This is a genomic window from Streptomyces sp. NPDC102514 (genome assembly GCF_055584525.1).
Genome location: NZ_JBVJLW010000013.1, coordinates 57,672 through 169,418, shown reverse-complemented (window position 1 = coordinate 169,418; position 111,747 = coordinate 57,672). Strand labels below are relative to the sequence as shown.

The 111,747-nt window shown below is 68.5% G+C and carries 117 protein-coding genes, 4 tRNA genes and 3 pseudogenes (2 of these 124 running past the window's edge); 103 read left to right on the top strand and 21 right to left on the bottom strand.

The window, feature by feature from the left end; all coding sequences use genetic code 11:
- Both ACZ60E_RS29895 and ACZ60E_RS29890 read right to left on the bottom strand, forming a co-directional pair.
- Positions 1-284 carry the beginning of a sensor histidine kinase gene (locus tag ACZ60E_RS29895; RefSeq protein WP_469444448.1) on the bottom strand. 1,075 nt of this gene lie to the left of the window's left edge, so the window shows 284 of its 1,359 coding nt (coding positions 1-284); the start codon lies at positions 282-284; its stop codon lies off the left edge, out of view.
- A 266-nt stretch (positions 285-550) separates the two neighbouring features.
- The gene (locus ACZ60E_RS29890) at positions 551-1,741 is read right to left on the bottom strand and encodes a sensor histidine kinase (protein ID WP_384801099.1); all 1,191 of its coding nucleotides are present in this window, start codon (positions 1,739-1,741) and stop codon (positions 551-553) included.
- A 376-nt stretch (positions 1,742-2,117) separates the two neighbouring features.
- Between ACZ60E_RS29890 and ACZ60E_RS29885 the strand changes: the two genes are divergently transcribed.
- From ACZ60E_RS29885 to ACZ60E_RS29820, 14 genes are all read left to right on the top strand, one after another.
- Positions 2,118-2,567 carry an NADH-quinone oxidoreductase subunit A gene (locus tag ACZ60E_RS29885; RefSeq protein WP_373465922.1) on the top strand — a complete coding sequence of 150 codons (450 nt, stop codon included), beginning with the start codon at positions 2,118-2,120 and terminating at the stop codon, positions 2,565-2,567.
- Positions 2,558-3,232, top strand: a complete 675-nt coding sequence (locus ACZ60E_RS29880; RefSeq protein ID WP_469444446.1) for an NADH-quinone oxidoreductase subunit B — start codon at positions 2,558-2,560, stop codon at positions 3,230-3,232. Before ACZ60E_RS29885 ends, ACZ60E_RS29880 begins: the two co-directional genes overlap by 10 nt.
- The gene (locus ACZ60E_RS29875; protein WP_469444444.1) at positions 3,229-4,323 is read left to right on the top strand and encodes an NADH-quinone oxidoreductase subunit C; all 1,095 of its coding nucleotides are present in this window, start codon (positions 3,229-3,231) and stop codon (positions 4,321-4,323) included. The genes ACZ60E_RS29880 and ACZ60E_RS29875 overlap by 4 nt, the downstream gene beginning before the upstream one ends.
- Positions 4,320-5,288 carry a complex I subunit 1/NuoH family protein gene (locus tag ACZ60E_RS29870; RefSeq protein ID WP_384801108.1) on the top strand — a complete coding sequence of 323 codons (969 nt, stop codon included), beginning with the start codon at positions 4,320-4,322 and terminating at the stop codon, positions 5,286-5,288. The genes ACZ60E_RS29875 and ACZ60E_RS29870 overlap by 4 nt, the downstream gene beginning before the upstream one ends.
- A 2-nt stretch (positions 5,289-5,290) precedes the next feature.
- Positions 5,291-5,878: a NuoI/complex I 23 kDa subunit family protein gene (locus tag ACZ60E_RS29865; RefSeq protein WP_469444442.1), complete on the top strand. Its 588-nt coding sequence runs from the start codon at positions 5,291-5,293 to the stop codon at positions 5,876-5,878.
- A complete protein-coding gene (locus ACZ60E_RS29860) occupies positions 5,875-6,567 on the top strand; it encodes an NADH-quinone oxidoreductase subunit J family protein (protein WP_469444439.1) in 693 nt (230 codons plus the stop codon). Before ACZ60E_RS29865 ends, ACZ60E_RS29860 begins: the two co-directional genes overlap by 4 nt.
- Positions 6,567-6,968 (top strand): NADH-quinone oxidoreductase subunit NuoK, encoded by a 402-nt coding sequence (nuoK, locus tag ACZ60E_RS29855; protein WP_469444437.1) that lies wholly within the window; start codon positions 6,567-6,569, stop codon positions 6,966-6,968. The genes ACZ60E_RS29860 and nuoK overlap by 1 nt, the downstream gene beginning before the upstream one ends.
- Positions 6,965-8,959, top strand: a complete 1,995-nt coding sequence (locus tag ACZ60E_RS29850; RefSeq protein WP_469444436.1) for an NADH-quinone oxidoreductase subunit 5 family protein — start codon at positions 6,965-6,967, stop codon at positions 8,957-8,959. The genes nuoK and ACZ60E_RS29850 overlap by 4 nt, the downstream gene beginning before the upstream one ends.
- Before the next feature lie 6 nt (positions 8,960-8,965).
- Positions 8,966-10,561: an NADH-quinone oxidoreductase subunit M gene (locus ACZ60E_RS29845; RefSeq protein ID WP_469444434.1), complete on the top strand. Its 1,596-nt coding sequence runs from the start codon at positions 8,966-8,968 to the stop codon at positions 10,559-10,561.
- Positions 10,558-12,105, top strand: a complete 1,548-nt coding sequence (locus ACZ60E_RS29840) for an NADH-quinone oxidoreductase subunit N (RefSeq protein ID WP_469444431.1) — start codon at positions 10,558-10,560, stop codon at positions 12,103-12,105. The genes ACZ60E_RS29845 and ACZ60E_RS29840 overlap by 4 nt, the downstream gene beginning before the upstream one ends.
- Before the next feature lie 246 nt (positions 12,106-12,351).
- Positions 12,352-13,215: a zinc metalloprotease HtpX gene (gene htpX / locus ACZ60E_RS29835; protein WP_384801129.1), complete on the top strand. Its 864-nt coding sequence runs from the start codon at positions 12,352-12,354 to the stop codon at positions 13,213-13,215.
- Positions 13,212-13,610, top strand: coding sequence for a YccF domain-containing protein (locus tag ACZ60E_RS29830; protein ID WP_210882004.1), 399 nt, complete (start codon positions 13,212-13,214; stop codon positions 13,608-13,610). The genes htpX and ACZ60E_RS29830 overlap by 4 nt, the downstream gene beginning before the upstream one ends.
- Positions 13,611-13,623: 13 nt before the next feature.
- A complete protein-coding gene (locus ACZ60E_RS29825) occupies positions 13,624-14,763 on the top strand; it encodes a barstar family protein (protein WP_469444428.1) in 1,140 nt (379 codons plus the stop codon).
- Positions 14,764-14,830: 67 nt separating this feature from the next.
- On the top strand, positions 14,831-15,397 hold the full coding sequence (locus ACZ60E_RS29820; protein ID WP_469444426.1) for an SMI1/KNR4 family protein: 567 nt from the start codon (positions 14,831-14,833) through the stop codon (positions 15,395-15,397).
- Between the two features lie 359 nt (positions 15,398-15,756).
- On the opposite strand, the gene ACZ60E_RS29815 is transcribed toward ACZ60E_RS29820, so the two are convergent.
- The gene (locus tag ACZ60E_RS29815) at positions 15,757-17,094 is read right to left on the bottom strand and encodes an APC family permease (protein WP_469444424.1); all 1,338 of its coding nucleotides are present in this window, start codon (positions 17,092-17,094) and stop codon (positions 15,757-15,759) included.
- A gap of 180 nt (positions 17,095-17,274) precedes the next feature.
- On the opposite strand from ACZ60E_RS29815, the gene ACZ60E_RS29810 reads away from it, so the two are divergent.
- On the top strand, positions 17,275-17,541 hold the full coding sequence (locus ACZ60E_RS29810) for a GlsB/YeaQ/YmgE family stress response membrane protein (RefSeq protein ID WP_210882008.1): 267 nt from the start codon (positions 17,275-17,277) through the stop codon (positions 17,539-17,541).
- 103 nt (positions 17,542-17,644) lie between these two features.
- Here the strand turns inward: ACZ60E_RS29810 and ACZ60E_RS29805 are convergent, their stop codons facing one another.
- On the bottom strand, positions 17,645-18,133 hold the full coding sequence (locus tag ACZ60E_RS29805; RefSeq protein WP_107020968.1) for a YajQ family cyclic di-GMP-binding protein: 489 nt from the start codon (positions 18,131-18,133) through the stop codon (positions 17,645-17,647).
- A 201-nt stretch (positions 18,134-18,334) separates the two neighbouring features.
- Here ACZ60E_RS29805 and ACZ60E_RS29800 point away from each other — a divergent pair.
- Positions 18,335-18,416, top strand: a tRNA-Tyr gene (locus tag ACZ60E_RS29800).
- A 175-nt stretch (positions 18,417-18,591) separates the two neighbouring features.
- Positions 18,592-18,804 carry a hypothetical protein gene (locus ACZ60E_RS29795; protein WP_384801141.1) on the top strand — a complete coding sequence of 71 codons (213 nt, stop codon included), beginning with the start codon at positions 18,592-18,594 and terminating at the stop codon, positions 18,802-18,804.
- Positions 18,805-18,917: 113 nt separating this feature from the next.
- Here ACZ60E_RS29795 and ACZ60E_RS29790 read toward each other — a convergent pair whose 3' ends face one another.
- Positions 18,918-19,574, bottom strand: coding sequence for an NAD(P)H-binding protein (locus tag ACZ60E_RS29790; protein WP_469444421.1), 657 nt, complete (start codon positions 19,572-19,574; stop codon positions 18,918-18,920).
- Positions 19,575-19,709: 135 nt separating this feature from the next.
- Between ACZ60E_RS29790 and ACZ60E_RS29785 the strand changes: the two genes are divergently transcribed.
- Entirely contained in the window at positions 19,710-20,768 is a 1,059-nt protein-coding gene (locus tag ACZ60E_RS29785) for a hypothetical protein (protein ID WP_469444419.1), read from the top strand.
- 182 nt (positions 20,769-20,950) lie between these two features.
- Here the strand turns inward: ACZ60E_RS29785 and ACZ60E_RS29780 are convergent, their stop codons facing one another.
- Positions 20,951-22,231 carry an amidohydrolase family protein gene (locus ACZ60E_RS29780; RefSeq protein WP_469444417.1) on the bottom strand — a complete coding sequence of 427 codons (1,281 nt, stop codon included), beginning with the start codon at positions 22,229-22,231 and terminating at the stop codon, positions 20,951-20,953.
- A gap of 235 nt (positions 22,232-22,466) precedes the next feature.
- Here ACZ60E_RS29780 and ACZ60E_RS29775 point away from each other — a divergent pair.
- The 9 genes from ACZ60E_RS29775 (at position 22,467) to ACZ60E_RS29735 (ending at position 28,241) form a co-directional block, all read left to right on the top strand.
- Positions 22,467-22,539 (top strand) — tRNA-Thr (locus tag ACZ60E_RS29775).
- Positions 22,540-22,585: 46 nt separating this feature from the next.
- Positions 22,586-22,658, top strand: a tRNA-Met gene (locus ACZ60E_RS29770).
- A gap of 91 nt (positions 22,659-22,749) precedes the next feature.
- Positions 22,750-22,914: a 50S ribosomal protein L33 gene (gene rpmG, locus ACZ60E_RS29765; RefSeq protein ID WP_007265873.1), complete on the top strand. Its 165-nt coding sequence runs from the start codon at positions 22,750-22,752 to the stop codon at positions 22,912-22,914.
- 99 nt (positions 22,915-23,013) lie between these two features.
- Positions 23,014-23,466 carry an FAS1-like dehydratase domain-containing protein gene (locus tag ACZ60E_RS29760; protein WP_469444416.1) on the top strand — a complete coding sequence of 151 codons (453 nt, stop codon included), beginning with the start codon at positions 23,014-23,016 and terminating at the stop codon, positions 23,464-23,466.
- Positions 23,467-23,470: 4 nt separating this feature from the next.
- Complete coding sequence (locus ACZ60E_RS29755; protein WP_384801157.1) at positions 23,471-23,899, top strand: MaoC family dehydratase; 429 nt, start codon at positions 23,471-23,473, stop codon at positions 23,897-23,899.
- 134 nt (positions 23,900-24,033) lie between these two features.
- Positions 24,034-24,603 (top strand): TetR/AcrR family transcriptional regulator, encoded by a 570-nt coding sequence (locus tag ACZ60E_RS29750; protein WP_469444414.1) that lies wholly within the window; start codon positions 24,034-24,036, stop codon positions 24,601-24,603.
- Between the two features lie 158 nt (positions 24,604-24,761).
- Entirely contained in the window at positions 24,762-26,210 is a 1,449-nt protein-coding gene (locus ACZ60E_RS29745) for an MFS transporter (RefSeq protein ID WP_469444412.1), read from the top strand.
- Between the two features lie 192 nt (positions 26,211-26,402).
- The gene (locus tag ACZ60E_RS29740) at positions 26,403-27,458 is read left to right on the top strand and encodes a UDP-N-acetylmuramate dehydrogenase (RefSeq protein ID WP_469444411.1); all 1,056 of its coding nucleotides are present in this window, start codon (positions 26,403-26,405) and stop codon (positions 27,456-27,458) included.
- Between the two features lie 63 nt (positions 27,459-27,521).
- Positions 27,522-28,241, top strand: coding sequence for a hypothetical protein (locus ACZ60E_RS29735; protein ID WP_469444410.1), 720 nt, complete (start codon positions 27,522-27,524; stop codon positions 28,239-28,241).
- Here ACZ60E_RS29735 and ACZ60E_RS29730 read toward each other — a convergent pair.
- A complete protein-coding gene (locus ACZ60E_RS29730; protein ID WP_469444408.1) occupies positions 28,186-29,214 on the bottom strand; it encodes an adenosine deaminase in 1,029 nt (342 codons plus the stop codon). The two genes, ACZ60E_RS29735 and ACZ60E_RS29730, sit on opposite strands and share 56 nt — an antisense overlap.
- 178 nt (positions 29,215-29,392) lie before the next feature.
- A complete protein-coding gene (locus tag ACZ60E_RS29725) occupies positions 29,393-30,619 on the bottom strand; it encodes a pyridoxal phosphate-dependent aminotransferase (RefSeq protein ID WP_384801174.1) in 1,227 nt (408 codons plus the stop codon).
- Positions 30,620-30,844: 225 nt separating this feature from the next.
- On the opposite strand from ACZ60E_RS29725, the gene ACZ60E_RS29720 reads away from it, so the two are divergent.
- From ACZ60E_RS29720 to ACZ60E_RS29640, 17 genes are all read left to right on the top strand, one after another.
- Positions 30,845-30,917: transfer RNA gene (locus ACZ60E_RS29720), tRNA-Trp, on the top strand.
- A gap of 109 nt (positions 30,918-31,026) precedes the next feature.
- On the top strand, positions 31,027-31,314 hold the full coding sequence (gene secE / locus ACZ60E_RS29715) for a preprotein translocase subunit SecE (RefSeq protein WP_055610500.1): 288 nt from the start codon (positions 31,027-31,029) through the stop codon (positions 31,312-31,314).
- 77 nt (positions 31,315-31,391) lie between these two features.
- Positions 31,392-32,288: a transcription termination/antitermination protein NusG gene (gene nusG, locus ACZ60E_RS29710; protein ID WP_469444406.1), complete on the top strand. Its 897-nt coding sequence runs from the start codon at positions 31,392-31,394 to the stop codon at positions 32,286-32,288.
- Between the two features lie 193 nt (positions 32,289-32,481).
- Complete coding sequence (rplK, locus tag ACZ60E_RS29705; protein WP_267028676.1) at positions 32,482-32,916, top strand: 50S ribosomal protein L11; 435 nt, start codon at positions 32,482-32,484, stop codon at positions 32,914-32,916.
- A 76-nt stretch (positions 32,917-32,992) separates the two neighbouring features.
- On the top strand, positions 32,993-33,718 hold the full coding sequence (gene rplA, locus ACZ60E_RS29700) for a 50S ribosomal protein L1 (protein ID WP_107020982.1): 726 nt from the start codon (positions 32,993-32,995) through the stop codon (positions 33,716-33,718).
- A 225-nt stretch (positions 33,719-33,943) separates the two neighbouring features.
- Entirely contained in the window at positions 33,944-34,864 is a 921-nt protein-coding gene (locus tag ACZ60E_RS29695; RefSeq protein ID WP_469444403.1) for an SCO4651 family lipoprotein, read from the top strand.
- 220 nt (positions 34,865-35,084) lie between these two features.
- On the top strand, positions 35,085-35,942 hold the full coding sequence (locus tag ACZ60E_RS29690; RefSeq protein WP_469444402.1) for an SCO4651 family lipoprotein: 858 nt from the start codon (positions 35,085-35,087) through the stop codon (positions 35,940-35,942).
- Between the two features lie 287 nt (positions 35,943-36,229).
- Positions 36,230-36,760, top strand: a complete 531-nt coding sequence (rplJ, locus tag ACZ60E_RS29685; RefSeq protein WP_107020985.1) for a 50S ribosomal protein L10 — start codon at positions 36,230-36,232, stop codon at positions 36,758-36,760.
- Between the two features lie 110 nt (positions 36,761-36,870).
- Complete coding sequence (gene rplL, locus ACZ60E_RS29680; protein WP_107020986.1) at positions 36,871-37,251, top strand: 50S ribosomal protein L7/L12; 381 nt, start codon at positions 36,871-36,873, stop codon at positions 37,249-37,251.
- A gap of 624 nt (positions 37,252-37,875) precedes the next feature.
- A complete protein-coding gene (gene rpoB / locus ACZ60E_RS29675) occupies positions 37,876-41,361 on the top strand; it encodes a DNA-directed RNA polymerase subunit beta (protein ID WP_384801190.1) in 3,486 nt (1,161 codons plus the stop codon).
- Between the two features lie 101 nt (positions 41,362-41,462).
- Positions 41,463-45,362 carry a DNA-directed RNA polymerase subunit beta' gene (locus tag ACZ60E_RS29670; RefSeq protein ID WP_107020988.1) on the top strand — a complete coding sequence of 1,300 codons (3,900 nt, stop codon included), beginning with the start codon at positions 41,463-41,465 and terminating at the stop codon, positions 45,360-45,362.
- Between the two features lie 205 nt (positions 45,363-45,567).
- Entirely contained in the window at positions 45,568-46,122 is a 555-nt protein-coding gene (locus tag ACZ60E_RS29665) for a DUF1707 and DUF4190 domain-containing protein (RefSeq protein ID WP_384801194.1), read from the top strand.
- 291 nt (positions 46,123-46,413) lie between these two features.
- A complete protein-coding gene (rpsL, locus tag ACZ60E_RS29660) occupies positions 46,414-46,785 on the top strand; it encodes a 30S ribosomal protein S12 (RefSeq protein ID WP_003948652.1) in 372 nt (123 codons plus the stop codon).
- Positions 46,786-46,787: 2 nt separating this feature from the next.
- Positions 46,788-47,258 (top strand): 30S ribosomal protein S7, encoded by a 471-nt coding sequence (rpsG, locus tag ACZ60E_RS29655; RefSeq protein WP_081218873.1) that lies wholly within the window; start codon positions 46,788-46,790, stop codon positions 47,256-47,258.
- 39 nt (positions 47,259-47,297) lie between these two features.
- Positions 47,298-49,427 (top strand): elongation factor G, encoded by a 2,130-nt coding sequence (gene fusA / locus ACZ60E_RS29650; RefSeq protein WP_107020990.1) that lies wholly within the window; start codon positions 47,298-47,300, stop codon positions 49,425-49,427.
- Positions 49,428-49,597: 170 nt separating this feature from the next.
- Positions 49,598-50,791 (top strand): elongation factor Tu, encoded by a 1,194-nt coding sequence (gene tuf / locus ACZ60E_RS29645; RefSeq protein ID WP_107020991.1) that lies wholly within the window; start codon positions 49,598-49,600, stop codon positions 50,789-50,791.
- A 276-nt stretch (positions 50,792-51,067) separates the two neighbouring features.
- The gene (locus tag ACZ60E_RS29640; protein ID WP_469444398.1) at positions 51,068-54,214 is read left to right on the top strand and encodes a glycosyl hydrolase 115 family protein; all 3,147 of its coding nucleotides are present in this window, start codon (positions 51,068-51,070) and stop codon (positions 54,212-54,214) included.
- A 9-nt stretch (positions 54,215-54,223) separates the two neighbouring features.
- On the opposite strand, the gene ACZ60E_RS29635 is transcribed toward ACZ60E_RS29640, so the two are convergent.
- From ACZ60E_RS29635 to ACZ60E_RS29615, 5 genes are all read right to left on the bottom strand, one after another.
- Positions 54,224-54,685 carry a MarR family winged helix-turn-helix transcriptional regulator gene (locus ACZ60E_RS29635; protein ID WP_453791358.1) on the bottom strand — a complete coding sequence of 154 codons (462 nt, stop codon included), beginning with the start codon at positions 54,683-54,685 and terminating at the stop codon, positions 54,224-54,226.
- 352 nt (positions 54,686-55,037) lie between these two features.
- Positions 55,038-55,952 carry an NADP-dependent oxidoreductase gene (locus ACZ60E_RS29630; RefSeq protein ID WP_469444397.1) on the bottom strand — a complete coding sequence of 305 codons (915 nt, stop codon included), beginning with the start codon at positions 55,950-55,952 and terminating at the stop codon, positions 55,038-55,040.
- 145 nt (positions 55,953-56,097) lie between these two features.
- Entirely contained in the window at positions 56,098-56,697 is a 600-nt protein-coding gene (locus tag ACZ60E_RS29625) for a Uma2 family endonuclease (RefSeq protein ID WP_469444396.1), read from the bottom strand.
- A gap of 52 nt (positions 56,698-56,749) precedes the next feature.
- Positions 56,750-57,655, bottom strand: a complete 906-nt coding sequence (locus tag ACZ60E_RS29620) for a helix-turn-helix domain-containing protein (protein ID WP_469444394.1) — start codon at positions 57,653-57,655, stop codon at positions 56,750-56,752.
- Between the two features lie 282 nt (positions 57,656-57,937).
- Positions 57,938-58,435, bottom strand: coding sequence for an ATP-binding protein (locus ACZ60E_RS29615; protein WP_469444392.1), 498 nt, complete (start codon positions 58,433-58,435; stop codon positions 57,938-57,940).
- 140 nt (positions 58,436-58,575) lie between these two features.
- Between ACZ60E_RS29615 and ACZ60E_RS29610 the strand changes: the two genes are divergently transcribed.
- Together ACZ60E_RS29610 and ACZ60E_RS29605 are read left to right on the top strand one after the other, a co-directional pair.
- Positions 58,576-59,424 carry a helix-turn-helix domain-containing protein gene (locus ACZ60E_RS29610; protein ID WP_469444390.1) on the top strand — a complete coding sequence of 283 codons (849 nt, stop codon included), beginning with the start codon at positions 58,576-58,578 and terminating at the stop codon, positions 59,422-59,424.
- Positions 59,424-59,615 carry a DUF397 domain-containing protein gene (locus ACZ60E_RS29605; protein ID WP_453791352.1) on the top strand — a complete coding sequence of 64 codons (192 nt, stop codon included), beginning with the start codon at positions 59,424-59,426 and terminating at the stop codon, positions 59,613-59,615. The genes ACZ60E_RS29610 and ACZ60E_RS29605 overlap by 1 nt, the downstream gene beginning before the upstream one ends.
- Before the next feature lie 18 nt (positions 59,616-59,633).
- Here ACZ60E_RS29605 and ACZ60E_RS29600 read toward each other — a convergent pair whose 3' ends face one another.
- Positions 59,634-60,302, bottom strand: coding sequence for a hypothetical protein (locus tag ACZ60E_RS29600; RefSeq protein ID WP_469444388.1), 669 nt, complete (start codon positions 60,300-60,302; stop codon positions 59,634-59,636).
- A gap of 429 nt (positions 60,303-60,731) precedes the next feature.
- On the opposite strand from ACZ60E_RS29600, the gene ACZ60E_RS29595 reads away from it, so the two are divergent.
- The 42 genes and pseudogenes from ACZ60E_RS29595 (at position 60,732) to ACZ60E_RS29390 (ending at position 91,076) form a co-directional block, all read left to right on the top strand.
- Entirely contained in the window at positions 60,732-61,148 is a 417-nt protein-coding gene (locus tag ACZ60E_RS29595) for a hypothetical protein (protein WP_469444386.1), read from the top strand.
- Positions 61,145-61,573, top strand: a complete 429-nt coding sequence (locus tag ACZ60E_RS29590; protein WP_469444384.1) for a hypothetical protein — start codon at positions 61,145-61,147, stop codon at positions 61,571-61,573. Before ACZ60E_RS29595 ends, ACZ60E_RS29590 begins: the two co-directional genes overlap by 4 nt.
- A 257-nt stretch (positions 61,574-61,830) precedes the next feature.
- A complete protein-coding gene (locus ACZ60E_RS29585) occupies positions 61,831-62,304 on the top strand; it encodes a hypothetical protein (protein ID WP_469444382.1) in 474 nt (157 codons plus the stop codon).
- A gap of 79 nt (positions 62,305-62,383) precedes the next feature.
- Positions 62,384-63,355 (top strand): SUKH-3 domain-containing protein, encoded by a 972-nt coding sequence (locus tag ACZ60E_RS29580; RefSeq protein ID WP_469444380.1) that lies wholly within the window; start codon positions 62,384-62,386, stop codon positions 63,353-63,355.
- A 98-nt stretch (positions 63,356-63,453) separates the two neighbouring features.
- Positions 63,454-68,055: a DUF6531 domain-containing protein gene (locus ACZ60E_RS29575; RefSeq protein WP_469444378.1), complete on the top strand. Its 4,602-nt coding sequence runs from the start codon at positions 63,454-63,456 to the stop codon at positions 68,053-68,055.
- Between the two features lie 66 nt (positions 68,056-68,121).
- On the top strand, positions 68,122-68,652 hold the full coding sequence (locus tag ACZ60E_RS29570; RefSeq protein ID WP_469444377.1) for a hypothetical protein: 531 nt from the start codon (positions 68,122-68,124) through the stop codon (positions 68,650-68,652).
- Between the two features lie 82 nt (positions 68,653-68,734).
- On the top strand, positions 68,735-69,256 hold the full coding sequence (locus ACZ60E_RS29565) for a hypothetical protein (protein WP_469444375.1): 522 nt from the start codon (positions 68,735-68,737) through the stop codon (positions 69,254-69,256).
- Positions 69,257-69,360: 104 nt separating this feature from the next.
- Positions 69,361-70,389 (top strand): annotated as a pseudogene (locus ACZ60E_RS29560) (putative T7SS-secreted protein); the annotation flags it as partial.
- A gap of 575 nt (positions 70,390-70,964) precedes the next feature.
- Positions 70,965-71,684 (top strand): hypothetical protein, encoded by a 720-nt coding sequence (locus tag ACZ60E_RS29555; RefSeq protein ID WP_469444373.1) that lies wholly within the window; start codon positions 70,965-70,967, stop codon positions 71,682-71,684.
- A 480-nt stretch (positions 71,685-72,164) separates the two neighbouring features.
- The gene (gene rpsJ, locus ACZ60E_RS29550) at positions 72,165-72,473 is read left to right on the top strand and encodes a 30S ribosomal protein S10 (RefSeq protein WP_003948644.1); all 309 of its coding nucleotides are present in this window, start codon (positions 72,165-72,167) and stop codon (positions 72,471-72,473) included.
- A gap of 16 nt (positions 72,474-72,489) precedes the next feature.
- Positions 72,490-73,134, top strand: a complete 645-nt coding sequence (rplC, locus tag ACZ60E_RS29545; RefSeq protein ID WP_384801243.1) for a 50S ribosomal protein L3 — start codon at positions 72,490-72,492, stop codon at positions 73,132-73,134.
- 7 nt (positions 73,135-73,141) lie between these two features.
- On the top strand, positions 73,142-73,798 hold the full coding sequence (gene rplD / locus ACZ60E_RS29540; protein ID WP_384801246.1) for a 50S ribosomal protein L4: 657 nt from the start codon (positions 73,142-73,144) through the stop codon (positions 73,796-73,798).
- Positions 73,798-74,214: a 50S ribosomal protein L23 gene (gene rplW / locus ACZ60E_RS29535; RefSeq protein WP_107022195.1), complete on the top strand. Its 417-nt coding sequence runs from the start codon at positions 73,798-73,800 to the stop codon at positions 74,212-74,214. The genes rplD and rplW overlap by 1 nt, the downstream gene beginning before the upstream one ends.
- A 39-nt stretch (positions 74,215-74,253) precedes the next feature.
- Positions 74,254-75,090: a 50S ribosomal protein L2 gene (gene rplB / locus ACZ60E_RS29530; RefSeq protein ID WP_028805741.1), complete on the top strand. Its 837-nt coding sequence runs from the start codon at positions 74,254-74,256 to the stop codon at positions 75,088-75,090.
- Between the two features lie 12 nt (positions 75,091-75,102).
- Positions 75,103-75,384, top strand: coding sequence for a 30S ribosomal protein S19 (gene rpsS, locus ACZ60E_RS29525; RefSeq protein WP_006376029.1), 282 nt, complete (start codon positions 75,103-75,105; stop codon positions 75,382-75,384).
- A gap of 42 nt (positions 75,385-75,426) precedes the next feature.
- Positions 75,427-75,774: a 50S ribosomal protein L22 gene (gene rplV, locus ACZ60E_RS29520; protein ID WP_030619142.1), complete on the top strand. Its 348-nt coding sequence runs from the start codon at positions 75,427-75,429 to the stop codon at positions 75,772-75,774.
- Positions 75,774-76,625 carry a 30S ribosomal protein S3 gene (rpsC, locus tag ACZ60E_RS29515; RefSeq protein WP_107022196.1) on the top strand — a complete coding sequence of 284 codons (852 nt, stop codon included), beginning with the start codon at positions 75,774-75,776 and terminating at the stop codon, positions 76,623-76,625. Before rplV ends, rpsC begins: the two co-directional genes overlap by 1 nt.
- Before the next feature lie 5 nt (positions 76,626-76,630).
- Positions 76,631-77,050: a 50S ribosomal protein L16 gene (gene rplP, locus ACZ60E_RS29510; RefSeq protein ID WP_099500627.1), complete on the top strand. Its 420-nt coding sequence runs from the start codon at positions 76,631-76,633 to the stop codon at positions 77,048-77,050.
- Positions 77,050-77,274 (top strand): 50S ribosomal protein L29, encoded by a 225-nt coding sequence (gene rpmC, locus ACZ60E_RS29505; protein WP_003998824.1) that lies wholly within the window; start codon positions 77,050-77,052, stop codon positions 77,272-77,274. Before rplP ends, rpmC begins: the two co-directional genes overlap by 1 nt.
- Positions 77,274-77,561 carry a 30S ribosomal protein S17 gene (gene rpsQ, locus ACZ60E_RS29500; protein ID WP_107022197.1) on the top strand — a complete coding sequence of 96 codons (288 nt, stop codon included), beginning with the start codon at positions 77,274-77,276 and terminating at the stop codon, positions 77,559-77,561. The genes rpmC and rpsQ overlap by 1 nt, the downstream gene beginning before the upstream one ends.
- Positions 77,562-77,663: 102 nt before the next feature.
- Positions 77,664-78,032, top strand: a complete 369-nt coding sequence (gene rplN, locus ACZ60E_RS29495; RefSeq protein ID WP_003992364.1) for a 50S ribosomal protein L14 — start codon at positions 77,664-77,666, stop codon at positions 78,030-78,032.
- A 2-nt stretch (positions 78,033-78,034) separates the two neighbouring features.
- The gene (gene rplX, locus ACZ60E_RS29490; protein WP_055513601.1) at positions 78,035-78,358 is read left to right on the top strand and encodes a 50S ribosomal protein L24; all 324 of its coding nucleotides are present in this window, start codon (positions 78,035-78,037) and stop codon (positions 78,356-78,358) included.
- Positions 78,358-78,915 (top strand): 50S ribosomal protein L5, encoded by a 558-nt coding sequence (gene rplE / locus ACZ60E_RS29485; RefSeq protein WP_107022199.1) that lies wholly within the window; start codon positions 78,358-78,360, stop codon positions 78,913-78,915. The genes rplX and rplE overlap by 1 nt, the downstream gene beginning before the upstream one ends.
- Before the next feature lie 5 nt (positions 78,916-78,920).
- On the top strand, positions 78,921-79,106 hold the full coding sequence (locus ACZ60E_RS29480; protein WP_003948630.1) for a type Z 30S ribosomal protein S14: 186 nt from the start codon (positions 78,921-78,923) through the stop codon (positions 79,104-79,106).
- Between the two features lie 235 nt (positions 79,107-79,341).
- Entirely contained in the window at positions 79,342-79,740 is a 399-nt protein-coding gene (gene rpsH, locus ACZ60E_RS29475) for a 30S ribosomal protein S8 (RefSeq protein ID WP_081218894.1), read from the top strand.
- 24 nt (positions 79,741-79,764) lie between these two features.
- Positions 79,765-80,304: a 50S ribosomal protein L6 gene (rplF, locus tag ACZ60E_RS29470; RefSeq protein ID WP_107022200.1), complete on the top strand. Its 540-nt coding sequence runs from the start codon at positions 79,765-79,767 to the stop codon at positions 80,302-80,304.
- A 3-nt stretch (positions 80,305-80,307) separates the two neighbouring features.
- Entirely contained in the window at positions 80,308-80,691 is a 384-nt protein-coding gene (gene rplR / locus ACZ60E_RS29465) for a 50S ribosomal protein L18 (RefSeq protein WP_107022201.1), read from the top strand.
- 42 nt (positions 80,692-80,733) lie between these two features.
- Positions 80,734-81,336, top strand: a complete 603-nt coding sequence (gene rpsE / locus ACZ60E_RS29460) for a 30S ribosomal protein S5 (protein ID WP_055513610.1) — start codon at positions 80,734-80,736, stop codon at positions 81,334-81,336.
- Between the two features lie 2 nt (positions 81,337-81,338).
- On the top strand, positions 81,339-81,521 hold the full coding sequence (gene rpmD, locus ACZ60E_RS29455; protein WP_107022202.1) for a 50S ribosomal protein L30: 183 nt from the start codon (positions 81,339-81,341) through the stop codon (positions 81,519-81,521).
- 2 nt (positions 81,522-81,523) lie between these two features.
- Positions 81,524-81,979: a 50S ribosomal protein L15 gene (gene rplO / locus ACZ60E_RS29450; protein WP_107022203.1), complete on the top strand. Its 456-nt coding sequence runs from the start codon at positions 81,524-81,526 to the stop codon at positions 81,977-81,979.
- 248 nt (positions 81,980-82,227) lie between these two features.
- A complete protein-coding gene (gene secY / locus ACZ60E_RS29445) occupies positions 82,228-83,541 on the top strand; it encodes a preprotein translocase subunit SecY (RefSeq protein WP_210882047.1) in 1,314 nt (437 codons plus the stop codon).
- Positions 83,541-84,251, top strand: coding sequence for an adenylate kinase (locus tag ACZ60E_RS29440; protein ID WP_384801259.1), 711 nt, complete (start codon positions 83,541-83,543; stop codon positions 84,249-84,251). The genes secY and ACZ60E_RS29440 overlap by 1 nt, the downstream gene beginning before the upstream one ends.
- 101 nt (positions 84,252-84,352) lie before the next feature.
- On the top strand, positions 84,353-85,189 hold the full coding sequence (map, locus tag ACZ60E_RS29435) for a type I methionyl aminopeptidase (RefSeq protein WP_385832569.1): 837 nt from the start codon (positions 84,353-84,355) through the stop codon (positions 85,187-85,189).
- Between the two features lie 340 nt (positions 85,190-85,529).
- On the top strand, positions 85,530-85,751 hold the full coding sequence (gene infA / locus ACZ60E_RS29430) for a translation initiation factor IF-1 (RefSeq protein WP_003948620.1): 222 nt from the start codon (positions 85,530-85,532) through the stop codon (positions 85,749-85,751).
- 56 nt (positions 85,752-85,807) lie between these two features.
- Positions 85,808-85,921 carry a 50S ribosomal protein L36 gene (gene rpmJ / locus ACZ60E_RS29425; protein ID WP_003998809.1) on the top strand — a complete coding sequence of 38 codons (114 nt, stop codon included), beginning with the start codon at positions 85,808-85,810 and terminating at the stop codon, positions 85,919-85,921.
- A 216-nt stretch (positions 85,922-86,137) separates the two neighbouring features.
- Positions 86,138-86,518 (top strand): 30S ribosomal protein S13, encoded by a 381-nt coding sequence (gene rpsM, locus ACZ60E_RS29420; protein ID WP_328495912.1) that lies wholly within the window; start codon positions 86,138-86,140, stop codon positions 86,516-86,518.
- A 69-nt stretch (positions 86,519-86,587) separates the two neighbouring features.
- Positions 86,588-86,992: a 30S ribosomal protein S11 gene (gene rpsK, locus ACZ60E_RS29415; RefSeq protein ID WP_003956432.1), complete on the top strand. Its 405-nt coding sequence runs from the start codon at positions 86,588-86,590 to the stop codon at positions 86,990-86,992.
- Positions 86,993-87,115: 123 nt separating this feature from the next.
- Positions 87,116-88,138: a DNA-directed RNA polymerase subunit alpha gene (locus ACZ60E_RS29410; RefSeq protein ID WP_003966937.1), complete on the top strand. Its 1,023-nt coding sequence runs from the start codon at positions 87,116-87,118 to the stop codon at positions 88,136-88,138.
- Positions 88,139-88,356: 218 nt separating this feature from the next.
- Complete coding sequence (gene rplQ, locus ACZ60E_RS29405; RefSeq protein ID WP_384801266.1) at positions 88,357-88,872, top strand: 50S ribosomal protein L17; 516 nt, start codon at positions 88,357-88,359, stop codon at positions 88,870-88,872.
- Between the two features lie 145 nt (positions 88,873-89,017).
- Complete coding sequence (gene truA / locus ACZ60E_RS29400; protein WP_384801269.1) at positions 89,018-89,875, top strand: tRNA pseudouridine(38-40) synthase TruA; 858 nt, start codon at positions 89,018-89,020, stop codon at positions 89,873-89,875.
- Positions 89,876-90,121: 246 nt separating this feature from the next.
- Positions 90,122-90,319, top strand: a pseudogene (locus tag ACZ60E_RS29395) (UDP-glucose 6-dehydrogenase); the annotation flags it as partial.
- 4 nt (positions 90,320-90,323) lie between these two features.
- Positions 90,324-91,076 (top strand): polyprenol monophosphomannose synthase, encoded by a 753-nt coding sequence (locus tag ACZ60E_RS29390; RefSeq protein WP_469444364.1) that lies wholly within the window; start codon positions 90,324-90,326, stop codon positions 91,074-91,076.
- Positions 91,077-91,194: 118 nt separating this feature from the next.
- Here ACZ60E_RS29390 and ACZ60E_RS29385 read toward each other — a convergent pair whose 3' ends face one another.
- A complete protein-coding gene (locus ACZ60E_RS29385) occupies positions 91,195-92,064 on the bottom strand; it encodes a hypothetical protein (RefSeq protein ID WP_384801278.1) in 870 nt (289 codons plus the stop codon).
- Between the two features lie 379 nt (positions 92,065-92,443).
- On the opposite strand from ACZ60E_RS29385, the gene rplM reads away from it, so the two are divergent.
- The 3 genes from rplM to glmM all read left to right on the top strand — a co-directional run bounded on the left by rplM (position 92,444) and on the right by glmM (position 95,213).
- Positions 92,444-92,887, top strand: a complete 444-nt coding sequence (rplM, locus tag ACZ60E_RS29380; protein WP_369233862.1) for a 50S ribosomal protein L13 — start codon at positions 92,444-92,446, stop codon at positions 92,885-92,887.
- 46 nt (positions 92,888-92,933) lie between these two features.
- Positions 92,934-93,458, top strand: a complete 525-nt coding sequence (gene rpsI, locus ACZ60E_RS29375; RefSeq protein WP_425924248.1) for a 30S ribosomal protein S9 — start codon at positions 92,934-92,936, stop codon at positions 93,456-93,458.
- Positions 93,459-93,854: 396 nt separating this feature from the next.
- A complete protein-coding gene (glmM, locus tag ACZ60E_RS29370; RefSeq protein ID WP_453791343.1) occupies positions 93,855-95,213 on the top strand; it encodes a phosphoglucosamine mutase in 1,359 nt (452 codons plus the stop codon).
- Between the two features lie 211 nt (positions 95,214-95,424).
- Here glmM and ACZ60E_RS29365 read toward each other — a convergent pair whose 3' ends face one another.
- Both ACZ60E_RS29365 and coaA read right to left on the bottom strand, forming a co-directional pair.
- Positions 95,425-96,348, bottom strand: coding sequence for a DUF389 domain-containing protein (locus tag ACZ60E_RS29365; protein WP_469444361.1), 924 nt, complete (start codon positions 96,346-96,348; stop codon positions 95,425-95,427).
- Between the two features lie 42 nt (positions 96,349-96,390).
- Complete coding sequence (gene coaA, locus ACZ60E_RS29360) at positions 96,391-97,380, bottom strand: type I pantothenate kinase (RefSeq protein ID WP_210882058.1); 990 nt, start codon at positions 97,378-97,380, stop codon at positions 96,391-96,393.
- A gap of 166 nt (positions 97,381-97,546) precedes the next feature.
- Between coaA and ACZ60E_RS29355 the strand changes: the two genes are divergently transcribed.
- Together ACZ60E_RS29355 and glmS are read left to right on the top strand one after the other, a co-directional pair.
- Positions 97,547-97,798: a hypothetical protein gene (locus ACZ60E_RS29355; RefSeq protein WP_384801287.1), complete on the top strand. Its 252-nt coding sequence runs from the start codon at positions 97,547-97,549 to the stop codon at positions 97,796-97,798.
- Positions 97,799-97,901: 103 nt separating this feature from the next.
- Positions 97,902-99,749 carry a glutamine--fructose-6-phosphate transaminase (isomerizing) gene (gene glmS / locus ACZ60E_RS29350; protein WP_384801290.1) on the top strand — a complete coding sequence of 616 codons (1,848 nt, stop codon included), beginning with the start codon at positions 97,902-97,904 and terminating at the stop codon, positions 99,747-99,749.
- Between the two features lie 95 nt (positions 99,750-99,844).
- Here the strand turns inward: glmS and ACZ60E_RS29345 are convergent.
- Positions 99,845-100,027, bottom strand: a pseudogene (locus ACZ60E_RS29345) (DUF397 domain-containing protein); the annotation flags it as partial.
- 8 nt (positions 100,028-100,035) lie between these two features.
- Positions 100,036-100,872, bottom strand: a complete 837-nt coding sequence (locus tag ACZ60E_RS29340; protein ID WP_469444358.1) for a helix-turn-helix domain-containing protein — start codon at positions 100,870-100,872, stop codon at positions 100,036-100,038.
- 236 nt (positions 100,873-101,108) lie between these two features.
- Here ACZ60E_RS29340 and ACZ60E_RS29335 point away from each other — a divergent pair, with 236 nt between their 5' ends.
- The 4 genes from ACZ60E_RS29335 (at position 101,109) to ACZ60E_RS29320 (ending at position 103,411) form a co-directional block, all read left to right on the top strand.
- On the top strand, positions 101,109-101,531 hold the full coding sequence (locus ACZ60E_RS29335; protein WP_469444357.1) for an ATP-binding protein: 423 nt from the start codon (positions 101,109-101,111) through the stop codon (positions 101,529-101,531).
- Positions 101,532-101,635: 104 nt separating this feature from the next.
- Positions 101,636-102,565, top strand: coding sequence for an RpnC/YadD family protein (locus tag ACZ60E_RS29330; RefSeq protein ID WP_469444642.1), 930 nt, complete (start codon positions 101,636-101,638; stop codon positions 102,563-102,565).
- Between the two features lie 3 nt (positions 102,566-102,568).
- Entirely contained in the window at positions 102,569-103,015 is a 447-nt protein-coding gene (locus ACZ60E_RS29325; RefSeq protein ID WP_469444356.1) for a hypothetical protein, read from the top strand.
- 24 nt (positions 103,016-103,039) lie between these two features.
- The gene (locus ACZ60E_RS29320; RefSeq protein WP_210882064.1) at positions 103,040-103,411 is read left to right on the top strand and encodes a holo-ACP synthase; all 372 of its coding nucleotides are present in this window, start codon (positions 103,040-103,042) and stop codon (positions 103,409-103,411) included.
- 139 nt (positions 103,412-103,550) lie between these two features.
- Here the strand turns inward: ACZ60E_RS29320 and ACZ60E_RS29315 are convergent, their stop codons facing one another.
- Positions 103,551-103,871, bottom strand: coding sequence for a hypothetical protein (locus tag ACZ60E_RS29315; protein WP_469444352.1), 321 nt, complete (start codon positions 103,869-103,871; stop codon positions 103,551-103,553).
- A 318-nt stretch (positions 103,872-104,189) separates the two neighbouring features.
- On the opposite strand from ACZ60E_RS29315, the gene ACZ60E_RS29310 reads away from it, so the two are divergent.
- The 5 genes from ACZ60E_RS29310 (at position 104,190) to tsaE (ending at position 109,805) form a co-directional block, all read left to right on the top strand.
- Positions 104,190-105,626, top strand: coding sequence for an NAD(P)H-hydrate dehydratase (locus ACZ60E_RS29310; RefSeq protein ID WP_469444350.1), 1,437 nt, complete (start codon positions 104,190-104,192; stop codon positions 105,624-105,626).
- A gap of 135 nt (positions 105,627-105,761) precedes the next feature.
- Positions 105,762-106,718: a L,D-transpeptidase family protein gene (locus tag ACZ60E_RS29305; protein WP_469444348.1), complete on the top strand. Its 957-nt coding sequence runs from the start codon at positions 105,762-105,764 to the stop codon at positions 106,716-106,718.
- A 78-nt stretch (positions 106,719-106,796) separates the two neighbouring features.
- The gene (gene alr / locus ACZ60E_RS29300) at positions 106,797-107,948 is read left to right on the top strand and encodes an alanine racemase (protein ID WP_453791334.1); all 1,152 of its coding nucleotides are present in this window, start codon (positions 106,797-106,799) and stop codon (positions 107,946-107,948) included.
- Between the two features lie 95 nt (positions 107,949-108,043).
- Positions 108,044-109,294 (top strand): alpha/beta fold hydrolase, encoded by a 1,251-nt coding sequence (locus tag ACZ60E_RS29295; protein WP_469444346.1) that lies wholly within the window; start codon positions 108,044-108,046, stop codon positions 109,292-109,294.
- Positions 109,260-109,805 (top strand): tRNA (adenosine(37)-N6)-threonylcarbamoyltransferase complex ATPase subunit type 1 TsaE, encoded by a 546-nt coding sequence (gene tsaE / locus ACZ60E_RS29290; RefSeq protein ID WP_469444344.1) that lies wholly within the window; start codon positions 109,260-109,262, stop codon positions 109,803-109,805. Before ACZ60E_RS29295 ends, tsaE begins: the two co-directional genes overlap by 35 nt.
- 617 nt (positions 109,806-110,422) lie before the next feature.
- On the opposite strand, the gene ACZ60E_RS29285 is transcribed toward tsaE, so the two are convergent.
- Positions 110,423-110,977, bottom strand: coding sequence for a hypothetical protein (locus ACZ60E_RS29285; RefSeq protein ID WP_469444640.1), 555 nt, complete (start codon positions 110,975-110,977; stop codon positions 110,423-110,425).
- Between the two features lie 134 nt (positions 110,978-111,111).
- Between ACZ60E_RS29285 and tsaB the strand changes: the two genes are divergently transcribed.
- Positions 111,112-111,747, top strand: the 5' portion of a protein-coding gene (gene tsaB / locus ACZ60E_RS29280; protein ID WP_385832589.1) for a tRNA (adenosine(37)-N6)-threonylcarbamoyltransferase complex dimerization subunit type 1 TsaB. 24 nt of this gene lie beyond the right edge of the window; only the first 636 of its 660 coding nucleotides appear in the window; the start codon lies at positions 111,112-111,114; its stop codon lies beyond the right edge, outside the window.

The window sequence follows — 111,747 nt, the reverse complement described above, 5'->3', positions numbered from 1 at the left end:
AGCGCGCCGAGTCCGCGGCAGCCGGCGAGCCCCGCGGCGAGCACCGGGACGCCGAGGAAGGTGATCAGCAGGCCCGCGCCGAGCGACATCATCGTCACGGCGAAGGTGAACATGAAGATGCTGAGCGGCAGACTCAGCATCAGGTAGACGAACTCACGCAGGCTGCGGGCCTCGATCGGCGCCCGCAGCGCGGCGGGGAGACGGTGCCACCGCTCCCCGGCGCCCTCCTCCCGGAATCCGGGGCCGTCGTCCCACCCGTATCCCTGTCCGTACTCCGTGGCCATGGCCGCCGTCCGTTCCTGTTCGTCAGCTGCTTGAGTCCGGTCAGCTGAGTCGTCCGCTGGTGTAACTCCACTCTGCTGCGCGCGGCGCTCCCGGAACATGGAGCACGTCGGCGTCTCGGCCCGGGGGTTTTCCCTACCCCGGGGGACGGGCGCACGTACATACGCCCCCGAACGCGCCCCGGTCGAGGGCGTCAGGGGGCGTTAGGGGGGTAGGGGGCGTCGCCCCTCCTGAGGGAAGCCCCATGATCAGGGCTTCCCCCTGGGTGTCACTCCGTCCGGTCCCGCCAGGGCAGTTCCGCCGTGATCGTCGTCGGTCCGCCGACCGGTGAGTCGATGACGAACAGCCCGTCCACCGCACCGAGCCGGTCCGCGAGCCCCGCCATCCCCGTACCGCCGTCGAGGGAGGCGCCACCGCGGCCGTCGTCCCAGACCTGTATGAGCAGCCGGTTCTCCGAACGCCACACGTCGACCGAGGCGGACCGCGCCCCGCTGTGCTTGCTGACGTTCTGCAGGAGTTCGGAGACCGTGAAGTACGCGATGCCCTCGATGGCCGCGGCCGGGCGGGCCGGCAGGTCGGCCGTCACCTTCACCGGCACCGTGCAGCGGGCGCCGACCGAGGACAGCGCGGCGTCCAGACCGCGGTCGGTGAGGACCGCCGGGTGGATACCGCGGGCCAGGTCCCGCAGCTCCTGCAACGCCAGTTTCACCTCGCCGTGCGCCTCGTCGACCATGGCCGCGACGGTTTCGTCGGCCTGCCCCTCCAGCAGTTTCTCCTTCGCCAGACCGAGCCCCATCGCGAGGTTCACCAGCCGGGCCTGCGCCCCGTCGTGCAGGTCGCGCTCGATGCGCCGCAGGTCGGCCGCGGCCGTGTCGACGACCACCCCGCGGTCCGACTCCAGCTCGGCGATGCGCTGTTCCAGCTCGTCGGAGGGCGACAGCAGGGCACGCACCATGGCCCGGTCGGCGTTGGCGAGGCCGCGCGCGAGGAACGGCAGCACCGGCCACAGCACGAACAACGACGTCAGCATGAGGGTGAAGGTGATGATGCTCCACGGCAGCCGCATCAGCTCGTAGAGCACCGTCCGCCAGCCCACCGGATCCTTCAACGCCATCCAAAGCCAGCCGAAGAACCCGCCCCGCCCGCGGAACGGCAACGGGCTCGGCTCGTCCACCCGCACCCCGAGCAGGCCCCTGGCCCGCATCCGCTCGAACTTCCCCAGCTGGCGCGCGCCGAGCAGCCCGAACGCCAGCACCGGCAGCCCGATCACCGTCACCGTCAGCCCGGCTCCCAGGAACAGCACGGTGACGACGTAGGTGAAGCCGACGAGCGACGACGGCAGGTTGGCCAGGAGATGCGCGATCTCCTTCCAGGTGTGCCGGTCGTAGGCGAAGCGCGGAGGCGGGGGCCTGTCGGTGCCGGTGCCCAGGGTGTCGACGGCCGGAATGCGTTCGGTCATAGGCGCCACCTTGCCGAACCGCGGCCCGCGGCGCCATGAGGTGGGCCGCCTCCGTCTCCGGGGGAAAACCCCACCATCGGCGGCTCCGGCCCTCTTCTCCGCGGCCGGAGAACCCAACTGCACCATGCCTAACCGTGACGGGCTGCTTACGGTCCCTTTAGCAGGCCCTAGACTCCGGTGCGTACAGATCGTCGAACGCGCGCACCGCACGGCGCGCGCGCAGGCGCACGCGTGGTCCTCACGCGTGGCTGTACGGACCTGCGCGGGCCCGTCGTACGTACCCGTACGGGCTCGTCGCACGTACTCGTACGGGCTTGTCGCACAGGATCACACCAGGTCACACGAGGTCATCCAGGCCAGGGAGCGAGGGGCGGACGTGCCGGAACCGACCATGGTCGCGGCGACCGGAACCACGGGAACCGGAGCCGGTACCGCGGCCACCGGTACCCCTCTCGCGGCGGACTACTTCCAGTCCTACTCGGTCGTCGGACTGCTCGCCGTGGTCGGCGTGCTGTTCGTCGCCGTCGCCTTCGGAGCGGGCCGCCTGCTGCGGCCCGTCGTCCCGACCCCCGAGAAACTCATGACGTACGAGTGCGGGGTCGACCCCGTCGGCGAGGGCTGGGCCCACACCCAGGTCCGCTACTACGTCTACGCGTTCCTGTACGTGATCTTCGCCGTCGACTCGATCTTCCTCTTCCCCTGGGCGACGGTCTTCGCCGCGCCGGGCTACGGCGCGGCGACGCTCGTGGAGATGTTCATCTTCCTCGGCTTCCTGGCCGTCGGTCTGCTGTACGCATACAAGAAGGGCGTCCTCACATGGACGTGACCCCCACGGCCGCCTCGACCCCGTCGACGTCCTCGGCCGCCCCGACCCCGTCGGCTCCCGAGCCGGTGCTGCTGCCGGAGCCCAAGCGGCTGGGCGCGCTCGCCCGGCTGGCCCCCGAGCCGATGAAGGTGGTCCTGAACTGGGGCCGCCGCTACTCGCTCTGGGTCTTCAACTTCGGACTCGCCTGCTGCGCGATCGAGTTCATCGCGGCGTCGATGGCCCGGCACGACTTCATCCGCCTCGGTGTCATCCCGTTCGCCCCGGGCCCGCGCCAGGCCGACCTGATGGTGGTCTCCGGCACGGTCACGGACAAGATGGCCCCGGCCGTGAAGCGCCTGTACGAGCAGATGCCCGAACCGAAGTACGTCATCTCCTTCGGCGCCTGCTCGAACTGCGGCGGCCCGTACTGGGACTCGTACTCCGTGACGAAGGGCGTCGACCAGATCATCCCCGTCGACGTGTACGTACCGGGCTGCCCGCCCCGCCCGGAGGCGCTGCTCCAGGGCATCCTCAAACTCCAGGAGAAGATCGCCCGCGAGTCCCTGGGGGAGCGGTACGCGTCCTCCGGCGCCCGCCGCCCCTCCGTGGCCGCGCTGCAGAGCGGCCTCGTCCAGCCGCCGGCCGCGGCGCCCACCACGGCCGCGACCGCGGAGGACGCCCGATGACCGGGACGACCGGATGGCTCCCCGCTCCCGTGGAGGAACTCTTCGGCCCCGACGCCACGGCCGAGGAGTCGTACGAGCTGCTGACGGTCGACGTACCCCCGGCCACCTGGCTCGCCTCCCTGCAGAGCGCGCGCGACGCTCTGGGCTGCACCTACTTCGACTGGCTGAGCGCCGTCGACGAACCCGGCACGGAACCGGGAGCGGAACCCGGCACGGAACCGGGCGCGGGCTTCCGCGTCTCGGCCCATGTCGTGGCCCTGGCCCCCGTACGCCGGCTCCTCGTCCGCACGACCGTCCCGCACTCCGCACCCGTCCTGCCCTCCGCCGTCGAGGTCTACGCGGGCGCCGCCTGGCACGAACGCGAGACCCACGAGATGTTCGGCGTCACCTTCGAGGGCCACCCCGGCCTGGACCCGCTCCTCCTGCCCGAGGGCTTCGAGGGCCACCCCCTGCGCAAGGACTTCGTCCTGGCGGCCCGCGTGGCGAAGGCCTGGCCGGGCGCGAAGGAGCCGGGGGAGTCGGAGCACGGCGGCCCGAAACGCCGCCAGATGCTCCCGCCCGGAGTCCCCGACCCGAACGAGTGGGGCCCCCTCAAGGGCCAGCTCCCCCCGGCCCCCGCCCGCCCGGCCCGAGGCGCGGGCCGCGCGGCGGGTGCGAGGGGAGCGGCGGGTGCGCCCGCAGCGACCGGCGAACGCCCGCCGCGACGGACCCGCACGGCGGCCGACGGCTCGGCGAGCCAGACGACGCCACCGGTGCCGCCCGCCACGGCCTCGGCCACGCCTGAGCCTGCGCCCACGCCGACACCCACGGCGCCGACGGAACCGACCACTGCGCCCGAGCCGAAGGCATCCGCCGAACCGAAGACGCCTGCCGAACCGAAGGCATCCGCCGAGCCGAAGGCGCCCGCAGCGCCCCGCGGTTCGGACGCCCCGTGGCACCAGGCCCGCCCCGCTTTCGACGAGCCCGCAGCACCGGCGGAGCCGCAGTCCGGCAAACCTCCGCCCGAGCCGGACGCCCCCGACGCCCCTGACGCGGCGGACGGCGCCGACCACCCCGACGATCCCGAAAGCCCCACAGGAGGCGCGCAGTGAACGACGCGCTCGACGTCGCCCTGCGACTCCTCGTCGTCTTCGTCGTGTTCCTGACGTTCCCCCTGATCGTGGGTCAGGCCGAGCACAAGGTGATGGCCCATATGCAGGGCCGCCTCGGCCCCATGTACGCGGGCGGCTTCCACGGCTGGGCCCAACTCGTCGCGGACGGCGTGAAGTTCGCCCAGAAGGAAGACGTGGTCCCGGCCGGCGCCGACCGCCGTATCTTCCAGCTCGCCCCCGCCGTGGCCCTCCTCCCGTACCTCATGGTCCTCCTCGTCATCCCGGTCGGCCCGGGCGAGGGCGCGGTCGGCGAGGTCGTCGACGCGGGCGTCTTCTTCGTCCTCGCCGTGATGGGCGTCAGCGTCCTCGGCTCGCTCATGGCGGGCTGGGCCTCGGCCAACAAGTTCTCCCTCCTCGGCGGTCTGCGCACCGCCGCCCAGCTCCTCGCGTACGAACTCCCCATGCTGCTGACCGCCGCCTCGGTCGCCATGGCCGCCGGCACGGTCTCCCTCCCCGGCATCGTCGACGCCTTCGAGTGGTGGTGGCTGCCCTGGCAGATCGTCGGAGCGATCGTCTTCTTCGTGGCGGGCCTCGCCGAACTCCAGCGCCCTCCCTTCGACATGCCGGTCGCCGACTCGGAGATCATCTTCGGCGCCTACACCGAGTACACCGGTCTGCGCTTCGCCCTGTTCCTCCTCGCCGAGTACGCCGGAATCGTCGTCCTGTGCGGCCTGACCACCGTGCTCTTCCTGGGCGGCTGGCACGGCCCGTGGGGCGCCGACGGCCTCGGCTGGGTCTGGACCCTGCTGAAGGCGGCCGTCCTCGCCTTCGTCGTCATCTGGCTGCGCGTCACCTATCCCCGCCTGCGCGAGGACCAGCTCCAGAAACTCGCCTGGACCCTCCTCGTCCCCCTCTCCCTCGCCCAGATCGCCCTCACCGGCATCGTCAAGGTGGTGATCGCGTAACCATGTCCCCCTTTCCCGGCTCCGGCCTGGCCAAGGGCCTTGCCGTCACCCTGCGCACGATGACGAAGAAGACCGTCACCGCGCAGTACCCCGACGCCCAGCCCGAACTCCCGCCCCGCACCCGCGGTGTCATCGGGCTCTTCGAGGAGAACTGCACGGTCTGCATGCTGTGCGCCCGCGAGTGCCCGGACTGGTGCATCTACATCGACTCCCACAAGGAGACGGTCCCGGCCGCCGCTCCCGGTGGCCGCGAGCGCAGCCGCAACGTCCTCGACCGCTTCGCCATCGACTTCTCCCTCTGCATGTACTGCGGTATCTGCATCGAGGTCTGCCCGTTCGACGCGCTCTTCTGGTCTCCCGAGTTCGAGTACGCCGAGACCGACATCCACGAACTCACCCACGAACGCGACAAGCTCCGCGACTGGATGTGGACCGTCCCGGCCCCGCCTGCCCTCGACCCCGGTGCCGAGGAACCCAAGGAGATCGCCGCCGCCCGCAAGACCGCCGAGAAACTCGCCACGACCCAGGCCCAGGCCCAGGCACAGGTCCAGGCCGAGCCCACCGACCCGTCGCAGGGAGGCGCATCGTGACTCCCGCCGCGGCCACCGTCTCGGCGGCACAGGCCACGACCACCGCCGCCGAGGTCCACGGCTTCCTCTCCCCGACGGGCGTCGAGATCGCCTTCCTCCTCGTCGGCCTGGTCACCTTCGGCGCCGCGATCGTCACGGTCACCACGAAGCAACTGGTGCACGCCGCCCTGTGGCTGGTCGTCGCCCTCGGTGGCCTCGCCGTCGAATACCTCCTCCTCACGGCCGAGTTCATCGCCTGGGTGCAGGTCCTCATCTACGTCGGTTCCGTCGTCGTCCTCCTCCTCTTCGGTCTGATGCTCACCAGGGCCCCCATCGGCCGCTCCCCGGACGCCGACTCCGGCAACCGCTGGGTCGCCCTCGCCGTCGCGATCGCCGCTGCCGCCGCCCTCGTCTGGGTGGTCGTCGACGCCTTCCGGACGACCTGGATCGACCTGGACGGCCCCGCCGCCGGCTCCACCGCGGTCACCGGCGCGAGCCTCTTCCAGAGCTGGGTGCTCCCCTTCGAGGCCCTCTCGGTCCTGCTGCTCGCCGCGCTGGTCGGCGCGATCGTCCTCTCCCGCAAGGCGAAGACGAAGGCGAAGGAGGCGGCCGGCGGAACGCCCACCGCGAGCCCCCTGCGCCCCCCGGGCCCGCGAACCGACGCCACCCGAAGCGCTACCACCCGGAGCGACAAGGAAGGCGCCCGCTGATGCACCTCGCCTACCCGGCCGTACTCTCCGCCCTCCTCTTCAGCACCGGCCTCTACGGAGTCCTCGCCCGCCGCAACGCGATCCTGGTCCTGATGTCCGTCGAGCTGATGCTCAACGCCGTCAACCTCAACCTCGTCGCCTTCGACGTCTGGCTCAGCAGGACCGCCCGGGACACCCTGCACTCCGGCCAGGCCCTGACCCTGTTCACCATCGCCATCGCCGCCGCCGAGATCGGCATCGGCCTCGCGATCGTCCTCGCCGTGCACCGCAACCGCGGCACCGCGGACATCGACAGGCTCCGCGACACCGCCGAGCCCGGCGATGACGCCCCCGATGACGACTCCGACGGCTCCGAGTCCGCCCGGAGCGAACCGGCCGAGAAGGCTGAGGCCACCGCGTGACCACGACCACCCTCGCCGTCCTCGTCCCCCTCCTCCCGTTCCTGGGCGCCGTGGCCGGCCTGCTCCTGGGCCGCACGGCCCCCGGCTTCGCCCGCCCCCTCGCCGTCCTGCCCTCCGTCGCCGCCCTCGCACTCGCCGTGGTCGTCGCCGTACGCCAGGGCGGCGGACAGGCCGTGGACGCGGCGACCGAACTCACCCCGACCGGCTCCGTCCCCGTCGAACTCGCCCTGCACATCGACGGCTTCGCCGCCCTCGTCGCGATCCTCGTCGGCCTGGTCGCGACCTGCGTGCAGATCTACTCGACGGGCTACCTGCGCCACGACCCGCGCTACTCCTCGTACGCCGCTCTCGTCTCCCTCTTCACCTCCGCCATGCTGCTCGTCGTCTACTCCGGCGACCTGATGGTGCTGCTGGTCGGCTGGGAGATCATGGGCATCTGCTCGTACTTCCTCGTGGGCCACTACTGGGAGACCGCGGAGGCACGCGCCGCCTCCATCAAGGCCTTCCTCGTCACCAAGCTCGGAGACGTCCCCTTCCTGATCGGTCTGTTCGCGCTCGCCGCCGACACCGGTTCGTTCCGCATCACGAAGATCCTCGGCAACGTCGCGAGCGGCGGACTCGACCACCCGACGCTGATCGCCCTGCTGCTCCTCGCCGGGGTGGCGGGCAAGTCGGCGCAGTTCCCGCTCCACACCTGGCTCCCCGACGCGATGGCGGGCCCCACACCCGTCTCCGCGCTGATCCACGCCGCGACGATGGTCGCCGCCGGTGTCTACTTCATCGCCCGGCTCCTCCCGGTCTTCGCCGCCTCCGCGGCCGCACTGGTCGTCCTCGCCGTGATGGCCGCCGTGACGATGGCCGGCTCGGCCCTCGCCGCGCTCGCCCAGGACGACATCAAGCGGGTCCTCGCGTACTCGACGATCGGCCAGCTCGGCTACATGACCGGCGCCCTCGCCGTCGGCGACCGCGGTGCCGCCGTCTTCCACCTCCTCGCGCACGGCGCCTTCAAGGCGCTGCTGTTCCTCGCGGCCGGCGTGATCATCCACGCCGCCGGCACCAACTCGCTGGCCGCCATGTCCCGGATGAAGGACCTGCGCGCCCGCGTCCCCGACGCCTACTGGACGATGACCGTGGCGCTCCTCGCGCTCGCCGCGATCCCGCCCTTCAGCGGCTTCTTCTCCAAGGAGTCCGTCCTCGGAGCCGCCGAGCACGCCGCCGTCGGCCACGCCGAGAGCGTCCCCGGAGCCGCGGGCTGGATCGTCCTCGTCTCCGCCCTGGTGACGGCCCTCCTCACCGCCGCCTACGCGATGCGCCTGTGGCTGCTCGCCTTCCACGGCCACGGCACCGAGACCCCCGACCACGGCAAGCAGCCCCTCGCCATGAACTCCGTGCTGTGGCTGCTCGCCCTCCCGTCACTCGCTTTCGGACTCGCCACCGGCGTGCTCCCCGACTGGTTCGACGGCCGGAGCCTCACCCCGACCCTCACCACCGCCGTCCTCGGTACGGGTGTCGCCCTGGTCGGCGGCATCGTCACGTACGGCGCCTGGCGGCACACCACCGCCATGGCCGGCCGCGTCCCGCTGGGCGCGGTCGCCGCCCACCCGGACGCCGACGGCGGCCTGGTGGAGGCCGAGGCCATCGCCAGCCACGAACCCGCGTACGGCAACGTGGCCTCCGCGCCCGATCCGTCGGACCCCGGCCGCCTGCTGCTCGGCCCGCTGCACCGCCACGCGGCCGTCGGTTTCCACCTGGACGCCGTGTACGCGGCGCTCTTCGTCCGCCCGGTCCAGGCCGCGGCCACCCTCGTCCGGTTCCTCGACCGCGAGGTCGTCGACACCTACGTGCGCGGCGCGGGCGCCCTGCCCCGCTGGCTGGGCACGGCCGTCCGGCGCGCCCAGACCGGCAATCTGCAGACCTATGTGAGCGCGCTGCTCGCCGGCACCGTCGTCCTGGTGGTCGCCGCCCTCCTCGTCGCCACCGCGGGAGCGTGAGCAGGCGTGATCGATATCAACGAGTCCGTGATGCAGTTTCTTCTGGCGTTCATCGTCGTCGCCCCGCTCATCGGGGCCGCCGCGGCTCTCCTGCCGGCCCCGCCCGGGCTGAAGGGGAAATCACCCGAGCAGGCCGTGCTGCGGCACGGCACGACCGTCACCGGCGCCGTACTCATCGCCGCGATCGTCCTCACGCTCGGCTTCGACCACGACCATCCGTCGAAGATGCAGGCCACGACGGACATCAGCTGGATTCCCGCACTCGACGTGCGGATCCACCTCGGCATCGACGGCATCTCCCTCCCCCTCCTCGTGCTGACCGCGCTGCTGACCTTCCTGTGCGCGCTGTACTCCTACTTCAAAATGCCGTCGGGCCCGTCCCCGAAGGCATTCGTGGCGCTCGTGCTCGTGCTGGAGTCCGGCACCCTCGCGACCTTCGCCGTCCTCGATCTGCTGCTGTTCTTCCTCGCGTTCGAGATGGTGCTCATCCCGATGTACTTCCTCATCGCCCGCTGGGGCGGTGAGCAACGAACCCGGGCTGCCTGGAAGTTCATCCTCTACACACTGCTCGGTTCCGTGATCATGCTGTTGGGCCTGCTCCTGATCGGAATCAAGGCGGGCACTTTCGACATGGTGGCACTCGCCACTGACAATCACCCCGCGCTGACCACATCGGTGCAGGTCATCGCCGTTCTGGCGATCGGGATCGGGCTCGCGGTCAAGACGCCGATGTGGCCGCTCCACAGCTGGCTGCCGGACGCGCACACCGCCGCTCCGACCGTCGGCTCGGTCCTGCTGGCCGGAGTCCTGCTGAAGATGGGCACGTACGGGTTCGTCAGGATCCTGCTGCCGATCACGCCGGACGGCATGAGCACCTTCGCCCCGTATCTCGCGGCCTTCGCGGTCGTCGGGATCATCTACGGTTCGCTGGCCTGCCTGGCGCTCGCCAAGCAGGGCGCGAAGGGCGACCTCAAGCGCCTCATCGCGTACTCCTCGGTCGGCCACATGGGCTTCGTACTCCTCGGCATCGCGTCGATGACCCCGACCGGCGTGAACGGCGCGCTGTTCGCGAACATCGCCCACGGCCTCATCACCGGCCTGCTCTTCTTCCTCGTCGGCGCGCTCAAGGACCGCACGGGCACGACCGACCTCGACTCCCTGGCGCGGACGACCGGGGCCGCGCTCTACGGCCGGGCCCCGCGCCTCGGCGGCCTGCTCGCCTTCGCCGCCGTCGCCTCGCTCGGACTGCCGGGCCTCGCCGGGTTCTGGGGCGAGATGCTCGCGCTGTTCGGCGCGTTCGACCCCGCCGACGGTCTCAGCCGGCCCGCGTTCCTGACGTTCATGGCGATCGCCGCGTTCGGCACCCTGCTCACGGCCGCGTACATGCTCGTCGTGGTCCGCCGGGTCTGCATGGGCGACACCTCGCAGCACCCGGAGCACTCTGGGCAGGGGAGTCCGAAGCTCGCCGACGTCCGGACGTACGAGTTCGCCGCCTGGACCCCGCTCGTCGTCCTCACCGTCGTCGCCGGGCTCTGGCCCAAGGCACTCCTCGGCCTGACCGACCCGGCCGTGCAGCAGCTCCTCTCAGGAGGCACCCGATGAGCCCCCAGGCCCAGGACCAGGCAGCGTCCCTGGTCCAGTCCGTCGACTGGCTCGCGATCGCCCCGCCCACCATCGCGGCGGTCGTCGCACTCGCGGTGCTCGTGGCCGACCTCTTCGTGGACGGCAGGAAGAAGGCCCTGCTCGGCTGGGTCTCCGTCGCGGGCCTCGCCCTCGCCGCGCTGGCCCTGCTGCCCCTCCTGGACGGCGACCGCTCCACGTTCTGCCTGACGGGCGACACGGACGTGTGCAGCTACACGGCGGACCGGTTCACACTGGTCATCCAGTTCCTCGTCCTCGGCGGCGCGCTCCTCGCGGCGCTCCTGTCGATGACCACCCTGAAGGACGCAGGCAAGGACGCCGGCGGAGACACCGACAAGGCATACCCCGAAGGGGAGTTCTGGTTCCTGCTGCTCTCCTCGGCCGCCGGCGCGGCCCTGCTGCCCGCCTCGCGCGATCTCGCCACGCTGATCGTCGCCCTGGAGGTCGCCTCCCTGCCGGCCTTCGCCCTCGTCGGCATCAAGCACGGCGACCGGAAGTCCTCCGAAGCGGCCCTGAAGTTCTTCCTGTCCTCGGTCACCGCGACCGCCGTGAGCCTCATGGGCGTCAGCTTCGTCTACGCGTCGACAGGCACCCTGTACCTCACGGAGATCGCCACCCGCATCGAGGACGTCGACCCCCAACTGCACACGCTCGCCCAGGCGGGCGTCGTCCTCACCCTCGTGGGCTTCGCCTTCAAGACGGCCGCCGTGCCCTTCCACTTCTGGGTACCCGACACCTACGTAGGAGCCCCCCTCCCGGTCGCCGCCTACCTGTCGGTCGTCGGCAAGGCGGTCGGCTTCTCCGGCCTGATCCTCGTCACCGTGATCGCCCTCCCGTCGTACGCGGACGTCTGGGGCCCGGCCCTCGCCGCCCTCGCCGCCCTCACCATGACGATCGGCAACGTCGGCGCCCTGCGGCAGCGGACCACGCGCGCGTACAGCGCGGTACGGCTCCTCGCCTGGTCCTCCGTGGGACAGGCCGGCTACCTGCTGGTGCCGATCGCCGCCGCCGCGTACTCCGAGGACGCCCGGAAGGCCGTCGGCTCCACCGTCGCGTACGCCCTCATGTACGCGGCCGTGAACCTCGGAGCCTTCGCGGTGGCCACCCTGGTGGCCCGTACGAAGCCCCTGAACCGGATCAGCGACTATCGCGGCCTGTACGCCTCCCGCCCCCTTGCCGCGCTCGTCCTCGGCTTCTTCCTGCTCTGCCTGGCCGGTCTGCCGCCGGGCATCATCGGACTCTTCGCGAAGGTCACCGTCTTCTCGGCGGCCGTCGAGGCGGGACTCGGCTGGCTCGCCGTCGTCATGGCCGTCAACGTCGTGATCGCGCTCTTCTACTACCTCCAGTGGACGACTCTGCTGTTCCGCGCCCCCGAGGGCGAAACCGAGTCGCACCGCGTCCCGGCCCCCCTCACCGCGGCGATCGCCCTGACCGCCGTCCTGGGCGTCGCGCTCTCCGGGGCACCTCAGCTCATCCTGCGCTTCTCGGACACCGGCCTCTTCTGACGCCTTCCCCGAAGCGAGCGCCCGCGCGCGTGGGGCAGCCCCTCCACGCGCGGGCGGTACCCCGTCACCTCACCCGGCCATCACCCGGACAGCCGACGCGCGAGCCCGTGCGCACAAGGGAACTAGTGCTCCCCGCCTGGCGTTGACCAGTGAGGGAGGGTCCACTGGACCGTGGAGTCACGGAACCAGTGACGTCAGAGATCGACAAGCAAGGGTTCCCCTGCCGCACGATTTGGAGGGCGTACCGTGCACCGCCGGCACAACGGGTTCAGGACCGCCGTACTCCTCGGGGGACTGTCCGCACTCATCATCGTCATCGGCAGTTTCTTCGGGCGTACGGGCCTCGTCGTCGCACTGGTCATCGCGATCGGGACGAACGCGTACGCGTACTGGAACAGCGACAAACTGGCTCTACGCGCGATGCGCGCGCGCCCGGTGAGCGAATTCGAGGCCCCGGCGCTCTACAAAATGGTCCGGGAACTGTCCACACAGGCCCGCCAGCCCATGCCCCGCCTGTACATCTCCCCGACGGAAGCACCGAACGCGTTCGCGACGGGCCGTAATCCCCGCAACGCCGCCGTGTGCTGCACCGAGGGCATCCTGCGCATCCTGAACGAGCGGGAGCTGCGCGGCGTCATCGGCCACGAACTGAGCCACGTCTACAACCGCGACATCCTCATCTCGTCCGTCGCCGGAGCCCTGGCCTCCGTGATCATGTTCCTGGTCAACTTCGCCTGGCTGATCCCGATCGGCCGCTCCAACGACGACGACGGCCCCGGCCTCCTCGGCATGCTGATGATCATGATCCTCGGCCCGCTCGCCGCGTCCGTCATCCAGCTCGCCATCAGCCGCTCCAGGGAGTACGAGGCGGACGCGTCCGGCGCACAGCTCACCGGGGACCCGCTGGCCCTCGCGAGCGCCCTGCGCAAGCTGGAGGCGGGCACGAAGCAGCTGCCGCTGCCTCCGGAGCCACGCATCGAGACAGCGAGCCACATGATGATCGCCAACCCCTTCCGTCCGGGCCAGGGACTCTCCAAAATGTTCTCAACGCACCCGCCCATGGCGGAGCGCATCGCCCGGCTCGAACAGATGGCAGGTCGCCACCAGTGAAGACAATCCTCAACATCATCTGGCTCGTCCTGAGCGGCTTCTGGCTGTTCCTCGGCTACCTGCTCGCGGGCGTGCTGCTGTGCATCACGATCATCGGAATCCCGTTCGGCGTCGCCGCTTTCCGTATCGGCACGTACGCGCTGTGGCCGTTCGGCCGGACGACGGTCGAGCGCCGTGACGCGGGGGCGCCGTCCTTCATCGTCAACATCCTCTGGCTGATCCTCGCCGGCTGGTGGCTGGCCCTCGCGCACATCGTCACGGGCCTCATCCAGTGCGTCACGATCATCGGCATCCCCCTGGGCATCGCCAACTTCAAGCTGATCCCGGTCTCGCTGTTCCCCCTGGGGCGCGAGATCGTGCGTACGGACCAGCCGTTCACGTCGTCGGTCCGGTAGGGCGGCGCCGGGGGTGCGGAGGCCGAAGTACGCCCTGACGGCGTACGACGCCGACGCAGAGGACGACGAGATCTGGGCGCTGTGCGCGGACGCCGAGCACGTCTTCGGCGATCCGCCGGCTCCCGCACGCGGCACGTACGAACTGCTCGGCTGCGTCCCCGAGGGAGAGCTGGACAAAGCCCTCCTGCGCGCGCGTGCCGACGGATCGGCGCCGCTCGGCACCCTCGTCCTGGAGATCCTCGACAAGGACGGCGAGCGGGTCGAAGCATGGTCCCTGGAGGACGTACGCGTCCTCGGCGACCTCCCGTGCGCGCGCGACCTGTCATTGCGCGACCTCACCGTCAGGGCGCGCGAGTCCCCGCACAACCCGTTCGACTATCCCCAGTGCCAGCCGCTCTCCCCGGGCTACCGGCTGCTGGGCGCGCAGGACGAACCCTGGGGCGCCTGCCGGGACCTGGCGCACGTTCAGGACAGGCAGCCTGACCCCTGCGAACCGCCCGTGCGGCTGCTCGGCTGCTCCCCGCGCGGAGCCCTCCGCACAGCCCTGGACGCGGGCGAGGAGGACCTCGGACACGCCAAGCTGATACGCGTCGACACGGCGGGCCGTCCCGTCCAGTCCGCCGTCGAGGGCGAACTCGTCGCCTGGATCCCCTCCGCGCGCGGCCCCGGCCTGGTGGACCTCACGCTGGAGCCCTGGTCGGACCGGCCGCCGACCGCGGCCGAGGAGGTCTGGGAACTGTGGGACACCGGCCGGCCCACCGAGCCCGGCCTCTGGGCCCGGTGCGGCGCGGAGGGCCGCCGTCACTGGCTGACCACGGCACTGGCCCGCCACGACGCCGGCAGACCCGACGCGGAACCGGGCCGTACCCATCACCTCGACGGCCGCCACATCACCGACGAGCCGGGTTTCTTCTGCGCGCTCGGCGAGGCGGTCAACGGACCCGGCGGCTATTTCGGCCGGGGTCTCGACGCCCTCGACGACTGCCTGCGTGGCCGCTGGGGCGCTCGGCGGCCCTTCACCCTGATCTGGCACGACGCGGAGGTCGCCCGCCGCTGCCTTGGCCTTGTCCCGCGCACCGACCACCGCCCGTGGACGTTCGAGGAACTTCTCGCGTTCCTCGTGGACGAGGGCGTCGACGTCCGTCTCGACTGAGAGCCGCTCGTCCGAGGGTTATCCACAGGCCGGCCCGATTGTCAGAGGCGCGCTGCATCATGAATGCATGACCGAGATCGAGCAGTTGCTGGTACGTGTCCTCGCGGAGGCACGCAACTCGCGGCCGTGGGGCTGGCCTTCGCTCCCCGACCCCGTGGACGCCGCCACGCTCGCCCGCGCCGAGTCCGCCCTCGGCTTCTCCGTCCCGCCGCTGCTCGCCGCGCTCTATCTGCGGATAGGGGACGGGGGGTTCGGCCCGGAGTACGGTCTGCTGCCCCTGCTCGACAGCCCGCCCTCGGGAGAGCCGGCGGTCGTCGCGCAGTACCTCACCCACCGCGAGAGCGGCCGCAAGGACCCCGACTGGCCCTGGCCGGAAGGCATCCTGCCGATATCCCACTGGGGCTGCGGAATGTACGCGTGCGTGGACTGCCGTACCCAGGACGCCACGGTGCTCCTGTTCGAGCCGAACGCCGACGACGCCGACCACGCCTGGTACGTGGATGCCCCCACGCTCACCGCCTGGCTCGACACCTGGCTCCAGGGCACCGGCTGGTACGACGAACTGAACGACGACACGGACCTGCAACCGTGGCCCGACTTCCGCATACGAACGACAACGGCACAAGCGTCATAGCGCACGGCCCCCACCCGTCGCCCACCCCAGCAGGGGGCACGGGAAACGCCGCACTCACCCCCCACCGACCCGCACGATGCACACCACCCCAAGCCCCTCCCGCCAAGGGGCGCGGGGAACGGCGCGAGCAACCCCCACCTACCCGCACGATGCACACGACCCCAAGCCCTTCCCAGCAAGGGGCGCGAGGAACGGCGCAGGCAACCCACCACAACCCGCACGATCGGCACAGGCCTCAGCCCCAGCCCCTGCAAGGGGCGCGGGGAACTGCGCACCCAGCCCCCACCGCCCCGCACGCATCCGCCGACCCCCGGCACCCCCAGGCCCGTGAGGGCAAACGCAGGCGCGAGCGCGAGCGGTCAACGCGCGCGAAACCGCCACCGCACCCCGTACACACCCGCCCCCAACCCCAGCACACCGACACCCACCGCCACGGACATCCACGGCAGGGCGAAAGCCAGCGTCAGGCACCCCGCAAGCCCCACCGCCGGCAGGACCCGCGACACGGCCGCCGAACCCAGCGTCCACGCCGAGGCGTTGGCGATCGCGTAGTACACCAGCACCCCGAAGGAGGAGAAGCCGATCGCACCCCGCACATCCACCGTCGCGGCCAGCACCGCGACCACCGCGCCGACGGCGAGCTCCGCCCGGTGGGGCACCCGGAAGCGCGGATGCACGGCGGCCAGCCCACCCGGCAGATGCCGGTCGCGGGCCATGGCCAGCGTCGTCCGCGACACCCCCAGGATCAGCGCGAGAAGGGAACCGAGCGCCGCCACCGCGGCACCCACCCGTACGACCGGGACGAGCCCCGGTGCCCCGGCGGCACGCACCGCGTCGGCGAGCGGCGCTGTCGCCTGCCCGAGCCCCGTCGGCCCCAGCACGGAGAGGACGGCCACCGCCACAGCCCCGTACACGACGAGTGCGATACCCAGAGCCAGCGGGATCGCGCGCGGAATGGTGCGCGCAGGATCCCGTACCTCCTCGCCGAGGGTCGCGATCCGCGCGTACCCGGCGAAGGCGAAGAACAGCAGTCCGGCCGCCTGGAGCACTCCACCGGCACCCCCGGAGACGCCCGCGCCGAGCCGCCCGGCGTCGGAGTCCCCCGAGGTCAGACAGACGACCACGACGGAAGCGAGGACTGCGAGGACCACCGCGACGATCACCCGCGTCAGCCACGCGGATTTCTGCACACCGCCGTAGTTCACCGCGGTCAGGGCCACCACCGCCCCGACGGCCACCGCGTGCGCCTGCCCCGGCCACACGTACGTGCCCACGGTGAGCGCCATCGCCGCGCACGAGGAGGTCTTGCCCACGACGAACGACCAGCCGGCCAGATATCCCCAGAACTCGCCGAGCCGTTCGCGGCCGTACACGTACGTTCCGCCCGAAGCGGGATAGCGGGCGGCGAGGCGTGCCGAAGCGGTCGCGTTGCAGTAGGCGACGACCGCGGCGATGCCCAGCGCGAGGAGCAGCCCGGATCCCGCGGCCCGTGCCGCCGGGCCCAGCGCGGCGAAGATTCCCGCACCGATCATCGAGCCGAGGCCGATGACCACGGCGTCCCCGACACCGAGCGTTCGGCGCAGTTCAGCCGCGCTGCCCGCGGCTCCGGCCCTGGACCCGGCATCGGGACCGGCGCCGGACTCGGCCCCGGCCCCGGACCCGGACGAACCCGGCCGGGCGGGATCGGACTGTGTCATGAACCGCACCCTACTGATCAGTGCAACCGGCCGCCGTCGCGCCGACGTCCTCCCCAGCAACAAGGAGCGAACAGAAGAGCGAAACATAGAACGACAAAAAGCAGCCGAGAGCGGTATGACCACAGCCTTGTGCGAGCAGGATCACAGCACAGGTACAGCACGAAAGGGCAGGTTCACGGCATGGGCATCATCAGCTGGATCATTCTGGGGCTGCTGGCCGGAGCCATCGCCAAGTTCCTGCTGCCGGGACGCGATCCCGGCGGCTTCATCGGCACGACACTGATCGGCGTCGCGGGCGCCTTCATCGGCGGCTGGATATCAGCCCGTTGGCTGGACCACCCGATCTCCAAGGACTTCTACGACGGAGCCACCTGGGCCGCCGCGATCGGCGGCGCGCTGGTTCTGCTGATCGGCTACCGCATCCTGTTCGGCAACTCGCGCGACTGAGTGCGCGCCCCCGAGGCCGCAGCCAGCAGGCGAGAAGGGTGGGCACCCGAGGTGCCCACCCTTTCTCGTACGCGCGGCCGGCATCCGCGGAACGACCGGCACGTCACCGGTAGTTGACGAACTGCAGCGCGAAGTCGAAGTCCTTGCCCTTGAGCAGGGCCTGCACGGCCTGCAGGTCGTCACGGCTCTTCGAGCTGACCCGCAGCTCGTCGCCCTGCACCTGCGCCTTCACGCCCTTCGGGCCCTCGTCGCGAATGATCTTCGCGACCTTCTTCGCGTTGTCCTGGGAGATGCCCTCCTCGATCGAAGAGAAGATCTTGTACTCCTTGCCGGAGAGCTGCGGCTCACCCGCGTCCAGCGCCTTCAGCGAGATACCGCGCTTGATCAGCTTGGTCTCGAACACGTCGAGGATGGCCTTCACCCGCTCCTCGGAGTTCGCCTCCATGAGGATCTTCTCGCCGGACCAGGAGATGGAGGCGCCCACGTTCTTGAAGTCGTAGCGCTGCGAGATCTCCTTGGCGGCCTGGTTGAGGGCGTTGTCGACCTCCTGCCGCTCGACCTTCGAGACGATGTCGAAACTGGAGTCGGCCATGTCCTGTGGCTCCTTGTATCGGGGTGCGTAGTGGCGGTCGCCGAACCCGCTTCGGTCCCGGGCCGCATCCGCATAAGCCTAGCCACCCCCTCCCCTCCGGGCACCGATCAATCGAGTGGCGAAGCACCCCCGAGCATCGGGTATCGTTTACGTCGTTGCCACGGAGCGCCGCCGAAAGACGGTTCGAATGGCAGCAACCCCGGCGGTGTGCCCGAGCGGCCAAAGGGAGCAGACTGTAAATCTGCCGGCTCAGCCTTCCCAGGTTCGAATCCTGGCGCCGCCACGCTGAGAGAAGAAACCCTCTCTGAAATGCGAGTACGCATTTCAGAGAGGGTTTCTTCATGTTCGGGCGGCTTCGGACCCGGTGGCCGGTGGCGCGCCTGTGCCAGGGCCCCGAACCACGGGAACGCGGGGCGCCCGTGCAGCCGCGCCCGGCCTTCTCTCCGTACCCTGGCCCCATGTCCTCACGTCGTCGAATCTGTCCCGTGTGCCGTCGCGAGATCGCCGTCGTCGCCGGGCGGTTCGCCCGGCACGACCCGGCGGGGGCGCGGGGGAGCGGCGAACTCGTGTCCTGCCCGGGGTCGCGCAGGCAGGCGGAGCTCGGGGCCTCTCAGCCGGCGCTGGACGGGTACGTCGTGGCGGACTTCCCCGGCCAGCTCCCGCTCTTCTGACTCTGGCGGTCTCGCGGTCTCGCGGGCCACCGGCTTCCGGGCGGGCGGTCGGGACCGCCGGGCCCGCCCCTCACCGGCGACGCGCCCCAGATCGGTCTTGGCCCACCTGCTCGTCAGTTACCCGCCACCGACTTGACCGCCACCGACACCGGTGTGGAACCGCTGATCAGTTCCAGGGTCAGGCCGGCCGTCGCCGGGGTGTCCACCAGTTCCGCGAGGACCGCGGCGACGTCGTCGCGCGGGACCGGTCCGCGGCCCGTGGCGGCCTCCAGGCGGACGAGGCCCTTGCCCGCGTCGTTCGTCAGCATTCCGGGGCGCAGGATCGTCCAGTCCAGGCCGCGATGGGCGCGTACGTACGCGTCGGCCTCGCCCTTGGCGCGCAGATATCCGTCGAACACCTCGTCCCCGGGGTGCTCCGGGTCCGCGCCCATGGACGAGACCACCACATGGCGGCGCACGCCCGCCCGGGCCGCCGCGTCCGCGAAGAGCACCGCGGCTCCCCGGTCCACGGTCTCCTTGCGGGCCGCCCCGCTGTCCGGGCCCGCGCCCGCCGCGAAGATCGCGGCGTCCGCGCCCCGCAGATGCGAGGAGACCTCCTCCTCCGAAGCCGACTCCAGATCGCACAGCACCGGCTCGGCGCCGGCCGCCCGCAGATCGTCGCCCTGTTCGGCTCGGCGGATGATCCCCGCGACCTCGTCACCGCGCGCGGAGAGCAGCCGCTCAAGCCGCAACGCGATCTGACCATGACCTCCAGCGATAACAATGCGCATGTTTCCGACCGTACGCCCGGATGGAGACACTCGCCGCACAACCCTGTGGATAACTCGTGAGTCTCTTGAGAGATCACGTTGTACGAGGGGGACGCCGTCAGGCGTCATAAGGAGACCGTCATCACCGCCACACGCATGAGCCCCGCCGCCCGCAAGAGCCCTGTCATACGCAGGACTCTCACCGCGGTCGGCTGCACCACCGCCCTGCTCTCCGGAGTGGCCGCCTGCGGCACGGTGGAGAACCTCACCGCCGGTCAGAAGGTGGACCAGGCCGTCGAAGGGCTCGGCGGAAAGAAGTCGCTCGCCTTCGAGTTGGGGCTCGACGCCAAGCCCTCGGCACTGGTGAAGCTGGCCGGGGAGGAGGAGACCGGCGAGGAGATGCCGCCCGAGCTCGCGAAACTGTTCGCCGGAGTACGGGTCAAGGTGTCGGTGGAGTCGCGCAAGCCGCTCGCCGACTCGGGTGAGAAGGATCTCGTCGGTACGGCCATGTCGGTCTCGGGGCCCGACGGTGTCCTCGCCGAGTACCGCCTCGTCGGCGACTACACGTACTACCGGGCCGACATGAAGGCGTTCGGCGAGGCGATGGGCTTCCCCCTGCCGACCGCCGACGAGCTCCCCGAGAGCGAGAAGGAGCTCAGGCCGGTCCTTGAGGGCAAGTGGATCAAGATCGACAACCGCGAACTCGACCGCGCCGCGAAGGACGGCAAGGGCAAGGCAGGCGCGGCCGATCCGGCCGACGAGATCGACAGCAGGACCCAGCAGAAGATCCTCAAGGCCGTGCGCTCGGTCGTCGCCCGCGAGGTCACCTTCAGCGACAAGGGAGGCAGCGACGGTGTCGAACGGGTCGTCGCCAAGGCCTCGTTCCGTGAACTGCTCACCGGCATCATCGACAAGCTGCGGCCGCTGGCGGGCGAACTCCCGGCAGGCGCCGAACTGCCCACCGACGAGGACCTGAAGGACGCCCCGGACAAGAAGGTCGCCGTCGACTTCTCTTTGAAGAACGGTGATCTGACCCGCGTCTCCATCGACCTCGCCACCCTGGCGGACGACCCGAAGGGCGCGAAGGTCCCGCTGGTCATGACGTTCGGCGAAGCCGGCGACATCAGTGCCCCGTCCGGCGCCACGAAGCTGCCCGCGGGAGAGTTCGGCGGGCCGGGCAACCCGTTCACCAGCGGCCTGCTGGGCGGCTTCTGACGCTCAGTTCGCGGCAACCACGGCAACCGCAGCCACCGGCAGCCGCAGTCACCGGCAGCCGCATTCGCCCCACAGCGGCAGACCACAGCGGCCGAACGCACGCGCGCGTAGCGAGGTCAACGGCCTCCACGCGCGCGTGCCGCGCATCTCATCCCACCGCACACGTCATCGCGACGCACGGCTCACGACTGCCCCGTACGCCCCTGACGCGGCAGGTCCAGCGCCACGGCCACCGCCGAGTTGCAGTACTCCCGCACCGCGCTCGTCCGCGCCACCACGCGCCCCCGGTGCACCACGATCCGGCTGTACGCGAGCGACAGCGCACCGTCGAGCCGGTCCCCGCGCACCGCGAGCAGCTCCGCCGGGAAACCGGCCTCCACGCGTACCTCGGGCAGCCCCAGTACCGCCCGCGCCGACGAACTCACCGCGTCGTACGCGTCGGTGGACCGCAGCCCGTACCGCGAGGCCAGCAGATACGCCGCCTCCAGCGGGTCCCCGCGGCCCACGGGGTTCGACAGGTCCCGCAGGGCGCCGCTCCCGGCCGCGACCCGCACCCCGGCCGCCCGCAGCAGCTGTACGGGTGCCGTGCCGCGGCGGTCCACGCCCGAACAGCCGCCCTGGGGCAGGCAGACGACGGTCACACCGGCCGCGGCGAGCTGGTCGGCCGACCGCGAGGCCACCTCCGAGGGCAGCCGGCTCAGCCCTCCGCAGGGGCCGAGCGTCACCCCGGGCCGCAACCCGCCCGCCATCGCCGCGAGGCGCCCCAGCCGGGCCGGATCGTCACCGTCCGTGTGCAGATCGACCGGGCAGCCCTGTTCCGAGGCCACCTCCAGGACCGCCTCCACATATCCCGTCGGATCCGGGTCCAGATCCGGACAACCGCCCACTACGGAGGCGCCCATCTTCACCGCGTCCCGCAGCATCGCCAGCCCGTCGGCCCCGGCGAGTCCGGTGAGTACCCGGGGCATCGCCACGACCGTCAGCTCGACCAGCCCCCGCAGCGCGCGCCGCGCCTGGAGGACCGCCGCCATCGAGCCCAGCCCCTGCACGTCGCCCACGCGCACGTGCGAGCGGACGGCGGTCGCCCCGTGGCCGAGTTGGAGGAGAGCGGCCTCGGTCGTACGGCGCTGGACCTCCCGGCCCTCGTACGAGACCGGGCCCTCGCCGTCGGCCGACAGGGCCGTGTCGCCGTGGGCGTGGGGCTCGGCCGGGGCCGGCAGGAGCAGATGTCCGGAGAGGTCCACGCGCGCGGTGTGCGCGGTGAGGCTGCCCGCGGTGCCGACCGCCTCGATACGTCCGTCGGCCAGCCGTACGTCCACGAGCCGGCCGTCGGTGAGCCGCGCACCGCAGAGCAGCAGGTCGGACCCGCTGTCCCGGCCGGACGGGCCCGGGGAACCCGAGGAGCCCGACGAGGACGAGGAGCTCGACGAGGAGTGGTGCGGCTGCGGCTGGCTGTCTGGCATCGCGCTCCTGGGGCTCGTCGGCTGCGCAGGAGAGGCACAAGATCACGCAGCGTGAGTCGAGCCTAGGGTGACGATCGGCACACATCGAGGAGGAGCGGAATAGTCGTACCGGTGTGGTCCGTCGTGCCGGAGAGGCGGGTGGAACAGCCGGTGAGGACCCGGGAACGGGCCGGAGCCGGTGCCACGAAACGGATTTGGGCGATCGGCTGCCGAGCGTGTAATGTCTTCATCGCTCGCCCCAATAGCTCAGTCGGTAGAGCGTCTCCATGGTAAGGAGAAGGTCTACGGTTCGATTCCGTATTGGGGCTCTGGTGTGGGAAGTTCCCGTCGAAAGGCGGGAACTGATCACATCAAAGCGGTGTAGCTCAGTCGGTAGAGCAAGCGGCTCATAATCGCTGTGTCACCGGTTCAAGTCCGGTCACCGCTACTGACGGTAGCCGATTGCGGGGTCGGTCCTTCGATCGGTTACTCTTCTATGCGTTAATCCATGTCCCATCCGTCCGGCAAGGAGCACTCACGTGGCTGCCACCGACGTCCGCCCGAAGATCACGCTGGCCTGCGTGGAGTGCAAGGAGCGGAACTACATCACCAAGAAGAACCGGCGTAACAACCCGGATCGCATGGAGATGAAGAAGCACTGCCCGCGTTGCAACTCGCACACTGCGCACCGCGAAACGCGATAAAAAAGGCTCGTTCACGAGGCCGTCCCCTGTAATCGGGGGGCGGCCTCGTGTCGTTGAACACCAGTTGCGAACCAGTGCGAACCAGGAGGTGCCGAGCCGATGGCGCTCGACCAGTCCTTCGTAGGGCGGTCCTACCCGCCCACCGACCCGTACGAGGTCGGCCGGGAGAAGATCCGTGAATTCGCGGAAGCGGTGGGAGATCCCCATCCCGCCTACACGGACCCGGACGCGGCCAAAGCCCTCGGCCACCCCGATGTGATCGCGCCGCCGACTTTCGTGTTCGCGATCACTTTCAAGGCCGCGGGACAGGTCGTCCAGGACCCGCAACTGGGTCTCGACTACAGCCGGGTCGTGCACGGCGACCAGAAGTTCGTCCACCGGCGCCCGGTGCGCGCGGGGGACCGGCTGACGGTCACGTCCACCATCGAGGCGATCAAGTCGATGGCGGGCAACGACATCCTGGACATTCGAGGCGAGGTCCGCGACGAGGTCGGCGAGCACGTGGTGACCGCCTGGACCAAGCTCGTGTCCCGTGCGGCCGAAGGGGCGTGAACCGATGACCGCGAAGATCGCGTACGACGACGTCGAGGTCGGCACCGAGCTGCCGGCCCAGACCTTCGGAGTGACCCGCGCCACGCTCGTGCAGTACGCGGGCGCCTCGGGGGACTTCAACCCGATCCACTGGAACGAGAAGTTCGCCAAGGAGGTCGGCCTCCCGGACGTCATCGCGCACGGCATGTTCACCATGGCCGAGGCGATCCGGGTCGTCACCGACTGGGCCGGCGACCCGGGCGCGGTCGTCGAGTACGGCGTCCGCTTCACCAAGCCCGTCGTCGTCCCGAACGACGACGAGGGCGCCACGATCGAGGTCAGCGGCAAGGTCGCCGTCAAGCTCGACGACAACACCGTCCGCGTCGACCTCGTGGCGATGAGCGCGGGCCAGAAGGTGCTGGGCATGTCCCGGGCCGTCGTACGACTGGCCTGACAGACCGCACGGTCACGAGTAAGGGGCGCCCGCCATTGCGGGCGCCCCTTACTTCGTACGGCCTCTCCGTCTCTTCGCGGCCTCTCCGGGCCACCCCCTTGACTTAGTTAGTGATTGAGTACTAACTTCGTCGCATGGTCAGGATGAGCGCAGAGAAACGGCGTGAGAGCGTCATTCGCGCGGCGATGAGCGAGTTCGCCCGGGGCGGCTACTACGGCACGTCCACCGAGGCGATCGCCAAGCGCGTGGGGGTCTCGCAGCCGTACCTCTTCCGGCTCTTCCCCGGCAAGAAGGCGATCTTCCTCGCGGCCGCCGAACGCTGCCTGGAGGACACCATCCGCGCGTTCGAGGTGGCCTCCGAGGGGCTGCACGGCGAAGAAGCTCTGCACTCCATGGCGGACGCGTACACGAAGGTCATCGCCGAGGAGCCCGAGCGGCTGCTCATGCAGATGCAGATGTATGTCGCGGTGGCGGCGGCCGAGCAGGCCGGCGACCACGAGCTCGGCGAGGCGGTGCGGGCCGGCTGGATGCGGCTGTGGGAGACCGTCCACCTGCCGCTCGGCGCCGACGTCGACGAGACCACCGACTTCCTGGCCTACGGGATGCTCATCAACAGCCTGGTGGCCATGGGGTTCCCGGCCGAGCACCGGGTGTGGGAAGGGCTCTACCCGTCGGCCCGGGTCAAGGGCCGGCTCGAACACTGAAGCGGAACGCCGAAGTTGAATGCCGAAGTGGAACGCCGAAGCGCGACGCGCAACGAACACCACCGGGGTGAAGGCGGCGGAGAGCGGCGCCTTTTCATGACCTCAAAAGTTAGTCATCAATAACTAACCGGAACTAGCGATAACCCGCTGGGGGAGCGATGTCACAGCAGACCGAACGTCGCGGGGGAGCCGTCTGGGCCCTCGTCATCACCAGCGTCGCCGGATTCATGGCGGCCCTCGACAACCTCGTCGTCACCACCGCTCTGCCCTCGATCCGCAAGGACTTCGGGGGAGCGCTCGACGACCTGGAATGGACCGTGAGCGCGTACACGCTCACCTTCGCCGTGCTACTGATGTTCGGCGCGGCCCTGGGCGACCGGTTCGGCCGCCGCCGGCTGTTCCTCGTCGGCATCACCGTCTTCACCGGCGCGTCCGCCGCGGCGGCCATGGCGCCCGGCATCGACTCGCTGATCGCCGCCCGCGCGGTCCAGGGCGTCGGCGCGGCCATCATGATGCCGCTCACCCTGACCCTGCTGACGGCCGCCGTGCCGGCCGCCAAGCGCGGGATGGCCTACGGGATATGGGGCGCCGTCAACGGTCTCGCGGTCGCCTCGGGGCCGCTCATCGGAGGCAGCCTCACGGAACACCTGTCCTGGCAGTGGATCTTCTGGCTGAACGTTCCGCTGGGCCTGGCCCTGCTGCCGCTCGCCCGGCTGCGCCTGTCGGAGTCGTTCGGCTCCGGTGCCCCGCTCGACATCCGCGGCACCCTGCTCGCCAGCGGCGGCCTCTTCGGAATCGTGTACGGGCTGGTCCGGGCACCTGTCGTCGGCTGGAGCGACGGCGTTGTGCTGCTCGCCCTGTTCGCCGGTACGGCTCTGCTCACCGGCTTCGTCTTCCACGGCATGCGGGCGAAGAACCCGATGCTGCCGATGCGCCTCTTCCGTAGTCGCGCCTTCGCCGGGATCAACGCGGCGAGCCTGCTGATGTTCCTCGGGATGTTCGGCTCGATCTTCCTGCTCAGCCAGTACATGCAGGGCGTGCTCGGTTACTCGCCCACCGAGGCGGGGCTGCGCATGCTGCCGTGGACCGGTATGCCGATGCTCGTCGCGCCGGTCGCCGGCTATCTGTCGGACCGCGTCGGCGGCCGTCCCGTCGTCGCGGCGGGTCTGTTCCTGCAGGCCGTCGGACTCGGGTGGTTCGCCGTCGTGGTCGAGGCGGACACGTCGTACGCCGCGCAGCTGCCCGCGCTGATCATCAGCGGGATCGGGATGTCCCTCTTCTTCGCTCCCGCCTCCAGCCTGGTCATGTCCAGCGTCCGGGCGCAGGAGCAGGGGATCGCGTCCGGCGCCAACAACGCGCTGCGCGAGGTCGGTGGGGCGCTCGGTATCGCGGTGATGGCCTCGATCTTCTCCGCGCAGGGTGGGTACGAGAGCGCGCAGAGCTTCGTGGACGGGATCCGGCCGGCACTGTGGGTGGGGTCGGCGGCGGTCGCCCTGGCGGGGGTCGGGGCGCTGTACATCCCGCGCCGGCGGACTGAGGACGGGCCTCAGGAGGTCATGGAGGCGGCCGTGTCCGGACCCCCTGTACTGGAGACCGCGTCGCGTTGAGTCGAGTCGAGTCCGCGGGTCGGTGGGGGCGGGTCGCGCAGTTCCCCGCGCCCCTCGGGAGCGGGGCTGCGCCCCGGCTCCCGCCCCCACCGGTCCGCACGGAGAACGCGACATCAGGTGTACCGAAGGTGCCCGCACCTGCTGAGAACGGCCCCGCCGGAACCGGCGGGGCCGTTCTCGTACTCTGGGGACGTGCAGGAACTCCACGACACCGCCCTCGCCCCGCTGACCACCTTCCGGCTCGGTGGTCCCGCCGACCGGCTGATCACCGCGACCACCGACGACGAGGTGATCGCCGCCGTCCGCGAGGCCGACGACTCCGGTACGCCGCTGCTGTTGATCGGCGGCGGATCCAACCTGGTCATCGGCGACAAGGGCTTCCAGGGCACCGCCCTGCGCATCGCCACGCGCGGCTTCGAACTCGACGGTACGAAGCTGGAGCTGGCCGCCGGTGAGGTGTGGACCGACGCGGTCGCCCGTACCGTCGAGGCCCGTCTCGCGGGCATCGAGTGCCTCGCCGGAATCCCGGGCTCCGCCGGTGCGACACCGATCCAGAACGTGGGCGCGTACGGCCAGGAAGTGTCGTCGACGATCACCGAAGTGATCGCCTATGACCGCGAAAGCCGCGAGACGGTCACCATGTCGAACGCCGAGTGCGCCTTCTCGTACCGGCACAGTCGTTTCAAGAGCGATCCCGAGCGGTTCGTGGTGCTGCGTGTCCGTTTCGAGCTGGAGGACGCCGCCGGGCTGTCCGCGCCGCTGAGGTACGCCGAGACGGCCCGCATGCTCGGTGTCGGACCCGGCGACCGCGTGCCCGTGGACGAGGCCCGCGAGACCGTCCTGAAGCTGCGCTCCGGGAAGGGCATGGTCCTCGACCCCGAGGACCACGACACCTGGTCGGCCGGCTCGTTCTTCACCAACCCGATCCTCACGCGTGAGGAGTTCGCCGCGTTCCACGCGCGCGTGGTGGAGACCCTGGGCGACGGAGTGGTCCCGCCCGCCTACCCCGCGGACGACGAGCACACCAAGACCTCCGCGGCCTGGCTGATCGACAAGTCGGGCTTCACCAAGGGGTACGGCACCGGCCCCGCCCGTATCTCCACCAAGCACACCCTGGCCCTCACCAACCGGGGCGCGGCCACCACGGAGGACCTCCTCGCGCTCGCCCGCGAGGTCGTCGCGGGCGTCCACGACGCCTTCGGGATCACGCTCGTCAACGAACCGGTGACGGTGGGCGTCAGCCTCTGAGACGGTATTTCGCTTGTCGGCGGCCCGGACCGGCGGTCACCCTGGGGACATGAGAGAACTCCCGTGCGGCTGAGGGTCACCGAGTTCAGGCCGCGAACCGGCCGGTACGCGTTCCGGGTCGTCCAGCCACGCCCCGCCCTGCGGCACACCACGCTCAGCGACCCCCTGCGCGAGTGGGGCTACCTGCTCGGCGACCACGACGGGCTCTCCCGCCTCGCCGCGCTGTTCTCGTTCGCCGCGCACTCCCCGCACACGGTCGTCCACGTCCCGCTGCGCGACAGCGTTCCCCGGCAGTACGCGCCCGGGGTACCGGTGGACCTGGTCCTCGCCCACCGGACCCTGGGCCTGCGGCCGTCCGTCTGGCCCGCGCTGCGCCGCGGGCTGACCCGCGGTACCCCGGGCACCGTCCGCACCGACGAACAGCGGACCGCGCGCCATGCCGCCGACTGGCAGGCGCGCTGGGACCGGCACTGGGACCGCCTCGACCCGGTGGACCGCATCCGGCCAGCGACGCACGCCCGGACGCTGTTCCTCTTCGGCGCCCGGGACACCTTCGCCTCGGCGTCCGTCCACCTTGAGCTGGCGGCCGGTTTCGGCCCGCTCGGCAAGAGGGCGGCCAAGGGGCACGACGTGCTGGTCACCTCGCTCACCCCGCATCTGCCGCTGACCCGGGGGCGGGGGCCGGAGCTGGACATCGGCTTCCAGGCCTACCCGCCCCACGCCCACTTCAGGCGACCGGGGCGGTCAGCCAGTCGTCGACCCCGGACAGCAGCTTCTCCCTGATGTCGGGCGGGGCCGCCGAGGCGCGCACCGACTGCCGTGCCAGCTCGGCCAGTTCGGCGTCCGTGAAGCCGTGGTGGCGCCGCGCGATGTCGTACTGGGCGGCCAGCCGGGAGCCGAACAGCAGCGGGTCGTCCGCGCCGAGCGCCATGGGCACGCCCGCCTCGAAAAGTGTGCGCAGGGGGACGTCCTCCGGCTTCTCGTAGACCCCCAGGGCGACGTTCGAGGCCGGGCAGACCTCGCAGGTGATGCCGCGGTCCGCGAGCCGCTTCAGCAGCCGCGGGTCCTCGGCGGCCCGCACCCCGTGCCCGATCCGCGAGGCGTGCAGGTCGTCCAGGCAGTCGCGGACGGACGCGGGGCCCGTCAGCTCACCGCCGTGCGGCGCGGCCAGCAGCGCGCCCTCGCGGGCGATCGCGAAGGCGCGGTCGAAGTCCCGTGCCATGCCCCGCCGCTCGTCGTTGGAGAGCCCGAATCCGACGATGCCCCGGTCCGCGTACCGGACGGCCAGCCGGGCCAGCGTGCGGGCGTCCAGGGGGTGCTTCATCCGGTTCGCGGCGACCAGGACCCGCATACCGAGCCCGGTCTCGCGCGAGGCCGTGTCCACCGCGTCCAGGATGATCTCCAGGGCGGGGATGAGACCGCCCAGACGCGGCGCGTACGACGTGGGGTCGACCTGGATCTCCAGCCACCCCGAGCCGTCCTTGAGGTCCTCCTCGGCGGCCTCGCGCACGAGCCGCTGGATGTCCTCGGGATCTCTGAGGCACGACCGCGCCGCGTCGTACAGCCGCTGGAAGCGGAACCAGCCGCGCTCGTCCGTCGCCCGCAGCTTGGGCGGCTCGCCGCTCGTCAGCGCGTCGGGCAGATGAATCCCGTGCTTGTCGGCCAGTTCCAGCAGGGTGGTGTGCCGCATCGAACCGGTGAAATGCAGGTGCAGATGAGCCTTGGGCAGCTCAGAGACCTTACGTACGTGCTCCATTCAAGGATCCTGCCGCACGCCGGCGCCGTATCGGTAGCGCTTTCCCTGAACGTGGTCTTGCTCGCACGAAGAAACGAGGGAGCGCGGGACACGAAGAGGCGGGCCGCCTCCCCGGAGGGAAACGGCCCGCCCCACCCGCTGACCTGAGCGGGTTCAGTACTTACTGCCGTGCGCGGGTTCAGGCCTTGGCCTCCGCCAGGAGCTTCTGGATCCGCGAGACGCCCTCGACGAGGTCCTCGTCACCCAGCGCGTACGACAGCCGCAGATAGCCGGGAGTGCCGAAGGCCTCGCCCGGGACGACCGCGACCTCGGCCTCCTCCAGGATCAGCGCGGCCAGCTCGACGGAGGTCTGCGGGCGCCTGCCGCGGATCTCCTTGCCGAGGAGCGCCTTCACCGAGGGGTACGCGTAGAACGCGCCCTCGGGCTCCGGGCAGAGCACGCCGTCGATCTCGTTGAGCATGCGCACGATCGTCCGGCGGCGGCGGTCGAAGGCCTCGCGCATCTCGGCTACGGCCGTCAGGTCGCCCGAGACGGCGGCGATCGCGGCGGCCTGGGCCACGTTCGACACGTTCGACGTGGCGTGGGACTGCAGGTTGGTCGCGGCCTTCACTACGTCCTTGGGACCGATGAGCCACCCGACCCGCCAGCCGGTCATCGCGTACGTCTTCGCCACGCCGTTGACCACGATGCACTTGTCGCGCAGCTCGGGAAGTACTGCCGGCAGCGAGGTGAACTTCGCGTCCCCGTAGACCAGGTGTTCGTAGATCTCGTCCGTCATCACCCACAGGCCGTGCTCGACGGCCCAGCGGCCGATGGCCTCGGTGTCCTCGGCGCTGTAGACGGCACCGGTCGGGTTGGAGGGTGACACGAAGAGGACGACCTTGGTCTTCTCCGTACGGGCCGCCTCCAACTGCTCGACCGAGACGCGGTAGCCGGTCGTCTCGTCCGCGACGACGTCCACCGGGACACCGCCGGCGAGACGGATCGACTCGGGGTACGTCGTCCAGTAGGGGGCCGGGACGATGACCTCGTCGCCCGGGTCGAGGATCGCGGCGAACGCCTCGTAGATGGCCTGCTTGCCGCCGTTGGTCACCAGGACCTGGGAGGCGTCCACCTCGTAGTGGGAGTCACGCAGCGTCTTGGCGACGATCGCCGCCTTCAGCTCGGGAAGGCCGCCGGCCGGCGTGTAGCGGTGGTACTTCGGGTTCTTGCATGCCTCGATGGCGGCCTCGACGACATAGTCCGGGGTCGGGAAGTCGGGCTCACCGGCGCCGAAGCCGATCACCGGACGTCCGGCGGCCTTCAGGGCCTTGGCCTTGGCGTCCACGGCGAGGGTGGCGGACTCGGAGATCGCGCCGACTCGGGCGGAGACCCGGCGCTCGGTGGGAGGGATTGCAGCGCTCATGGGCCCATCGTTTCAGACCGGAAACGTCCCCGGCACACTGGTTTCACAGACTGGGCAACGCCGGACGAACCCGGGGCCGGGTACGCACAAAGTCCTTACGGACGCTTTCTGTTCGACGACCGGCCGCCGACCACGTACACTCTCACCTCGTTGGCCTTCACCGGCCGCGCTCTTCCGGTGCACTCCGAGCACCCGGGCGGATGCGGTACGTTGTGGGGGAAGCAAAGGGTCGTAGCTCAATTGGTAGAGCACTGGTCTCCAAAACCAGCGGTTGGGGGTTCAAGTCCCTCCGGCCCTGCTACACACTCCTTTCACCAGGATGTGTGCACATGTACGTACTGCATTGCACCGCCGTGCGGCTCACACCGGGCGCGGCACGGCCACGACCCGGAATCAGGTGAGGACGAGTGACGGACGCCGTGGGCTCCATCGACATGCCTGATGCCCAGGATGAGGCGCCGGAGTCCCAGAAGAAGGGCCGCAAGGGCGGTAAGCGTGCCAAGAAGGGCCCGCTGAAGCGCCTTGCCCTCTTCTACCGCCAGATCGTCGCGGAGCTCCGCAAGGTTGTCTGGCCGACCCGTAATCAGCTGACGACGTACACCACAGTGGTGATTGTGTTCGTTGTCATCATGATCGGTCTGGTGACTGTGATTGACTTCGGACTCGACAAGGCCGCCAAGTACGTCTTCGGCTAGGCCAAGCGCGAAGGGCGCCGTACCCGGCGCCCGCTTTCGCGTGTTCCACCCCCATGATCCAGGAAGAAGCAGCCACCGTGTCTGACCCGAACCTGAACGATGCCGTCGAGTCGGTCGAGTCCCGTGACGACGAACTCGACATCGTCGAGGGCGCGGACGTCGAGGACGAGGTCGAGGCTGCCGACGCCGCGGCGGGCCAGCCCGCCGAAGAGGTCGCGCTGCACGTCGAGGACGAGTCCGGTGAGGACGGCGAGGGCGACACCGCTCCGGCCGCCTCCGACGAGGACAGCGACGCCGCGACCGACGAGGACGAGAGTGCCGAGTCCGACGAGGAGGAGGCGGAGGAGGCCGAGCCGGTCGACCCCGTCACCGCCCTTCGTGAGGAACTCCGTTCGCTGCCCGGCGAGTGGTACGTCATCCACACGTACGCCGGTTACGAGAACCGCGTGAAGACCAACCTCGAACAGCGTGCCGTCTCGCTGAACGTCGAGGACTTCATCTTCGCGGCCGAGGTGCCGCAAGAAGAGGTCGCGCAGATCAAGAACGGCGAGCGCAAGACCATCAAGCAGAACAAGCTCCCCGGCTACGTGCTGGTGCGCATGGATCTGACGAACGAGTCCTGGGGTGTCGTCCGCAACACCCCCGGCGTCACCGGCTTCGTGGGCAACGCCTACGATCCGTACCCGCTGACGCTGGACGAGATCGTCAAGATGCTCGCCCCCGAGGCCGAGGAGAAGGCAGCCCGCGAGGCCGCCGAGGCCGAGGGCAAGCCGGCGCCGTCCCGCAAGCTCGAGGTCCAGGTGCTGGACTTCGAGGTGGGCGACTCGGTCACCGTCACCGACGGCCCGTTCGCGACGCTGCAGGCGACCATCAACGAGATCAACGCCGACTCGAAGAAGGTCAAGGGCCTCGTCGAGATCTTCGGCCGCGAGACTCCGGTGGAGCTCAGCTTCGACCAGATCCAGAAGAACTGACGTTCTTTCGGACCGTACGCTTCCGACCAGGTCAGACAGACTCTCGCTGGGGGTATCTCCCGCTTGCGGGGGGCCGTCTGACCTGCTCGGTTTTAGGCTGCGCACCGATACCCGTTATCGTTGTGCGGTATGCCTCCATCCGGATGATCCGGATTGGATGGCCGGAAACTCTCACTAGGACCCGGAGAGAGCAATGCCTCCCAAGAAGAAGAAGGTCACGGGGCTTATCAAGCTCCAGATCCAGGCCGGTGCGGCCAACCCGGCGCCGCCGGTCGGCCCCGCACTGGGCCAGCACGGCGTCAACATCATGGAGTTCTGCAAGGCCTACAACGCGGCGACCGAGTCGCAGCGCGGCTGGGTCATCCCGGTGGAGATCACGGTCTACGAAGACCGCTCCTTCACCTTCATCACCAAGACCCCGCCGGCCGCGAAGATGATCCTCAAGGCCGCTGGTGTCGAGAAGGGCTCCGGCGAGCCCCACAAGACCAAGGTCGCCAAGATCAGCCAGGCCCAGGTCCGCGAGATCGCCACGACCAAGCTGGCCGACCTCAACGCCAACGACCTGGACGCCGCGTCGAAGATCATCGCCGGCACCGCCCGTTCCATGGGCATCACGGTCGAGGGCTGATCCCCACCCCTGCAGAACACCGTGGCAGGGCCTGCTCGGCCCCTACCACGACTCCTCAGAGCACACAGGAGCAGTAGTGAGCAAGCGCAGCAAGTCTCTCCGCGCTGCGGACGCCAAGATCGACCGGGAGAAGCAGTACGCCCCGCTCGAAGCCGTCCGTCTCGCCAAGGAGACCTCCACCTCCAAGTTCGACGGCACCGTCGAGGTCGCCTTCCGTCTGGGTGTCGACCCGCGCAAGGCCGACCAGATGGTCCGCGGCACCGTGAACCTCCCGCACGGCACCGGCAAGACCGCCCGGGTCCTGGTCTTCGCGACCGGTGACCGTGCCGAGGCCGCGACTGCCGCCGGCGCCGACATCGTCGGTTCCGACGAACTCATCGACGAGGTCGCGAAGGGGCGTCTGGACTTCGACGCCGTCGTCGCCACCCCGGACCTCATGGGCAAGGTCGGCCGCCTGGGCCGTGTCCTCGGCCCGCGTGGTCTGATGCCGAACCCGAAGACGGGCACCGTGACCCCGGACGTGGCCAAGGCCGTGACCGAGATCAAGGGCGGCAAGATCGAGTTCCGCGTCGACAAGCACTCGAACCTGCACTTCATCATCGGCAAGGCGTCGTTCGACGACACGCAGCTGGTGGAGAACTACGGCGCCGCGCTCGACGAGATCCTTCGTCTGAAGCCGTCGGCCGCCAAGGGTCGCTACATCAAGAAGGCCACGATCAGCACCACGATCGGCCCCGGCATCACGCTGGACTCGAACCGCACCCGCAACCTCCTCGTCGAGGAGGACCCGGCCGCCGTCTGAGCCTGACGCTCACCGGTAGCCGCGTCGCAGACGCGATTTCAGGACGGGCCCCGCAACCTTTCGAGGTGCGGGGCCCGTCTTTGTGTCCGGCGCCGGTTCTCGGCGCCTGGCGCCTTGCCGCCCGGTGACCGCCACCCGGCGCCCGGTACCCCGGTGCCCGTTTCCGGGTCGGATGTCGGTGGCCTGCGCTAGCGTGCGAGGCACAGGAATCGCATAGGGGGACGAATGATGAACTCGATCGTGCGCCGGGTGACCGTCTCGATAGCGGTGGCGGCCGCCCTGACCGGAGCCGCGGCCTGTAGCGGCTCGGACTCCGACGGGGGCTCCAGAGGGGACGGCGAGGGTTCGGCGGCGGACGGCAAGGGCGCCGGCGAGGCCAGGACCCGTACGGACGCGATCGTGGCCCTTCGGTCCGTGGAGAAGAGCACCGGCGGCGCCGACTCCGCCAAGGTCGAGTCCACCACGACCATGGGCACGACGATGTCGATGAAGGCGGACGGGGCCCTCGGCTGGGCCGACGGGCTCACCGGCAATCTGACGATCACGTACACCGGCGGCACGATGGCCGACCAGATGCGCCAGCTGGGCACCACCTCCATGGAGGCCCGCTATCTGCCGGACGCCTACTACGCGAAGATGGGCGACAAGTTCGCCGCGCAGTCCGGCGGCAAGCACTGGATCAAGTACGACTACGACGACCTGGCGAAGCTCGCCGGCGGCTCGGGCGCGTACATGAAGGACCAGATGCAGAACACCACGCCGAACCAGTCGGTGAAGCTGCTGCTGGCCTCAGGGGACGTCGAGAAGGTCGGCGAGGAGAAGGTGCGGGGCGAGGACACCACGCACTACTCGGGCACGGTCGACGTCGTGGATCTCGCGGGCCGGAACTCGTCCCTCTCCGCGAGTCAACTGGCCGATCTGAAGAGCCAGCTGGAGCAGGCGGGCGTGACCACCGAGACCATCGACATCTGGGTGAACGACAAGGACCTGCTGGTCAAGAAGGCCGAGAAGGGCGAGCTGGCGACCGGCTCGATGTCCTCGACGGCGTACTACAGCGACTACGGCGTCGAGGTCGCCGCCGAGGAGCCCGCGGCGGGGGACACCGCGGACTTCAAGGACCTGGTGCGGAGCCAGCCGACGGGCTGACGCCGCCCGGCGGCCCCCGGCCGGACTCCAGCCCCATCCCCGGCTCCCGCCCGCTCCGGCCGGATTGGGCCCCGTTCGGCCTCCCTCCCGGGAAGCCGCAGGCATCACACGCGTCACAGGCGTCACACAGGTCACGTCACAACTCGGAGGACTGCCTGAACCCCGCTGGGATACGCTCGCGGCTTGTCTGTGAATCGCTCATTTGTTCCTGGGGGGAACCATGAAGCTTTCTGTGCGCACATCCGTACGCCACAGGGCGACCGGCGCGGTCGTCGCCGCGCTCGTCCTCGGCGGGGGTGCCGTCGGCTGTTCCAAGGGGGACGAGGAGTCCCCCGAGATGACGCCCGCCGCGGCCGTCGCCAAGGCGGCGAAGAAGACCGAGGACATCACCTCCCTCAGCTACCGGATGACCGGCAGGACGCCGGAGGAGGGGCGCATCAAGGCCGAGGCCCAGATGCGCATGAAGCCCGACGTCGCCATGAGCATGAAGATGACCGCCCTCGACCAGGGGAAGGACGGCAACGCCGAGATCCGCCTGGTCGACAAGGCGATGTACATCGGCGGGGCCGCCGCGGCGGCCAAGGAGATGGACGGCAAGAGCTGGATCAAGTTCGACATGTCCACGCTCGGTGACGACGCGCTGGGCGGGGGCGGGGCCCCGGGCGCCGGGACGGCCGACAAGAACCCGGCGCAGGAGTCCACCTTCCTCACCGGCTCCAAGGACGTGAAGAAGGTCGGCAGCGAGAAGGTCGAGGGCGTCGAGACCACCCACTACAAGGGCACGGTCACCCTCGACGAGTTCCGCAAGTCCCTCAAGAGCGAGAGCAAGGCCACCCGTGAGAAGCGGGAGAAGAGCCTCGAGCAGTACGAGAAGCTGGGCCTGGACGCGCTCACGATGGACATGTGGGTCGACGGCGAGGACCACACCAAGCAGTTCCGCATGCAGGGCGACGCCGACAAGGGCAAGCTCGACATGACCATCACCTTCCTCGACTACAACAAGCCCGTGACCGTCGAGGCCCCGCCGGCCAAGGACGTCATGGACCTGGCCGAGATGATGGGCGACCTCAAGGGCTGACGGCCCCGGGGGCACGGATTTGCTTGACAGTGCCCCGTTCACGTAATCTTCCACAGAAGCCAAAGACCGCTGGTCGTTGCCGTGCTCTCGTGAGAGGACGCGGTGACCGAAGGATCCGCTGAATTGCGGACGACCCGCGCAGGTGACTGTGGATGAGCTCCCGGACAGTCCCGTACTTCGTACGGATTCCGTCTGGTAGAGCCACGCCCCGTGCGCCTGCGCCGGGGCGTTTCGTTTTCCCAGTCTCCTTCTGAGCGGTCCTCATCACCCGGAAGGAGGCCACGCTTATGGCAAGGCCCGACAAGGCTGCCGCGGTAGCCGAGCTCGCGGACCAGTTCCGTAGCTCGAACGCCGCTGTGCTGACCGAGTACCGGGGTCTCACCGTGGCGCAGCTCAAGACGCTGCGTCGTTCGCTCGGTGAAGACGCCCAGTACGCCGTGGTGAAGAACACGCTGACCAAGATCGCGGCCAACGAGGCCGGGATCTCCACGCTCGACGACCTGTTCAACGGTCCGACAGCGGTTGCCTTCATCTCCGGTGACCCGGTGACGTCGGCGAAGGGTCTTCGTGACTTCGCCAAGGACAACCCCAACCTCGTCATCAAGGGCGGTGTCCTTGACGGCAAGGCGCTGTCCGCCGACGAGATCAAGAAGCTTGCGGACCTCGAGTCCCGCGAGGTTCTGCTCTCCAAGCTGGCGGGTGCCATGAAGGGCAAGCAGTCCCAGGCTGCCTCCCTCTTCCAGGCGCTCCCGTCGAAGTTCGTCCGCACCGCGGAGGCGCTTCGCGTCAAGCTCGAAGAGCAGGGCGGTGCCGAGTAACTCGGCTCGCGCAATGACCGCCGCCTGAGGCGACGGTCGCAGCGGGCCGAACGTACGCCCGCCTCACCAGTACATCCCGGCACCTGCCGAATGAGTGGAAGGACGCCATCATGGCGAAGCTGTCCCAGGAAGAGCTGCTCGCGCAGTTCGAGAACCTCACCCTCATCGAGCTCTCCGAGTTCGTGAAGGCCTTCGAGGAGAAGTTCGACGTCACCGCCGCCGCCGCGGTCGCCGCCGGCCCCGCCGCCGCTGCCGCCCCGGCCGAGGCCGAGGCCGAGCAGGACGAGTTCGACGTCATCCTCACGGGTGCCGGCGAGAAGAAGATCCAGGTCATCAAGGTCGTGCGTGAGCTCACCTCGCTGGGTCTGAAGGAGGCCAAGGACCTCGTCGACGGCGCTCCGAAGCCCGTCCTGGAGAAGGTCGACAAGGCCGCCGCCGAGAAGGCTGCCGAGTCCCTCAAGGGCGCCGGCGCCTCCGTCGAGGTCAAGTGACCCGACGAGTCCGCCAGGACTCCTGCGGGCCGCGTAGAGCCGCTTTCGTAGCGGTGTAACGCTGACGCACCGAAGAGCGATCACCCATCTGGGTGGTCGCTCTTCGGCGTTCGAGGGGGCCGTGCGGCGACTGCCTTGCGCTGTAGGTCGCGACGAGTATGGTGATCTTCGTTCGTGCCTCCAGCCGCCCGTGACGGGCTGCAAGACAGGTTGCAAATGACGGTGGCAGCACCCGGTTCGGGCTTGGGGGGCCTTGACGAACCGCACGCAGCGCGCAATTCTCAGGACGCGTCGTCACAACGATCCGGATCCGAGGCATGGATCGGCGGCGAAGAGGGCAGTATCGATGTGCATCGAGGGCGTGGCTTGCAGCAGGGGTTGAGAACAACGAGGGTCTTCAAAAACCCGCACTGGACATCAGTGGGCCTAGTGGCTACACTGACCCTTTGCGCTGCCTGTTAGCTGCCTCCTGCCCGTCACCAGGGGCATACCCTCGCTTGAGCACCGTGGATGGAACTGACTCTGACCTGGTCGTATTCGACCGGATCGGGAGACGTTCGTCCTGGGGCCCCGCTTGGGACCGGTACGCGCGTAGTGAGTCCGAGCCCTCGGAAGGACCCCCTCTTGGCCGCCTCGCGCACTGCCTCGACCGCGAATACGAACAACGGCGCCAGCACCGCCCCGCTGCGCATCTCCTTTGCAAAGATCAAGGAGCCCCTCGAGGTTCCGAACCTTCTTGCGCTGCAGACCGAAAGTTTTGACTGGCTGCTCGGCAACGACGCGTGGAAGGCTCGTGTCGAGGCGGCTCTGGACAGTGGACAGGACGTCCCCACGAAGTCCGGTCTGGAGGAGATCTTCGAGGAGATCTCCCCGATCGAGGACTTCTCAGGGTCGATGTCCCTGACGTTCCGCGACCACCGCTTCGAGCCTCCCAAGAACTCGATCGACGAGTGCAAGGAGCGCGACTTCACGTTCGCCGCACCGCTCTTCGTCACCGCCGAGTTCACCAACAACGAGACCGGCGAGATCAAGTCCCAGACCGTCTTCATGGGTGATTTCCCGCTCATGACGAACAAGGGCACCTTCGTCATCAACGGCACCGAGCGTGTCGTGGTGTCGCAGCTGGTCCGTTCGCCGGGTGTCTACTTCGACTCCTCCATCGACAAGACGTCCGACAAGGACATCTTCTCCGCGAAGGTCATCCCGTCCCGGGGTGCCTGGCTGGAGATGGAGATCGACAAGCGCGACATGGTCGGTGTCCGCATCGACCGCAAGCGCAAGCAGTCCGTCACCGTCCTGCTCAAGGCTCTCGGTTGGACGACCGAGCAGATCCTCGAGGAGTTCGGCGAGTACGAATCCATGCGCGCCACCCTGGAGAAGGACCACACCCAGGGCCAGGACGACGCGCTGCTCGACATCTACCGCAAGCTGCGTCCGGGCGAGCCGCCGACCCGTGAGGCCGCGCAGACGCTGCTTGAGAACCTCTACTTCAACCCCAAGCGCTACGACCTCGCGAAGGTCGGCCGCTACAAGGTCAACAAGAAGCTGGGCGGCGAAGCGCCGCTCGACGCCGGCATCCTGACCGTCGAGGACATCATCTCGTCGATCAAGTACCTGGTGAAGCTGCACGCCGGTGAGACCGAGACCGTCGGGAACAACGGCACCTCGATCGTCGTCGAGACCGACGACATCGACCACTTCGGCAACCGCCGTCTGCGCAACGTGGGCGAGCTCATCCAGAACCAGGTCCGTACGGGTCTGGCGCGTATGGAGCGAGTCGTCCGCGAGCGCATGACGACCCAGGACGTCGAGGCGATCACGCCGCAGACCCTGATCAACATCCGGCCGGTCGTCGCCTCCATCAAGGAGTTCTTCGGCACCAGCCAGCTGTCGCAGTTCATGGACCAGAACAACCCGCTGTCGGGTCTCACCCACAAGCGCCGCCTGTCGGCTCTTGGCCCGGGTGGTCTCTCCCGTGAGCGGGCCGGCTTCGAGGTCCGTGACGTGCACCCCTCGCACTACGGCCGCATGTGTCCGATCGAGACCCCCGAAGGCCCGAACATCGGCCTGATCGGCTCGCTCGCCTCCTACGGCCGGGTCAACGCGTTCGGCTTCGTCGAGACGCCGTACCGACGGGTCACCGCCGGTGTCGTCACCGACGAGGTCGACTACCTGACCGCCGACGAGGAGGACCGCTTCGTCATCGCGCAGGCCAACGCCGTGCTCAACGACGACATGCGGTTCAACGAGGCCCGCGTCCTGGTCCGCCGCCGTGGCGGAGAGGTCGACTACGTCCCCGGTGACGACGTCGACTACATGGACGTCTCGCCGCGCCAGATGGTGTCCGTCGCGACCGCGATGATCCCGTTCCTGGAGCACGACGACGCCAACCGTGCCCTCATGGGCGCGAACATGATGCGCCAGGCCGTGCCGCTGATCACCGCCGAGGCCCCCCTCGTCGGTACGGGCATGGAGTACCGCTGCGCCGTCGACGCCGGTGACGTCATCAAGGCCGAGAAGTCGGGTGTGGTCCAGGAGGTCTCCGCGGACTACGTCACGGTGGCCAACGACGACGGCACCTACACCACCTACCGGGTGGCCAAGTTCTCCCGCTCCAACCAGGGGACCTCGGTCAACCAGAAGGTCGTCGTCAACGAGGGCGACCGGGTCATCGAGCACCAGGTGCTCGCCGACGGCCCGGCCACCCAGGAAGGCGAGATGGCGCTGGGCAAGAACCTGCTCGTCGCCTTCATGCCGTGGGAGGGTCACAACTACGAGGACGCGATCATCCTGTCGCAGCGCCTCGTGCAGGACGACGTCCTCTCCTCGATCCACATCGAGGAGCACGAGGTCGACGCCCGTGACACCAAGCTCGGCCCCGAGGAGATCACCCGGGACATCCCGAACGTCTCCGAGGAGGTCCTCGCCGACCTCGACGAGCGCGGCATCATCCGTATCGGTGCCGAGGTCGTCGCCGGTGACATCCTGGTCGGCAAGGTCACGCCCAAGGGTGAGACCGAGCTGACCCCGGAGGAGCGCCTGCTCCGCGCGATCTTCGGTGAGAAGGCGCGCGAGGTGCGCGACACCTCCCTGAAGGTGCCGCACGGCGAGATCGGCAAGGTCATCGGCGTCCGCGTCTTCGACCGTGAAGAGGGCGACGAGCTGCCGCCGGGCGTGAACCAGCTGGTTCGTGTCTACGTGGCGCAGAAGCGCAAGATCACGGACGGCGACAAGCTCGCCGGCCGACACGGCAACAAGGGTGTCATCTCCAAGATCCTTCCGATCGAGGACATGCCCTTCCTTGAGGACGGCACGCCGGTCGACATCATCCTCAACCCGCTGGGTGTCCCGTCCCGAATGAACCCGGGACAGGTCCTGGAGATCCACCTCGGCTGGCTCGCCAGCCGCGGCTGGGACGTCTCCGGGCTCGGCGAGGAGTGGGCGCAGCGCCTCCAGGCCATCGAGGCCGACAAGGTGGAGCCCGGTACCAACGTCGCCACCCCCGTCTTCGACGGTGCGCGTGAGGACGAGCTGGCCGGTCTGCTGCAGCACACGATCCCGAACCGCGACGGCTCACGCATGGTGCTCCCGACCGGTAAGGCGCCGCTGTTCGACGGCCGCTCCGGCGAGCCGTTCCCGGAGCCGGTCTCGGTCGGCTACATGTACATCCTCAAGCTCCACCACCTGGTCGACGACAAGCTGCACGCCCGCTCGACCGGTCCGTACTCGATGATCACCCAGCAGCCGCTGGGTGGTAAGGCCCAGTTCGGTGGCCAGCGATTCGGTGAGATGGAGGTGTGGGCGCTCGAGGCTTATGGCGCCGCTTACGCCCTCCAGGAGCTGCTGACCATCAAGTCCGACGACGTGACCGGCCGCGTGAAGGTCTACGAGGCCATCGTCAAGGGCGAGAACATTCCTGAGCCCGGCATTCCCGAGTCCTTCAAGGTGCTCATCAAGGAAATGCAGTCGCTCTGCCTCAACGTGGAGGTGCTGTCCTCGGACGGCATGTCCATCGAGATGCGCGACACGGACGAGGACGTCTTCCGCGCCGCGGAGGAGCTCGGTATCGACCTGTCCCGGCGCGAGCCGAGCAGCGTCGAAGAGGTCTGACGGGTCTGGCCGGGGCTCGCTGAACACGAGCCCCGGCTAACCAACCCCGGACCCCAGTCAGACCAGTGAAGAATCGACCCCGAAAGAGGGATTGACGACAAGTGCTCGACGTCAACTTCTTCGACGAGCTGCGGATCGGCCTTGCTACCGCTGACGACATTCGTCAGTGGTCCCACGGTGAGGTCAAGAAGCCGGAGACCATCAACTACCGCACCCTCAAGCCCGAAAAGGACGGACTCTTCTGCGAGAAGATCTTCGGTCCGACCCGGGACTGGGAGTGCTACTGCGGTAAGTACAAGCGCGTCCGCTTCAAGGGCATCATCTGCGAGCGCTGCGGCGTCGAGGTCACTCGCGCCAAGGTGCGTCGTGAGCGGATGGGTCACATCGAGCTGGCCGCTCCCGTCACCCACATCTGGTACTTCAAGGGCGTTCCGTCGCGGCTGGGCTACCTGCTCGACCTCGCCCCGAAGGACCTCGAAAAGGTCATCTACTTCGCCGCGTACATGATCACGTACGTCGACGACGAGCGTCGTACGCGTGACCTGCCCTCGCTGGAGGCGCACGTCTCCGTCGAGCGTCAGCAGGTCGAGAACCGTCGCGACTCCGACCTTGAGGCCCGCGCCAAGAAGCTTGAGACCGACCTGGCCGAGCTCGAGGCCGAGGGTGCCAAGGCCGACGTGCGCCGCAAGGTGCGCGAAGGCGCCGAGCGCGAGATGAAGCAGCTGCGCGACCGTGCGCAGCGCGAGATCGACCGTCTCGACGAGGTGTGGACCCGCTTCAAGAACCTCAAGGTCCAGGACCTCGAAGGTGACGAGCTGCTCTACCGCGAGCTGCGCGACCGCTTCGGTACGTACTTCGACGGATCGATGGGTGCCGCGGCGCTGCAGAAGCGCCTGGAGTCCTTCGACCTCGACGAAGAGGCCGAGCGCCTCCGCGAGATCATCCGTACCGGCAAGGGCCAGAAGAAGACCCGTGCGCTGAAGCGGCTGAAGGTCGTGTCTGCGTTCCTGCAGACCTCCAACAGCCCCAAGGGCATGGTCCTCGACTGCGTCCCGGTCATCCCGCCGGACCTCCGCCCGATGGTGCAGCTGGACGGTGGCCGCTTCGCGACCTCCGACCTGAACGACCTGTACCGCCGTGTGATCAACCGCAACAACCGTCTGAAGCGGCTTCTCGACCTCGGCGCGCCCGAGATCATCGTGAACAACGAGAAGCGCATGCTCCAGGAGGCCGTGGACGCCCTCTTCGACAACGGTCGTCGTGGTCGCCCGGTCACCGGTCCCGGCAACCGCCCGCTGAAGTCCCTGAGCGACATGCTCAAGGGCAAGCAGGGTCGTTTCCGCCAGAACCTCCTCGGCAAGCGCGTGGACTACTCCGCGCGTTCCGTGATCGTCGTCGGTCCGCAGCTCAAGCTGCACCAGTGCGGTCTGCCGAAGGCGATGGCGCTGGAGCTCTTCAAGCCGTTCGTGATGAAGCGACTGGTGGACCTGAACCACGCGCAGAACATCAAGTCGGCGAAGCGCATGGTGGAGCGCGGCCGCACGGTCGTGTACGACGTCCTCGAAGAGGTCATCGCCGAGCACCCGGTTCTGCTGAACCGTGCGCCCACCCTGCACCGCCTCGGCATCCAGGCCTTCGAGCCCCAGCTGGTCGAGGGCAAGGCCATCCAGATCCACCCGCTCGTCTGCACCGCGTTCAACGCGGACTTCGACGGTGACCAGATGGCCGTGCACCTGCCGCTCTCCGCGGAGGCGCAGGCCGAGGCCCGCATCCTGATGCTGTCCTCGAACAACATCCTCAAGCCCGCCGACGGCCGTCCGGTGACGATGCCGACCCAGGACATGGTCCTCGGTCTGTTCTTCCTCACCACCGACGGCGAACTGCGGGACGTCAAGGGCGAGGGCCGGTCCTTCGGCTCCTCGGCCGAGGCGATCATGGCGTTCGACGCCGGCGAGCTCTCGCTGCAGTCGCGCGTGGACATCCGCTTCCCGGTGGGCACCATCCCGCCGCGCGGCTGGACCCCGCCGGCCCGCGAGGAGGGCGAGCCGGAGTGGCAGCAGGGTGACACCTTCCGCCTGAACACCACTCTGGGCCGCGCGCTCTTCAACGAGCTGCTGCCCGAGGACTACCCGTTCGTCGACTACGAGGTCGGCAAGAAGCAGCTCTCCGAGATCGTCAACGACCTCGCCGAGCGGTACCCCAAGGTCATCGTGGCGGCGACGCTCGACAACCTGAAGGCTTCCGGCTTCTTCTGGGCGACCCGTTCCGGCGTCACCGTGGCCATCTCCGACATCGTCGTTCCCGACGCGAAGCGCGCGATCGTCAAGGGTTACGAGGACCAGGACGAGAAGGTCCAGAAGCAGTACGAGCGCGGTCTGATCACCAAGGACGAGCGCACGCAGGAGCTCATCGCGATCTGGACCAAGGCGACCAACGAGGTTGCCGAGGCGATGAACGCGAACTTCCCGAAGACCAACCCGGTCTCGATGATGGTGAACTCCGGTGCTCGCGGAAACATGATGCAGATGCGTCAGATCGCGGGTATGCGTGGTCTGGTGTCGAACGCCAAGAACGAGACGATCCCTCGTCCCATCAAGGCGTCCTTCCGTGAGGGCCTGTCCGTGCTGGAGTACTTCATCTCCACGCACGGTGCCCGTAAGGGTCTGGCGGACACCGCCCTGCGTACCGCCGACTCGGGTTACCTCACCCGTCGTCTGGTGGACGTCTCGCAGGACGTCATCATCCGCGAGGAGGACTGCGGCACCGACCGCGGTCTGCGCCTGGAGATCGCCGAGGTCGGCGCCGACGGCGTGCTGCGCAAGGCGGAGAACGTCGAGACCAGCGTGTACGCACGTGCGCTGGCCGAGGACATCACCGTCGACGGGCGGGTGCTGGCCCCGGCCAACACCGACCTCGGCGACGTCCTCATCGACGAGCTCGTCAAGCACGGCATCAAGGAGGTCAAGACCCGCTCGGTCCTGACCTGCGAGTCCGCCGTCGGTACCTGCGCCATGTGCTACGGCCGTTCGCTGGCCACCGGCAAGCTGGTCGACATCGGTGAGGCGGTCGGCATCATCGCCGCCCAGTCCATCGGTGAGCCCGGCACGCAGCTGACGATGCGTACCTTCCACACCGGTGGTGTGGCCGGTGACGACATCACCCAGGGTCTGCCCCGTGTCGTCGAGCTCTTCGAGGCTCGTACGCCGAAGGGTGTCGCCCCGATCTCCGAGGCCTCCGGCCGCGTGCGGATCGAGGAGACCGAGAAGACCAAGAAGCTCGTCGTCACCCCGGACGACGGCAGCGACGAGACGGCGTTCCCGATCTCGAAGCGTGCCCGACTCCTGGTCAGCGAGGGCGAGCACGTCGAGGTGGGCCAGAAGCTCACCGTGGGTGCCACCAACCCGCACGACGTGCTGCGCATCCTGGGTCAGCGTGCCGTCCAGGTCCACCTGGTCGGAGAGGTCCAGCGGGTCTACAACTCGCAGGGCGTGTCGATCCACGACAAGCACATCGAGATCATCATCCGGCAGATGCTGCGCCGTGTGACGATCATCGAGTCGGGCGACGCGGAGCTGCTGCCCGGCGAGCTCGTCGAGCGGTCGAAGTTCGAGACCGAGAACCGTCGTGTGGTGCAGGAAGGCGGCCACCCGGCCTCCGGCCGTCCGCAGCTGATGGGTATCACCAAGGCCTCGCTCGCCACCGAGTCGTGGCTGTCGGCGGCGTCCTTCCAGGAGACGACCAGGGTTCTGACGGACGCGGCGATCAACGCCAAGTCCGACTCCCTGATCGGCCTCAAGGAGAACGTCATCATCGGTAAGCTCATCCCGGCCGGTACGGGTCTGTCCCGCTACCGCAACATCCGGGTCGAGCCGACCGAGGAGGCCAAGGCCGCGATGTACTCGGCCGTCGGCTACGACGACATCGACTACTCGCCGTTCGGCACGGGCTCCGGCCAGGCCGTTCCGCTGGAGGACTACGACTACGGTCCGTACAACCAGTAGGCGGGTCGCCTGAACAGGGCGCCTGATCGAGTCTGAGGGCGGTCACCTTCCGGGGTGGCCGCCCTTCGGCGTTCCCGGGCCGGCCGGCGCCTCCGCGCGGCGCCTGGAATTCCTGACATGAGTGGTGCGGGAACCTGTGCCCGTATTGCCGCGTTGGAGCATGATGGAGATCCGTGGAGACCCAGTCGTCGGGGGAGGTGCTCACGTGTCGTATCCGTCGCCGTGGCAGCCGGGGCAGGGGCAGGGGTGGAATCAGCCGCGTCCCTGGCAGGAGCAGCAGGCCGCCGGCCATTCGATGCTCGCGTCCACCGCCGACCGGGAGCGGGCCGTGGACGTGCTCAGAGCCGGATTCGGCGAGGGGCGGATGCAGCAGCCCGAGTTCGAGAAGCGGGTGGCGCGGGCCTACGCGGCCCGTACGGTGGGTGAGCTGGCCCTGCTGGTGTCCGACCTCCCGCAGGGGCCCGTACCGCTTCCTGCGGTCTCTGGGCCCGTGCCACGGACGTTCCTGCCCGTCTCCGTGCCGCCGAAGACGAACGAGAAGGCCGTCGGGGCGGCGATCTGCGGGGTGCTCTGTCTGGTGACCGTCGGGCTCACCGGGATTCCCGCGGTGATCCTGGGCCACAGCGCCCGCTCCGAGATGCGGCACACGGGCGAGGGTGGCGAAGGTCTCGCGCTCACGGGGCTGGTCTTCGGCTGGCTGTCCACCGCGGGCTGGGCACTGCTGGTGACCTTGCTGTTCGTCGCCGTGGTGACGTCCTGACGAAGATCGTGAAGAGGGCTGCGGCTTGGCATGGTCCGCTCAGGGATGCTAGTGCGGTCCATTTGTTTTGACCGCAGCCTATGAGGTAGGTACGCTCAGACCTTGTGCCTGGGGTGTGCCCTGGCTCCCGTGCGTGCCTTCAACCGCACTAGGGGAGTCATCACCGGCCACCGCAATCTGCGCCCCTCCCGCTTCGCGGCGGGAATCTGCAGTGTTCGACACACCCGACCGCGTGGGTCGGCGGTGTTCCAGGTTAGCTTCACCATTCGGCACACAGAAACCGGAGAAGTAGTGCCTACGATCCAGCAGCTGGTCCGGAAGGGCCGGCAGGACAAGGTCGAGAAGAACAAGACGCCCGCACTTGAGGGTTCGCCCCAGCGTCGCGGCGTCTGCACGCGTGTGTTCACGACCACCCCGAAGAAGCCGAACTCGGCCCTGCGTAAGGTCGCGCGTGTGCGTCTGACCAGCGGGATCGAGGTCACTGCTTACATTCCGGGTGAGGGACACAACCTGCAGGAGCACTCGATCGTGCTCGTGCGCGGCGGCCGTGTGAAGGACCTGCCCGGTGTTCGCTACAAGATCATCCGCGGTTCTCTCGACACCCAGGGTGTCAAGAACCGCAAGCAGGCCCGCAGCCGCTACGGCGCCAAGAAGGAGAAGTAGAAATGCCTCGTAAGGGCCCCGCCCCGAAGCGCCCGGTCATCATCGACCCGGTCTACGGTTCCCCTCTGGTGACCTCCCTGATCAACAAGGTGCTGCTGAACGGCAAGCGCTCCACCGCCGAGCGCATCGTCTACGGCGCCATGGAGGGCCTGCGCGAGAAGACCGGCAACGACCCGGTCATCACGCTCAAGCGCGCTCTGGAGAACATCAAGCCGACCCTCGAGGTCAAGTCCCGCCGAGTCGGCGGTGCGACGTACCAGGTCCCGATCGAGGTCAAGCCCGGTCGCGCCAGCACGCTCGCGCTGCGGTGGCTCGTCGGTTACTCCCGCGCCCGTCGCGAGAAGACCATGACCGAGCGTCTGCTCAACGAGCTTCTCGACGCCTCCAACGGCCTTGGTGCCGCTGTGAAGAAGCGCGAGGACACCCACAAGATGGCCGAGTCCAACAAGGCCTTCGCGCACTACCGCTGGTAGTCGCTACCCCCATCGAGACCGAGAGAAGACCGAAGCCTTATGGCTACCACTTCACTTGACCTGGCCAAGGTCCGCAACATCGGGATCATGGCTCACATCGACGCGGGCAAGACGACCACCACCGAGCGGATCCTCTTCTACACCGGCGTCAGCTACAAGATCGGTGAAGTCCACGACGGCGCCGCCACCATGGACTGGATGGAGCAGGAGCAGGAGCGTGGCATCACGATCACCTCTGCTGCCACCACCTGTCATTGGCCGCTTGAGGACAACGACTACACCATCAACATCATCGACACCCCCGGGCACGTGGACTTCACGGTCGAGGTGGAGCGTTCGCTCCGCGTCCTCGACGGTGCCGTCACGGTGTTCGACGGTGTCGCGGGCGTTGAGCCGCAGTCCGAGACGGTGTGGCGTCAGGCCGACCGCTACGGCGTGCCGCGCATCTGCTTCGTGAACAAGCTCGACCGGACCGGCGCGGAGTTCCACCGCTGCGTCGACATGATCAGCGGCCGCCTCGGCGCGCAGCCGATCGTCATGCAGCTCCCCATCGGTGCCGAGGCCGACTTCAAGGGTGTCGTCGACCTGGTCACCATGAAGGCGCTCGTGTGGTCCGCCGAGGCGGAGAAGGGCGAGATGTACGACGTGGTCGACATCCCGGCCACGCACGCCGAGGCTGCCGAGGAGTACCGCGGCAAGCTCGTCGAGACGGTCGCCGAGAACGACGACGAGATCATGGAGCTGTACCTGGAGGGCAAGGAGCCTTCCGTGGAGCAGCTGTACGCCGCGATCCGCCGCATCACCATCGCGTCCGGCAAGTCCGAGGGCACCACGGTCACCCCGGTGTTCTGTGGCACCGCGTTCAAGAACAAGGGCGTCCAGCCCCTGCTCGACGCGGTCGTGCGCTACCTGCCGACCCCGCTTGACGTCGAGGCCATCGAAGGCCACGACGTGAAGGACCCCGAGGTCGTCATCAAGCGCAAGCCGTCCGTGGACGAGCCGCTGTCCGCCCTCGCGTTCAAGATCATGAGCGACCCGCACCTGGGCAAGCTCACCTTCGTCCGGGTCTACTCGGGCCGCCTGGTGTCCGGCACTGCCGTGCTGAACTCCGTCAAGGGCAAGAAGGAGCGCATCGGCAAGATCTACCGCATGCACGCGAACAAGCGTGAGGAGATCGAGGCGGTGGGCGCCGGCGACATCGTCGCCGTGATGGGTCTGAAGCAGACCACCACCGGTGAGACGCTCTCCGACGACAAGAACCCGGTCATCCTGGAGTCCATGGACTTCCCGGCGCCGGTCATTCAGGTCGCCATCGAGCCCAAGTCCAAGGGTGACCAGGAGAAGCTGGGTGTAGCCATCCAGCGTCTCGCGGAGGAGGACCCCTCCTTCCAGGTTCACTCGGACGAGGAGACCGGCCAGACCATCATCGGTGGTATGGGCGAGCTGCACCTTGAGGTGCTGGTCGACCGTATGCGCCGTGAGTTCAAGGTCGAGGCCAACGTCGGTAAGCCGCAGGTCGCCTACCGTGAGACGATCCGCAAGGCCGTCGAGCGCGTGGACTACACCCACAAGAAGCAGACCGGTGGTACCGGTCAGTTCGCCAAGGTGCAGATCGCGATCGAGCCCATCACCGAGGCCGACGGCCCGGCGTACGAGTTCGTGAACAAGGTGACCGGTGGCCGTATCCCGCGGGAGTACATCCCGTCGGTGGACGCCGGTGCGCAGGAGGCCATGCAGTTCGGCATCCTCGCCGGGTACGAGATGACGGGTGTCCGCATCACGCTTCTCGACGGTGCCTACCACGAGGTCGACTCCTCCGAGCTGGCGTTCAAGATCGCCGGTTCGCAGGCCTTCAAGGAGGCTGCCCGCAAGGCCAGCCCCGTGCTCCTTGAGCCGATGATGGCCGTCGAGGTCACCACGCCCGAGGACTACATGGGCGAGGTCATCGGCGACATCAACTCCCGCCGTGGCCAGATCCAGGCCATGGAGGAGCGTGCCGGTGCCCGCGTCGTGAAGGGCCTCGTGCCCCTCTCGGAGATGTTCGGCTACGTCGGCGACCTCCGCAGCAAGACCTCGGGTCGCGCAAGCTACTCGATGCAGTTCGACTCCTACGCCGAGGTTCCCCGGAACGTCGCCGAGGAGATCATCGCGAAGGCCAAGGGCGAGTAACACACACCGTTTACACGCTTTAGGCTTGACACCGACCGCCCGGGTCGCGAACCGGCAGGGGACGAGAAATCGTCCCGGACCGGCGAGGACCTCGGCGGGCGGCATCCCAGCAAAGATCACCCTGGCGCCGATGAGTAAGGCGTACCAGAACCACTCCGCAGGAGGATTCAGTGGCGAAGGCAAAGTTCGAGCGGACTAAGCCGCACGTCAACATCGGCACCATCGGTCACATCGACCACGGTAAGACGACCCTCACGGCCGCCATTACCAAGGTGCTGCACGACGCGTACCCGGACCTGAACGAGGCCTCGGCCTTCGACCAGATCGACAAGGCTCCCGAAGAGCGCCAGCGCGGTATCACGATCTCGATCGCGCACGTCGAGTACCAGACCGAGACGCGTCACTACGCCCACGTCGACTGCCCCGGTCACGCGGACTACATCAAGAACATGATCACGGGTGCGGCGCAGATGGACGGCGCCATCCTCGTCGTCGCCGCGACGGACGGCCCGATGCCGCAGACCAAGGAGCACGTGCTCCTGGCCCGCCAGGTCGGCGTTCCGTACATCGTCGTCGCCCTGAACAAGGCCGACATGGTGGACGACGAGGAGATCCTGGAGCTCGTCGAGCTCGAGGTCCGTGAGCTCCTCTCCGAGTACGAGTTCCCGGGCGACGACCTTCCGGTCGTCAAGGTCTCGGCGCTCAAGGCTCTTGAGGGCGACGCCGAGTGGGGCAAGTCCGTCCTCGACCTGATGAAGGCCGTCGACGAGTCGATCCCGCAGCCCGAGCGTGACGTCGACAAGCCGTTCCTGATGCCGATCGAGGACGTCTTCACGATCACCGGCCGTGGCACCGTCGTCACCGGTCGTATCGAGCGTGGTGTCCTCAAGGTCAACGAGACCGTCGACATCGTCGGCATCAAGACCGAGAAGACCACCACCACGGTCACCGGCATCGAGATGTTCCGCAAGCTGCTCGACGAGGGCCAGGCCGGTGAGAACGTCGGTCTGCTCCTCCGTGGCATCAAGCGCGAGGACGTCGAGCGCGGCCAGGTCATCATCAAGCCGGGCTCGGTCACGCCCCACACCTCGTTCGAGGCGCAGGCGTACATCCTGTCCAAGGACGAGGGCGGCCGTCACACGCCGTTCTTCAACAACTACCGTCCCCAGTTCTACTTCCGCACGACGGACGTGACTGGTGTGGTGACCCTTCCCGAGGGCACCGAGATGGTCATGCCGGGCGACAACACTGAGATGACCGTTGAGCTCATCCAGCCCGTCGCCATGGAGGAGGGCCTCAAGTTCGCCATCCGTGAGGGTGGCCGGACCGTCGGCGCCGGCCAGGTCACCAAGATCAACAAGTAGTCTCGGCTGCTGGTTGGGCTTGAACGCCTGGTAGCTCCGCAGAGAACGCAGAGCTCCTGAAGGGGCCCGTGCGACTTCGGTCGTGCGGGCCCCTTTGCTGTGCCCGGCTCCGCGGTGCCCGGCGGGGCGTGCCGTGCGCGTCGAAATGATTCGTCACGAAAGTGTTCGGTGGTGACGACCCGTTCCCCTCAGGGGTCACTCCCGTCACCGTTTGTCATACCGCTGGGCGCATTCGGGATGGCAGGACGACAGGACGAGACGTTCGAGGGGTGAGGCATGTCCGGAGGAGTCAGCCGCAGAGCCGTTCTGGGAGCGGGGGCCGCGCTGCCCGCGCTGTCGGGGCTGTCCGGACTGTCGGGGGTCGCGCGGGCGGAGGGTGCGGTGCGGGCCGCCGCCGATACCGCTTCGGACCCGGGCGCGTACATCTCCTTCTCGCCGGAGCCCGGGGCCTTTCGGCTCGTCGGCGCCCCGGTCGTCGTCAGCGTGGACGATCACCCAGGAGTCGTACGGGTGGCCGGTGACCTGCGGGACGACATCGAGCGGGTCACGGGGGTGCGGCCGCGGGACTCGGTCGCACGCGAGGTGGTCCTGGTCGGGACGGTCGGGCGCAGTGCGCTCATCGACGGGCTGGTCGCGGCCGGGAAGCTCGACGTCGACGGGATCCGCGGCAGATGGGAGACCTCGCTGCAGACCGTGGTCGAACGGCCGATGCCCGGGGTGGAGCGGGCGTTCGTGATCGCCGGCAGCGACCAGCGCGGCACGATCTTCGGGGCGTACGACGTCTCGTACGGGATCGGGGTCTCGCCCTGGTACTGGTGGGACGGCGTGCGGCCGGTGCGGCGGAGCGAGGTGTACGTGCGGCGCGGGCGCTTCAGCCAGGGCACGCCGGCCGTGAAGTACCGGGGCGTCTTCGTCAACGACGAGAATCCGGCGCTGGGGACCTGGGCGCCCGGGTACTTCGGGCCGGGGAAGGCTCCCGGTCACCCCGGCGGCTTCACCGCGGACTTCTACGCGAAGGTTTTCGAGGTGCTGCTGCGGCTGAAGGCGAACTATCTGTGGCCGGCGGTGTGGGGGCGGGCGTTCGCGGAGGACGACCCGGAGAACCATGCGCGGGCTTCGGCGTACGGGATTGTCATGGGCACGTCTCATGAGGCGCCGATGATGCGGGGCATCGAGGAGTGGAACCGGCATGCCGTGCCGGCCGTGCGCGACAGCGCGGGGAACATCGTGACGCCGGGGCGGGACCCGTACGGCGGCACCGGCGAGTGGTCGTTCCGGCGGAACGCGGAGGCCGTCAAGGCGTACTGGCGTGACGGCATCGAGCGGATGGTCGACCAGGACTTCGAGGGGGTCGTCACCCTCGGTATGCGGGGCAACGGCGACACCAGCCTGCCGGACGGCGACGGCATCGAGCTGATGCGGGAGATCATCGCGACGCAGCGGGCGACCATCGAGGACGTCACCGGCCGGCCCGCCGCCGAGACCCCGCAGGTCTGGACGCTCTACAAGGAGGTCCAGCGGTACTGGGACCGCGGGCTGCGGGCGCCGGACGACGTGACCGTCGTACTGACGGACGACAACTGGGGCAACATCCGCAAGCATCCCGATCCGGGGGAGGGGGAGGGGGAGGGGGAGGGGGAGGGGGTGCGGGGTGGCGGTTACGGCCTGTACTACCACTTCGACTACGTCGGCGTCGGCCGCAACTACAAGTGGGTGGACACCACCTCGCTGCCGAACCTGTGGGACCAGCTCCACCAGGCCGCCGCGTACGGGAACCGGGAGCTGTGGGTCACCAACGTCGGCGATCTGAAGGGCAACGAGCTGCCGACGGAGTTCTTCCTCGACTACGCGTGGGACCCGGGGCGCCTGCCGCTGGAGGGGCTGGGGGAGTGGGAACGGCGGTACGCGCGGCAGAACTTCGGTGACGCGCACGGGCAGACGGCGGCGATCGCGTCCGTGCTCGCGGCGTACGGGCGGCTCCAGGCGCGGCGCAAACCCGAACTGCTGAACCGCCGGATCACGCTGGTGGACGGGCGGGTCGTGTACGACGACCGGCAGACGCCGTTCCACTTCGGCCACCGTGAACTGGAGCGGGTCACGCAGGAGTGGCGGCGGCTGGGCGAGGAGGCTGCGCGGATCGGCCGACGGCTGCCGGCCGCGGACCAGGACGCGTGGTTCGAGCTGGTCGGGTACGAGGTGGCGGCGACGGCCAACCTGTACGGGCTGCGGGCGGCGGAGTTCACGAACCTGCTGTACGCCGGGCAGGGCCGGGCCGCGACGAACGGTCTCGCGGCCGAGGCGGAGGCGGGGCTCGCCCGGGACCTCGCGCTCGCCGAACGCTTCAACGCGCGGGTGGCGGGCGGCAAATGGCGGGGCTTCCAGACCCAGCCGCACATCGGGTACGGGGATGTGGAGCGCTACGGCCCGAACGCGCCCTGGCAGCAGCCCGAGCGGGACAACGTGGCACTGCCGGACGAGATCTTCCCGGCGGTACGGCGGATCGAGGTGCCGGCGGGGGCGGGGATGGGGGTGGCTCTGGACAGGGTGGACGGGGTGGAGGGGTGGTGGCCCGGGGGTGGCGCGGGCCCAGCCGAGTTGCCGACCTTCAGTCCGTACCAGACGCGGCCCGACCAGTACATCGAGGTGTTCAACCGGGGGCGTACGGCCTTCGACTACCGGATCACGCCGTCCGTGCCGTGGCTCGTGGTCGACCGGCCGCGGGGGCGGGTCCAGGAGCAGATACGGGCCGTGCTGACGGTGGACTGGGAGAAGGCTCCGCGGGGGCGGACGGAGGCGTCGGTGACCGTGGAGGGGGCGGGGGAGGTGGTCGAGGTCGGGGTGATCGCGGAGCAGCCGTCGGTCCGTGTGGCGCGCGGGCTGCGGGGCTTCGTGGAGGCGGGCGGTTACGTCGCCGTCGACGCCGAGCACTTCGCGCGCTCGGTGGGGGCGTGGCGGCGTATCGACGGGATCGGGCGTACGGGGGCGGGGGTGACGCCGTGGCCGGTGACGGCTCCCGGATGGACCCCGTCCCCGGGGAGTTCGTCACCGCGGCTGGAATACGAGGTGAGTCTGCTGTCGGCAGGGGCGGTGACCGTGTGGGCGTACCTGTCGCCGCGGAATCCGGCGCTGGCGACGGGCGCCGGGCTGCGGTACGGGATCTCGTTCGACGGGGACGCGCCACAGATCGTCGACATCCACGCGGCGACCGGGGCCGACGACGGGCTGATGAACATGGAGTGGGCCCGCAACACATCGGACAACGTCAACCGCACGTCTTCGCGCCACATGATCAGGGCGGCGGGGGTGCACCGGTTGAAGTTCTGGGCGGTCGATCCGACGGTGGTGGTGCAGCGGTTGGTGATCGACACGGGTGGGTTGACGCCGACGTATCTGGGGCCTCGGGAGAGCCGGTGCCTGCCTTGAGCCCGCCTGTCAGGGCTGGTGGCCGTTGTCCTTGATCGACTGCTCGATCGTGTAGGCGGTCGTGGTGAACGCCTCGATCTGTTCCGCCGTCAGCTCGCGGACGGAGATCTCCTCCAGGGTTCGCCACATCTCGGTGATGGGGGCGCGCAGGGCGCGGCCGGCGTCGGTCAGGCGGACGACCAGGACGCGCCGGTCGTGGGCGGACGGCTCCCGGGTGAGGAGCCCGGCCTCCTGCATGCGGCGCAGCGACTTGGAAACGGTGGAGTGGTCGAGGCCGACGCCTTCCAGGAGTTCGGACTGGGTCTGCTCGTCGCGGTCGAAGAGCTGCATCAGGAGCAGTTCCTGCCCGGGATGCAGGTTCATGGCGCGGAGCATGGTGGCGGCGTGGCCGCGGTGGGTGCGGGCGAGTACGAAGATGGCGTAGCTGAGGCTTCCGTCGCGTGCCGCGGTCGGGGGGGTGGGGTTGGTCATTGTTGTTCCTTGGGTGCGGGTCGGTGGGGGTGGGCCCAAAGGATTGCGCAGTTCCCCGCGCCCCTTGGTTGTCCGGGGGTGCGGGTCGGTGGGGGGCCTACAGGATTGCGCAGTTCCCCGCGCCCCTGGGGGGTGGGGCTGGCCCCGGATGTTCTGCTGCGGGTCCGGTGGGGGCTGGTCGCGCCGTTCCCCGCGCCCCTAGGGGGTGTGGGTGTGAGGTTTGGCTGTGGGGTGGTGGGGGCTTGTTCCAGGACCCGTAAGGGGCGCGGGGAACTGCGCGGCCCGCCCCCACCGGGCCCGCACCCGAAATCCAAGGGTGCGTTGCCCTCGTGGGTGTCGCTGCACCGGAGGGTCAGGCGACTGTGAGGACCAGTTTTCCGCGGCCGTGGCCGCCGTCGCTGACCTCTTGCGCCTTGGCCGCTTCGGCGAGCGGGTACGTCGTGCCGACCGTGACGGTCAGGTCGCCGTCGGCGGCCTGGCGGGCGAGTTCGGCGAGGCGGGTGGCCGAGCGGCGCTGGGGGCCCTCGGCGAAGACGATGCCGAGTTCGCGGGCCCGGAAGTCGGCGGTGGTGACGACCCGCTCGGTACCGCCGCGCAGGGTGATGGAGTCCTCCAGCGCGCCCTTGCCCGCGGCGTCGAAGACCGCGTCCACGCCGTTCGGGGCGAGCGCGCGGACCCGCTCGACCAGGCCGTCCCCGTAGACGAGTGCGGTGGCGCCGAGCGAGGTGAGGTACTCCTGGTTGTTCGGGCCGGCGGTGCCGATGACGTGGGCGCCGCGGGCGACGGCGAGCTGCACGGCGATGGTGCCGAGGGCGCCGGACGCGCCGTGGATCAGCAGCGTCTCGCCGGGCTTGACGTCGAGGAGGTCCAGGACCCGCTCGGCGCCGTCGCTCGCCACGGGCAGTGCGGCTGCCTGCGTCCAGTCCAGGGCGGCGGGCTTGGGGGCGAGGACGGTCGCGTCGGCCAGCGCGTACTGGGCGTAGGAGCCGGTGTCGGACCAGCCCAGTACCTCGTCGCCGACCTTGAAGGTGTCGACGCCTTCGCCGAGGGCGTCGATGATTCCGGCGATCTCGCCGCCGGGGACGGCGGGCAGGGTGGTGGGGAAGATGGCTTCCATGGTCCCGGAGCGGATCTTTCCGTCCACGGGGTTCACGCCCACGGCCCGGACCTGGACGCGGACCTGGCCGGGCCCCGGCTGGGGCACCTCGATCTCGGCCTCGTGCAGAACCTCGGTGCCGCCGAACGCGTCGAAAACGATGGCCTTCATGACTGATGTCTCCTTCGGTGAGCCGGTCTTGCGACCGCCGACCACATTTGTGTGGCCAGCCACATAAAAAGTAGCACCGATTATGTGGCTAGCCAAGTAGTTGGTGGAGGGGCGCTCTGGAGCTGGGGATGTTCCGGTGCTGCCGTCAGTCCTTGACGGGGTATCGCGGCAGGTCGGCCGTCGAGATGGTCCACTCGGCGATCGTGACGTCCTCGCCGTAGAGGAAGTCCTTGCGGGTCGCGTAGCGGGGGCCGTCGGGGGTGGGGTGGATGTCGGAGAGGACGGAACCCTCTCCCGTGCGAGGATCGAAGATCACGTACACGGGGATGCCGAGCAGGGGGTAGTCGCGCACCTTGCCGACCCAGTCGTTGCCGGGATTTGAGCGGCTGACCACTTCGATGGCGGCGATGAGTGTGCGGGGGTCGAAGGAGCCGTCGCCTTCCATGTCCTCCATGGCGATCACCATCACGTCGGGGTGGCGCATGATGCCTTGGGGCTCGGCCTCCACGTCGGGCTCTCCCGTGTGGGCAACCAGTTCTTCCGGCATGACCTTCTCAAGGCGCTTCCGGAGATGCAGCACGGTGAGTTCGTGCTGCTTCACGGGCGACATCATGTCGTGGACGATCCCTTCCTTGGTGATCTCGAATTTCCCGGGGAGCGTGTCGTCCATCGACTCAAGGAATTCGCGCATTGCCCGGTAACGGTGGTGAGCGCCGGGTCGTGTGTCGTCCGAGGCGATGGTCATGGCGCTCGCTCCTCGTGCTGGGTGCCGGGGGGTAAGGATCGTCCCCTTCATGCTAGGTGGCCTCCTGGGGATTGGATCGGCAGTCACGGCAGCGGTGTCCTGGTTCCTGTGAGCGGAAGGCGCGGTCGCAGCCGTCGCAGTTCCGCAGGGGGAAGGGGCGTTCGGATGGTGCGGTCCTGGTTGTCGCGATGGTGGGGAGCGGTGGTGGGAGCAGCTCCGTGAGGCGGTGGGCCAGGAGGCCGGCCGGATGACGGAACGGGCCCTCGGGCAGGCCTGCCGTCAGGGTCCGGCGTACGGCTTCGGGGGTGGCGCCGCGGTCCAGCCAGGCGGTGACCGCGGGGGCGAGATGCTGCACGACTCGCTCGGGGAGGAGCAGGCGGGGGTCGTCGCGGTGCAGGCTCGCGAGGAGGGTGGCGGCCGGGTGGTGGAGGGGCGCGGGAGGGGGTGCGGCTGGTGGCGTGGCGGGCGGCGGAGTCCTGACGTCCGGTTGTACGGGGGCCGTGGCGGGCGCTGGCGCGGGCGCAGGTCTCGGCGGAGGGGTGGGGCGAGGGGTGGGGCGGGGCTCCCGGACCGGGATCTCGTTGGCCCCCGGCTGGTTGTACGACACCGTCCGGGTGACGAGGTGCCCGCTCGGCAGGCGGTGGCGGGTGCGGGCCAGATATCCGTGGGCCTCCAACTCCCGCAGGGCCGAGGCGATTCGCGTCTCGCCCTCGGGGAAGCGGTCCGTCAGCGTCCTGATGTCGACGCGGGCACCGGTGGGCAGCGACTGAATGTGGACGCCGAGCCCGATCGCGAGCCCCGACAGCTGCGGGTGCTGGGCGAGGTGGTTGCCGATCACCGTGAAGCGGGCGGTGTGGCGGACTTTGACGTGCGTGACGCCTCGCGGATGCTGCTGCGCAAACTGATGCGGAATCCGGGGCCGGGCGCACGGGGGCGCGCTAAGGTGCTGCGTATCCATGGGGAAGGTCTCTTCTTCCTCGGTGGTCAGGCCCTCGATCGGGAGTCCAGTCCCGGCCGGGGGCCGTCGCATGTTCTGGGGTCTGTTCGGGCGAGCATATGACCGACAACCAGTCGGAAATCCAGCTGAGTTGCGGATTGTCACCCTTGTGGGCGATGCGGGTTCGCGGTGCTGACGAGAGGCCGAACCGGGTCAGGTGAGAGCCGGGCGGGGCTGGGTTTGGTGGGTTCTCTCCCTGAGTTCTTGAAAAGCATTTGATGCCGGGCAGTATCGGTCGGTCGTTTACCGGGACGGTGGAATCCGGGGGCCGGTGGGGGCGGGTCCGGAGCCGGCGGGCTTCAGCGCCGGCGTCAGTGCTGATGACGGTGCCGGATGCGGTACGAAGTTGATCTCGGCCCAGACCGTCTTGCGCGGGGGGCTGCCGGGCATGACGCCCCAACGGTCGGAAAGCGCCTCCACGATGACGAGTCCGCGCCCCGACTCGTCGGCGGGGCCCGGGTGTTGCGGGCCGAGGGTCCGACGGTCGCCGCGGGTGTCGGTCACCTCGATACGGAGGGTGCCGCCGATCACGTACAGCGTGAGGCGGAAGTCGCGGCCGGGGACGCGACCGTGCGTGACGGCGTTGGCGGCCAGCTCGGCCACGATGTGCTCCGCGCGGTCGGGGTCCAACGGCAGCTCCCAGGCGCGGACTTGCTCGGTCGTGAACCGCCGGGCGAGACGGGCGCCGCGGGGTGTCGCTGACAGGAGCAGGCTGAAGCTGCGGACGGTTTCTTGATTCACGTCACACAGCGTGGCCACCCGTGTCTACTCTGAACTGGGGTTACGACTGTGCGTATCGGGACTGTCACTCTGTGGTCCCGATCTGTCCTGTCTGTCTCGGGTGTCGTACGGGTGCGGGTGGGTGTTGGAGGTGGGTGGAGATGAGCAGCGGTGAGGGCGTGGATGAGGCGGGCTGGGCGACCGAGCCCGGGGACGAGATGGCGCCGATGATCGAAGTGGTGGGCAGCCTCATCAGGTTCCATCGCGAAGCCGCCGGGATGCGTACGGCCGACTTCGGCGAGGCGATGGGATACGGCGAGGACCTGATCCGCAAGGTGGAGCGCGGGGCGCGGATTCCCAGGGCTGATTTTCTGCGCAGGGCGGATGAGGTGCTGGGCGCAGGCGGGGCGCTCGCGGCTATGCGGCGGCACGTGGAGCAGGCCCGGTATCCGAAGAAGCTGCGGCAACTGGCGCAGATGGAGGAACGGGCAGCCGAGATGCTGTTGTACAGCAACCACCACATCCATGGGTTGTTGCAGACGAAGGAGTACGCCGAAGCGATTTTCGGGGTGCGGCGGCCCGCGCACTCCCAGGCCGCGTTGGAGCAGGCAGTGGAAGCCCGGATGGCACGGCAGTCCGTCTTCGACCGGGACCCGGCTCCCGATCTCAGCTTCGTTCAGGAACAGGTGACTCTCGAACGTCCCGTCGGGGGGACAATCGTTCTGCGGCGGCAGCTGGAACGCCTGCTGGAAGTGGCGCAGTTGCCACATGTGGAATTTCAGGTAATGCCGACCGCTTGGTGGGATCACCCTGGGCTGAACGGCCCGATCGAGCTGTTGAAATTCGAGGACGGCACGGCGGTTGGGCGTTCCGACGGGGCGTTCAACGGCCGTCCGACCTCCGACCCAAGGCAGCTCAGGGTCCTCGAACTGCGGTATGGAATCATCCGGGCGCAGGCTCTCTCGCCCGGGGAGTCGGTGGCCTTCGTCGAGCGAGCGCTTGGAGAGTGATGAGCACCTCGAACCTCCGCTGGTTCAAGAGCAGTTACAGCAGTGGTCCTGAAGTGGACGACTGCGTGGAGATAGCCAAAGCCCCCGCCGCCGTCCACGTTCGTGACTCCAAGAACCCTGCCGGGGCGCGGCTCACCCTCAGCCCTGCCGCATGGGCGTCGTTCGTGGCACCCCTGGCGCCGGGCCACTAGCCGGGCTCGGGGGCCGGTTCACTGCATGTTCTGCACATGCGGATGGCCGGGCGCGACCGTACACACGTACAGCTGCAAGTTGTAGCTGCGGCCGATGTTCAGCTGGGTCGCGCAGGACGGGCCGCGGTAGTGCAGCCCCGTATAGCCGGCGTCCTCCACAGGACGCCAACTCCCGTTGCCGCCGTCCCATTCGCTGCCGTCGATCGTGAGCAGGGGCCGCACGGCCGAGCCGCACTCGGGGCAGGCCATGGGGAACGGGTCGCTGAAGCTCCAGGGGGCGTGGCCGCCGAGCTTGCAGCCCGGGGCGACGCTGAGGTCGTACTGATAGCCGATGACGTCGACGTCATCCAGTTCATCCCCATCCTCAGGCTCTTCCGGGGTCTGCTCCTCCTCCCAGGCCTCGACGCGGTCCGCCAGGTCCTCGGGCAGTTCGTGCGGGGCCGGGTACTCGGTGACCGTCTCGGGGTGGAGTACGCAGGGCTCGGGGAGGTAGTCGTCGTTGCCGATCACCGAGGGCTGCGGGGCGGTGGTGAGGGGGTCGGTCACGTCGGCGGAGGCACGCCAGCGGAGCGTGACCGCGGGGAGGTGGTCCGCGGCGTGGTCGAAGGGGCACCACAGGACCTGGAGCAGATCGGTACCGGCCGGGCAGGGCAGCGCGGGGACGTCGGCGGCGTACAGCTGGACCACGGGGGATCATGGGGGCCGGGCCGTCCTGGGATATCCGGTTCCGGCCGGAGATCGAGGCGCGGTCGACGATCACCTGCTCCTCAGGGGTGAGGAGATCGGCGCCCTCGGCGCGTGGCCGGTCCCAGGCTTCGTCGAGGATGCGCCGCCTCAGCCGTACGTCGTCGGGGGCGACACCGCGGTGCGAGGGTCCGGCGTGATCCGGGCAGGTGGGCCACGGTTCGTCAGCCGGCCAGAGAAGAGGACCGCCGATCGAACTGTCGGCAGCGGCCGGCGCACCGGCACGCGGGTGCAGCCGTACGGCGGTACGGGCCATCGGCGCCAACTCGGGGAAGAGGGCGACGATGTCGAGGGGGCGGGGTGGGGTGGTGCGGGGCATGGGGGAGAGGCTATGTGTGCACGCAGGCGCAAGGTGAAGGTGGGGCACGTCCGATGGCTGATGGGGCGCGGGCGGCGGCGTACACCTGGTCCGCCGAGGGGGATAAAAACGCTGTGACCGCGGAGTTTCACATGAAGCTGGACGAAGGAATGCTCGGCTATTTCCGCGAGATAGTGGACGAAATGGCGAGGCGGTTCGGTATCTCCCGCGCGGAGGCGGTGGCGAGGATCAATGAGAGGTACGGAGGAACGGAGATAGCTCCGTACCCCGATCTCATGTGCCATGAGCTTCCGGAGTTCTGGGCCTACGGCCCGTACTACTACCCCGACGACGCCGGACGCCTTCCGACGGGAGACGCGAGCGCGGACGTGGGCATCGACGTGACGCGCCTGCGGATCCGCCCCCGGCCGCCCGAGGATTCGCCCGCGTGGACTCTCCGCGGGGACGTTCAGGGCGGGGGAGAGGGATGAGCAGAACTGTCGAGTACCGGCTCCGGGGCACCCGCTCGCAGGGCGGTCTGGCCGCGGACTTGACGGCGGAGCATCGCCTGCCCGGCACCGGTGCGGCGGGCTGCCTGCAGATCTACCGCAACGTATCGCTGGCGCTTCCGAACGGCACCCATTGGCGCGACGCCGCATGGCTCGCCTTCGGGCTCTCGGCGCACTCCGCCGACCTGTCCTCCGCACATCCCGACGGCCTCCTCGTCGAGGTCGCCGCGCTCACCTTCCCCCTCGCCCACTACCGGTCCGAGGTGGCGGCGCTGGCGATGGACGCCTGGCTGCGCGACGAATTCGCCCTCCCTGATCGAGGCCTGCGCGCCGCTCTCGACGAGGGGACCGGGACATGGTGCTTCCAATGGGGAGGACACCTTGATCCCTTTTCGGACGGGCCCTGACTGGTCGGTGGTGGAGGGAGAAGGCGGACCATGACGCCCAAGTGTGCGTACTGGTGGATGCGGGCCGCGGATGCGGCCGAGGGCGCGTGGAAGGAGGCTGTGCGCCGGAGACGTGGCAGATGGGAATGACCGGGTGGGCAACGAGCTCAGTTTCAACGAGGACGTGATGTTGGGCGGGGCATGGCCAGGAGGTCGAGGACGGCCGGCGGGTCCTGTGCCGGCACGGTCGGTGTCGATCGGCATCGGGAGGAGGGGACATGGCGGCCGGGTGGGACTGGGACGGTGACGAGAGCCTGCTCCGCTTCGACGACCCCGTCGAGTGGGACGCGGCGTACGAACGCGGAGAGGACTCACTGGGCTCCGCCGCGATCGGCCTGGCCTTCAACTGCTCGCTGGCCGAGGCGTCACCTCGGATCGTCAGGGCGATGCAGCTGCCGGACATCGGCCAACGCGGCTTCGCCTTCACCGCGGCAGGCACCGCGGCCCGGCTCAACGGCGAACTGACACCAGAGCTGTACGCCGCGCTGCGGGCGGAGGGCCACGGCCGCAGGAGCATGGCCGAGAACGCCATCGACGACACCCTCGACTACGTACCGTTCCGGCAACTCCCACCGTGGTTCAAGTGGCAGATGGTCCGGATGACCGTGCAGAACAAGCTGGAGTACTGGTGGATGCTGACCACGGACGCGGTCGGCGACGCGCGGCAGTTCCTGCGTGGTCGTCGCTCCTGAGAACAAGGCGCGCGATGGCACGGTCGGCGGGGGTAGGCGTGACGGGGGTTGCGTGATGGCGGCTGTGGAGGCGCGGTAGGTGACGGAAGAGCGGACACGACGGGACTGGTCCCCGCAGACCGAGGACGTGCTGCGTCGTGCGGGCTGGCGTCCCGGACGGACGGTGCCGACGTCGACCTGGGAAGCGGTCCTGAGCGAACGCGGGGCCTTCGTGGCTCATGACGCCGCGCGCCGGTTCCTCGCCGAGTTCGGTGGTCTGGTGACGTACGGCTGGCCCGCCGATTCGATCACCACTTCGTCGTCCGTCCGGTTCGACCCGCTGGCGGCCGCGTGGCAGGACGAGCGGTTCGCGCGGGCGAGCCGGGAAGTAGGGGCGCTGCTCTATCCAGTGGGCACGGCGGACGAAGGTGCCGGCTTCCTGGGGATCACCGAAGAGGGCGCACTGCACCTGCTTCGGGACCGGGCGGAACCGCTTGCGACGACCATCGACCAGGCGCTGGACCGGTTGGTCATGCTGCAAGGGGCGCAGGCAGCCCTGTGGACGCCCGACGTGCCGGCGGACCCCCCTCCGTTCTGGCGGAGGTTCGACAGTGCGGAGGCCGGCGAGGACGCCGGGGTGCGCTGGTCGGCAGAGACGGATCGGGTGCTGCGGGCAGGAGGCTGGTGTCCGGGCCGGGCAATTCCCACGGACACCTGGGGAAGCGCCCTTCCGCAGAGCGGTGAGTACGAGATCCACGATGCCGCGCGCCGGTTTCTGGCGGAGTTCGGTGCGGTGGGTGTGCCCTACCGCGATTCCCTGGATGCCATGTCATGGATGGAGTTCCGGCTCGATCCGGTGCTGGCGTTCTGGGACGCGGAGATCATCGAGGATCTGGCCGAGCAGGCGGGTGTCGACAGCCTCTACCCCGTCGGCATGCGTGACCGCGGGAACCAGTACCTGGCCATGGCGGCGGACGGGGCTGTGTATGCCGGCATGGACAGCGTCTGGCTGCTGGCACCCACGCCCGACGAGGCGGTGCAGCGGCTCACGCGGCGGCTGGGCGACCACTGACGGGCTGAACGGCCGACCTTCACGCCGAACGCCTGTGCCTAGTAAATTCGCTGCTGCGTATGTGTGGTTGACGGGGTTGGTGCGACGGGGGTTGCGTGATGGCGGGGTATCGGCCGACGGACTGGCATGTGCTGGATCTGGAGAAGGATCCGACGCCTGGGGATCCGGTCCGGGTGAAGTCGTTGGCCAAGAGCCTGCACGACTTCGCCGACGACGTGCAGGACGCGTTGCGGTTGGTGAATGGGATGGCGGGCGAGGATGCCGTCCTGACGATGGTGGGGAAGACCGCGGAGGTGTTCCGGGACGAGTTTTCCGGGGTGCCGAAGAATCTCAAGAAGCTGAAGAAGTCGTACGACCTGGCGGGGGATGCGCTGGCGGCGTACTGGCCCGAGCTTGAGCGCGCCCAGACGCTGGCCGACAAGGCCCTCGTCAAGGGGCGGGACGCGCAGGCTGATCTGTCGTCCGCCAAGTCCAAGTTGTCGTCGGCTGATTCGTGGGTGACGCGGGCGAACAAGGAAGCGGACAAGTACAAGGACGATCCGACCGGCGGCAAGGACGTCGACAAGCCTGATGAGGCGAAGGTGCGGGCCGCCACCCGTGACGCCCAGAGCGCGAAGGACGCGCACACGGCCGCTCAGTCGGATGTGACCTCCGCGCAGAGTGCGCTGGATGCGGCGAAGAAGATGGCCGCGGATGCGCGTCAGATGCGTGAGGACGCCGCCGGGGAAGCCAAGCGCAAGCTCGATGATGCTTCCGACGCGGGGATTCAGAACCGTAAGTGGTACGAGGAGGTCGGTGACTGGTTCGTCGACAACTGGGACACCATCGTCACCGTCTGCAAAGTGGTCGTCGCTGTTCTCGGGATCATCGCCCTCATCATCGGGGGGCCGATTCTCGGTGCGATCGTGCTCATTGCCGCGCTGATCGTTCTCGCGGACACGCTCAATAAATATATGAAGGGGCAGGCGTCCCTGTGGGATGTGGCGTTCGCCGCCCTTGACTGCATTCCGGGGATGAAGGGGCTGACCACCCTTGGTGGGCTCGCCAAGGGGCTCAAGGGGCTCAAGAGTTTGAACGGGCTGAAGGCCGGGTTGAAGGGCATGGCCCTGGGTCTGCGCGGTCTGGGCAAGTCAGCCCGTGGTGCCCTCGCCGACGGAGCGAAGGGAGCTTACAACCGGCTGAAGAGCGTCATCCGGATCAAGGGCAGTGACCCGGTGGACATGGCAACCGGAGGGATGTTCCTGCCGCAGACAGACGCGAACCTGCCGGGCACCCTGCCACTTGTCCTCACTCGCAGGGTCGCCTCCGATTATCGCGCGGGATGGTGGTTCGGGCCCACCTGGGCTTCCACCCTCGACCAGCGTCTGGAGGTCGACGACGACGGCATCGTTCTGGTCACCGAGGACGGAATGCTCCTCGCGTATCCGCTTCCCACTGTGTTCGGGGGCGCCGTCACCCCCGAGTCGGGCCCCAGATGGCTCCTGACACGGTTGGGGAACGGCGGCTACTGCGTCGACGATCCGATCACCGGACACGCACGCCACTTCGCTGAGCCGACGGACGGCATCGCTCCGATCACCCGCCTCGTCGACCGCAACGGTAATGCGATCACCTTCGACTATGACGAGCACGGCACCCCACAGGCCATTCGGCACTCCGGCGGCTACCACCTCGGACTCACCGTGGATGAGGGGCGCATCACAGCCCTGATGCTCGACGGCGGGAACGACGACGGCTCGGACGCAGTACTCAAGCGCTACCGCTATACCGACGGCAATCTCACCGAGACGATCAACTCGTCCGGTCGTCCTCTGCGGTTCACCTACGACGACAGGCTGCGTGTCACGTCCTGGACCGACACCAACGACAGTCGGTACGAGTACTCCTACGACGACCGTGACCGTTGTATCGCCGAGGGGGGTGAGGCCGGCCACATCACCATCACTCTCGACTACGACGGAACAGACTCGGCCTGGTCCGACTGCCGTATCACCACTTTGACGACTGCCGAAGGTGCCGTCACCCGATTCGTCGTCAACGACAACAGCCAAGTGATCGCCGAAGTCGATCCGCTCGGGCACACCACGCGCACCACGTATGACGAGCGACATCAGGAGGTGTCCGTCACCGACGCTCTCGGTCGCTCCACGTACTACGCCCGCAACGAGCTGGACCAGCCCCTCAGCATCACGTATCCGGACAAGGCTACGGCCCGATTCACCTACGACGCGCACGGCAACCCGACCGTGGTGGTCCACGCCGACGGGAGCACGTGGCGACGGAGGTACGACGACAGGGGCAACTGCGTCGCTGTCACCGGGCCAGGCGGCGCCACGGTGACCTACACCCACGGCGACGACGGTCGGCTGACATCGGTCACCGACCCCACGGGGAACACAACACGGATCGAGACCAACGCGGCAGGCCTGGTCACTGCCCTCGCGGATCCATGGGGCGGACATGAGTGGCGCCGGTACGACCCCTTCGGTCGTGTCTGCGCGGTCGGAGACACGGCCGGCAGCGAGGCCCGTCTCTGGTGGTCGACGGAAGGACGGGTCACACGGTGGCTCGGCCCGAACAGCGCCGAGCAGACGTGGGAGTACGACGGGGAAGGCAACTGCCTCCGGCACACGGATGTTGGCGGAGGCGTCAGCGTTTACGAATACACACACTTCGACCTGCTCGCGGCCAGGACAGGACCGGACGGCGGGCGGTACGAGTACGAACACGACGCTTCCCTGCGCCTGACCCAGGTCAAGAACCCACAAGGACTGACCTGGACATACCGCTATGAACCGGCCGGACACATTGCGGCGGAGACCGACTTCGACGGTCGGACTATGCGGTACGAATACGACCAGAGCGGTCAGGTGGTTGCCAGGACGAATGTTCTGGGGCAAAAGATCACATATGGGCGTGATGTGCTGGGCCAGGTGGTTTCGAAGAACGCCGATGGTGCCGTGACGCGGTATGAGCGGGATGCCATGGGGCGCCTGCTGCGAGCCGCGGGACCGGATTCCTCGGTACGTCTGGAGCGGGACCAGCTGGGCCGAATCGTCGGTGAGCGCGCGGACGACCGTCTGCTGGCTTTCGAGTACGACGATCTCGGTCGCCGGACTCGGCGAGTGACTCCGACGGGCGCGGTGTCGACGTACGCCTATGACGTGCAGGGGCGACGCAGCGCCTTGACCGCTTCTGAGTGCACCCTTCACTTTGCTCATGACGTCATCGGGCGTGAGACCTCCCGTACGGTGGACGAATTTTTGACGGTCACCAGTCAGTGGGACGCATCCGGCTCGTTGATGGCGCAAACGGCCAATACGCCACAAGGGCCGCTGCAGAGTCGGCGGTACACCTACCGGACCGACGGACATGTCACCGACTTGGACGACCTGTTGAACGGGCGTCGGCACATCTCCCTGGACGCCGGGGGCAGGGTCACCGCGGTCAGTGCGGGCAGCTGGCAGGAGTCGTACGCGTATGACAGCGCCGGCAACCAGGCCGATGCCTCCTGGCCCGACACCCACCCGGGCAAGGAGGCCAAGGGAAGGCGTTCCTACGAGGGCACTCGCCTGACCTCTGCCGGGAACGTGCGCTACGAGTACGACGCGGCGGGCCGCATGGTGGCTCGCCGCAGGACCCGCCTCTCGCGCAGACCCGAGACGTGGCGATACACGTGGGACGCCGAGGACCGGTTGACCTCCGCGACCACGCCCGACGGAGCCGTCTGGCGCTATCGGTATGACGTCTTCGGGCGTCGGGTCGCGAAGCAGCGGCTCAGTGCGGACAGCAGGTCCGTCACGGAGGAGACTCGCTTCACCTGGGACGGTGGCACGCTCGCCGAGCAGGTGACCACTGGCGAGGACCTGCCTCGCCCGGTGGCTCTGACCTGGGACTACGACGGACTGCACCCGGTCGCCCAGACTGAACGCCTGCTGGACGCGGCAACGCAGGAAGAGATCGACTCCCGGTTCTTCGCCATCATCACCGACCTGGTCGGCACCCCGACGGAATTGGTGGACCAGAGCGGAGACGTCGCATGGCGGGCGCGCTCAACACTGTGGGGCAGTACGGCGTGGCCGGCGGCAAGCACCACGTACACGCCGCTTCGTTTCCCCGGGCAGTACCACGACAGTGAGACGGGACTGCACTACAACCAACACCGCTACTACGACCCCGACGGCGGACGCTACGTCACCCCTGACCCTCTCGGGATGAGTGTGGCGCCGCATCCCACGGCCTATGTACCCAACCCCTGGACGGCCACGGATCCGCTGGGCCTGGCGCCGTATGAAGTCTTCTACCGGGTGATGTCGGAGAAGGAGTTCTCCAGGCTCGGTCCCAGGGGAGCGATCACCCCCCGAGGTGAGAACTTCGTGACACAAGAGGTTGACTATGTGACCGGAATCGCGGACCGATTCGCCAGGCGTGGCGGTAGAAACGCCCAGAAATATACACACCTGGTGCGTTATGAAGTTCAGCCGGGAACCAGGGATGCACTCATTGCCGCAGGAAGAGGGTCGGGTGACAATATCGCCGCCATCCGTGAATCGTTCGGTATCCACCTGGACGAGATCGGAGAAAGCGTTGACTTCGTCCACGTGAAGATGGAGCGAGGTGGGCTGAACTTTGGACTCCGCGAAAATTCAGCCGATGTATTCAACTCAAATATCTTGAGAATGACGCACGAATTGCTCTAGTCGAGCGAAGAACGAGAAAAGGGAACAGGGTAAATGTCAGGTGACGCGGCCGCAGAGGACGCCCTGATGCAGCGAGTGGATTCGCTCATCGGCTCGGGATATGTGGGACGAGGGAAAGCCGTAGAAGTCGAAGACGCAGTTCCGGAGGCACGCGCCCGTATCCTCGGCTGGCTGCGGCTCTCGTCCGAAGCGGGGGACTGGCGCCGGTTCGAACGGCAGGCGGGTGTCGCGGTTCACCTCCACCCCGAGGGACTCGCCACGATCCTGGCACCCATACTCGCTTCGCGCGCACCAGGCGTGAACTCGGAGGATCTGGTCGACATGCTCGGCGAGCTGCGGGCTCCCGAGGGCGTGGAGCCGATCAGCTCTCTCGTACGGGAGCGCAAGGACACGGACGGGCCCTTCTACGCTCTGTGCATCAAGGGCGTGCAGGCGCTGGCCGGGATCGGTACCCCGGAAGCGCTGCGCTTTCTGGAAGGCATCGCCAGAAGTGCCCAGGGGGAGTGGCCGGACCCACTGAGATGGCATGCGGCGGAGGAGTTGGGCATCGAGGACGAGCTCGGCTTCGACGAGGACGCGATGCTGGGCGGGCCATAGCCCGGAGGCCGACGCGACTTCGCCTTCACCCATGGCAGGTCAAGCTGGAGGACTTGAGGGGGTGGGCTGGGTGGATGGCGACGTGGGACATCGGCGGGCCGAGAGGCGTGCGGCGTACGACGTGTTCCGGGCCGCGCCGGAGAGCAAGGCCGTGTGGGACGAGCTGCCGGAGGCGGTCCGCACGGCGATCGCTCGATGTGACGCGGAGCGGCTGGTGGTGGAGCGGTCGCGGGTGGCGCCGGAGCTGCGGGAGAAGATCACGGCTCCCGTGTACTTGGTGGCGGAGCGGTTCGCCTCCTGGGAACGCGTGGTGCGCCGGATGGAACCCGGCTGGTCGAGCGAGGACTTCTATCCGGTCAGCGCGTACAGCAACGACCTGGACTCCCGTGACTCGTTGGACGAGGTCATGCGAGGGCTGCCCGAGGAGGCGCGTGCGGGTGCGCTCGGCCGGCTGCTGGAGCGGCTGGACGCACGGTTCCGAGCCGCGAGCGTGCCGGACCCGGACGGCTCCCTGCGGCCCTGGGTGCGCCCGGCGAAGGAGAAGCCCGAGGCCGAACTCGCGGAGTGGTGGAAACGCAGGCCCGCGCGTGAGCCCTGGGACTGATCTCCGGCAACGCCTCAGGGACTCTTCGCGCCGAACGCCTGTGCCTAGTAAATTCGCTGCTGCGTATGTGTGGTTGACGGGGCTGGTGCGACGGGGGTTGTGCGATGGCGGGGTATCGGCCGACGGACTGGCATGTGCTGGATCTGGACAAGGATCCGACGCCTGGGGATCCGGTCCGGGTGAAGTCCCTTGCCAAGAGCCTGCATGACTTCGCCGATGACGTGCAGGATGCGCTGCGGCTCGTCAAGGGCATGGCGGAGGAAGACGCCGTCCTGACGATGGTGGGCAAGACGGCCGAGGTGTTCCGGGACGAGTTCTCGGGTGTGCCGAAGAACTTGAAGAAGCTGAAGAAGTCGTACGACCTGGCGGGGGATGCGCTGGCGGCGTACTGGCCCGAGCTCGAGCGCGCCCAGACGCTGGCCGACAAGGCCCTCGCCAAGGGGCGGGACGCGCAGGCCGATCTGTCCTCGGCCAAGTCCAAGTTGTCGTCGGCTGATTCGTGGGTGACGCGGGCGAACAAGGAAGCGGACAAGTACAAGGACGATCCGACCGGCGGCAAGGATGTCGAGAAGCCGGATGAGGCGAAGGTGCGGGCCGCCACCCGTGACGCGCAGAGTGCGAAGGACGCGCACACGGCCGCTCAGTCGGATGTGACCTCCGCGCAGAGTGCGCTGGACGCGGCGAAGAAGATGGCCGCCGACGCCCGTCAGATGCGTGAGGATGCCGCGGGGGAGGCGAAGCGCAAGCTGGACGACGCTTCCGACGCCGGCATTCCGAACCGTAAGTGGTACGAAGAAGTCGGTGACTGGTTCGTCGACAACTGGGACACCATCGTCGCGGTCTGCAAGGTCGTCGTGGCGGTGCTGGGCATTATCGCGATGATTATCGGGGGGCCGATTCTCGGTGCGATCGTGCTGATCGCCGCGCTGATCGTGCTGGCCGACACCCTCAATAAATATATGAAAGGGCAGGCGTCTCTTTGGGATGTGGCGTTCGCCGCCCTTGACTGCATTCCGGGGATGAAGGGGCTCACCACCCTCGGCGGGCTCGCCAAGGGACTCAAGGGGCTCCGGAGCTTGAACGGGATCAAGGCCGGGATGAAGGGCATGGTCGAGGGCGTGCGCGGCATGAGCGGCGCCTTCAAGGGCGCGGCCCGCATGCCGGGTGGCCAGATCCCCTACCGGGCACTGTCCCCGAAGGCCAGGCAACTCACCCGGGCGCTGGAGAACGGCCACATACCCATCCGGCCCGGCGAGGTGAACGTCTCCCATCTCTCCGAACTCCAGAGCTTCCACGGGGTCGAGCACGCCATCATCCAGAACCCGGCGGGCGATCTGCGTCTCTTCCGGGGGACGGAGCGGACCAGCTCCATTCCGCGGGACCTCAGGGGCCAGGATTACGACTTCATTGCCCATACGCACCCGGAAGACCGAATTCCCGGACCGCCCAACCGAATAGAACAGGCGCAGGGAATGCCCAACAGTATGTCGCGGGACCTGGAGTACAAAGCGTCGGATCATATGGAAGTGGTCGTCAGCCGGGACGGAAACCTGCGGTTCTTCGACGGTGACGGGATCCGTGAACTGCCGCAGGGAACGTACCCTGAGGGTGGTCCGGTGAATCCGTTGGGGTTCATCGTTCCCGTGCAAATGGGATGACCGATGTGCATACGTTGGCATGAACCGCGCCGCGGAAAGGGAAAGCCGTAATGAGTAGTGAATACGCCTCGTGTGTCTTCTGCGGGGAGTTCGTCCTGCACATCCCCGGGTGGGCCAGCGATGTTCCCTCGTACCGGCTCATGCGGGCGACCTGGCGGGAGGAGCACGCGTTCCTCGTCGGGTCGCTGCACTTCTCCTGCCTGCGGGCGTCGGCCGTCCGGGCGGAGTTCGCCGCCGAGTTCGCGCAGATCGCGACAGGGCACGGGAGGGAGATCACGTTCCAGGCGGCCGGCGGGGCCCAGACCCTGGTCCAGCCCGGTCTCGGGTACGTGGAGGAGATCTTCCGGGGCGACGAATGCGCCGTCCACCGCAGCGACACCCGGGACAGCTGGCTCGTACAGGAGCACGCCGGGCCCTGGTACGTGCTGGACCGGCCGCAGATGGAGGAGATCGCGCGAGGGGAGCAGCCTCGTCTCGACCCCGGGGTGGAGCGGATCGTGCTCCCGGGGGAGCCGATGGCGGGCCTTGCCGACGCCACGCTTACTGAACTCCTGGACAGCCTCGGTGTCACGGGCCGGTATCCGGGTCTCGCGGCGGGGGAGCCGGAGTACGAGTTCTGGAAGTACTTCGCCCCCAAGCGCGTACTGGAGTACGCGGTGATCGCGACCCCGCCCCTGCCGGCGGAGGCCGCCGCGTTCCTGCGGGACTACGCCCCGGGGTACCGGCCGATCGACTACGACGCGCTGGAAGGCGACGAGCTGCGGGGCTGAGAAGCCGGACGTCGTGCCCGGAAAGCCCTGCGGCGGCTCGCCGACAGGGCCGGTCCGTCCGAAGAGTTTGACGCGCGTCCCCCCGGGGGTATCCTCTCCGGCTCGATTCGCCAGGTCGCTGCCCCGTATGGCAGACTGTCGGGGTTGCTCGGTTGAGTGCCGATGCTGCGCGCCTCCCGCCGGGAGGACCGGAAGCGAGTCCCACAGTACTCGTCGCCCCAACTGCCCCAGGGCAGCGCTGGAGCGGACGTACGGGAATCTTCCGGGAAGTGTCAGCGGGGTGCAGACCAGGCACCCGGTGGGTGTTCCACCCCCGGTCCTGCGGTCGTCTTTGGGATGGGCCGTGTCCCTGGTAGGGAAATCCGTTTGTGGATATCTCTGCGGTGAGGACGCGACACACCCGACCGCGTGGGTCGGAGACAGGACGCGAACCCGCGGGGTTGCAGAGCGTTTCACTAGACAAAGGACTACTGAGTAGCCATGGCGGGACAGAAGATCCGCATCCGGCTCAAGGCCTACGACCACGAGGTCATCGATTCCTCGGCGAAGAAGATCGTCGAGACGGTGACGCGCACTGGTGCGTCGGTCGCGGGCCCGGTGCCGCTGCCCACTGAGAAGAACGTGTACTGCGTCATCAAGTCGCCGCACAAGTACAAGGACTCGCGCGAGCACTTCGAGATGCGCACGCACAAGCGCCTGATCGACATTCTCGACCCGACTCCCAAGACCGTTGACTCTTTGATGCGACTCGACCTCCCGGCCGGTGTCGACATCGAGATCAAGCTCTAAGGGATGTGGTCTGAGAATGGTTAAGCAGATCAAGGGCATCCTCGGCGAGAAGCTCGGCATGACGCAGGTGTGGGACGAGAACAACCGTGTTGTTCCGGTCACCGTCGTCAAGGCCAGCCCCAACGTCGTGACCCAGGTCCGTACGAATGACGTCGACGGCTACGAGTCGGTCCAGATCGCCTTCGGCGAGATCGACCCGCGCAAGGTGAACAAGCCCCTCAAGGGTCACTTCGCCAAGGCCGACGTCACTCCCCGCCGTCACCTCGTCGAGATCCGTACCGCTGACGCCAGCGAGTACGTCCTCGGCCAGGAGATCACCGCCGAGACCTTCGAGTCCGGCATCAAGGTGGACGTGACCGGCACGAGCAAGGGCAAGGGCTTCGCCGGTGTCATGAAGCGTCACAACTTCCATGGCCTCGGCGCCGGCCACGGTGTCCAGCGCAAGCACCGCTCTCCGGGCTCCATCGGTGGCTGTGCCACCCCGGGCCGTGTGTTCAAGGGCCTCCGCATGGCGGGTCGCATGGGCAACGAGCGGGTCACCACCCAGAACCTGACCGTCCACGCCGTTGACGCGGAGAAGGGCCTGCTCCTCATCAAGGGCGCGGTTCCTGGTCCGAACGGCGGCCTCGTCCTGGTCCGCACCGCGGCCAAGGGGGCCTGAGGTAACGATGAGCACTGTTGACATCATTTCGCCGGCAGGCGACAAGACCGGGACGGTCGAGCTCCCTGCGGAGATCTTCGACGTCGAGAAGATCAGCATTCCGCTGCTTCACCAGGTCGTAGTCGCCCAGCTGGCCGCTGCCCGCCAGGGCACGCACAAGACCAAGACGCGCGCCGAGGTTCGTGGTGGCGGTAGGAAGCCCTACCGTCAGAAGGGCACCGGCCGTGCGCGCCAGGGCTCGACCCGCGCCCCGCAGTTCGTCGGCGGTGGCGTCGTCCACGGCCCGCAGCCGCGTGACTACTCGCAGCGGACCCCGAAGAAGATGAAGGCCGCGGCCCTGCGCCACGCCCTCACCGACCGGGCCCGCAACGCTCGCATCCACGTCGTCTCCGGCGTGATCGAGGGCGACAACCCCTCCACCAAGGCCGCGAAGGTCCTGCTCGGCAAGATCTCGGAGCGCAAGAACCTGCTCCTGGTCATCGACCGTGCCGACGAGGCCGCGCTGCTCTCCGCGCGCAACCTGCCCCAGGTCCACATCCTGGAGCCGGGCCAGCTGAACACGTACGACGTTCTCGTCTCGGACGACGTGGTCTTCACCCAGGCCGCTTTCGAGTCCTTCGTGTCTGGCCCCCAGGCCGCTGACACCGAAGGGAGCGAAGCCTGATGGCTACGCGTCACCCGAGCATTGCCCCCAAGGCGGCCAAGGCCGCCAAGGCCGCGCGCATCGCCAAGGCGAAGCGCCACGAGGCCGAGGGCAAGAACACCGTTGAGACGCCGCTGAGCAAGAGCTTCACGGATCCCCGTGACGTCCTCATCAAGCCGGTCGTCTCCGAGAAGAGCTACGCGCTGCTCGACGAGGGCAAGTACACCTTCGTCGTCGCGCCGGGCGCCAACAAGACCCAGATCAAGCAGGCCGTCCAGGCGGTCTTCTCGGTCAAGGTCACCGGGGTCAACACGATCAACCGCCAGGGGAAGCGCAAGCGGACCAAGAGCGGCTTCGGCAAGCGTGCTGACACCAAGCGCGCCATCGTGACCCTCGCTGAGGGCGACCGTATCGACATCTTCGGCCAGGCCTCCTAACGGAGCGCCCTGGTCCGAATATCGGACGAGGACTGAGAAATGGGAATCCGCAAGTACAAGCCGACTACGCCGGGGCGTCGTGGCTCCAGCGTCGCCGACTTCGTCGAGGTCACGCGGTCCACGCCGGAGAAGTCGCTGGTCCGCCCGCTGCACAGCAAGGGCGGCCGTAACAACGCCGGTCGTGTGACCGTTCGCCACCAGGGTGGCGGACACAAGCGCGCCTACCGCGTCATCGACTTCCGTCGGCACGACAAGGACGGCGTGCCGGCGAAGGTCGCGCACATCGAGTACGACCCCAACCGCACCGCGCGCATCGCGCTGCTTCACTACGCGGACGGCGAGAAGCGCTACATCCTCGCCCCCCGCAACCTGTCGCAGGGCGACCGCGTCGAGAACGGTCCCGGGGCCGACATCAAGCCGGGCAACAACCTGGCCCTCCGCAACATCCCGGTCGGTACCACGATCCACGCGATCGAGCTCCGTCCCGGTGGCGGTGCCAAGTTCGCCCGCTCCGCCGGTGCCTCCGTGCAGCTGCTCGCGAAGGAGGGCCAGATGGCCCACCTGCGCATGCCGTCCGGAGAGATCCGCCTGGTCGACGTGCGCTGCCGCGCCACCGTCGGCGAGGTCGGCAACGCCGAGCAGTCGAACATCAACTGGGGCAAGGCCGGCCGCAAGCGCTGGCTGGGCGTCCGCCCGACCGTTCGCGGTGTGGCGATGAACCCGGTTGACCACCCGCACGGTGGTGGTGAAGGCAAGACCTCCGGTGGACGTCACCCGGTCTCGCCGTGGGGTCAGAAGGAGGGTCGTACTCGTTCGCCGAAGAAGGCATCGAACAAGTACATCGTCCGCCGCCGCAAGACGAACAAGAAGCGCTAGGAGCGGGTTTAGATGCCGCGCAGTCTCAAGAAGGGGCCCTTCGTCGACGACCACCTGATCAAGAAGGTGGACGTACAGAACGAAGCCGGTTCCAAGAACGTCATCAAGACCTGGTCCCGTCGCTCGATGATCATCCCGGCCATGCTCGGCCACACGATCGCGGTGCACAACGGCAAGACCCACATTCCGGTGTTTGTCACCGAGTCGATGGTCGGCCACAAGCTCGGCGAGTTCTCGCCGACGCGCACCTTCCGGGGTCACGTCAAGGACGACCGGAAGTCGAAGCGCCGCTAACGCGGGGTGGAATCGACCATGACAGACACTGGAAGGACAACCATGGAAGCCAGGGCCCAGGCGCGGTACATCCGCGTCACGCCCATGAAGGCCCGCCGTGTGGTGGACCTTATCCGTGGCATGGATGCCACGGAGGCTCAGGCGGTCCTGCGTTTCGCCCCGCAGGCCGCGAGCGTGCCCGTCGGCAAGGTGCTTGACAGCGCCATCGCCAACGCCGCACACAACTACGACCACACCGACGCCGACAGCCTCGTCATCTCCGAGGCGTACGTCGACGAGGGTCCGACCCTGAAGCGGTTCCGTCCGCGCGCCCAGGGCCGCGCCTACCGGATCCGCAAGCGGACCAGCCACATCACCGTGGTCGTCAGCAGCAAGGAAGGAACCCGGTAATGGGCCAGAAGGTTAACCCGCATGGGTTCCGGCTCGGCATCACCACGGACTTCAAGTCCCGCTGGTACGCCGACAAGCTGTACAAGGACTACGTCAAGGAAGATGTCGCCATCCGTCGGATGATGACGTCCGGCATGGAGCGCGCCGGCATCTCGAAGGTGGAGATCGAGCGCACCCGTGACCGCGTCCGTGTGGACATCCACACCGCGCGCCCGGGCATCGTCATCGGCCGCCGCGGCGCCGAGGCCGACCGCATCCGCGGTGACCTGGAGAAGCTGACCGGCAAGCAGGTCCAGCTGAACATCCTTGAGGTCAAGAGCCCGGAGACGGACGCTCAGCTGGTGGCCCAGGCCGTCGCCGAGCAGTTGTCCTCCCGCGTCTCCTTCCGTCGTGCCATGCGCAAGAGCATGCAGGGCACGATGAAGGCCGGCGCCAAGGGCATCAAGATCCAGTGCGGTGGCCGTCTCGGCGGCGCCGAGATGTCCCGCTCGGAGTTCTACCGCGAGGGCCGTGTGCCCCTGCACACGCTCCGCGCGAACGTCGACTACGGCTTCTTCGAGGCCAAGACGACCTTCGGCCGCATCGGCGTGAAGGTCTGGATCTACAAGGGCGATGTCAAGAACATCGCCGAGGTCCGCGCCGAGAACGCCGCGGCCCGTGCGGGTAACCGCCCGGCCCGTGGTGGAGCCGGTGGCGGCGGCGACCGCCCGGCCCGTGGCGGTCGTGGTGGCGAGCGTGGCGGCCGTGGCCGCAAGCCGCAGCAGCAGTCCGCGCCGGCAGCCGAGGCCCCCAAGGCCGACGCTCCCGCCGCCGCTGCCGCTCCGGCCGAGAGCACCGGAACGGAGGCCTGACCGAAATGCTGATCCCTCGTAGGGTCAAGCACCGCAAGCAGCACCACCCGAAGCGCCGCGGTCAGGCCAAGGGCGGTACGCAGGTTTCGTTCGGCGAGTACGGCATTCAGGCCCTCACGCCGGCGTACGTCACGAACCGCCAGATCGAGGCGGCTCGTATCGCGATGACCCGCCACATCAAGCGTGGCGGCAAGGTCTGGATCAACATCTACCCGGACCGTCCGCTGACGAAGAAGCCCGCCGAGACCCGCATGGGTTCCGGTAAGGGTTCCCCCGAGTGGTGGGTCGCGAACGTGCACCCGGGCCGGGTCATGTTCGAGCTGTCCTACCCCAACGAGAAGATCGCCCGTGAGGCCCTCACTCGCGCAGCCCACAAGCTGCCGATGAAGTGCCGGATCGTCAAGCGCGAGGCAGGTGAAGCGTGATGTCGGCCGGTACCAAGGCGTCCGAGCTGCGCGAACTGGGTGACGAGGAGCTTCTTGCGAAGCTTCGCGAAGCCAAGGAAGAGCTGTTCAACCTCCGCTTCCAGGCGGCGACCGGTCAGCTCGAAAACCACGGGCGGCTCAAGGCCGTCCGCAAGGACATCGCGCGGATCTACACCCTGATGCGTGAGCGCGAGCTGGGCATCGAGACGGTGGAGAGCGCCTGATGAGCGAGAACAACGTGACCGAAGAGACCAAGACGAGCCGCGGTTTCCGCAAGACCCGTGAGGGTCTGGTCGTCAGCGACAAGATGGACAAGACCGTCGTCGTCGCTGTCGAGGACCGCGTCAAGCACGCGCTGTACGGCAAGGTCATCCGCCGTACGAACAAGCTCAAGGCGCACGACGAGCAGAACGCCGCGGGCGTCGGCGACCGGGTTGTCATCATGGAGACCCGTCCGCTGTCCGCGACGAAGCGCTGGCGCATCGTCGAGATCCTCGAGAAGGCCAAGTAGTAAGTACCTGAGGGGTTTCCCGCAGGTTGGTTCCGCCAGGCTCGGCAGGGGTTCCCGTGAAGGAGCCCCTGCCGGGAACCGGCAGACAATCAGGAGATAGACGTGATCCAGCAGGAGTCGCGACTGCGTGTCGCCGACAACACTGGTGCGAAGGAAATCCTTTGCATCCGTGTGCTCGGTGGCTCCGGTCGCCGCTACGCGGGCATCGGTGACGTCATTGTCGCCACCGTCAAGGACGCGATCCCCGGCGGCAATGTGAAGAAGGGTGACGTCATCAAGGCGGTCATCGTTCGCACCGTCAAGGAGCGTCGCCGTCCCGACGGCTCGTACATCCGCTTCGACGAGAACGCCGCCGTCATTCTGAAGAACGACGGCGACCCTCGCGGCACCCGTATCTTCGGCCCGGTCGGCCGTGAGCTGCGCGAGAAGAAGTTCATGAAGATCATCTCGCTCGCGCCGGAGGTGCTGTAAGCATGAAGATCAAGAAGGGCGACCTGGTTCAGGTCATCACCGGTAAGGACAAGGGCAAGCAGGGCAAGGTCATTGCCGCTTACCCGCGCGACGAGCGCGTCCTGGTCGAGGGTGTCAACCGGGTCAAGAAGCACACGAAGGCCGGTCCCACCGCTCGCGGTTCGCAGGCCGGTGGCATCGTCACGACCGAGGCGCCCGTCCACGTCTCCAACGTCCAGCTGGTCGTTGAGAAGGACGGCAACAAGGTCGTCACGCGCGTCGGTTTCCGCTTCGACGACGAGGGCAACAAGATCCGCGTTGCCAAGCGGACGGGTGAGGACATCTGATGGCTACCACCACCATTCCGCGTCTCAAGACGAAGTACCGCGAGGAGATCGCGGGCAAGCTGCAGGAAGAGTTCTCGTACGAGAACGTCATGCAGACCCCGGGCCTCGTCAAGATCGTGGTCAACATGGGTGTGGGCGACGCCGCCCGCGACTCCAAGCTGATCGAGGGCGCCATCCGCGACCTCACCACGATCACCGGTCAGAAGCCGGCCGTCACCAAGGCCCGCAAGTCCATCGCGCAGTTCAAGCTGCGTGAGGGTCAGCCGATCGGTGCCCACGTCACACTTCGTGGCGACCGCATGTGGGAGTTCCTGGACCGCACCCTGTCGCTCGCGCTTCCGCGCATCCGCGACTTCCGTGGTCTGTCTCCCAAGCAGTTCGACGGTCGTGGCAACTACACCTTCGGTCTCACCGAGCAGGTCATGTTCCACGAGATCGACCAGGACAAGATCGACCGCGTCCGGGGTATGGACATCACCGTGGTCACCACGGCGACCAACGACGCCGAAGGCCGTGCCCTTCTCCGTCACCTCGGCTTCCCCTTCAAGGAGGCGTAAGCGAGATGGCGAAGAAGGCTCTGATTGCCAAGGCTGCTCGTAAGCCCAAGTTCGGTGTGCGTGGCTACACCCGTTGCCAGCGCTGCGGCCGCCCGCACTCCGTGTACCGCAAGTTCGGTCTCTGCCGCGTGTGCCTTCGTGAGATGGCTCACCGTGGAGAGCTCCCGGGCGTGACCAAGAGCTCCTGGTAGTCCCCATAACTGGGACGACCGGACGCTCTCGGTAAGCAGTGGGTTGGCAGAGGCTCTCCCCTCCATGGCTTAGGCTAGGAGGGTTGGGCGTCTGCCGCCCGGACGCATGTGGGTACAGCCCACTAGTTAACGCTTACTACGCCGTAGGTCCCCGCACCGCACCCGTCCCGCCACTGAGTGGGGAGAGGGATGGCGCATACAGGAAACCCCGGCGAGAGAGGCCGAAGGCCAATTCATGACCATGACTGATCCCATCGCAGACATGCTTACTCGTCTGCGTAACGCGAACTCGGCGTACCACGACGATGTCGCGATGCCCCACAGCAAGATCAAGTCGCACATCGCGGAGATCCTCCAGCAGGAGGGCTTCATCACCGGCTGGAAGGTCGAGGACGCCGAAGTCGGCAAGAAGCTCGTCCTCGAGCTGAAGTTCGGTCCGAACCGCGAGCGCTCCATTGCGGGCATCAAGCGGATCTCGAAGCCGGGTCTGCGTGTGTACGCGAAGTCCACCTCCCTGCCCAAGGTGCTGGGTGGCCTCGGCGTGGCGATCATCTCCACGTCGCACGGTCTCCTCACCGGACAGCAGGCCGGCAAGAAGGGCGTAGGCGGAGAAGTTCTCGCCTACGTCTGGTAGCGGAAGGGAACGGAGGAAACAGCTATGTCGCGTATTGGCAAGCTCCCCATCACGGTTCCCGCCGGCGTGGACGTCACCATCGACGGCCGTACGGTTCAGGTGAAGGGCCCCAAGGGCTCTCTCTCCCACACCGTCGCGGCGCCGATCGAGGTCGCCAAGGGCGAGGACGGCATTCTCAATGTCACCCGCCCGAACGACGAGCGTCAGAACAAGGCCCTCCACGGCCTGTCCCGCACGCTGGTGGCGAACATGATCACCGGCGTGACCACGGGTTACGTGAAGAAGCTCGAAATCAGCGGTGTCGGTTACCGCGTCCTGGCGAAGGGTTCCAACCTGGAATTCTCGCTCGGCTACAGCCACTCGATCACGATCGAGGCGCCCGAGGGCATCTCCTTCAAGGTCGAGAACCCGACACACTTCTCGGTCGAGGGAATCGACAAGCAGAAGGTCGGCGAGGTTGCGGCCAACATCCGCAAGCTGCGCAAGCCCGACCCGTACAAGGCCAAGGGCGTCAAGTACGAGGGCGAAGTCGTCCGGCGCAAGGTCGGAAAGGCGGGTAAGTAAGCCATGGCATACGGTGTCAAGATTGCTAAGGGCGACGCTTACAAGCGTGCTGCCATCAAGCGACGTCACATCCGCATCCGGAAGCACATCTCCGGTACGGCTGAGCGGCCTCGCCTGGTCGTGACGCGCTCGAACCGCCACATCGTGGCCCAGGTGATCGACGACGTTAAGGGTCACACCCTCGCGTCGGCGTCCACCCTGGACACGACCATCCGCGGCGGCGAGAACGACAAGTCCGAGCAGGCCAAGTCGGTCGGCGCCCTGGTCGCCGAGCGCGCCAAGGCCGCCGGTGTCGAGGCTGTCGTATTCGACCGTGGTGGAAACCAGTACGCCGGGCGCATTGCCGCTCTGGCGGACGCCGCCCGCGAAGCCGGACTCAAGTTCTGAGTCCTGTTCCGTAGCTAGCGGAAACAGAGAGAGGTAATTCCAATGGCTGGACCCCAGCGCCGCGGAAGCGGTGCCGGTGGCGGCGAGCGGCGGGACCGGAAGGGCCGTGACGGCGGCGCAGCTGCCGAGAAGACCGCGTACGTCGAGCGTGTCGTCGCGATCAACCGTGTCGCCAAGGTTGTGAAGGGTGGTCGTCGCTTCAGCTTCACTGCGCTGGTCGTAGTGGGCGATGGTGACGGCACCGTGGGTGTCGGTTACGGCAAGGCCAAGGAGGTGCCGGCCGCGATCGCCAAGGGTGTTGAAGAGGCCAAGAAGCACTTCTTCAAGGTCCCCCGTATCCAGGGCACCATCCCGCACCCGATCACGGGCGAGAAGGCCGCGGGCGTCGTCCTGCTCAAGCCTGCCTCCCCCGGTACCGGCGTCATCGCCGGTGGCCCGGTGCGTGCTGTCCTGGAGTGCGCCGGCGTTCACGACATCCTGTCGAAGTCGCTGGGCTCTTCCAACGCGATCAACATCGTGCACGCGACCGTGGCGGCCCTCAAGGGTCTGCAGCGTCCCGAGGAGATCGCGGCCCGCCGCGGTCTGCCCCTTGAGGACGTCGCCCCCGCGGCTCTCCTGCGTGCACGTGCGGGAGCGGGTGCGTAATCATGGCCCAGCTCAAGATCACGCAGAAGAAGTCGTTCATCGGCAGCAAGCAGAACCACCGTGACACCCTTCGTTCGCTTGGTCTCAAGCGGATCAACGATGTGGTCGTCAAGGAGGACCGCCCCGAGTTCCGCGGAATGGTTCACACCGTCCGCCACCTCGTGACGGTTGAGGAGGTCGACTGATCATGGCGGAGAACAACCCGCTCAAGATCCACAACCTCCGTCCCGCCCCGGGCGCCAAGACCGCGAAGACGCGAGTCGGTCGTGGTGAAGCGTCCAAGGGTAAGACGGCCGGTCGTGGTACCAAGGGCACGAAGGCCCGTTACCAGGTTCCGGAGCGCTTCGAGGGTGGCCAGATGCCCCTCCACATGCGCCTTCCGAAGCTCAAGGGCTTCCGGAACCCGTTCAAGACCGAGTACCAGGTCGTGAACCTCGACAAGCTGGCGTCGCTGTACCCGGAGGGTGGCGAGGTCACCGTCGAGGGACTCGTCGCCAACGGTGCGGTTCGCAAGAACAGCCTCGTCAAGGTCCTCGGCCAGGGCGAGATCTCCGTGGCACTGCAGGTGACGGTCGATGCCGTCTCCGGCTCCGCCAAGGAGAAGATCACCGCCGCCGGCGGTACCGTCACCGAGCTGATCTGATCTCTTCAGGCGATTCGATGACTTGAGCGATCCCGACCGGGGATGCCCCACAAAAGGGGCATCCCCGGTTGGTCGTTCCTAGGGGAGCGGTGTCGCCGGTAAGGTGGCCTGCGCTGCTAATTTTCGCCCGGTGTGCCGCCAGGGAACTCCAGGTGGCTTCTGACTGTTAGTTAGCTGTCCGTTACTTATTCGTCGAACCTCAAGACCGTCACCTCTGGCGCACTTGCGCGGGGGTCGCAGGAGGCACCGTGCTCACCGCGTTCGCCCGGGCGTTCAAGACGCCCGACCTGCGCAAGAAGCTGCTCTTCACGCTCGGCATCATCGTGGTTTATCGGGTGGGTACGCACATCCCGATCCCCGGTGTCGACTACAAGAACGTCCAGATCTGTATCGACAACGCGAGCCAGAACCAGGGCCTGTTCGGTCTGGTCAACATGTTCAGCGGTGGCGCTCTGCTGCAGATCACGATCTTCGCACTGGGCATCATGCCGTACATCACGGCGAGCATCATTCTGCAGCTGCTGACCGTGGTGATCCCGCGCCTGGAAGCCCTCAAGAAGGAGGGTCAGGCGGGTACGGCGAAGATCACGCAGTACACGCGTTATCTGACGGTCGCGCTGGCCATCCTGCAGGGCACCGGCCTCGTGGCCACCGCCCGCAGCGGCGCGCTCTTCACCAGCTGCCCGGTGGCCAACCAGATCGTGCCGGACCAGTCGATCTTCGTCACCATCACGATGGTCATCACCATGACCGCCGGTACGGCCGTCGTCATGTGGCTCGGTGAGCTCATCACCGACCGCGGCATCGGCAACGGCATGTCGATCCTCATGTTCATCTCGATCGCCGCCACGTTCCCGTCGGCACTGTGGGCCATCAAGCAGCAGGGCAACCTGGCGGACGGCTGGATCGAGTTCGGCACCGTCATCGCGGTCGGCCTCGTCATGGTCGGCCTCGTGGTCTTCGTCGAGCAGGCCCAGCGCCGCATCCCGGTCCAGTACGCGAAGCGGATGATCGGCCGCAGGTCCTACGGCGGTACGTCCACGTACATCCCGCTGAAGGTGAACCAGGCGGGCATCATCCCTGTGATCTTTGCCTCCTCGCTGCTCTACATCCCGGCGCTGGTGGCTCAGTTCGCAGGTGGGACCTCGGGCTGGAAGACCTGGATCGAACAGAACCTGACCAAGGGCGACCACCCGATCTACATCGCCACCTACTTCCTGCTGATCGTTTTCTTCGCCTTCTTCTACGTGGCCATCTCCTTCAACCCCGAAGAAGTCGCGGACAACATGAAGAAGTATGGTGGCTTCATCCCGGGCATCCGGGCCGGTCGGCCGACCGCTGAGTACCTGGGATACGTACTCAACCGGATCACCTGGCCGGGTTCGCTGTATCTGGGCCTGATCGCTCTCGTACCGACGATGGCGTTGGTTGGTTTCGGGGCAAACCAGAACTTCCCGTTCGGTGGCACCAGCATCCTGATCATCGTGGGTGTCGGTCTGGAGACGGTGAAGCAGATCGAGAGCCAGCTCCAGCAGCGCAATTACGAAGGGTTCCTCCGCTGATGCGAATCGTCCTCGTCGGGCCGCCCGGGGCGGGCAAGGGAACGCAGGCCGCGTTCCTCGCCAAGAACCTGTCGATCCCGCACATCTCCACGGGCGACCTCTTCCGTGCGAACATCAGCCAGCAGACCGACCTGGGCAAACTGGCGAAGTCGTACATGGACGAGGGCAACCTCGTACCGGACGAGGTCACCATCGCGATGGCCAAGGACCGCATGGAGCAGCCGGACGCCGTGAACGGCTTCCTGCTCGACGGCTTCCCGCGGAACGTCTCGCAGGCCGAGGCGCTGGACCAGGCCCTCAAGGCCGATGGTGTGGAACTCGACGGGGTGCTCGACCTGGAGGTCCCCGAGGACGAGGTGGTCAAGCGCATCGCCGGCCGCCGCATCTGCCGCAACGAGTCGAGTCACGTCTTCCACGTGACGTACAGCCCGCCGAAGAAGGAAGGCGTCTGTGACGTCTGCGGCGGCGAGCTGTACCAGCGCGACGACGACACCGAGGAGACCGTCCGCAAGCGCCTGGAGGTCTACCACACCCAGACCGAGCCGATCATCGACTATTACGGGGCCCAGGGCCTCGTGGTGACGATCTCGGCGCTCGGCAAGGTGGACGAGGTCACCAAGCGTGCGATGGACGCCCTCAAGGGTCAGTCCGAGGGCAAGGATCAGCGCGACGAGGACAAGAACGACAGCCGGGGCGACGGCGACAAGTAGTCGTCCCGACCGGTTCGGCCGCGGTGCCCTCCCTGGGCGCCGCGGCCGTACTGTTGTGTACGTAACCCAGTAGGCAGAGAAGACGGAGAGCGCGGGCCCCCATGGTGCAGATCAAGACCCCCGAGCAGATCGCCAAGATGCGTGAGGCGGGCCTGGTCGTCGCCGCCGTCCACCGTGCGACGCGGGAAGCCGCGGTACCCGGTGCCACGACCCGGGATCTCGACCAGGTCGCCCGCAAGGTGCTCGACGAGCACGGCGCGAAGTCGAACTTCCTCGGCTACGGGGGCTTCCCCGCCACGATCTGCACCTCGGTCAACGAGGTCGTCGTCCATGGCATCCCGACCGATGACGTCGTCCTGAAGGACGGGGACATCATCTCGATCGACGCCGGCGCGATCATCGACGGCTGGCACGGGGACGCGGCGTTCACGGCCTTCGTGGGCTCCGGTCACGCTCCGGAGCTCCTTGAGCTGTCGCGGGTGACCGAGGAGTCCATGTGGGCGGGGATCGCGGCGATGAAGCTGGGGAACCGGCTCGTCGACGTGTCCCGGGCGATCGAGACGTACATCCGGCGCCAGCCGAAGCCCGGTGGCGGCAAGTACGGGATCGTCGAGGACTACGGCGGCCACGGCATCGGGACCGAGATGCACATGGACCCGCATCTGCTGAACTACGTCGAGCGGCGGCGGGGGAAGGGGCCGAAGCTGGTGGCCGGGTTCTGCCTCGCCATCGAGCCGATGGTTTCGCTGGGGACGCCTCGGACGGAGGTGCTCGCGGACGACTGGACCGTCATCACCACGGACGGTACGTGGTCGTCCCACTGGGAGCACTCTGTCGCTCTGACCGATGCGGGGCCGCTTGTCCTTACCTCCCCTGACGGGGGTAAGGCGAAGCTTGCGGAGTACGGGATCACTGCCGCGCCTGATCCTCTGGCGTAGGGCGCCCTCCGGGGAGGCGGGTCCCCTTGGGGGGCGGGTGCGGGTTCGGTGGGGGCTGGTCGCGCCGTTCCCCGCGCCCCTTCAGGGGCTGCGCCCCTTCGAAGGCGGAAGACTGCGCCGTTCCCCGCGCCCCTAAAAGATTTCGCTGTTCCCCGCGACCCTGAAAGCGCGCCCCTCTTGGGGCGGGTCTCTGCTTAGGGATCTTGAACGTGGGGCAGACTTTCTCGATTCGTCTTTCCGGGGGCCCTGGCGTAGACTGACTCGTCGGCTCTCGTGCATCCGCATGTCTGCATGTGGTAAGCGCGGAGTCGATCAAGGTAGTCGATTCGAAGGGCGAAGCGTGGCCAAGAAGCAAGGTGCCATCGAGATCGAGGGCACTGTCGTCGAGTCTCTTCCGAACGCCATGTTCAAGGTTGAGCTCCAGAACGGCCACCAGGTTCTGGCACACATCAGCGGCAAGATGCGTATGCACTACATCCGCATCCTCCCTGACGACAGGGTCGTGGTGGAGTTGTCTCCGTACGACCTGACGCGTGGCCGGATCGTCTACCGGTACAAGTAGATCTTGCCTGTGCCTCGCTTCCGCGAGGTCATGGCACTGACCCGGAGAACCTCACCATGAAGGTCAAGCCGAGCGTCAAGAAGATCTGCGACAAGTGCAGGGTGATCCGCCGTCACGGCCGGGTCATGGTCATTTGCGAAAACCCGCGCCACAAGCAGCGCCAGGGCTGACGCACGACCGCACCTTCTGCACCCGCAGAACTTCGCGCGACGCACGAACATGTTCATACGCAGAGCCCGGATCCACTGTGCGCAGTGATCCGACACCCCCGGTCGGAGGCCGGGGACCCGGTTCGTACCGAATCTTCGAGGTGTTCACCTCGGAAGACGACGGCGGGCGGGAGCCGGTTCTGTGGAAGACCTCCGAACGACAACTGGAGCCATTGAATGGCACGCGTTTCCGGTGTTGACATCCCGCGCGAAAAGCGCGTGGAGGTTGCCCTCACCTATGTGTTCGGCATCGGCCGAACCCTCTCGCAGAAGACGCTGGCCGACACCGGCGTCAACCCCAACACTCGCGTCCGTGACCTCTCCGAGGAGGAGCTGGTCCGGATCCGCGAGTACGTGGACGGCAACTTCAAGACCGAGGGTGACCTCCGCCGTGAGGTTCAGGCCGACATCCGCCGCAAGGTGGAGATCGGCTGCTACCAGGGCCTGCGCCACCGTCGTGGCCTGCCCGTCCACGGCCAGCGCACCAGCACGAACGCTCGTACCCGCAAGGGCCCGCGTCGCGCGATCGCCGGCAAGAAGAAGCCGGGCAAGAAGTAGTCCTCAGCGGACAACGCTTCATCAGCGGTCTTCGCTGTAGGACCGACCACCTCCCCGTAGGAGTTATAGATGCCCCCCAAGGGTCGTCAGGGCGCTGCCAAGAAGGTGCGCCGCAAGGAAAAGAAGAACGTCGCTCACGGCCACGCGCACATCAAGAGCACGTTCAACAACACCATCGTCTCGATCACGGACCCCTCGGGCAACGTGATCTCCTGGGCCTCCGCCGGCCACGTCGGCTTCAAGGGCTCGCGCAAGTCCACTCCCTTCGCCGCGCAGATGGCCGCCGAGTCGGCCGCCCGTCGCGCGCAGGAGCACGGCATGCGCAAGGTCGATGTCTTCGTCAAGGGTCCGGGTTCCGGTCGTGAGACCGCCATCCGTTCGCTGCAGGCGACCGGCCTCGAGGTCGGCTCGATCCAGGACGTGACGCCCACGCCGCACAACGGCTGCCGTCCGCCCAAGCGCCGTCGCGTCTGACGCACGGTTGTCTTAGTTTTTCCTGGGTTCGGGCGGTACGGCTCTTCGGAGGCGTGCCGCCCGTACCCTTGCAGTACCAGCAGGGCATCAAATAGTGGGTGCCCATGACTGAAGGATCGCAGCATGCTTATTGCTCAGCGCCCGTCGCTGACCGAAGAGGTCGTCGACGAATTCCGCTCCCGGTTCGTGATCGAGCCGCTGGAGCCGGGCTTCGGCTACACCCTCGGCAACTCCCTCCGTCGTACGCTCCTCTCCTCGATCCCCGGTGCCGCTGTCACCAGCATCCGGATCGACGGCGTCCTGCACGAGTTCACCACCGTGCCGGGTGTCAAGGAGGACGTCACCGACCTCATCCTCAACATCAAGCAGCTGGTCGTCTCCAGCGAGCACGATGAGCCCGTCGTCATGTACCTGCGCAAGCAGGGACCCGGTCTCGTCACCGCCGCCGACATCGCCCCGCCCGCCGGTGTCGAGGTGCACAACCCCGACCTCGTCCTCGCCACGCTCAACGGCAAGGGCAAGCTGGAGATGGAGCTGACCGTCGAGCGCGGTCGCGGCTACGTCTCCGCCGTGCAGAACAAGCAGGTCGGTCAGGAGATCGGGCGCATCCCGGTCGACTCGATCTACTCGCCGGTTCTCAAGGTCACGTACAAGGTCGAGGCGACTCGTGTCGAGCAGCGCACCGACTTCGACAAGCTGATCGTCGACGTCGAGACCAAGCAGGCCATGCGTCCCCGTGACGCCATGGCGTCGGCCGGTAAGACCCTGGTCGAGCTGTTCGGTCTGGCGCGCGAGCTCAACATCGACGCCGAGGGCATCGACATGGGCCCGTCCCCGACGGACGCCGCCCTCGCCGCTGATCTCGCCCTGCCGATCGAGGAGCTTGAGCTCACCGTTCGGTCGTACAACTGCCTCAAGCGTGAGGGCATCCACTCCGTGGGTGAGCTCGTCGCCCGCTCCGAGGCGGACCTGCTCGACATCCGTAACTTCGGTGCGAAGTCCATCGACGAGGTCAAGGCCAAGCTTGCGGGCATGGGTCTTGCGCTCAAGGACTCGCCTCCCGGGTTCGACCCCACCGCTGCCGCGGACGCCTTCGGTGCGGACGACGACGCGGATGCCGGGTTCGTGGAGACCGAGCAGTACTGAGCCGCCCCGCGAGATCGCTTCGCCGGACCGGTTGAGTTGTGGCTGCGGGCGGGCTTCGGCTGGTCGCGCAGTTCCCCGCGCCCCCAAGGCGAAAAGCCAGGGGCGCGGGTCCTCCGGGCACCTTGAAAGAGGTGGTCGGATCTTCGACAGGCGATCGCCTGCTCGGACACTGACCTCGGTACCTGATACGGCCGGGGCAGACACCTAGGAGAAACACCATGCCGAAGCCTGCCAAGGGTGCCCGTCTGGGCGGCAGCGCCGCGCACGAGAAGCTGCTCCTCGCGAACCTCGCGAAGTCGCTCTTCGAGCACGGCAAGATCACGACCACCGAGGCGAAGGCCCGCCGGCTGCGGCCGTACGCCGAGCGTCTGGTCACCAAGGCGAAGAAGGGCGACCTTCACAACCGCCGTCAGGTGCTGTCGATCATCACGGACAAGAGCATCGTGCACACGCTCTTCACCGAGATCGGCCCGCGCTACGAGAACCGCCCGGGTGGCTACACCCGTATCACCAAGATCGGTAACCGTCGTGGCGACAACGCGCCCATGGCGGTCATCGAGCTGGTGGAGGCCCTGACCGTGGCCCAGCAGGCCACCGGTGAGGCCGAGGCGGCGACGAAGCGCTCCGCGAAGGACGCCGAGGTCGAGACCAAGGCCGAGGAGACTCCGGTCGAGGACGCCAAGGTCGACGTGGCCAAGGGTGACGAGGCTGCCGAGGAGTCCAAGGACGCGTAAGCGTTCTGCGGGGGACTGCTTGTCGGCGGCTGCGGCTTCGTCGTGGCTGGTCGCGCAGTTCCCCGCGCCCCTTCGGGGGCTTGCTTGAGTGGGTCCGTTCCTTTTTGGAGCGGGCCCGCTTTCGTGTTCCTGAGAGGATTTCTGGGTGAGTGACGAAGTGGCGGCCGGGCATGTACGGGTCCGGATGGACGTCTCGTACGACGGGAGCGAGTTCTCCGGGTGGGCCAAGCAGGCCAGTGGCCGCAGGACCGTGCAGGGAGAGATCGAGGACGCGCTGCGGACCGTCACGCGGTCGGGCGGGACGAACTACGACCTGACCGTGGCCGGGCGAACCGATGCCGGCGTGCACGCCCGGGGGCAGGTGGCGCACGTCGATCTGCCCGAGGAGCTGTGGGCCGAGCACCAGGAGAAGCTGCTCAAGCGGATGGCCGGACGGCTGCCCAAGGACGTACGGGTGTGGGCCCTGGCCGAGGCGCCGAGCGGGTTCAACGCGCGGTTCTCGGCGATGTGGCGGCGGTACGCGTACCGCGTCACCGACAACCCCGGCGGGGTCGACCCGCTGCTGCGCAGCCATGTCCTGTGGCACGACTGGCCGCTCGACGTCGACGCCATGAACGAGGCGGCCCGGGGGCTGCTCGGCGAGTACGACTTCGCCGCCTACTGCAAGAAGCGCGAGGGCGCGACGACCATCCGTACGCTCCAGGAGCTGCGGCTCGAACGGGGGGACGACGGTGTGATCACCGCCACCGTGCGGGCCGACGCCTTCTGCCACAACATGGTGCGGTCGCTGATCGGGGCGCTGCTCTTCGTGGGTGACGGGCACCGCGGGGCCGACTGGCCGGCGAAGGTACTGGCCGCGGGCGTGCGGGACTCCGCCGTGCATGTGGTGCGGCCGCACGGGCTGACCCTCGAGGAGGTCGGATATCCGGCCGACGAGCTGCTCGCCGCGCGGAACAAGGAGGCCCGCAACCGACGGACCCTGCCGGGAGCCGCGTGCTGCTGAACACCCGCGGATGCTGCTGAGGAGCCCCGCCCCCGCCTGCGTCTTCATGGGTACGGCACGCAGGCCGCGTACCCGCAGCAGCACGGTCAGCGGCAGCGCGAGGACCGGCCGACGTACGCGCTGCGCACCGTCGAGACGCCCGCCGAGCCCTCCTACCGCATCCCCGTCCCGCCCGAGGCGGGCCGGGACATGGGCGGCGAGCCGGCGGCAGGCCTGGATCAGCCGGGCCGTGCTGCTGTGCATCCGGCGCTGCGCGGAGCCGATCTTGTGTTGCATCTGACCGAATGGCCGCAGTTTCGCGAGCTCGCTCCCGAGTGGGCCCGCACCTTGGTCTCCCGTCCGCGGATCGTGGACGGCAGGGGGACGCTCGACATGGCCACATGGGCCGCGGCGGGCTGGGAGTTCCGGGCGCCGGGTAGACCCGCGCCGGGTGGGGAGGGTTAGGGACATGACGTACGAGACATTCGACGACGTGCGCGTCACGATCGTGATGCCCACGTACAACGAGGCCGCCAATCTGCCGAGAATGGCCGAAGCGGTGCTTCAACTGCCGCTCAGCGGGCTGCACTTGAAGGTGGTGGACGACTCCAGTCCGGACGGTACGGGCCGGATCGCCGAGGAGCTGGCGGAGAAGTACAACGCGGACGGGCGGCGCCGGATGAGCGTGCTGCACCGCACCGAGAAGGACGGGCTCGGGCGCGCGTACGTGGCGGGTATGACCGCCGCGGTCGACGAGGGCGCGGAGTACGTGGTGCAGATGGACGCCGACGGCAGCCATCCCGTGGAGGCCGTGCCGCGCATGCTGGGCACCGCCGTGGCCTCGGAGGTCGGGCTGGTCATCGGGAGCCGGTACGTCGAAGGGGGTTCGCTCGACGAGGACTGGGGGGCGCATCGCGTGCTGTTGTCGCGGTTCGCGAACCGGTATGCGCGGACCGTGCTCGGCACGAAGATCCGGGATGTCACCGCGGGGTTCAATCTGTGGTCCGCGCGGGCGTTGAACGACGTGGATCTGTACTCGCTGGACAGCGCGGGGTACAGCTTTCAGGTCGAGCTGAAGTACAAGGCCGTTCGGGCCGGGCACAGTGCGGTGGAGATTCCCATTCGGTTCGAGGAGCGGACCGAAGGGGTTTCGAAGATGACTCTTCGAACGCAGCTGGAGTCGGCGTTGGTGCCGGTCAAGTTGCGTCTTAAGAGGGACTGACCTTCGGTCGGGGGGGGCTTCGGGTGCGGGTGCGTGGGGGCCGGTCGCGCAGTTCCCCGCGCCCCTTGGGGGCCTGCGGCCCCCTAAAGGCAAAAGATTGCGCCGTTCCCCGCGCCCCTTATCCGTTGGCTGCTGCTGAAGCCTGGGCCTCGCCTCTGCGGCGGATTTGGCGGAAGGTGAATTCGGCCAGGTCGTCGCCTGTGGTGAAGACCTTGGCGTCCTTCTCGGTGACGTCCTTCGCGTTGGTGAAGCCGGCGACCGTGAAGTAGGCGTAGCGGCCGTACGAGTTCGTCGTCGAGCGGCAGATCGCTGAGCGGCAGAAGACGGGGACGCCCTCACCGGTGAGGGACTGGACGACGCTCTGCTTGTCGGCGTCGGTCTTCGCCCTGAGCGCCTTCGCCTCGTTGTCGAAGACGGCCACACCGACGGTGACGGCCACCCCGTCCTTCGAGTACGTGACGCGCATGAGGCGGGTGCAGTCGTTCTTGGTGAGAACCGGGCCGAGCGTGCCCTGGGCCGCCGACGCGCAGTTCTTCGTGGACGCCATCGCGCCCTTCTTGTAGACCGTCTCGCCCATCGTCAGCTGGGTGCCCGGGAAGAGGATGTCCGGCGCGAGCGTCGCGGTGTCCTTCTTCACATCGGATATGAAGTCCTTCGGGTCCAGCGGCGGCGGCGCGGAGGTCGCCTCGAAGGACGGACCGGTCCCGGCGGTGTCCGAGGGGATGTCCGCGGAGGCGGGCAGCTCGGAGGCCGGTTTGTTGGAGGCCTGGTCCTTGCCGTCCGCCGACACCACGGCCACCGCGACGGCCGCGCCCACGGCGATGGTGGCCAGGGCGCCGCCGCCGACCAGCATCCACCTGCGACGCCGGTTACGCGTTTCGGACGCCTCGGCCAGCGCCGCCCAGTCGGGAGACCGATTGCTCCACTGCGGCGGCTGAGAACCCGATCCCCCGGAACCCCACTGGGGTCCCCCCTGCCCAAAGCTCATGGGCCGCATCTTAGACGGGACAAGGGGACAAGGGATCCGCTGGTCCTCTCCCGCAGCACTCGAAGCACTGATGTGTCAAGCCCGAATGAGAGCAAAATGAGAGCAAGGGGGCATCTCGGAGGCCTCGGGTAGTCTCGGACCCGGTGAGCGCCTGCCCTCCGGCACGCGTTTTGACCCGTACGGGCCACCGAAGGTATTCTTGCGGTTCGTTATGTGTATTGGCTTGCTCATTCTCACGTGAGGGGCCCTTACACCGGTCCACCGGGCCGATGACCAGCGGCAGGACTCGGTTGCGTCCCGATGTCCGCCAGGGCTGTCGTGCATCGTCCGTGGTGGCCCATTGTCAGGACCCACTCACTGAAGAAGCGAAGGCATGACCGTGCGTACGTTCAGCCCCAAGCCCGGCGACATCACTCGCCAGTGGTACGTCATCGACGCCCAGGATGTCGTCCTGGGTCGTCTGGCCACCACTGCCGCGAACATCCTGCGGGGCAAGCACAAGCCGATTTACGCCCCCCACGTCGACGCTGGTGACTTCGTCATCATCATCAACGCCGACAAGGTGCACCTCTCCGGCAACAAGAAGACCCAGAAGCTGGCGTACCGCCACTCCGGTTACCCGGGTGGTCTGCGCTCCGTCCGTTACGACGAGCTGCTGGCGAAGAACCCCGAGAAGGCCGTCGAGAAGGCCATCCGGGGCATGATCCCCAAGAACACCCTGGGCCGTCAGGTGCTCTCGAAGCTGAAGGTCTACTCGGGCGACCAGCACCCGCACGCTGCACAGCAGCCGGTGCCGTTCGAGATCACCCAGGTCGCGCAGTAGTTCCGGCCACCACCCCCCTAAGACTGAACAGAATCTGAGGAGAATCGTGGCCGAGACCACCGTTGAGCAGCCGGTCGAAGAGACCGAGGCTGTCGATGTCGAGAGCTACACCACCGAGTCCGAGGCCCCCGTAGTCGAGGGCGAGTACACCTCGGAGTCGCTCGCGGGCCGCTTCGGCGACCCGCAGCCGGCCGCCGGCCTGGGCCGTCGCAAGAACGCCATCGCCCGCGTCCGGATCGTCCCGGGCACCGGCAAGTGGAAGGTCAACGGGCGCACGCTCGAGGACTACTTCCCGAACAAGGTGCACCAGCAGGAAGTCAACGAGCCCTTCAAGGTGCTCGAACTCGACGGCCGCTACGACGTTGTCGCCCGTATCTCGGGTGGCGGCGTCTCCGGTCAGGCCGGTGCCCTGCGCCTCGGCGTGGCCCGCGCGCTGAACGAGGCCGACGTGGACAACAACCGCGGCGCCCTCAAGAAGGCCGGTTACCTCAAGCGTGACGACCGTGCGGTCGAGCGCAAGAAGGCCGGTCTCAAGAAGGCCCGTAAGGCCCCGCAGTACAGCAAGCGCTAAATCCCGCTCGCTGTTTGCACGACTCGCCCCGGCGGCACGTTCTGTGTCGCCGGGGCGTTCGTTTATCACGATCTGTGGCACAACCTGTGGCACCGCTCGTGGGTCAGAGGCTGTGGGGTACCCGGTGGGGCACGTGTCGCGTGCCCCGGTCGGGTGTCGCAGCCGCGTGCCGCGGCCTTTCGGCCACAGCCTTGGAACAGGCGTGGGAGACAGACAGGCCCGGGGGATATACCTGACGTGTGCCGGGCCGGGGCGGGACCTTCGGCCGAGCCGCACATGGTGGCGTACGTGGCCGTACGCGGCCGTACGTGGCGCACGTGCAGCACATCGTGTTGCACGCCGTGTCGCACATTCTGATCAAGACTGATCGAGCCTGAGCAAGTTCGGAGGACACCAGTGGGACGACTCTTCGGGACGGACGGCGTACGTGGTGTCGCCAACGCGGATCTGACGGCAGAGCTCACGCTCGGCCTCTCCGTGGCGGCGGCGCACGTACTGGCCGAAGCGGGAACCTTCGAAGGCCACCGGCCGACGGCGGTGGTCGGACGGGACCCGCGTGCGTCCGGGGAGTTCCTGGAAGCCGCCGTGGTCGCCGGCCTCGCCAGCGCCGGAGTGGACGTGCTGCTCGTCGGCGTCCTGCCGACCCCCGCCGTGGCGTATCTCACCGGCGCCCTCGGCGCCGACCTCGGTGTGATGCTCTCCGCGAGCCACAACGCCATGCCGGACAACGGCGTCAAGTTCTTCGCCCGCGGCGGGCACAAGCTCGCCGACGAGCTGGAGGACCGGATCGAGTCCGTCTACGAGGAGCACCGCACCGGCGCTCCCTGGGACCGGCCGACCGGCTCCGGCGTCGGGCGCGTCCGCTCGTACGAGGAGGGCTTCGAGAAGTACGTCGCCCACCTCCTCGCCGCCGTTCCGAACCGCCTCGACGGTCTGAAGGTCGTCCTCGACGAGGCGCACGGCGCTGCCGCACGGGTCTCGCCCGAGGTCTTCACGCGCGCGGGCGCCGAGATCGTCACGATCGGCGCCGAACCCGACGGCCTCAACATCAACGACGGCTGCGGCTCCACCCACCTCGGCCTGCTCAAGGCCGCCGTCATCGAGCACGGCGCCGATCTCGGCATCGCGCACGACGGTGACGCGGACCGGTGCCTCGCCGTGGACCACACCGGTGCGGAGGTCGACGGGGACCAGATCCTGGCCGTGCTCGCCCTCGCGATGCGGGAGCGGTCCGAGCTGCGGTCCGACACCGTGGTCGCCACGGTCATGTCGAACCTCGGGTTCAAGCTGGCCATGGAGCGTGAAGGTGTGTCCCTCGTTCAGACCGGGGTCGGTGACCGGTACGTGCTGGAGGAGATGAAGCGCCACGACTACGCGCTCGGCGGTGAGCAGTCCGGGCACGTGATCATCCTGGATCACGCGACCACCGGGGACGGGACGCTGACGGGGTTGCTGCTGGCGGCCCGGGTCGCGCAGACCGGGCGTACGTTGCGGGACCTCGCGTCCGTGATGGAGCGGTTGCCGCAGGTGCTGATCAATGTGCCCGATGTCGATCGGTCGCGGGTGTCCACGTCCGCGGAGCTGGCTTCCGCCGTGGCCGAGGCCGAGCGGGAGCTCGGCGCGACCGGGCGGGTGCTGTTGCGGCCCTCCGGGACCGAGCCGCTTGTGCGGGTGATGGTCGAGGCTGCTGATATCGATCAGGCTCGGTCTGTGGCGGGGCGGCTTGCTGATGCGGTGAAGTCTGCGCTCGGTTGAACCGGGGGTTTTGTTCTGGGCCCCGGGCCCGGGGTGGGGGCTCGGGGAGCGTTGCGGGGTGCGGGTGCGTTGTGGCTGGTCGCGCCGTTCCCCGCGCCCCTTGGGGGCTGCGCCCCCTAAAAGATTGCGCCGTTCCCCGCGCCCCTGAAGGCGAAAGACTGCGCCGTTCCCCGCGCCCCTTGAGGGCTGCGCCCCCTAAAAGATTGCGCCCTTAGCGCCTCTGTTTTGACCAGAGGTATTTTTGGGTCAGGAGGGTCAGGGTGCCTGCCAGGGTGATGCCTGCCAGGTTCAGGAGGAGTTGGTTCGTGGAGCCGGCGGTCTGGGACGTGTCTCCGTAGCTGAGGGCGACCGCCGCGTTGGCGGCGGCCGGGACCGTGGTGACGGAGATGGCCACGCCCACCAGGAGGCCCGACTTGGCCGAGGTCAGGGAGAGCGTGCCGGCGATGCCCGCGAGGACCGCCACGACGAACGAGAACGCGTCGGGGGCGTAGACGAAGGCCGTGTTGGGCCGGTCGCCCTCCAGCATGTCCTCGGTGAACAGGCCCAGCCCGTCCATCAGCAGGCTGAACAGCACGGTCACGGCCATCGCCACCGCGAAGCCCACGAGCAGGGCCGTCAGTGAGCGCAGCGCCAGGCGCGGCCGGCGCCGGACCACGGCCGTGCTGAATCCCGCCAGCGGGCCGAACTCCGGGCCCACCGCCATCGCGCCCACGATCAGGATCGCGTTGTCGAGGACCACACCGCAGGCCGCGATCATCGTGGCGAGTGTGATGAAGGCCAGGTAGGTGACCGAGAGCGTCGACTCCTCGTGCGTCGCGTCCGTCAGCTGCTCCCACAGGACCGCGTCGACGCCCTCGCCGGGTGCGTCGTCCTCCGCCTGGTCCGCGTGCTTCGACAGCGACAGGTCGATGTCCTCGACGGCGATCGAACCGTCCGTGTCGATCTCCAGCTCGCGCAGCCCGCCGATCAGTTCGTCGCCCGCCTCGCGTGCCACATCGACGAGCACGAGGTCGCCGACGGGGTTGCGGGCGGCACCCGGCACGACCGCCAGATGGGTCGTGCCGACGGTCCTCTCGATCAGGTGGATCACCGCCTCGGTCCGGTCGGGCGGGGTGATCAGGCGCAGGTGCAGCATGGGGGCAGGGTAGCTGTGCCGGGTGACGGTGACCGGGTGCGGTCAGAGCTTGCGCAGGCTGAGCTTCTGGACCTTGTGGTCCTGGCCCTTGCGGACCACCAGGGTGGCTCTGCCCCGGGTGGGGGCCACGTTTTCCAGGAGGTTGACCTTGTTGACTGTTCGCCAGGTCGTGCGGGCGTAGTCGAGGGCCTCCTCCTCGGAGACCTGGGTGTACTTACGGAAGTACGAGGACGGGTTCTGGAACGCCGTCTCGCGCAGCCGGCGGAAGCGGTTCAGGTACCAGCGCTCGATGTCCTCCTCCCGCGCGTCCACGTACACGCTGAAGTCGAAGTAGTCGGCGAGGCCGACGCGGGTGCGGCCGTCCTTGCCGGGCAGGGCGGGCTGCAGGACGTTCAGGCCCTCGACGATCAGGATGTCCGGGCGGCGCACGGTGAGGCGCTCGTCCGGGACGATGTCGTAGATGAGGTGGGAGTAGACGGGGGCCGTCACCTCGTCCTTGCCCGCCTTGATGTCGGCGACGAACCGGGTCAGCGCCCGGCGGTCGTACGACTCGGGGAAGCCCTTCCTGGACATCAGCCCGCGCGCCTGGAGCTCCTTCGTGGGGAGCAGGAAGCCGTCCGTGGTGACCCGTTCGACCCGTGGATGCTCCGGCCAGCGGGACAGCAGGGCCTGGAGGAGGCGGGCGACGGTGGACTTGCCGACGGCGACCGAACCCGCCACGCCTATTACGAACGGCGTACCGGACTGCGACCCCTTCTCACCGAGGAAGGTGTTCAGGGCGCCGCGCAGGCCGTCGGTCGCGCCCACGTAGAGGTTCAGGAGCCGGGACAGCGGCAGATAGATGTCCCGTACCTCGTCGAGGTCGATGACATCGCCGAGACCGCGCAGTCTCTCCACCTCCTCGGCGGTCAGCGGAAGGGGTGTCTTCTCACGCAGCGCGCTCCACTGAGCACGGGTGAGGTCGACGTAGGGAGTCGCCTCCGGCCTGGGCCGGTGGGCGCTCCGCGGCAACGAGGAGACCGATGAGATCACAGTCCATTGTTACGGGAGTTTGAACGAACCGTCGGGTGGAGTCCGTCACGCCGGGCCTTTGTTCGAGCGCGTCCGGACCCTGGACCGGCGGGGGCGTACGGGCATAGCGTGCCGCCCACCCGGGAGCGAGCCGCCTCCCGGGACGCCGGTGGTGGGGATGGTCGTCATGACCGTACGTTTCCGAGTGCGTGGCCTGGTGGGCACAAGAGCCGGGCGCCGAGGCGGGCCCGGTCCGGCCGACACGGCGGGCCAGGTGTGCAGTGAACTGGCCGTCGACCTGCCGGACGAGGATCTGGGGGAGTACCTCTACGACTGCATCGACCTCTACCGGATGGGCAGCAAGCCGCGCTGCGAGGAGGTCGAGTACCTCGGGATGGTGCAGGACGCGATCGACCGCATCGAGCGCGGGGAGCGGTAGCCGGCCCCCGGCTCGGCCCGTGGCTCGGCTCGCGGCCCGGGAATTTCCGATATCGGGCACGCGGTGCCTCGGCCGGGCGCATATCGGCCCCTAGGCTGCCGTCATGTGCGGAATCGTGGGATACGTGGGGTCGCAGTCGGCGCTCGATGTGGTGGTCGCCGGACTGAAGCGACTGGAGTACCGGGGGTACGACTCGGCGGGCATCGCGGTGCTCGCCGACGGCGGGATGGCGGCGGCGAAGAAGGCCGGCAAGCTCGCCAACCTGGAGAAGGAGCTGGTGGAACGGCCGTTGCCGGCCGGTTCGACCGGCATCGGACACACGCGCTGGGCCACGCACGGCGGCCCGACGGACGCGAACGCGCATCCGCATCTCGACAACGCGGGACGGGTCGCGGTCGTCCACAACGGCATCATCGAGAACTTCGCGGAGCTGCGGGCCGAGCTGGCCGAGCGGGGGCACGCGCTCTCCTCCGAGACGGACACCGAGGTCGTCGCGCATCTGCTCGCCGAGGAGTTCTCCGCGTGCGCCGACCTCGCCGAGTCCATGCGGCTGGTGTGCCGGCGCCTCGAAGGGGCCTTCACGCTGGTGGCCGCGCACGCCGACGAGCCGGACGTGGTGGTCGGCGCCCGGCGGAACTCGCCGCTCGTCGTGGGCGTCGGGGAGGGCGAGGCCTTCCTTGCCTCGGACGTCGCCGCGTTCATCGCGCACACCCGGTCCGCGATCGAACTGGGTCAGGACCAGGTCGTCGAACTGCGGCGCGACGGCGTGCACGTCACCGGGTTCGACGGCTCACCGGCCGAGACCCGCTCCTACCACGTCGACTGGGACGTGTCCGCCGCCGAGAAGGGCGGCTACGACTACTTCATGCTCAAGGAGATCGCCGAGCAGCCGAAGGCGGTCGCCGACACGCTGCTCGGCCGTATCGACGCGAGCGGTTCGCTGACCCTCGACGAGGTGCGGATCGCGCCCAGCGCGCTGCGGGAGGTCGACAAGGTCGTCGTGGTGGCCTGCGGAACCGCCTTCCACGCCGGGCTCATCGCCAAGTACGCCATCGAGCACTGGACACGGGTGCCGTGCGAGGTGGAACTGGCGAGCGAGTTCCGGTACCGGGACCCGATCCTGGACGCGCGGACGCTGGTCATCGCCATTTCGCAGTCCGGCGAGACCATGGACACGCTGATGGCGCTGCGGCACGCGCGGGAGCAGGGCGCGAAGGTCCTGGCCGTCTGCAACACGAACGGTTCGACGATCCCGCGCGAGTCGGACGCGGTCCTCTACACGCACGCCGGGCCCGAGGTGGCGGTCGCCTCCACGAAGGCGTTCCTGACGCAGCTCGTCGCCTGCTACCTGGTCGCCCTGTACCTGGGCCAGGTGCGCGGCACGAAGTGGGGCGACGAGATCCGGGCCGTCGTACGCGACCTGTCCCGCATCGCGGAGGACGTCGAACGCGTCCTGGAGACGATGGAGCCGGTACGGGAGTTGGCGCGCTCCCTGGCCTCGAAGAACACCGTGCTGTTCCTGGGCCGGCACGTCGGCTATCCGGTCGCCCTGGAAGGCGCGCTGAAGCTGAAGGAACTGGCCTACATGCACGCCGAGGGCTTCGCGGCGGGTGAACTGAAGCACGGGCCGATCGCTCTGATCGAGGACGACCTGCCCGTGGTCGTGGTGGTGCCGTCGCCGAAGGGGCGCTCGGTGTTGCACGACAAGATCGTCTCCAACATCCAGGAGATCCGGGCACGGGGTGCGCGGACGATCGTGATCGCGGAGGAGGGCGACGAGACGGTGGTCCCCTACGCGGACCACCTGATCCGGATCCCCGCGACACCGGTGCTGTTGCAGCCACTGGTCGCGACGGTGCCGCTCCAGGTCTTCGCCTGCGAGTTGGCTACCGCCAGGGGTAACGAGGTGGATCAGCCGCGCAACTTGGCGAAGTCGGTGACGGTGGAATAGCGCCCCTCGTGGTCCGGCGGCTTTTCCTCGTCCCCGCCGCCCCTACCCTGCCCGTCACTGACTCGGGGGCCGGCCCCCGAACCCCCGGTCCTCAAACGCCGGACGGGCTGGGTGAGGGCGTCGAGAAAGGGGACGAAGACTCCGGCCGGGAAGGTGAGGGTGCCCCTTGCCGGGGTTTTTGAGTCTCGGACGGCGACTTGGGTGGATGAGTTCGCTATCTCTACGCAGTTATTGCCGTCGTCTGGGCCCGAGTAGGACGACTTCCGCCAGTTGTCCACGGGGTTCCTCACAGCTCTTTTGCCAGTCGATTGATGAAGTCGCGAGACCGTTCGGGGCTGAGCGACACGTCTTTCACCTTACGGAAGCGCATGCGGAACGCACTGAGTTGCGCATCGGAATCGATGAAAGCTGAGCCGTGGGGTACGTCACGTACCACGGTGTCCAGCTTGGGTACGTCTCCGCCCATGTACGTCATCGTGCTGGCGGCTCTGGCGAAATCGTCGAGGTCGAAGGGGATGACGCGCACGGTGACGTTGTCCGCCTCGGAAAGATCGAGGAGTTTGGCGAGCTGTGTCCGGGAGGCGGCGCGGTCACTGACTCTGATGCGTAGGGCCGCCTCGTGGATCAGCAACTCGTAGGGCTTGGTGATCCGTTGGCGCCTCAACCGGTGTTGAACGCGCAACTCCAGCTCTTCGTGCGCGAGTTGCGGGACGCGTGCTGAAAAGACCGCTCGCGCGTAGCCCTCTGTCTGGAGGAGGCCTGGTACGTACAGGACCGCGACCTCGTACATGAACGTGGCGTGGTGATCCAGCTCGGCCAGGTCCAGGAACGACGTGGGCAGCAGGCCCCGGTACTCCTCCCACCAACCGCGTGTCCGATCCGTGGCCATGCGGACCAGGGCGTCGATGAACTCCGTGTCCGTGCACGCGTAGTGCGACGCGAGGCGGCGGAGCCGTTTCTCGCTCACGCCGGAAGTGCCCAGCTCGATCTGGCTGATCTGGACAGAGTTCACGCCGAGCAGTGCTCCTGCCTCGCGGGCGCTGAGCCCTGCTGCCTCGCGGAGCCTGCGCAGCTCGACCGCCAAGCGCATCTGTCGTGCTGTTGGTTCGCGCCTTGCACTCATCGGCCGCTCCCTGACTCAACGCGCCTGCCGTCGTGACTCGTTCGGAGTCAGATTACGCGGTCCAGTTGCTAAAGCTTAAATCTAAGGTCTACTTTCGGTGATGCGACGCACACCCTGCGCCACTTTCGGGGCTCCGGAAGCGCACCACTCCGTCCTGCCGGGACGGCTGAGGCATGCCCACCGCCCGTGATCGGCCGCAGATCTCCGAAACCCCCTCACCGAACCGGAGTTGACGCATGCCTGGAATCGAGAACGACGTGCCGTGGGAGTACTCCCTCTACATCCCCAACGACCTCAGAGCGGTCACGGTCAGCCGCCGTACCCTCCGGCTGATCCTCACCATGCACGGCCTGATCCGCCACGTCGACGTGGCCGAACTCCTCGCCGCGGAGCTGGTGAGCAACGCCGTACGCCACACCAAGGGCCCCGCCGCCCTCCGTGTGCGCTGGTCGGCCGGCGTACTCCGGATCGGCGCCTGGGACGCGGACCCCGGCCCGCCGGAACCACCCTGCCCGGTCGGCGACTTGCTGGACCTCTCGGAGGCGGGGCGCGGACTGACGCTCGTCAAGTCCTGCGCCGACGAGTGGGGTTGGCATCCGCTGACCGCGAACGGCAACCGCGGCAAGTACGTGTGGTGCGAGCTGGGAACGGCGGCGTGAACGTTTCATCGCCGCTCGAATGAGTGAACGCAGATCAATTGTCTGGATCTTCAGGCTTTTACTCCACCAAGGTTGTACACATGGTCACATCAGCTCACGAGGGCATGCACCGGATCTTCCAGGAGCGGCCCGAGATCCTGGGTCCCGTGTTCGGCGTGCTGGGTGTCCCGTTCGCCGCAAAGGCGACCGTGGACGCCGTCACCACGGACGTCACGGAGGCCCGCCCGCTGGAGCGACGCGTGGACACCGTGCTGCGTATCGGCCCGTCCGACGGCGAGGACTTCCTGCTCGCGATCGAGTCGCAGTCAGGCAAGAACAAGGAGAAGGAGGCGAGTTGGGCGTACTACGTCGCATACCTGCAGTCGAAGTTCGGGCTGCCTGTGCTGCTCGTGGTGGTCTGCCAGGACAGGGCCACGGCCAAATGGGCGGTCGGCCCCTTCGACTGCGGCACGCGCGGCTGGACCGCGCAGCGGACGTATCCGCTGGTCGCCGGGCCGGACAACCTGCCGGTGATCACTGACGCGAGGACCGCGTCGAAGAACCTCGCACTGGCCGTGCTCTCAGCCGTGGCACACGCCCGCGGTCCACAGGGCAGCGCCATACTGAAGGCGATCGCCCGCGCCGTTCAGGAACTCCATCAGACGGACCCCGTAACCGCCGGGTACTTCGCCGAGTTCCTGGACATCACCCTGGGGAACACCCCAGCCGGAGATCAATGGAGGAAAGACATGACGTTCGTCAGCTACTTCCCGGGCCGGGGAACCGTCCGTGAGACGGCCTACTTGGAAGGCAAGGCAGAAGGCAAGGCAGAAGGCAAAGCGGAAGGCGAGGCGGCGGGCGAGGCCAAGGGGATTCTGTCCGTGCTTGAGGTGCGCGGCATCCCCGTGCCGGACAGCGTGCGTGAGCGCATCACGACCTGCATCGACCTCGGTCAAATGGATGCCTGGCTGCAGCGTTCCCGTACGGTCGAGCAGGCCGGGGATCTGTTCGCCGAAGACCTGGAGGCTCCGTCGAGCCTTCACGAAGAGGGCTGACGGATGGACGGTTTCGAATCGGAGAACGCTGAGGCGGACGACACCGGGACTGAGCTGTTCAACCTTTTCCAGTTCAGGACGTGGTCCCTCGCTTTGGGCGTTCCCCCCGAGAAGGTGGCAGGCGACTTCCGGAACTCGCTGGAGGATCTCAGACAACGCGGAGTTCTGACCCTCGAAGAGGTGGCCGCGCTGCGCGCCGGCTCGGCGCCGGACGCCACTGAACATCCTGCGCCGTGGGCCGCAGGTTTTGCCGAGGGATATCTCGCGGCCTGGGCTGCGGCGATCCTGCGTGTCCTGGACACCCGCGGTCTCGACTTCGGTGACGACAAGCACCTGTTCCGGCCTCTCCACGTCTCCGTCGACGCGGACCTGCTCACCCGCTTGCTCGACCGCGCTGTCACCGCGACACACGAGGGCGACCTGGTTGCCGGGGAGCCGAGTCTTCAGTAGCCGGGCGGGCCATAGGGTGCCCTGATGAGCATCATCGGGGTCGGTATTGATGTGGCCGAGATCGAGCGGTTCGCTACGTCGTTGGAGCGGACGCCGGGGATGGCCGAGCGGCTGTTTCTGGAGAGCGAGTTGCTGCTGGGCAGTGGGGAGCGGCGGGGGGTTGCCTCTCTTGCCGCTCGCTTCGCCGCGAAGGAGGCGCTGGCCAAGGCGCTTGGTGCGCCGGGGGGGCTGCGGTGGACTGATGCCGAGGTGTACGTCGAGGAGAGTGGGCAGCCTCGGCTTCGGGTTACCGGGACGGTTGCTGCGCGGGCGGCGGAGTTGGGGGTGCGGTCTTGGCATGTTTCTTTGAGTCATGACGCGGGGGTGGCGTCCGCGGTGGTGATCGCGGAGGGGTAGCCGCTCCGCGGGGGTGTTGTACGTCGTCTGCGGGTGCGTCGTGGCTGGTCGCGCAGTTCCCCGCGCCCCTGAAGGGCGAAAGACAGCAAGATTGCGCCGGTCCCCGCGCCCCTAAATGCCCCTCGCTGGCCACCTTGCCCTACATGCCGCTCAGGGCCACCATCAGGGCCGCGACTGACAGGGCCGTGCTTGCTGCGTAGGCGGCCCCTGCTGTGAGCATTGCTTGTGTGGCTGGCAGACGGTTGCGTGTTGCCAGGTAGATGATCAGGCCCACCGTGAAGCCCAGTAATGCGTGGAAGAGGGTCAGTAGCCAGCCGGTGCCCACTGCCACGGCGGCGCAGGCCGTGGCCAGTAGCGCTCCTGTCGGGGTGAGGTCGAGTCGGGCGATTCGATAGGTCACGGCACCGGCGATCGTCACCACGACCGTGGTGGCGACGGCAATCGCGAGCACATCGCTCATGGCGGCCCTTCCGATCGGCAGACTCGCAGACTCACCGGACTAGATGACTTACAGCGGCGCGCGGTTGCGTGCTGTCCCGCTGGTCTCAGGGGGTGCGGCGGGACGTGTGACCGCAGCGTACGACGACTCCCACCCACCCCCACCCAGGTGAGCGACCCGCCGCGTTTCCGGCTGCGGGCGCATGTTCCGACGCACCCCCGAACCCGACGGACGGTCGCCCCCACCCACCCAGGGGCGCGGGGAACTGCGCGACCGGCCACCCACGGTCCGCAGCCGAAGGGCACGACGTAGGGCACGCCGTGGGGGAGACTCGACGACATGCGTACCGCTTACAGCGTGGAGACGGTTCGGGTCGCCGAGCAGGAGCTGATGGCGCGGCTGCCGGACGGGGCACTGATGCAGCGCGCCGTGGCCGGGCTCACCGCCGCGTGTGCCGAGGTGCTGGGGCGCGTCTACGGCCGGCGCGTCGTGCTGCTCGTCGGCAGCGGGGACAACGGGGGCGACGCCCTCTACGCCGGAGCCCGGCTCGCCAAGCGCGGCGCCGGCGTCGTCGCCGTCCTGCTCGCCCCCGACCGCACCCACCCCGGCGGCCTCGCCGCCCTGCGCCGCGCCGGCGGGAGCGTGGTCAAAGGGGTGGAAGCCGCGGAGGAGTCCCTCCGGCGCGCCGATCTCGTCCTGGACGGCATCGTCGGGATCGGCGGCAAGGGCGGTCTCCGCCCCGACGCCGCGAAGCTCCTCGACGTGCTGGGCGAGATCCGCGCCGCCGTCGTCGCCGTCGACCTGCCCAGCGGCGTCGAGGCCGACACCGGCGAGGTCCGCGGAGCCGCCGTACGCGCCGATCTGACCGTCACCTTCGGCACCCACAAGCCGGGGCTGCTCGTGGACCCGGCAAAGGGGTACGCCGGGTCCGTACGCCTCGTCGACATCGGGCTCGCGCTGCCCGGCGAGGCCGAACTGCAGGCGCTCCAGCACGCCGACGTCGCCGCCCTGCTCCCCGTACCCGGCGCCGAGAGCGACAAGTACCGGCGAGGCGTCGTGGGCATCGCCGCCGGATCCTCCCGCTATCCGGGCGCGGCCGTACTGGCCGTCGCCGGTGCCCTGCGCGGCGGCGCCGGAGCCGTCCGGTACGTCGGGCCCGCGGGCGACGCCGTCATCGCACGGTTCCCCGAGACGCTCGTGTCCACCGGTTCGCCGGAGCAGGCCGGGCGCGTCCAGGCATGGGTCGTCGGCCCCGGCGCCGGTGACGACGCCGACGTCGTCGCGGCCGTGCTCAAGTCGGACGTGCCCGTACTCGTCGACGCCGACGGTCTGCGCCTCGCCGACCGTGACGCCGTACGGGCCCGCCGGGCACCCACCCTGCTCACCCCGCACGCCGGAGAGGCCGCCGCACTGCTCGGTGTCCCGCGCGAGGAGGTCGAGAGCGCCCGGCTGACGTCCGTACGGGAACTTGCCGAGCGGTACGGGGCCACCGTGCTGCTGAAGGGGTCAACGACCCTCGTCGCCTCCCCCGGCGGCGGACCCGTGCGGGTGAACTCCACCGGCACCGGCTGGCTCGCCACCGCGGGCAGCGGCGACGTGCTGTCCGGGCTGACCGGGTCCCTGCTCGCCGCCGGGCTCGACGCGCGGGACGCCGGCAGCGTGGGCGCGTACCTGCACGGACTGGCCGGGCGGCTCGCCGCGGACGGCGCGCCCGTGGGGGCGCACGACGTCGCCGAGGCGGTACGCGAGGCCTGGCGGGACATCGCTACCGGATGACGCCACGAACTGAACCGGATGACGCCACGAACTGAGCGGAACGCGCGCGGGCGCACACGCGGGCGTGCGCCACAACGGGCGACCCTGCCGCGCGGCTGACCGGACCTCGGCACCCTCCCGGGTTTCGCTGAGCACATGGCCCGTATCCGCAAGAGAACCGCCGCCGCGCAGCCCACCGCCCTGGTCGCCCTCGTCACCCTCTTCGCCGTGCTGTCCGGGCCGGGGGCCGCCGCCGCCCCCACAGCCCCGCCCCCGCCCCAGCCCGCGCCCGGTGCTCCCAGCGCTCCCGACGCCCCCGCACCGCAGAGCGAACTCGTGCCCGGCGTGCACCCGGGCCCGTACCAGCCCTGGCAGTTGGACACCCCCGACCAGGTGCTCGCCCCGCAGGTCTACACGCCCTCCGCCGCGGAGAACGCCGTCGAGCCGCCGCGCGCCGCCGAGGGGAGCGACGCGCTCATCGAGTACGTACCGCTGAGCGAAGCCGTCGCGCGGGAGGCCGGGGTGACGGCGTGCAGCCGGCGGACCGGGCCCCACCAGCGGCAGGTCGAACGGTGGCTGCGGCTGAAGGCGGACGGCAAGCAGTCGGCGGCGGACTGCCGGGCCGTGCGGGCCTTCCAGAACAAGCAGGGCATCCGGCCCGACACCGGTTTCGCCGGGCCCGTGACCTGGGGCCGGATGCAGCTCCTGTCCGCCGCGAAGGCGCCGAACGCGGCCGGCAGATGCCCCGTACGGGCCGGTCGCGTCGCCTGTGTCGACCTCGGCCGGCAACTGGTCTGGGTGCAGAAGGGCAAGAAGGTGGTGTTCGGGCCCGTGCCGGTCCGCAGCGGCAAGGCCGGGTACCGGACCAGGACCGGCTGGTTCAAGGTCTACTGGAAGCACAAGAACCACTGGTCGACGCTGTACAACACCCCCATGCCGTACAGCCAGTTCTTCAGCGGCGGCCAGGCCTTCCACGCCATCTACGGCAGCGTGTACAGCCCGCCCGGATCGCGGGGCTGCGTCAACATGCGGCTCGCCGACGCCCGCACCCTGTGGAGCAGGCTCTACACGGGCGACCGCGTGTACGTGTGGGGCCGCAAGCCCGGTACCTGAGACCTGATGGTCACCAATCGATACCCGGGACCCGGTACCCGGAAGTGGTGTCGGACCCCTCTGAGACACTGGTCGGCGATGACTGAGACAGCACCCGCGCGTGCCCGCGCCGAGATCGACCTGGCCGCTCTGAGGGCCAATGTGCGGACCCTGCGCGCCCAGGCGCCGGCCGCCGCCCTCATGGCGGTGGTCAAGTCCGACGCGTACGGGCACGGGGCCGTGCCGTGCGCCCGCGCGGCCCTGGACGCGGGAGCGACCTGGCTGGGCACGGCCACTCCGGAGGAAGCCCTCGCCCTGCGCGCGGCCGGGCTGCCGGGGCGGATCATGTGCTGGCTGTGGACACCGGGCGGGCCCTGGCGGGAAGCCGTCGAGGCCGACCTGGACCTGGGGATCAGCGGGCTGTGGGCCCTGCGCGAGGCCGCGGAGGCCGCACGGGCCGCGGGCCGCACCGCCCGCGTCCAGCTCAAGGCCGACACCGGACTCGGGCGCAACGGCTGCCAGCCCGCCGACTGGGCCGAACTGGTCGCGGAGGCGCGGCGGGCCGAGACCGAGGGCCTGGTCACCGTCACCGGCCTGTGGTCGCACTTCGCCTGCGCCGACGAACCGGGGCACCCCTCCATCGCCGCCCAGCTCACCCTCTTCCGCGAGATGCTCGCCCAGGCGGAGGGAGCGGGGCTGCGCCCGGAGGTGCGGCACATCGCCAACTCGCCCGCCACGCTCACACTTCCCGAGTCCCACTTCGACCTCGTACGGACCGGGATCGCCACGTACGGCATCTCGCCCAGCCCCGAACTGGGCACCGCCGGAGACCTCGGGCTGCGGCCCGTCATGACGCTCTGGGCCTCGCTCGCGCTGGTCAAGCACGTGCCCGCGGGCCACGGCGTCAGTTACGGACACCACTACGTCACCGCCGGCGACACGACCCTCGGCCTCGTGCCCGTCGGGTACGCGGACGGCATCCCGCGCCACGCCTCCGGCACCGGGCCCGTCCTGGTCGGCGGCAAGTGGCGGACGGTCGCGGGACGGGTCGCGATGGACCAGTTCGCGGTCGACCTCGGCGGGGACGAACCGCCGGTCGGCGAGCGGGCGGTCCTCTTCGGGCCCGGCGACCACGGCGAGCCGACCGCCGAGGACTGGGCGCGGGCCGCGGGCACGATCGCGTACGAGATCGTCACCCGCATCGGAACCCGCGTACCGCGCGTCTACGTGAATGACTACGTGAACGAGTAACCAGCGGGGTATCCGCATAAGTGCGGAGCACGGCACGCCCCCCGAAAAACGTAGAAGCCGTAGAAGACGAAGAAGACGAAGAAGAGGAGCGGTTCGTGAGCGAGAGCAGCGCGGAGGCAGCGGTGGAAGCGGCCACGGCCGCGGCCTCGGCGGTCTCCGCGGCCGGGCCCGCGAACTGGCGCAGGGCAGGCGTCGCCGGCGCCGCGATAGGCGTGGTCGCCGCGGGCGCCGCCGCCGGAGTCGCCATAGAGCGGCTCACGGTCGGCCGCGGCATGCGCAGGAAGGCGCGGCTCGCCCTCGACTCGGCCGGTCCGTACGGGGCGTTGCGCGGCATGCCGGGCAAGGCCGCCGCGGACGACGGCACCGAGCTGTACTACGAGGTCGACGAGGTGGACACCGACACCGCGCTCGCCCCGCGCCGCCGCCGGCTCTTCGGCCGCAAGGCACCCGCCCCGGTCACCGTCGTCTTCAGCCACGGCTACTGCCTCAGCCAGGACTCCTGGCACTTCCAGCGGGCCGCGCTGCGCGGAGTCGTCCGGACCGTCCACTGGGACCAGCGCAGCCACGGGCGCTCCGGGCGGGGCGTGGCCCAGATCCGGGACGACCAGCCGGTCACCATCGACCAGCTGGGCCGCGACCTGAAGGCCGTCATCGACGCGGCGGCGCCCGAGGGACCGCTCGTGCTCGTCGGCCACTCGATGGGCGGCATGACGATGATGGCCCTCGCCGACCAGTACCCCGGCCTGATCCGCGACCGCGTCGTCGGCGTGGCGCTCGTCGGTACGTCGTCCGGGCGGCTCGGCGAGGTCAACTTCGGGCTGCCCGTCGCGGGCGTCAACGCGGTGCGGCGGATTTTGCCCGGAGTGCTGAAGGCGCTCGGGCAGCGGGCCGAACTGGTCGAGCGCGGGCGGCGGGCCACCGCGGATCTGTTCGCGGGCATCATCAAGCGGTACTCGTTCGCGTCCCGGGACATCGACCCGGCGGTCGCGCGGTTCGCGGAGCGGCTGATCGAGGCCACGCCGATCGACGTGGTCGCCGAGTTCTACCCGGCCTTCACCGACCACGACAAGACCGAGGCGCTCGCGTACTTCGCCGATCTGCCCGTGCTCGTACTCGCCGGGGTCAAGGACCTCGTGACGCCGAGCGAGCACAGCGAGTCCATCGCCGATCTGCTGCCGGACGCCGAGCTGGTGCTCGTGCCGGAGGCCGGGCACCTCGTGATGCTGGAGCATCCGGAGGTCGTCATAGACCGGCTCGCGGACCTGCTGACCCGCGTGGGCGCCGTGCCCGCAGGGGCTACCGTTGGTGGCTATGGAAGCACCAGCAGCACCGCGCAACCCGGCTGAAACCGGTGCCGTGACGGCCGTGCAGGCCGTGACCGCAGAGATCGTCGTCAACTCGCCCGAGCAGATGAAGGAGTTGGGCCGCAGGCTCGCCGAGCTCCTGCGGGCCGGGGATCTCGTGATGCTCACCGGCGAACTGGGCGCGGGCAAGACGACGCTGACGCGCGGGCTCGGGGAGGGGCTCGGGGTCCGCGGCGCGGTCACCTCGCCGACGTTCGTGATCGCCCGCGTGCATCCCCCGCTCGGGGGTGGGCCGCCGCTCGTCCACGTCGACGCGTACCGCCTGGGCGGCGGGCTCGACGAGATGGAGGACCTCGACCTCGACGTGTCGCTCTCCGACTCCGTGATCGTCGTGGAGTGGGGCGAGGGGAAGGTCGAGGAGCTGACGGACGACCGGCTGCATCTGCTGATCCACCGGGCCGTCGGGGACACGACCGACGAGGTACGGCATGTCGTCGTGACCGGGGTGGGGGAGCGGTGGGGGTCTGTGGATCTGGGTGTGCTCTCCGTCTGAGGCCTTGAAGCTCTGAGGTCCTTGGGGCGGGGTTCGGTTTGTACGTTCGCCCCAACATTCCGACAGGGCGTCGGGAAGATGTTGCGGCGGAGGGCTTCGGCGTGTTCACATGGGCGGAGGAGTTGGTTAGGTCTACCTAACCATGTTTGCTCCCGGAGCTCTTCAGGAGGCCGCGATGCCTGCGTCTGCGTCTGCGTCGGAACGTGTTCCTTCTGGGGCCGGTGGGGTCTCGGTGTCGGTGGGGGAGTTACTTGCGGTGGGTGGGCTTGTGCGGGCTGTGTCCGTGCCGCCGCCACCACCGCCTGCGCCTGTGCCTGCGCCTGCGCCTGTGCCTGCGGCGGCTGGGCGGGATGAGCGGCGGGCGGCCTAGGGTCGTTTGCGGGTGCGGGCCGGTGGGGGTTGGCCGCGCAGTTCCCCGCGCCCCTTGGGGGCTGCGCCCCCGAAAAGATTGCGCAGTTCCCCGCGCCCCTGAAGACAAAAGTCTGCGCCGTTCCGCGCGCCCCTGAAGACGGGGGACCGCGCCGTTCCTCGCGCCCTGAAGGGCGAAAGATTGCGCCGTTCCCCGCGCCCCTGGTGGGGCTTGGGCGGGTGGGTGGGTATACGGGTGGGGGAATCGGTTACTTGATTACTGTGACCCTCGTGCCGATCGTGGCGAAGTCCCACATTGCCGCTCCGGCGCCGCGTGGCTCGCGGATCGCGCCCAGTTTGCGTGCGGGGTCGGGGGGTGTCACCGAGCCGTCCACCGCCGCGCTGAAGCCGATCGCGATGCCGTCCAGGCCGGCGAAGCGGACCACGTGTTCCACGGCCACACCGTCGGAGCCGACGATCGTCCCGGAGCGTGACGTGACGACGTACCGGGCGGGCAGCGGATCGACCGTACCGGGGCTGACCCGGAACGTGAGCCTGACCTTGTCGCCCTCGTCGACCAGCCACACCCGGTCGTCGTCCAGCGAGTAGACGACCCGCTGCCCGGTGCCCGAGTCGCCGGGCAGAGCCGTCGGATGGTTCTTGTCCCGGGGGGCCTTCGACGCCGTGGCCGGCAAGGACGCGGCGGCCCGCGGGGTGGACAGGTCGGCCGGTGCGTACGCCGACGCCTGGTAGGTGAGGAAGCCGATCACGGCGAGCGCCACCGCGGTGAGCACGGCCACGATTCCCGAGCTGCTCCGCATCACCTGGGTGCCCACCTCTCGTACGATCTTCGATCTTATACGGTATTTGTCCGTGTTGTGACGGTGTGACGTTAGCAGGAGCCACCCGCCGGATTGAGGCGGCCGTGCGCCGGGTCCCGGCGCCGTAGGCTGTTCGCGTGCTCTTGCTCGCTCTGGATACCGCCACCCCCGCCGTCACCGCCGCGCTGCACGACGGCACGTCCGTCGTCGCCGCCCACAGCCAGGTGGACGCGCGTCGGCACGGGGAACTGCTCCTGCCGGCCGTCGACCGGGTGCTCACCGAGGCCGGGCTGCGGCTCGACGCCGTCACCGGCATCGTCGTCGGCGTGGGCCCCGGCCCGTACACCGGGCTCAGAGTCGGTCTGATGACCGCCGACACGTTCGGGCTCGCGCTCGGCGTGCCCGTGTACGGACTGTGCACGCTCGACGGCCTCGCGTACGCCGCCGGGGGTGAGGCGGGGATCGAGGGACCCTTCGTCGTCGCCACCGACGCCCGGCGCAAAGAGGTCTACTGGGCGCGCTACGCCGACTCCCGTACGCGGCTCACCGAACCCGCCGTGGACCGGCCCGGGGAACTGGACATCGGCGGACTGCCCGCCGTGGGCGCGGGCGCGCTGCTCTACCCCGACACCTTCCGGGACGCCCGCGAACCCGAGCACGTGTCGGCGGCCTCGCTCGCGTCCCTGGCGGCCGAGCGGCTGGCGGCCGGCGAGGAACTGGAAGCACCCCGGCCCCTCTATCTGCGCCGGCCCGACGCCCAGGTGCCCAAGAAC

Bases quoted from the DNA above. Each gene is read 5' to 3' on its own strand.
- ACZ60E_RS29355 (WP_384801287.1), top strand. From the start codon at position 97,547: ATGACCGTACGTTTCCGAGTGCGTGGCCTGGTGGGCACAAGAGCCGGG.
- rpsK (WP_003956432.1), top strand. From the start codon at position 86,588: ATGCCCCCCAAGGGTCGTCAGGGCGCTGCCAAGAAGGTGCGCCGCAAG.
- rplD (WP_384801246.1), top strand. From the start codon at position 73,142: ATGAGCACTGTTGACATCATTTCGCCGGCAGGCGACAAGACCGGGACG.
- ACZ60E_RS29570 (WP_469444377.1), top strand. From the start codon at position 68,122: ATGCAGCGAGTGGATTCGCTCATCGGCTCGGGATATGTGGGACGAGGG.
- ACZ60E_RS29790 (WP_469444421.1), bottom strand. From the start codon at position 19,574: ATGCGCATTGTTATCGCTGGAGGTCATGGTCAGATCGCGTTGCGGCTT.
- rplJ (WP_107020985.1), top strand. From the start codon at position 36,230: ATGGCAAGGCCCGACAAGGCTGCCGCGGTAGCCGAGCTCGCGGACCAG.
- ACZ60E_RS29305 (WP_469444348.1), top strand. From the start codon at position 105,762: ATGGCCCGTATCCGCAAGAGAACCGCCGCCGCGCAGCCCACCGCCCTG.
- rplK (WP_267028676.1), top strand. From the start codon at position 32,482: ATGCCTCCCAAGAAGAAGAAGGTCACGGGGCTTATCAAGCTCCAGATC.
- ACZ60E_RS29640 (WP_469444398.1), top strand. From the start codon at position 51,068: ATGTCCGGAGGAGTCAGCCGCAGAGCCGTTCTGGGAGCGGGGGCCGCG.
- rpsM (WP_328495912.1), top strand. From the start codon at position 86,138: ATGGCACGCGTTTCCGGTGTTGACATCCCGCGCGAAAAGCGCGTGGAG.
- rpmD (WP_107022202.1), top strand. From the start codon at position 81,339: ATGGCCCAGCTCAAGATCACGCAGAAGAAGTCGTTCATCGGCAGCAAG.
- ACZ60E_RS29365 (WP_469444361.1), bottom strand. From the start codon at position 96,348: ATGCTGCACCTGCGCCTGATCACCCCGCCCGACCGGACCGAGGCGGTG.
- ACZ60E_RS29605 (WP_453791352.1), top strand. From the start codon at position 59,424: ATGAGCACCTCGAACCTCCGCTGGTTCAAGAGCAGTTACAGCAGTGGT.
- ACZ60E_RS29310 (WP_469444350.1), top strand. From the start codon at position 104,190: ATGCGTACCGCTTACAGCGTGGAGACGGTTCGGGTCGCCGAGCAGGAG.
- ACZ60E_RS29755 (WP_384801157.1), top strand. From the start codon at position 23,471: ATGACCGCGAAGATCGCGTACGACGACGTCGAGGTCGGCACCGAGCTG.
- tsaE (WP_469444344.1), top strand. From the start codon at position 109,260: ATGGAAGCACCAGCAGCACCGCGCAACCCGGCTGAAACCGGTGCCGTG.
- ACZ60E_RS29385 (WP_384801278.1), bottom strand. From the start codon at position 92,064: ATGAGCTTTGGGCAGGGGGGACCCCAGTGGGGTTCCGGGGGATCGGGT.
- rpsS (WP_006376029.1), top strand. From the start codon at position 75,103: ATGCCGCGCAGTCTCAAGAAGGGGCCCTTCGTCGACGACCACCTGATC.
- ACZ60E_RS29745 (WP_469444412.1), top strand. From the start codon at position 24,762: ATGTCACAGCAGACCGAACGTCGCGGGGGAGCCGTCTGGGCCCTCGTC.
- ACZ60E_RS29625 (WP_469444396.1), bottom strand. From the start codon at position 56,697: ATGACCATCGCCTCGGACGACACACGACCCGGCGCTCACCACCGTTAC.
- rpsE (WP_055513610.1), top strand. From the start codon at position 80,734: ATGGCTGGACCCCAGCGCCGCGGAAGCGGTGCCGGTGGCGGCGAGCGG.
- ACZ60E_RS29880 (WP_469444446.1), top strand. From the start codon at position 2,558: ATGGACGTGACCCCCACGGCCGCCTCGACCCCGTCGACGTCCTCGGCC.
- ACZ60E_RS29590 (WP_469444384.1), top strand. From the start codon at position 61,145: ATGAGCAGAACTGTCGAGTACCGGCTCCGGGGCACCCGCTCGCAGGGC.
- ACZ60E_RS29555 (WP_469444373.1), top strand. From the start codon at position 70,965: ATGAGTAGTGAATACGCCTCGTGTGTCTTCTGCGGGGAGTTCGTCCTG.
- ACZ60E_RS29410 (WP_003966937.1), top strand. From the start codon at position 87,116: ATGCTTATTGCTCAGCGCCCGTCGCTGACCGAAGAGGTCGTCGACGAA.
- fusA (WP_107020990.1), top strand. From the start codon at position 47,298: ATGGCTACCACTTCACTTGACCTGGCCAAGGTCCGCAACATCGGGATC.
- rpsJ (WP_003948644.1), top strand. From the start codon at position 72,165: ATGGCGGGACAGAAGATCCGCATCCGGCTCAAGGCCTACGACCACGAG.
- rpmJ (WP_003998809.1), top strand. From the start codon at position 85,808: ATGAAGGTCAAGCCGAGCGTCAAGAAGATCTGCGACAAGTGCAGGGTG.
- ACZ60E_RS29730 (WP_469444408.1), bottom strand. From the start codon at position 29,214: ATGGAGCACGTACGTAAGGTCTCTGAGCTGCCCAAGGCTCATCTGCAC.
- alr (WP_453791334.1), top strand. From the start codon at position 106,797: ATGACTGAGACAGCACCCGCGCGTGCCCGCGCCGAGATCGACCTGGCC.
- rplR (WP_107022201.1), top strand. From the start codon at position 80,308: ATGGCATACGGTGTCAAGATTGCTAAGGGCGACGCTTACAAGCGTGCT.
- rplW (WP_107022195.1), top strand. From the start codon at position 73,798: ATGGCTACGCGTCACCCGAGCATTGCCCCCAAGGCGGCCAAGGCCGCC.
- ACZ60E_RS29690 (WP_469444402.1), top strand. From the start codon at position 35,085: ATGAAGCTTTCTGTGCGCACATCCGTACGCCACAGGGCGACCGGCGCG.
- ACZ60E_RS29875 (WP_469444444.1), top strand. From the start codon at position 3,229: ATGACCGGGACGACCGGATGGCTCCCCGCTCCCGTGGAGGAACTCTTC.
- ACZ60E_RS29635 (WP_453791358.1), bottom strand. From the start codon at position 54,685: ATGACCAACCCCACCCCCCCGACCGCGGCACGCGACGGAAGCCTCAGC.
- ACZ60E_RS29335 (WP_469444357.1), top strand. From the start codon at position 101,109: ATGCCTGGAATCGAGAACGACGTGCCGTGGGAGTACTCCCTCTACATC.
- ACZ60E_RS29795 (WP_384801141.1), top strand. From the start codon at position 18,592: ATGTCCTCACGTCGTCGAATCTGTCCCGTGTGCCGTCGCGAGATCGCC.
- rplF (WP_107022200.1), top strand. From the start codon at position 79,765: ATGTCGCGTATTGGCAAGCTCCCCATCACGGTTCCCGCCGGCGTGGAC.
- map (WP_385832569.1), top strand. From the start codon at position 84,353: ATGGTGCAGATCAAGACCCCCGAGCAGATCGCCAAGATGCGTGAGGCG.
- ACZ60E_RS29810 (WP_210882008.1), top strand. From the start codon at position 17,275: ATGGGCATCATCAGCTGGATCATTCTGGGGCTGCTGGCCGGAGCCATC.
- ACZ60E_RS29575 (WP_469444378.1), top strand. From the start codon at position 63,454: ATGGCGGGGTATCGGCCGACGGACTGGCATGTGCTGGATCTGGAGAAG.
- ACZ60E_RS29585 (WP_469444382.1), top strand. From the start codon at position 61,831: ATGGCGGCCGGGTGGGACTGGGACGGTGACGAGAGCCTGCTCCGCTTC.
- glmS (WP_384801290.1), top strand. From the start codon at position 97,902: ATGTGCGGAATCGTGGGATACGTGGGGTCGCAGTCGGCGCTCGATGTG.
- ACZ60E_RS29820 (WP_469444426.1), top strand. From the start codon at position 14,831: ATGACCGAGATCGAGCAGTTGCTGGTACGTGTCCTCGCGGAGGCACGC.
- ACZ60E_RS29750 (WP_469444414.1), top strand. From the start codon at position 24,034: ATGGTCAGGATGAGCGCAGAGAAACGGCGTGAGAGCGTCATTCGCGCG.
- ACZ60E_RS29340 (WP_469444358.1), bottom strand. From the start codon at position 100,872: ATGAGTGCAAGGCGCGAACCAACAGCACGACAGATGCGCTTGGCGGTC.
- ACZ60E_RS29595 (WP_469444386.1), top strand. From the start codon at position 60,732: ATGGCTGATGGGGCGCGGGCGGCGGCGTACACCTGGTCCGCCGAGGGG.
- ACZ60E_RS29760 (WP_469444416.1), top strand. From the start codon at position 23,014: ATGGCGCTCGACCAGTCCTTCGTAGGGCGGTCCTACCCGCCCACCGAC.
- rpsC (WP_107022196.1), top strand. From the start codon at position 75,774: ATGGGCCAGAAGGTTAACCCGCATGGGTTCCGGCTCGGCATCACCACG.
- ACZ60E_RS29890 (WP_384801099.1), bottom strand. From the start codon at position 1,741: ATGACCGAACGCATTCCGGCCGTCGACACCCTGGGCACCGGCACCGAC.
- ACZ60E_RS29785 (WP_469444419.1), top strand. From the start codon at position 19,710: ATGAGCCCCGCCGCCCGCAAGAGCCCTGTCATACGCAGGACTCTCACC.
- rplO (WP_107022203.1), top strand. From the start codon at position 81,524: ATGGCGGAGAACAACCCGCTCAAGATCCACAACCTCCGTCCCGCCCCG.
- rplE (WP_107022199.1), top strand. From the start codon at position 78,358: ATGGCTACCACCACCATTCCGCGTCTCAAGACGAAGTACCGCGAGGAG.
- rplC (WP_384801243.1), top strand. From the start codon at position 72,490: ATGGTTAAGCAGATCAAGGGCATCCTCGGCGAGAAGCTCGGCATGACG.
- ACZ60E_RS29390 (WP_469444364.1), top strand. From the start codon at position 90,324: ATGACGTACGAGACATTCGACGACGTGCGCGTCACGATCGTGATGCCC.
- ACZ60E_RS29630 (WP_469444397.1), bottom strand. From the start codon at position 55,952: ATGAAGGCCATCGTTTTCGACGCGTTCGGCGGCACCGAGGTTCTGCAC.
- ACZ60E_RS29440 (WP_384801259.1), top strand. From the start codon at position 83,541: ATGCGAATCGTCCTCGTCGGGCCGCCCGGGGCGGGCAAGGGAACGCAG.
- rpsH (WP_081218894.1), top strand. From the start codon at position 79,342: ATGACCATGACTGATCCCATCGCAGACATGCTTACTCGTCTGCGTAAC.
- ACZ60E_RS29320 (WP_210882064.1), top strand. From the start codon at position 103,040: ATGAGCATCATCGGGGTCGGTATTGATGTGGCCGAGATCGAGCGGTTC.
- ACZ60E_RS29780 (WP_469444417.1), bottom strand. From the start codon at position 22,231: ATGCCAGACAGCCAGCCGCAGCCGCACCACTCCTCGTCGAGCTCCTCG.
- ACZ60E_RS29620 (WP_469444394.1), bottom strand. From the start codon at position 57,655: ATGGATACGCAGCACCTTAGCGCGCCCCCGTGCGCCCGGCCCCGGATT.
- rplQ (WP_384801266.1), top strand. From the start codon at position 88,357: ATGCCGAAGCCTGCCAAGGGTGCCCGTCTGGGCGGCAGCGCCGCGCAC.
- ACZ60E_RS29840 (WP_469444431.1), top strand. From the start codon at position 10,558: ATGAGCCCCCAGGCCCAGGACCAGGCAGCGTCCCTGGTCCAGTCCGTC.
- rplP (WP_099500627.1), top strand. From the start codon at position 76,631: ATGCTGATCCCTCGTAGGGTCAAGCACCGCAAGCAGCACCACCCGAAG.
- ACZ60E_RS29815 (WP_469444424.1), bottom strand. From the start codon at position 17,094: ATGACACAGTCCGATCCCGCCCGGCCGGGTTCGTCCGGGTCCGGGGCC.
- ACZ60E_RS29610 (WP_469444390.1), top strand. From the start codon at position 58,576: ATGAGCAGCGGTGAGGGCGTGGATGAGGCGGGCTGGGCGACCGAGCCC.
- ACZ60E_RS29325 (WP_469444356.1), top strand. From the start codon at position 102,569: ATGGACGGTTTCGAATCGGAGAACGCTGAGGCGGACGACACCGGGACT.
- ACZ60E_RS29805 (WP_107020968.1), bottom strand. From the start codon at position 18,133: ATGGCCGACTCCAGTTTCGACATCGTCTCGAAGGTCGAGCGGCAGGAG.
- ACZ60E_RS29315 (WP_469444352.1), bottom strand. From the start codon at position 103,871: ATGAGCGATGTGCTCGCGATTGCCGTCGCCACCACGGTCGTGGTGACG.
- ACZ60E_RS29480 (WP_003948630.1), top strand. From the start codon at position 78,921: ATGGCGAAGAAGGCTCTGATTGCCAAGGCTGCTCGTAAGCCCAAGTTC.
- ACZ60E_RS29330 (WP_469444642.1), top strand. From the start codon at position 101,636: ATGCACCGGATCTTCCAGGAGCGGCCCGAGATCCTGGGTCCCGTGTTC.
- ACZ60E_RS29725 (WP_384801174.1), bottom strand. From the start codon at position 30,619: ATGAGCGCTGCAATCCCTCCCACCGAGCGCCGGGTCTCCGCCCGAGTC.
- rplV (WP_030619142.1), top strand. From the start codon at position 75,427: ATGGAAGCCAGGGCCCAGGCGCGGTACATCCGCGTCACGCCCATGAAG.
- rplB (WP_028805741.1), top strand. From the start codon at position 74,254: ATGGGAATCCGCAAGTACAAGCCGACTACGCCGGGGCGTCGTGGCTCC.
- nuoK (WP_469444437.1), top strand. From the start codon at position 6,567: ATGCACCTCGCCTACCCGGCCGTACTCTCCGCCCTCCTCTTCAGCACC.
- rplX (WP_055513601.1), top strand. From the start codon at position 78,035: ATGAAGATCAAGAAGGGCGACCTGGTTCAGGTCATCACCGGTAAGGAC.
- ACZ60E_RS29865 (WP_469444442.1), top strand. From the start codon at position 5,291: ATGTCCCCCTTTCCCGGCTCCGGCCTGGCCAAGGGCCTTGCCGTCACC.
- rpsQ (WP_107022197.1), top strand. From the start codon at position 77,274: ATGAGCGAGAACAACGTGACCGAAGAGACCAAGACGAGCCGCGGTTTC.
- rplL (WP_107020986.1), top strand. From the start codon at position 36,871: ATGGCGAAGCTGTCCCAGGAAGAGCTGCTCGCGCAGTTCGAGAACCTC.
- rpmC (WP_003998824.1), top strand. From the start codon at position 77,050: ATGTCGGCCGGTACCAAGGCGTCCGAGCTGCGCGAACTGGGTGACGAG.
- rpsG (WP_081218873.1), top strand. From the start codon at position 46,788: ATGCCTCGTAAGGGCCCCGCCCCGAAGCGCCCGGTCATCATCGACCCG.
- ACZ60E_RS29695 (WP_469444403.1), top strand. From the start codon at position 33,944: ATGATGAACTCGATCGTGCGCCGGGTGACCGTCTCGATAGCGGTGGCG.